Source organism: Maritalea mobilis (assembly GCF_019800885.1).
Taxonomy (GTDB): domain Bacteria; phylum Pseudomonadota; class Alphaproteobacteria; order Rhodobacterales; family Rhodobacteraceae; genus Roseibacterium; species Roseibacterium beibuensis.
Genome location: NZ_JAHVKE010000001.1, coordinates 1,231,975 through 1,345,624, shown reverse-complemented (window position 1 = coordinate 1,345,624; position 113,650 = coordinate 1,231,975). Strand labels below are relative to the sequence as shown.

Annotated in this window: 107 protein-coding genes (2 of these 107 running past the window's edge); 58 read left to right on the top strand and 49 right to left on the bottom strand. The window is 65.1% G+C overall.

All coding sequences use genetic code 11. The features are described from left to right. The 4 genes from KUV65_RS06495 to KUV65_RS06480 form a co-directional block, all read left to right on the top strand. Positions 1-91: the final stretch of a circularly permuted type 2 ATP-grasp protein gene (locus KUV65_RS06495; protein ID WP_222188657.1), read on the top strand. The gene continues 2,312 nt to the left of window position 1, outside the view; the window shows 91 of its 2,403 coding nt (coding positions 2,313-2,403); its start codon lies beyond the left edge, outside the window; its stop codon occupies positions 89-91. 8 nt (positions 92-99) lie between these two features. Beyond that, on the top strand, positions 100-975 hold the full coding sequence (locus tag KUV65_RS06490) for a transglutaminase family protein (RefSeq protein WP_222188656.1): 876 nt from the start codon (positions 100-102) through the stop codon (positions 973-975). 203 nt (positions 976-1,178) lie between these two features. Next, positions 1,179-3,011, top strand: coding sequence for a non-ribosomal peptide synthetase (locus tag KUV65_RS06485; RefSeq protein WP_222188655.1), 1,833 nt, complete (start codon positions 1,179-1,181; stop codon positions 3,009-3,011). Beyond that, on the top strand, positions 3,008-7,573 hold the full coding sequence (locus tag KUV65_RS06480; protein WP_222188653.1) for a non-ribosomal peptide synthetase: 4,566 nt from the start codon (positions 3,008-3,010) through the stop codon (positions 7,571-7,573). The genes KUV65_RS06485 and KUV65_RS06480 overlap by 4 nt, the downstream gene beginning before the upstream one ends. Here the strand turns inward: KUV65_RS06480 and KUV65_RS06475 are convergent. The 5 genes from KUV65_RS06475 to KUV65_RS06455 form a co-directional block, all read right to left on the bottom strand. Beyond that, positions 7,570-8,490, bottom strand: a complete 921-nt coding sequence (locus KUV65_RS06475; protein ID WP_222188651.1) for a hypothetical protein — start codon at positions 8,488-8,490, stop codon at positions 7,570-7,572. The two genes, KUV65_RS06480 and KUV65_RS06475, sit on opposite strands and share 4 nt — an antisense overlap. Positions 8,491-8,564: 74 nt before the next feature. Further along, positions 8,565-9,266, bottom strand: a complete 702-nt coding sequence (locus tag KUV65_RS06470; RefSeq protein ID WP_222188649.1) for a hypothetical protein — start codon at positions 9,264-9,266, stop codon at positions 8,565-8,567. A gap of 26 nt (positions 9,267-9,292) precedes the next feature. Continuing rightward, a complete protein-coding gene (locus KUV65_RS06465; RefSeq protein ID WP_222188647.1) occupies positions 9,293-9,589 on the bottom strand; it encodes a hypothetical protein in 297 nt (98 codons plus the stop codon). An 83-nt stretch (positions 9,590-9,672) separates the two neighbouring features. Beyond that, positions 9,673-11,967 carry a glycosyltransferase family 2 protein gene (locus tag KUV65_RS06460; RefSeq protein ID WP_222188646.1) on the bottom strand — a complete coding sequence of 765 codons (2,295 nt, stop codon included), beginning with the start codon at positions 11,965-11,967 and terminating at the stop codon, positions 9,673-9,675. A gap of 4 nt (positions 11,968-11,971) precedes the next feature. Next, the gene (locus KUV65_RS06455) at positions 11,972-13,834 is read right to left on the bottom strand and encodes a glycosyltransferase (RefSeq protein WP_222188645.1); all 1,863 of its coding nucleotides are present in this window, start codon (positions 13,832-13,834) and stop codon (positions 11,972-11,974) included. Between the two features lie 132 nt (positions 13,835-13,966). Between KUV65_RS06455 and KUV65_RS06450 the strand changes: the two genes are divergently transcribed. From KUV65_RS06450 to KUV65_RS18190, 3 genes are all read left to right on the top strand, one after another. Next, positions 13,967-14,959, top strand: coding sequence for a hypothetical protein (locus KUV65_RS06450; RefSeq protein WP_222188644.1), 993 nt, complete (start codon positions 13,967-13,969; stop codon positions 14,957-14,959). Between the two features lie 342 nt (positions 14,960-15,301). Further along, entirely contained in the window at positions 15,302-16,948 is a 1,647-nt protein-coding gene (locus KUV65_RS06445) for a CRTAC1 family protein (protein WP_222188643.1), read from the top strand. A 110-nt stretch (positions 16,949-17,058) separates the two neighbouring features. After that, positions 17,059-18,036 (top strand): glycosyl transferase family 90, encoded by a 978-nt coding sequence (locus KUV65_RS18190; RefSeq protein WP_222188642.1) that lies wholly within the window; start codon positions 17,059-17,061, stop codon positions 18,034-18,036. A gap of 114 nt (positions 18,037-18,150) precedes the next feature. Here the strand turns inward: KUV65_RS18190 and KUV65_RS06435 are convergent, their stop codons facing one another. Continuing rightward, positions 18,151-19,095 carry a LysR family transcriptional regulator gene (locus KUV65_RS06435; RefSeq protein WP_222188641.1) on the bottom strand — a complete coding sequence of 315 codons (945 nt, stop codon included), beginning with the start codon at positions 19,093-19,095 and terminating at the stop codon, positions 18,151-18,153. A gap of 101 nt (positions 19,096-19,196) precedes the next feature. On the opposite strand from KUV65_RS06435, the gene KUV65_RS06430 reads away from it, so the two are divergent. The 4 genes from KUV65_RS06430 to KUV65_RS06415 all read left to right on the top strand — a co-directional run bounded on the left by KUV65_RS06430 (position 19,197) and on the right by KUV65_RS06415 (position 23,770). Then, positions 19,197-20,105, top strand: a complete 909-nt coding sequence (locus tag KUV65_RS06430; protein ID WP_222188639.1) for an amidohydrolase family protein — start codon at positions 19,197-19,199, stop codon at positions 20,103-20,105. Continuing rightward, positions 20,102-22,048 carry a TRAP transporter permease gene (locus KUV65_RS06425; RefSeq protein ID WP_222188637.1) on the top strand — a complete coding sequence of 649 codons (1,947 nt, stop codon included), beginning with the start codon at positions 20,102-20,104 and terminating at the stop codon, positions 22,046-22,048. The genes KUV65_RS06430 and KUV65_RS06425 overlap by 4 nt, the downstream gene beginning before the upstream one ends. A gap of 29 nt (positions 22,049-22,077) precedes the next feature. Beyond that, positions 22,078-23,049 carry a TAXI family TRAP transporter solute-binding subunit gene (locus KUV65_RS06420; protein WP_222188636.1) on the top strand — a complete coding sequence of 324 codons (972 nt, stop codon included), beginning with the start codon at positions 22,078-22,080 and terminating at the stop codon, positions 23,047-23,049. Between the two features lie 64 nt (positions 23,050-23,113). After that, the gene (locus tag KUV65_RS06415) at positions 23,114-23,770 is read left to right on the top strand and encodes a dienelactone hydrolase family protein (RefSeq protein ID WP_222188635.1); all 657 of its coding nucleotides are present in this window, start codon (positions 23,114-23,116) and stop codon (positions 23,768-23,770) included. A 24-nt stretch (positions 23,771-23,794) separates the two neighbouring features. Here the strand turns inward: KUV65_RS06415 and KUV65_RS06410 are convergent, their stop codons facing one another. The 9 genes from KUV65_RS06410 to KUV65_RS06370 all read right to left on the bottom strand — a co-directional run bounded on the left by KUV65_RS06410 (position 23,795) and on the right by KUV65_RS06370 (position 31,653). Next, the gene (locus KUV65_RS06410; protein WP_222188634.1) at positions 23,795-24,118 is read right to left on the bottom strand and encodes a 2Fe-2S iron-sulfur cluster-binding protein; all 324 of its coding nucleotides are present in this window, start codon (positions 24,116-24,118) and stop codon (positions 23,795-23,797) included. A gap of 13 nt (positions 24,119-24,131) precedes the next feature. Next, positions 24,132-25,364: an NAD(P)/FAD-dependent oxidoreductase gene (locus KUV65_RS06405; RefSeq protein ID WP_222188633.1), complete on the bottom strand. Its 1,233-nt coding sequence runs from the start codon at positions 25,362-25,364 to the stop codon at positions 24,132-24,134. Positions 25,365-25,423: 59 nt separating this feature from the next. Beyond that, complete coding sequence (cynS, locus tag KUV65_RS06400) at positions 25,424-25,876, bottom strand: cyanase (RefSeq protein WP_222188632.1); 453 nt, start codon at positions 25,874-25,876, stop codon at positions 25,424-25,426. A gap of 40 nt (positions 25,877-25,916) precedes the next feature. Further along, positions 25,917-26,774, bottom strand: a complete 858-nt coding sequence (locus KUV65_RS06395; RefSeq protein WP_222188631.1) for a sulfurtransferase — start codon at positions 26,772-26,774, stop codon at positions 25,917-25,919. 98 nt (positions 26,775-26,872) lie between these two features. Next, positions 26,873-27,994, bottom strand: a complete 1,122-nt coding sequence (locus KUV65_RS06390) for an acyl-CoA dehydrogenase family protein (protein WP_222188630.1) — start codon at positions 27,992-27,994, stop codon at positions 26,873-26,875. Positions 27,995-28,070: 76 nt separating this feature from the next. Further along, complete coding sequence (locus tag KUV65_RS06385; protein WP_222188629.1) at positions 28,071-28,622, bottom strand: OsmC family protein; 552 nt, start codon at positions 28,620-28,622, stop codon at positions 28,071-28,073. Positions 28,623-28,682: 60 nt separating this feature from the next. Further along, positions 28,683-29,507, bottom strand: a complete 825-nt coding sequence (locus KUV65_RS06380; protein ID WP_374107056.1) for an ABC transporter permease — start codon at positions 29,505-29,507, stop codon at positions 28,683-28,685. Further along, positions 29,504-30,754, bottom strand: a complete 1,251-nt coding sequence (locus KUV65_RS06375; RefSeq protein ID WP_222188628.1) for an ABC transporter substrate-binding protein — start codon at positions 30,752-30,754, stop codon at positions 29,504-29,506. The genes KUV65_RS06380 and KUV65_RS06375 overlap by 4 nt, the downstream gene beginning before the upstream one ends. A gap of 65 nt (positions 30,755-30,819) precedes the next feature. After that, entirely contained in the window at positions 30,820-31,653 is an 834-nt protein-coding gene (locus KUV65_RS06370) for an ABC transporter ATP-binding protein (RefSeq protein ID WP_308124542.1), read from the bottom strand. Between the two features lie 422 nt (positions 31,654-32,075). On the opposite strand from KUV65_RS06370, the gene KUV65_RS06365 reads away from it, so the two are divergent. Continuing rightward, positions 32,076-32,738, top strand: a complete 663-nt coding sequence (locus KUV65_RS06365; protein WP_222188626.1) for a TetR/AcrR family transcriptional regulator — start codon at positions 32,076-32,078, stop codon at positions 32,736-32,738. A 283-nt stretch (positions 32,739-33,021) separates the two neighbouring features. Here the strand turns inward: KUV65_RS06365 and KUV65_RS06360 are convergent, their stop codons facing one another. The 6 genes from KUV65_RS06360 to cobT form a co-directional block, all read right to left on the bottom strand. Next, on the bottom strand, positions 33,022-33,711 hold the full coding sequence (locus KUV65_RS06360) for a hypothetical protein (RefSeq protein ID WP_222188625.1): 690 nt from the start codon (positions 33,709-33,711) through the stop codon (positions 33,022-33,024). After that, a complete protein-coding gene (locus KUV65_RS06355; RefSeq protein WP_222188624.1) occupies positions 33,708-35,150 on the bottom strand; it encodes a PucC family protein in 1,443 nt (480 codons plus the stop codon). Before KUV65_RS06355 ends, KUV65_RS06360 begins: the two co-directional genes overlap by 4 nt. A gap of 112 nt (positions 35,151-35,262) precedes the next feature. Next, positions 35,263-35,559 carry a light-harvesting protein gene (locus KUV65_RS18255; protein ID WP_222188623.1) on the bottom strand — a complete coding sequence of 99 codons (297 nt, stop codon included), beginning with the start codon at positions 35,557-35,559 and terminating at the stop codon, positions 35,263-35,265. A 12-nt stretch (positions 35,560-35,571) separates the two neighbouring features. After that, complete coding sequence (gene pufB / locus KUV65_RS06345) at positions 35,572-35,727, bottom strand: light-harvesting antenna LH1, beta subunit (RefSeq protein WP_025310706.1); 156 nt, start codon at positions 35,725-35,727, stop codon at positions 35,572-35,574. A gap of 1,061 nt (positions 35,728-36,788) precedes the next feature. Continuing rightward, on the bottom strand, positions 36,789-37,547 hold the full coding sequence (gene cobS / locus KUV65_RS06340; protein ID WP_222188622.1) for an adenosylcobinamide-GDP ribazoletransferase: 759 nt from the start codon (positions 37,545-37,547) through the stop codon (positions 36,789-36,791). After that, positions 37,544-38,548, bottom strand: a complete 1,005-nt coding sequence (gene cobT, locus KUV65_RS06335) for a nicotinate-nucleotide--dimethylbenzimidazole phosphoribosyltransferase (protein ID WP_222188620.1) — start codon at positions 38,546-38,548, stop codon at positions 37,544-37,546. The genes cobS and cobT overlap by 4 nt, the downstream gene beginning before the upstream one ends. Before the next feature lie 530 nt (positions 38,549-39,078). Here cobT and KUV65_RS06330 point away from each other — a divergent pair. Genes KUV65_RS06330 through KUV65_RS06305 form a run of 6 tightly spaced genes read left to right on the top strand, consistent with a single transcriptional unit; the run spans position 39,079 to position 45,057 of the window. Next, positions 39,079-41,940, top strand: a complete 2,862-nt coding sequence (locus KUV65_RS06330) for a monovalent cation/H+ antiporter subunit A (protein ID WP_222188618.1) — start codon at positions 39,079-39,081, stop codon at positions 41,938-41,940. Between the two features lies 1 nt (position 41,941). Next, on the top strand, positions 41,942-42,307 hold the full coding sequence (locus KUV65_RS06325; protein WP_222188616.1) for a Na+/H+ antiporter subunit C: 366 nt from the start codon (positions 41,942-41,944) through the stop codon (positions 42,305-42,307). Then, positions 42,304-43,857 carry a monovalent cation/H+ antiporter subunit D gene (locus KUV65_RS06320; protein ID WP_222188614.1) on the top strand — a complete coding sequence of 518 codons (1,554 nt, stop codon included), beginning with the start codon at positions 42,304-42,306 and terminating at the stop codon, positions 43,855-43,857. Before KUV65_RS06325 ends, KUV65_RS06320 begins: the two co-directional genes overlap by 4 nt. Positions 43,858-43,860: 3 nt before the next feature. Then, positions 43,861-44,352: a Na+/H+ antiporter subunit E gene (locus KUV65_RS06315; protein ID WP_222188611.1), complete on the top strand. Its 492-nt coding sequence runs from the start codon at positions 43,861-43,863 to the stop codon at positions 44,350-44,352. Further along, positions 44,349-44,618, top strand: coding sequence for a K+/H+ antiporter subunit F (locus KUV65_RS06310; RefSeq protein WP_222188609.1), 270 nt, complete (start codon positions 44,349-44,351; stop codon positions 44,616-44,618). The genes KUV65_RS06315 and KUV65_RS06310 overlap by 4 nt, the downstream gene beginning before the upstream one ends. 7 nt (positions 44,619-44,625) lie before the next feature. Next, positions 44,626-45,057 (top strand): Na+/H+ antiporter subunit G, encoded by a 432-nt coding sequence (locus tag KUV65_RS06305; protein ID WP_222188607.1) that lies wholly within the window; start codon positions 44,626-44,628, stop codon positions 45,055-45,057. On the opposite strand, the gene KUV65_RS06300 is transcribed toward KUV65_RS06305, so the two are convergent. From KUV65_RS06300 to KUV65_RS06270, 7 genes are all read right to left on the bottom strand, one after another. Next, the gene (locus KUV65_RS06300) at positions 45,048-46,061 is read right to left on the bottom strand and encodes a cytochrome d ubiquinol oxidase subunit II (RefSeq protein ID WP_222188605.1); all 1,014 of its coding nucleotides are present in this window, start codon (positions 46,059-46,061) and stop codon (positions 45,048-45,050) included. The two genes, KUV65_RS06305 and KUV65_RS06300, sit on opposite strands and share 10 nt — an antisense overlap. Positions 46,062-46,066: 5 nt before the next feature. Beyond that, positions 46,067-47,503 (bottom strand): cytochrome ubiquinol oxidase subunit I, encoded by a 1,437-nt coding sequence (locus KUV65_RS06295; RefSeq protein ID WP_222188604.1) that lies wholly within the window; start codon positions 47,501-47,503, stop codon positions 46,067-46,069. A gap of 13 nt (positions 47,504-47,516) precedes the next feature. Beyond that, positions 47,517-48,068, bottom strand: a complete 552-nt coding sequence (locus KUV65_RS06290; RefSeq protein WP_222188602.1) for a GbsR/MarR family transcriptional regulator — start codon at positions 48,066-48,068, stop codon at positions 47,517-47,519. 131 nt (positions 48,069-48,199) lie between these two features. Beyond that, positions 48,200-48,811, bottom strand: coding sequence for a TetR/AcrR family transcriptional regulator (locus tag KUV65_RS06285; RefSeq protein WP_222188600.1), 612 nt, complete (start codon positions 48,809-48,811; stop codon positions 48,200-48,202). A 115-nt stretch (positions 48,812-48,926) separates the two neighbouring features. Then, the gene (locus tag KUV65_RS06280) at positions 48,927-49,496 is read right to left on the bottom strand and encodes a carboxymuconolactone decarboxylase family protein (protein ID WP_222188598.1); all 570 of its coding nucleotides are present in this window, start codon (positions 49,494-49,496) and stop codon (positions 48,927-48,929) included. Positions 49,497-49,657: 161 nt separating this feature from the next. Further along, positions 49,658-50,248 (bottom strand): YeeE/YedE thiosulfate transporter family protein, encoded by a 591-nt coding sequence (locus KUV65_RS06275; protein ID WP_222188589.1) that lies wholly within the window; start codon positions 50,246-50,248, stop codon positions 49,658-49,660. 3 nt (positions 50,249-50,251) lie between these two features. After that, positions 50,252-50,803 (bottom strand): YeeE/YedE thiosulfate transporter family protein, encoded by a 552-nt coding sequence (locus tag KUV65_RS06270; protein ID WP_222188586.1) that lies wholly within the window; start codon positions 50,801-50,803, stop codon positions 50,252-50,254. A gap of 332 nt (positions 50,804-51,135) precedes the next feature. Between KUV65_RS06270 and KUV65_RS06265 the strand changes: the two genes are divergently transcribed. The 6 genes from KUV65_RS06265 (at position 51,136) to malQ (ending at position 62,886) form a co-directional block, all read left to right on the top strand. Further along, complete coding sequence (locus tag KUV65_RS06265) at positions 51,136-53,433, top strand: xanthine dehydrogenase family protein molybdopterin-binding subunit (protein WP_222188584.1); 2,298 nt, start codon at positions 51,136-51,138, stop codon at positions 53,431-53,433. Positions 53,434-53,630: 197 nt separating this feature from the next. Beyond that, on the top strand, positions 53,631-56,009 hold the full coding sequence (locus KUV65_RS06260) for a glycogen/starch/alpha-glucan phosphorylase (protein ID WP_261331603.1): 2,379 nt from the start codon (positions 53,631-53,633) through the stop codon (positions 56,007-56,009). A gap of 179 nt (positions 56,010-56,188) precedes the next feature. After that, the gene (gene glgC, locus KUV65_RS06255; RefSeq protein WP_222188580.1) at positions 56,189-57,457 is read left to right on the top strand and encodes a glucose-1-phosphate adenylyltransferase; all 1,269 of its coding nucleotides are present in this window, start codon (positions 56,189-56,191) and stop codon (positions 57,455-57,457) included. After that, the gene (gene glgA, locus KUV65_RS06250; RefSeq protein WP_222188578.1) at positions 57,454-58,881 is read left to right on the top strand and encodes a glycogen synthase GlgA; all 1,428 of its coding nucleotides are present in this window, start codon (positions 57,454-57,456) and stop codon (positions 58,879-58,881) included. Before glgC ends, glgA begins: the two co-directional genes overlap by 4 nt. Continuing rightward, positions 58,878-60,971, top strand: a complete 2,094-nt coding sequence (gene glgX, locus KUV65_RS06245; protein WP_222188576.1) for a glycogen debranching protein GlgX — start codon at positions 58,878-58,880, stop codon at positions 60,969-60,971. The genes glgA and glgX overlap by 4 nt, the downstream gene beginning before the upstream one ends. Further along, on the top strand, positions 60,964-62,886 hold the full coding sequence (malQ, locus tag KUV65_RS06240) for a 4-alpha-glucanotransferase (RefSeq protein WP_222188574.1): 1,923 nt from the start codon (positions 60,964-60,966) through the stop codon (positions 62,884-62,886). The genes glgX and malQ overlap by 8 nt, the downstream gene beginning before the upstream one ends. A 3-nt stretch (positions 62,887-62,889) precedes the next feature. On the opposite strand, the gene gghA is transcribed toward malQ, so the two are convergent. The 4 genes from gghA to KUV65_RS06220 all read right to left on the bottom strand — a co-directional run bounded on the left by gghA (position 62,890) and on the right by KUV65_RS06220 (position 69,733). Then, complete coding sequence (gene gghA / locus KUV65_RS06235) at positions 62,890-65,259, bottom strand: glucosylglycerol hydrolase (protein WP_222188564.1); 2,370 nt, start codon at positions 65,257-65,259, stop codon at positions 62,890-62,892. A gap of 39 nt (positions 65,260-65,298) precedes the next feature. Further along, positions 65,299-67,509 carry a 1,4-alpha-glucan branching protein GlgB gene (gene glgB, locus KUV65_RS06230; protein ID WP_222188562.1) on the bottom strand — a complete coding sequence of 737 codons (2,211 nt, stop codon included), beginning with the start codon at positions 67,507-67,509 and terminating at the stop codon, positions 65,299-65,301. A gap of 65 nt (positions 67,510-67,574) precedes the next feature. Next, positions 67,575-68,780, bottom strand: a complete 1,206-nt coding sequence (locus tag KUV65_RS06225) for a CaiB/BaiF CoA transferase family protein (RefSeq protein WP_222188560.1) — start codon at positions 68,778-68,780, stop codon at positions 67,575-67,577. Beyond that, positions 68,777-69,733: a hydroxymethylglutaryl-CoA lyase gene (locus KUV65_RS06220; protein ID WP_222188558.1), complete on the bottom strand. Its 957-nt coding sequence runs from the start codon at positions 69,731-69,733 to the stop codon at positions 68,777-68,779. Before KUV65_RS06220 ends, KUV65_RS06225 begins: the two co-directional genes overlap by 4 nt. 372 nt (positions 69,734-70,105) lie before the next feature. Between KUV65_RS06220 and KUV65_RS06215 the strand changes: the two genes are divergently transcribed. Genes KUV65_RS06215 through KUV65_RS06200 form a run of 4 tightly spaced genes read left to right on the top strand, consistent with a single transcriptional unit; the run spans position 70,106 to position 73,941 of the window. Then, positions 70,106-71,077, top strand: coding sequence for a Bug family tripartite tricarboxylate transporter substrate binding protein (locus KUV65_RS06215; RefSeq protein ID WP_261331602.1), 972 nt, complete (start codon positions 70,106-70,108; stop codon positions 71,075-71,077). Continuing rightward, complete coding sequence (locus KUV65_RS06210) at positions 71,074-71,505, top strand: tripartite tricarboxylate transporter TctB family protein (RefSeq protein ID WP_222188556.1); 432 nt, start codon at positions 71,074-71,076, stop codon at positions 71,503-71,505. Before KUV65_RS06215 ends, KUV65_RS06210 begins: the two co-directional genes overlap by 4 nt. Before the next feature lie 21 nt (positions 71,506-71,526). After that, a complete protein-coding gene (locus KUV65_RS06205) occupies positions 71,527-73,041 on the top strand; it encodes a tripartite tricarboxylate transporter permease (RefSeq protein ID WP_222188554.1) in 1,515 nt (504 codons plus the stop codon). Between the two features lie 18 nt (positions 73,042-73,059). Further along, positions 73,060-73,941 (top strand): LysR substrate-binding domain-containing protein, encoded by an 882-nt coding sequence (locus KUV65_RS06200; protein WP_222188552.1) that lies wholly within the window; start codon positions 73,060-73,062, stop codon positions 73,939-73,941. A gap of 4 nt (positions 73,942-73,945) precedes the next feature. Here KUV65_RS06200 and KUV65_RS06195 read toward each other — a convergent pair whose 3' ends face one another. From KUV65_RS06195 to phnF, 3 genes are read right to left on the bottom strand one after another with little or no spacing between them, the layout of a single operon-like run. Continuing rightward, the gene (locus tag KUV65_RS06195; RefSeq protein ID WP_222188550.1) at positions 73,946-74,419 is read right to left on the bottom strand and encodes an SAM-dependent methyltransferase; all 474 of its coding nucleotides are present in this window, start codon (positions 74,417-74,419) and stop codon (positions 73,946-73,948) included. 1 nt (position 74,420) lies between these two features. After that, the gene (locus KUV65_RS06190) at positions 74,421-74,810 is read right to left on the bottom strand and encodes a carboxymuconolactone decarboxylase family protein (RefSeq protein WP_222188548.1); all 390 of its coding nucleotides are present in this window, start codon (positions 74,808-74,810) and stop codon (positions 74,421-74,423) included. 55 nt (positions 74,811-74,865) lie between these two features. Next, complete coding sequence (phnF, locus tag KUV65_RS06185) at positions 74,866-75,579, bottom strand: phosphonate metabolism transcriptional regulator PhnF (protein ID WP_222188546.1); 714 nt, start codon at positions 75,577-75,579, stop codon at positions 74,866-74,868. Between the two features lie 97 nt (positions 75,580-75,676). On the opposite strand from phnF, the gene phnG reads away from it, so the two are divergent. Genes phnG through KUV65_RS06170 form a run of 3 tightly spaced genes read left to right on the top strand, consistent with a single transcriptional unit; the run spans position 75,677 to position 77,817 of the window. After that, entirely contained in the window at positions 75,677-76,153 is a 477-nt protein-coding gene (gene phnG, locus KUV65_RS06180) for a phosphonate C-P lyase system protein PhnG (RefSeq protein ID WP_222188544.1), read from the top strand. Continuing rightward, positions 76,153-76,722 (top strand): phosphonate C-P lyase system protein PhnH, encoded by a 570-nt coding sequence (gene phnH / locus KUV65_RS06175; RefSeq protein WP_222188542.1) that lies wholly within the window; start codon positions 76,153-76,155, stop codon positions 76,720-76,722. The genes phnG and phnH overlap by 1 nt, the downstream gene beginning before the upstream one ends. A gap of 3 nt (positions 76,723-76,725) precedes the next feature. Next, positions 76,726-77,817 (top strand): carbon-phosphorus lyase complex subunit PhnI, encoded by a 1,092-nt coding sequence (locus KUV65_RS06170; RefSeq protein WP_222188540.1) that lies wholly within the window; start codon positions 76,726-76,728, stop codon positions 77,815-77,817. Between the two features lie 2 nt (positions 77,818-77,819). On the opposite strand, the gene KUV65_RS06165 is transcribed toward KUV65_RS06170, so the two are convergent. Both KUV65_RS06165 and KUV65_RS06160 read right to left on the bottom strand, forming a co-directional pair. After that, complete coding sequence (locus KUV65_RS06165) at positions 77,820-78,008, bottom strand: hypothetical protein (protein WP_222188538.1); 189 nt, start codon at positions 78,006-78,008, stop codon at positions 77,820-77,822. Between the two features lie 131 nt (positions 78,009-78,139). Next, positions 78,140-78,322 (bottom strand): hypothetical protein, encoded by a 183-nt coding sequence (locus KUV65_RS06160; RefSeq protein ID WP_222188535.1) that lies wholly within the window; start codon positions 78,320-78,322, stop codon positions 78,140-78,142. A 23-nt stretch (positions 78,323-78,345) separates the two neighbouring features. On the opposite strand from KUV65_RS06160, the gene KUV65_RS06155 reads away from it, so the two are divergent. Genes KUV65_RS06155 through phnN form a run of 5 tightly spaced genes read left to right on the top strand, consistent with a single transcriptional unit; the run spans position 78,346 to position 81,881 of the window. Then, positions 78,346-79,206, top strand: a complete 861-nt coding sequence (locus KUV65_RS06155) for an alpha-D-ribose 1-methylphosphonate 5-phosphate C-P-lyase PhnJ (RefSeq protein WP_222188533.1) — start codon at positions 78,346-78,348, stop codon at positions 79,204-79,206. Then, positions 79,203-79,907, top strand: coding sequence for an alpha/beta fold hydrolase (locus tag KUV65_RS06150; protein ID WP_222188531.1), 705 nt, complete (start codon positions 79,203-79,205; stop codon positions 79,905-79,907). Before KUV65_RS06155 ends, KUV65_RS06150 begins: the two co-directional genes overlap by 4 nt. Continuing rightward, positions 79,877-80,647, top strand: coding sequence for a phosphonate C-P lyase system protein PhnK (phnK, locus tag KUV65_RS06145; protein ID WP_222188524.1), 771 nt, complete (start codon positions 79,877-79,879; stop codon positions 80,645-80,647). The genes KUV65_RS06150 and phnK overlap by 31 nt, the downstream gene beginning before the upstream one ends. 11 nt (positions 80,648-80,658) lie before the next feature. Continuing rightward, the gene (phnL, locus tag KUV65_RS06140) at positions 80,659-81,339 is read left to right on the top strand and encodes a phosphonate C-P lyase system protein PhnL (protein ID WP_222188523.1); all 681 of its coding nucleotides are present in this window, start codon (positions 80,659-80,661) and stop codon (positions 81,337-81,339) included. Then, a complete protein-coding gene (phnN, locus tag KUV65_RS06135) occupies positions 81,339-81,881 on the top strand; it encodes a phosphonate metabolism protein/1,5-bisphosphokinase (PRPP-forming) PhnN (protein WP_222188522.1) in 543 nt (180 codons plus the stop codon). Before phnL ends, phnN begins: the two co-directional genes overlap by 1 nt. Here phnN and KUV65_RS06130 read toward each other — a convergent pair. Further along, positions 81,863-82,549 (bottom strand): DUF1045 domain-containing protein, encoded by a 687-nt coding sequence (locus KUV65_RS06130; RefSeq protein WP_222188521.1) that lies wholly within the window; start codon positions 82,547-82,549, stop codon positions 81,863-81,865. The two genes, phnN and KUV65_RS06130, sit on opposite strands and share 19 nt — an antisense overlap. Positions 82,550-82,574: 25 nt before the next feature. Between KUV65_RS06130 and KUV65_RS06125 the strand changes: the two genes are divergently transcribed. Further along, positions 82,575-83,741, top strand: coding sequence for an alpha-D-ribose 1-methylphosphonate 5-triphosphate diphosphatase (locus KUV65_RS06125; protein ID WP_261331601.1), 1,167 nt, complete (start codon positions 82,575-82,577; stop codon positions 83,739-83,741). 70 nt (positions 83,742-83,811) lie between these two features. Here KUV65_RS06125 and KUV65_RS06120 read toward each other — a convergent pair whose 3' ends face one another. Together KUV65_RS06120 and KUV65_RS06115 are read right to left on the bottom strand one after the other, a co-directional pair. Then, complete coding sequence (locus KUV65_RS06120; protein WP_222188520.1) at positions 83,812-84,645, bottom strand: sugar phosphate isomerase/epimerase family protein; 834 nt, start codon at positions 84,643-84,645, stop codon at positions 83,812-83,814. A gap of 12 nt (positions 84,646-84,657) precedes the next feature. Further along, positions 84,658-85,809 (bottom strand): alpha-D-ribose 1-methylphosphonate 5-triphosphate diphosphatase, encoded by a 1,152-nt coding sequence (locus KUV65_RS06115; RefSeq protein ID WP_222188519.1) that lies wholly within the window; start codon positions 85,807-85,809, stop codon positions 84,658-84,660. A gap of 428 nt (positions 85,810-86,237) precedes the next feature. Here KUV65_RS06115 and phnD point away from each other — a divergent pair, with 428 nt between their 5' ends. The 6 genes from phnD (at position 86,238) to KUV65_RS06085 (ending at position 91,787) form a co-directional block, all read left to right on the top strand. Continuing rightward, the gene (gene phnD, locus KUV65_RS06110) at positions 86,238-87,167 is read left to right on the top strand and encodes a phosphonate ABC transporter substrate-binding protein (protein WP_222188517.1); all 930 of its coding nucleotides are present in this window, start codon (positions 86,238-86,240) and stop codon (positions 87,165-87,167) included. A 98-nt stretch (positions 87,168-87,265) separates the two neighbouring features. After that, positions 87,266-88,072 carry a phosphonate ABC transporter ATP-binding protein gene (gene phnC / locus KUV65_RS06105; RefSeq protein WP_222188516.1) on the top strand — a complete coding sequence of 269 codons (807 nt, stop codon included), beginning with the start codon at positions 87,266-87,268 and terminating at the stop codon, positions 88,070-88,072. Positions 88,073-88,083: 11 nt separating this feature from the next. Beyond that, complete coding sequence (phnE, locus tag KUV65_RS06100; RefSeq protein ID WP_222188514.1) at positions 88,084-89,025, top strand: phosphonate ABC transporter, permease protein PhnE; 942 nt, start codon at positions 88,084-88,086, stop codon at positions 89,023-89,025. Beyond that, positions 89,025-89,882 carry a phosphonate ABC transporter, permease protein PhnE gene (gene phnE / locus KUV65_RS06095; RefSeq protein WP_222188512.1) on the top strand — a complete coding sequence of 286 codons (858 nt, stop codon included), beginning with the start codon at positions 89,025-89,027 and terminating at the stop codon, positions 89,880-89,882. Before phnE (KUV65_RS06100) ends, phnE (KUV65_RS06095) begins: the two co-directional genes overlap by 1 nt. An 11-nt stretch (positions 89,883-89,893) precedes the next feature. Continuing rightward, positions 89,894-90,511 (top strand): chloramphenicol acetyltransferase, encoded by a 618-nt coding sequence (locus KUV65_RS06090; protein WP_222188509.1) that lies wholly within the window; start codon positions 89,894-89,896, stop codon positions 90,509-90,511. A gap of 70 nt (positions 90,512-90,581) precedes the next feature. Continuing rightward, positions 90,582-91,787 carry an NAD(P)/FAD-dependent oxidoreductase gene (locus tag KUV65_RS06085; protein WP_222188507.1) on the top strand — a complete coding sequence of 402 codons (1,206 nt, stop codon included), beginning with the start codon at positions 90,582-90,584 and terminating at the stop codon, positions 91,785-91,787. A 7-nt stretch (positions 91,788-91,794) separates the two neighbouring features. Here KUV65_RS06085 and KUV65_RS06080 read toward each other — a convergent pair whose 3' ends face one another. After that, a complete protein-coding gene (locus KUV65_RS06080; RefSeq protein WP_222188505.1) occupies positions 91,795-92,721 on the bottom strand; it encodes a ribokinase in 927 nt (308 codons plus the stop codon). Between the two features lie 137 nt (positions 92,722-92,858). Between KUV65_RS06080 and KUV65_RS06075 the strand changes: the two genes are divergently transcribed. Next, positions 92,859-93,707, top strand: a complete 849-nt coding sequence (locus tag KUV65_RS06075; RefSeq protein WP_222188504.1) for a fumarylacetoacetate hydrolase family protein — start codon at positions 92,859-92,861, stop codon at positions 93,705-93,707. A 35-nt stretch (positions 93,708-93,742) separates the two neighbouring features. On the opposite strand, the gene KUV65_RS06070 is transcribed toward KUV65_RS06075, so the two are convergent. From KUV65_RS06070 to KUV65_RS06060, 3 genes are all read right to left on the bottom strand, one after another. Then, a complete protein-coding gene (locus tag KUV65_RS06070; protein ID WP_222188502.1) occupies positions 93,743-94,798 on the bottom strand; it encodes a YeeE/YedE family protein in 1,056 nt (351 codons plus the stop codon). A 61-nt stretch (positions 94,799-94,859) separates the two neighbouring features. After that, complete coding sequence (locus KUV65_RS06065) at positions 94,860-95,285, bottom strand: ArsR/SmtB family transcription factor (RefSeq protein WP_374107055.1); 426 nt, start codon at positions 95,283-95,285, stop codon at positions 94,860-94,862. A 36-nt stretch (positions 95,286-95,321) separates the two neighbouring features. Further along, the gene (locus tag KUV65_RS06060) at positions 95,322-95,690 is read right to left on the bottom strand and encodes a thioredoxin (RefSeq protein ID WP_222188500.1); all 369 of its coding nucleotides are present in this window, start codon (positions 95,688-95,690) and stop codon (positions 95,322-95,324) included. 97 nt (positions 95,691-95,787) lie between these two features. Between KUV65_RS06060 and KUV65_RS06055 the strand changes: the two genes are divergently transcribed. The 14 genes from KUV65_RS06055 to KUV65_RS05990 all read left to right on the top strand — a co-directional run bounded on the left by KUV65_RS06055 (position 95,788) and on the right by KUV65_RS05990 (position 108,557). Then, complete coding sequence (locus KUV65_RS06055; protein WP_222188498.1) at positions 95,788-96,528, top strand: cytochrome c biogenesis CcdA family protein; 741 nt, start codon at positions 95,788-95,790, stop codon at positions 96,526-96,528. Positions 96,529-96,558: 30 nt separating this feature from the next. After that, entirely contained in the window at positions 96,559-97,149 is a 591-nt protein-coding gene (locus KUV65_RS06050) for a thioredoxin family protein (RefSeq protein WP_222188496.1), read from the top strand. A gap of 115 nt (positions 97,150-97,264) precedes the next feature. Next, complete coding sequence (soxX, locus tag KUV65_RS06045) at positions 97,265-97,741, top strand: sulfur oxidation c-type cytochrome SoxX (protein ID WP_222188494.1); 477 nt, start codon at positions 97,265-97,267, stop codon at positions 97,739-97,741. A gap of 29 nt (positions 97,742-97,770) precedes the next feature. Further along, complete coding sequence (soxY, locus tag KUV65_RS06040; RefSeq protein WP_222188492.1) at positions 97,771-98,193, top strand: thiosulfate oxidation carrier protein SoxY; 423 nt, start codon at positions 97,771-97,773, stop codon at positions 98,191-98,193. A 24-nt stretch (positions 98,194-98,217) separates the two neighbouring features. Further along, entirely contained in the window at positions 98,218-98,547 is a 330-nt protein-coding gene (soxZ, locus tag KUV65_RS06035) for a thiosulfate oxidation carrier complex protein SoxZ (protein WP_222188490.1), read from the top strand. Between the two features lie 36 nt (positions 98,548-98,583). Then, on the top strand, positions 98,584-99,447 hold the full coding sequence (gene soxA / locus KUV65_RS06030; protein ID WP_222188488.1) for a sulfur oxidation c-type cytochrome SoxA: 864 nt from the start codon (positions 98,584-98,586) through the stop codon (positions 99,445-99,447). A 90-nt stretch (positions 99,448-99,537) separates the two neighbouring features. Continuing rightward, the gene (gene soxB, locus KUV65_RS06025; protein WP_222188486.1) at positions 99,538-101,232 is read left to right on the top strand and encodes a thiosulfohydrolase SoxB; all 1,695 of its coding nucleotides are present in this window, start codon (positions 99,538-99,540) and stop codon (positions 101,230-101,232) included. Positions 101,233-101,265: 33 nt separating this feature from the next. Continuing rightward, entirely contained in the window at positions 101,266-102,537 is a 1,272-nt protein-coding gene (soxC, locus tag KUV65_RS06020) for a sulfite dehydrogenase (protein ID WP_222188484.1), read from the top strand. Position 102,538: 1 nt separating this feature from the next. Continuing rightward, the gene (locus tag KUV65_RS06015) at positions 102,539-103,585 is read left to right on the top strand and encodes a c-type cytochrome (RefSeq protein ID WP_261331600.1); all 1,047 of its coding nucleotides are present in this window, start codon (positions 102,539-102,541) and stop codon (positions 103,583-103,585) included. A gap of 4 nt (positions 103,586-103,589) precedes the next feature. After that, on the top strand, positions 103,590-104,288 hold the full coding sequence (locus tag KUV65_RS06010; RefSeq protein WP_222188479.1) for a c-type cytochrome: 699 nt from the start codon (positions 103,590-103,592) through the stop codon (positions 104,286-104,288). A gap of 116 nt (positions 104,289-104,404) precedes the next feature. Continuing rightward, positions 104,405-105,667: an NAD(P)/FAD-dependent oxidoreductase gene (locus KUV65_RS06005; protein ID WP_222188478.1), complete on the top strand. Its 1,263-nt coding sequence runs from the start codon at positions 104,405-104,407 to the stop codon at positions 105,665-105,667. Positions 105,668-105,736: 69 nt separating this feature from the next. Then, entirely contained in the window at positions 105,737-106,177 is a 441-nt protein-coding gene (locus tag KUV65_RS06000) for a DUF302 domain-containing protein (RefSeq protein ID WP_222188476.1), read from the top strand. Continuing rightward, the gene (gene hemA, locus KUV65_RS05995; RefSeq protein ID WP_222188473.1) at positions 106,174-107,409 is read left to right on the top strand and encodes a 5-aminolevulinate synthase; all 1,236 of its coding nucleotides are present in this window, start codon (positions 106,174-106,176) and stop codon (positions 107,407-107,409) included. The genes KUV65_RS06000 and hemA overlap by 4 nt, the downstream gene beginning before the upstream one ends. Positions 107,410-107,495: 86 nt before the next feature. Further along, on the top strand, positions 107,496-108,557 hold the full coding sequence (locus KUV65_RS05990) for a YeeE/YedE family protein (protein ID WP_222188471.1): 1,062 nt from the start codon (positions 107,496-107,498) through the stop codon (positions 108,555-108,557). Here KUV65_RS05990 and KUV65_RS05985 read toward each other — a convergent pair. The 5 genes from KUV65_RS05985 to KUV65_RS05965 form a co-directional block, all read right to left on the bottom strand. Continuing rightward, entirely contained in the window at positions 108,532-108,987 is a 456-nt protein-coding gene (locus tag KUV65_RS05985) for a phosphatase PAP2 family protein (protein ID WP_222188469.1), read from the bottom strand. The genes KUV65_RS05990 and KUV65_RS05985 overlap by 26 nt on opposite strands. 324 nt (positions 108,988-109,311) lie before the next feature. Then, entirely contained in the window at positions 109,312-111,012 is a 1,701-nt protein-coding gene (locus tag KUV65_RS05980; RefSeq protein ID WP_222188467.1) for an ArnT family glycosyltransferase, read from the bottom strand. Positions 111,013-111,021: 9 nt separating this feature from the next. After that, complete coding sequence (locus KUV65_RS05975; protein ID WP_222188465.1) at positions 111,022-111,381, bottom strand: lipid-A-disaccharide synthase N-terminal domain-containing protein; 360 nt, start codon at positions 111,379-111,381, stop codon at positions 111,022-111,024. Next, positions 111,378-112,202: a glycosyltransferase family 2 protein gene (locus KUV65_RS05970; protein ID WP_222188463.1), complete on the bottom strand. Its 825-nt coding sequence runs from the start codon at positions 112,200-112,202 to the stop codon at positions 111,378-111,380. Before KUV65_RS05970 ends, KUV65_RS05975 begins: the two co-directional genes overlap by 4 nt. A 108-nt stretch (positions 112,203-112,310) precedes the next feature. Beyond that, positions 112,311-113,650: the 3' portion of a helix-turn-helix domain-containing protein gene (locus KUV65_RS05965; protein ID WP_222188461.1), read on the bottom strand. 67 nt of this gene lie beyond the right edge of the window; 1,340 of the gene's 1,407 nt are visible here — the last part of the coding sequence; its start codon lies beyond the right edge, outside the window; its stop codon occupies positions 112,311-112,313.

Sequence of the window (113,650 nt, the reverse complement as noted above, 5' to 3'; positions counted from 1 at the left end):
TCCCGACACCGTGACCCTGGATTGTCTGCACCACGTGCGCGCGTCACTGGCCGAGGCCTCGGCGGCGCTGTCAGCGGCCTACCTGGTCTGAGGGGCGCCATGCGATACGAAATCAGCCTGTCGATCGGTTACAATTACGGCGCCCTGTCGGATCATGCGCGCACCCTGGTGCATCTGCTGCCGTCCGACCTTCCGGGGCGCCAGACCGTCAGCTCGCGCCTGCTGACCGTCGATCCGATGCCGAACGAGCGGCGCGACACGACGGATTTCTTCGGCAATGCGATGAGCGTCCTCGCCTTTCACCAGCCGATCGACCAGATCGAATTCACGCTCAGTGCCTCGGCCGAGCGTCTCGCGCCGGCGGGCAGCCTGGACCTCTCGCCACGGCTGAGCGACCTCGCCGCGGACATCGCGGCCTATCGCAGCCTCGATCCCGCCGCGCCGCATCATTTCCTCGGGGCCTCGCCCCGGATCCTGCAGGATCCCGCCATTGCCGACTTTGCCGCGTCGCTTCGCGCGCCGGGCTCGACCGTGCGGCAAACGGTCGAGGCGATCTCGAACGCCGTGCATGCGGAAATGCGCTTCGATCCGGAGGCCACCGATGTCGATACACCCGCGCAGGAGGCCTTCGCCAATCGCCACGGCGTCTGCCAGGATTTCTCGCACATAACGATCACCGCGCTCAGATCCCTGGGTATTCCCGCGGGCTATGTCTCGGGCTTCCTGCGCACCATTCCGCCGCCGGGGCAGCCCCGCTTGGAGGGCGCGGATGCCATGCATGCCTGGGTTTCGGCCTGGTGCGGGTCCGAGGCCGGCTGGATCGAGGTCGACCCCACCAATGCCTGTATCGTCGGCGCCGACCACATCACCGTCGCCCATGGCCGCGACTACGCCGACGTGGCGCCGGTCAAGGGCGTGTTGCGGACCTCGGGCGACCAGACCAGCCATCACAGTGTCGACGTGAAACCGGTCTGACCGAGGAGGCCCGGGACCGGGCTTTTGCTCGCGGGTCGGAGTGTGTGTTGCGGTTTCGAGCGTGCGAGACAAGCCGCGTGGCTATCTCGATCGAAGAGGAAGCGGATGAAACCGCGGGCTTCGTCAAAACCCCGCGATTGCGCCCAAACTTGCCGGAGTGTTACCACTTCTCGGCATCCGTGTTCCATGAAAGGCATCGCCCCGTGCCAGACGTCAGACCGCCTCTCATCGGCCAACGGATCGAGGCATTTGCCCGAACCGCGCCGTCTGCGCCCGTGATCCTGTCGGCGGATGGGCGCGATGGGTTGTCCTACGCGGCCCTGTCGGACCTTCTGGCCAGCGTCGGATCCGCCCTCGCGCAAGCCGGGGTTCGGGGCCGCGACCGCGTTGCACTCTGGGCAGAGCGGGGGCCGCTTACCGTTTCGGCCTTTCTCGGCCTCCTCGCCCATGTCCCGGTGGTGCCCGTCGATCCCTCGACCGGGCGCCAATTGCCGGACCTTATGCAGCGGCTATCGGTCAAGGCCCTTGTTGTCCCTTCCGGTCTCGATCTGCCGCCGGTGGATGTTCCGGTGCTCCGGCTCTCTCCGGCCACGCGTTTTGCGGAGTTCCATCTCGAGCCGGAGGCTCAGTCCAGTGGCGGGCAGGCAGCGCTTGAGCCGGTGGACGATGCCGCTCCGGCCCTCGTGATCGAGACATCCGGCACGACCGGCCGCCCCAAGGTCGTGGAACTGACCCAGGCCAACCTGGCCAGCGGCGCGCAATCGGCGGCCCGAACCCTCGCCCTGTCGCCCGGTGAGGTCTGCGTGAACCCGATGCCGCTGTTCCACGTGCATGGCCTGTGCATCGGCACCCTCACGCCGGTATTTTCAGGGGGGGCGACCGTGCCTCTGGCCAACGGGGATGGGGCGCAGGTTCTATCCGCCTGCGCGGTAACTCGTGCCAACTGGTACACCGCGGTGCCGACCATCCATCACAGCGTCGCGCAGGCGCTTGAACGGGATGCGGGTCTTGCGCGGGATGTGTCGCTCCGGTTTGCGCGGTCTTCTTCCTCGGCAATGGATGGCGTCACCCGCGACCTGCTTCAGAATCATCTCGGCTGCCCGTTGCTCGAAGGGATGGGTATGACGGAGGCGTCCAGTTGGGTCGCGCACCAACCGTTTGGAGAGGTGCCGATCCACGGCACCATCGGTCCTGCGCAAGGCACCGAGGTCGCGATCCTGACGGAGGCAGGCGAGGTCACGACGGCGCCCTCGGAAAAGGGCGAGCTTCTGCTGCGCGGTCCGAACGTCATCACGCGATACGCGGATTATCCCGGCGATCGGGCCGAGGCGTTTCACGAAGGGTGGCTTCGCTCGGGCGACCTTGCGGAACTGGACGAGCGCGGGCACGTGCGCATCCATGCCCGCCTCAAGGAATTGATCAATCGCGGTGGCGCCATGGCGTCCCCGGTCATGGTCGAGGCTGCGCTTTTGCAGGACGACAACGTCGCCGCCGCGATCGTCTTCGGCGCGCCGCATCCCTCCCTTGGGCAGGATGTGCTGGCCGCGGTCGTGCCCGTGGATGCCGATGCCTTCGATCCCGATGCGATCCTTCGGAGGGTGGCTGACCGGCTCCCGGCCGAGGCGGTTCCGCGCAGCGTCTTCCCGGTGTCCGAGATCCCGCTCAATCGCATTGGCAAACCGGCCCGGATCGAGGCGGCCGCCCGCTTGCAGGACAAGTTCACCCCGGTCTATGCCGCGCCGCAAACGGCGCTCGAGGCGCTGCTGGTCCTGATGATCGAGGAGATCCTGATCCGCGAGGGTCATGGCCGACATGACGATTTCTTCCTCTCCGGCGGCGACTCGCTATCGCTCATGCGGTTTCAACTGCGCATCGAGGAGGAGCTAGGCGTCCTTGTGCCGGGCGACATCCTGGCGATCGAACGCGATGTCGCCAGCCTTGCGTCCTGGTTGGAAGCACATCGCGGCGACACGGTGCGCCCCCGCATTGCCGAGGCCTTTGCCGAGGCCCCGACCGAAAGCGGGCAACTCGAATGAGCGAGGACCTGCTGCAGCAGGCGGCGCGCGCGCGGCAAAGGCTTGCCGCGAAACGGCAGGCGGAGTCAGCCCCGACCGACCGGGCTGCACGCCTGACGCAGGCGCAGACCGCGATGTGGATGGCCGAACGCTTCGGCAAGGCGGGCGCGCGTTTCAACCAGATCCGCGCGTGGCGCATCCGGGGCGCGCTGGATCTGGAGGCGCTCGATCGGGCAATCGGGCGGCTCCTGGAGCGTCACGACGCGTTCCGGTTGCGGATCTCGGTGCGCGATGGTCAGGCCATGCCCGATTTCAGTGCAGCGCCGCGATGGGCCGGGATGGAGGCCGAGCTATGCCCCCGTGCCGAAACGGATCCGGAGGCCTGGGTGCAACGTCGCCTTGCCGCGCTGTCGCAGCGGCGGTTCGACCTCGCCGAGGGCCCGCTTCACGCCTTTCACCTGCTGCTCTGCGGCCCGGACGATCACGTGCTGGTCTGCCTTACCCATCACATCATGGCGGATCACAGCACATTCAGCATCCTGGCCGAGGATCTTTCGCGCCTTTATGCGCTTGAGGCCGGCGGCTCGTCCGATCGCCCTTCACTCCCGACGCCAGCGAGTTACCGCAGTTTTCTGTCCGGGGGGGCACGCCGCAAGATGGATCCATCCCCGGCTCAACCGGTCGCAGATCCTGCCTGGCCCACGCAGGGCGAAGGGGCTGCCGAGCCGCAGGGTTCAATGGCGCATCATGCCGAGACCGTGTTCGACCCGGGTGACAGCGATCTCGTGCAGCGTGCCGCGCTGGCCTGCAATGCGACGGTCTTCGGCCTGTCCGCCGCTTTGTTCCAGGTCTTGGTCAGCCGGATCTGCGACCAACCCGAGGTGGCGGTTTCGGTATCGCGCACGACACGGACCGACGCCGCCGCCGAGGCCGTGGTCGGCATGTGCGTCGAGAATGTCCAACTGAGCGCGTCGCTCGAAGAGGGGCCGACTGTGGCGCGCCTCGCCGGGGACGTGAGCCGGACCCTGTCTCGACTCCCGCTCGGGGCGGCCCCGGTGGCGCCGATGGGCCCAAGCAGTGCGTCGGTGATCTATTACGGGGATGAAACGGCTGAACCGGTCTTCGCAGATTGCCGCGTCGACCGGGTCGAGCCGGATGCGAAACCCCTGCCGGTTGGATTGCACCTGGCCATCTTTCGCGCGGATGGAGGGCTGCGATTCCGCCTGAGGGGTCAGAGGCTTCTCTTCACCCGCGCCACGCTCGAAAGCGCGCTTGCCGCGTATCGGGCCATGCTGTTGCAGGTCGCCTGTGCCGACGATCCCGCGGGTATCCGCCCGACAACCCTTCCGCTCGTGCCGCGGCAGGGGGATCTGGTGCAGTTTGCGCGCCATGCAACGGCCCCAGCCGCTTATCCTGACGGGGCAGATATCGGCGCGCTCTTTCTTCAACAGGTCCGCCGCACGCCGGAGGCCCCAGCGTTGCGAACGCCTCGTCTGCGGTGGAGCTATCGAGAGCTTGCGGCCCAGGCGCTGGCCGTGTGCGACTGGGTGCGCGGGCAGGGGCTGGAACCGGGTACGCCCATCGGTTTGATGGCCGATCGTGGTGCAGACCACGTTCGGGCGTTGCTGGGCGCGATGCTTGCCGGTCACGTCGTGGTGCCGCTCGATCCGTCCCTTCCGGCTGCGCGCTTGCGGGACATGATCGCCATTGCAGGTTGTGCGACGGTCATCTCGACCGGCGTCGATGGCGCAGACCTGTCCTCTGACGCGAAAATCGAGCGTTTGCCACCCGCCATACCAACGGATGTGATGAGCCAGGCGCCGTTGCCCACCCCCGCAACCGGAGATCCAGACCGCACAGCCGTGATCGTGTTCACTTCGGGGTCGACCGGGCGCCCCAAGGGCGTGGCCATCCCGCATCGCGGCATTGCCCGCCTTGCGGCAGGGCTGACCCCCGAGCCGCCCGGACCCGGCGACCGCGTCCCGCAACTCGCATCGCCGGGGTTCGATGCCACCTTCATCGAGATCTGGGGCGCGCTGCTGAACGGGGCGGAACTGGTCTCGCCAGAGGGTCCCTTGGGGGATGCGCGGGCAATCGGTGACCTCCTCGAAGACTACGAGGTCACCAAGGCCTTCCTGACAACCGGCCTGTTCAACCTGCTGGTCGACACGCGACCCAAGGTGTTCCGGACGCTGCGCTGGGTCGCCACCGGTGGCGAAGCGACAAGCCGCGAACACACCGGCCGGTTCTTTCGCAACCACCCCGACACCACCTTGTTCAACGTCTACGGCCCGACGGAGAACAGCGCACTGACGACGATCCACCCCATCGCGCCGGGCGAAACCGGCCCAGTTCCGCTTGGGCGGCCATTGCCCAACAACATGGCCTTTGTTCTGGACCCGATCGGCCATGTCCTTGCGCATGGTTTCGCTGGCGAATTGTGGATCGGCGGCCCGGGGCTTGCCCGTGAATACATCGGCCAGCCAGACCTGACGGCAGACCGTTTCCGGACCTTCCCGGCCAAGCGGCTTGGCCTGCCGGGGCCGGGCGAGGTGCGCCTCTACAAGACCGGCGACCGGGTCAGCCGGGACAGCGATGGATGCCTCCATTTCCACGGCCGCATCGATAGCCAGATCAAGTTCAACGGCCATCGCATCGAACCTGCCGAGGTCGAAGATGCCGTGCAGAAGTGCGGTGGCGTCGCGACGGCTGCGGTCCTGCCGCTTTGGTCGGACGACAAAACCCGCGTCACAGGGATTGCGGCGGCCATCGTGCCCGATGCGACCGTGGACATCCCGTCGCTCAGAGCCCAGCTCGCCCGGACACTCCCGCGCAGCCATCTGCCCACCGAGTTCCATGTGTTCGACGAATTGCCGTTGACACCGAACGGCAAAGTCGACCGGGCTGCCCTGCGTGCCGTCTTGTCTGACCGCCGCAAGGTCGCCGACACCGACGCCGAAACCGCGGCCCTGTCCCAGGTCGATGAGCGGCTGGTGGCTGCATGGTCGTCCATCCTCGGGACGCCGCCGGCCGGGCCAGATACAGATTTCTTTCTCGCCGGCGGCAACTCGCTGTCGGCCATGCAACTCCTCCTCGCCGCCGAGGAGGCGTTCGACCGTCGCCTCGATATCGACCGGTTCTTTGCCGAGGCGACGCTCAATCGGCTGCACGCCATGGCCGCCAGTTCCAAGACCGGGCCGCGGCGGCGGTTCCTTGTCACCTTGCGGGACGGCGATGCCACCAAGACGCCCCTCATCGCGGTTGCGGGATTGCGCGGGGCGTGTCTTTGGGCGCGAGAGATGGTCGAGAACCTGCCCCGGGACGGGCGCCCCGTATTCGGCCTGAACCTGGCGGAAGACGATCCTCTGGTCGCGAACCATGACAGCCTCCAGTCCCTCGCCGACGCCATGGCCGAAGAGCTTCTGGCCGAGTTCGGCCAACGCGAACTGCACCTCGTCGGGTATTCATTCGCCGGGTTCCTTGCCTTCGTCCTGTCCGGGGCGTTGCAGGCAAAGGGCGGTGAGCTTGGACACACGATACTGATCGATCCCAACTCGAACCTCGCGCCAGAGCTGCCGCGGTTCGATCACGATGCCCCGTTTCCCGTTCAGGCGCGGCTCAACCGCCTGCGCTGGGGGCATCGATTGCGCCTGACCCCTGTTGGGATCGACTACATCTTTTGTCCTGAAACCTTCCCGGGCCCGCCAAACAACGGGGCCGAGGAATACGCCCTCTTGGCCGAGGGCGGCCTGAATGTTCATGAGATCGCGACGTCGCATCTGGCGGTCATTCACGGGGTGCACGCCAGGAAACTGGCGTGCATGGTTGACGAAATTCTTGCGGGCGACACCCGATCCGGAAGACCGATCGAGACCCGGTTTTCGGCCGATGACCTCGACCGCGCATATACGGCCCGCGACCTCAGCCTCGAGGGCCGGAATGCCGAGGCAGCCCGGATCTACGACGATCTGGCCCGCCGCTACGGCGCCAGTTCGGAATGGCTGTATGCCGCCCGCCTCTCGACCCATGCCAAGGCCGGGGATCGCACGATATTTCCGCGTGACGTGATGCGCGGGATGCTCCGCGACGACTACACGGCGTTGCATTGGAGTATTATCGGCAAATACTGCCAGGCGGCCGGATACCGCCGCTTGGCGCGCATCGCTTGGCGCCGGGCCATGCGGAAATCCGGGAAAGACGTCCTTGGCGGCTTTGAATTGGTTTTGAGCCTGCTCAATACCAGGGAAGTGTCGAAGGCCAACGCCATCGCGACCGAGATTGAACGCCAGGCCGTCACTCCGATCCCGGCGCTGATGGCGCGCGCGGCGATTGCCAAGAGCACCGGCCAGATAGGGCAGTGCCACGTCCTTCTGCTTGACGCGCTCAGTCGCAGCACGGTCAATATCGGGCATGTCCGCGCCGCGCTGAACCGCATACTGGCTCCGGAGGACCACCAGTTCGCCCTGCGCGTGATCGACGGAGCCCTCGAATATTTCAAGGATGACCCCGCGATCCAACATACAAGGTCGCAATGGGAAGCCCGCGCTCAGGCTGCCGAGGAAAAGGCCGATACGGGCGGCTAGCGGAGCAGACCCGGCATGCGTTCCATGGCCATGTCGTAAATCTCGTTGAGGTTCGCGACATCGAGGCGGCTGTTCTGCGGGCGCGTCGGTGCCCGGTAGCCGGGCGCGACCCGCGCATAGCGGTCGAGAAACTGGAAGATCCGTCGCAGCTCGGGCACGAAATTCGGCCCGGCCAAATCCTCGTAGTAGAGCGTGCAGACATCGGCCGAAACGGCCGCAAGATGCGCTTGTGCGCGGCGCTGTTCTTCGCTGCGCGCTTGCGCAAGGTCGCAGACCTCGGTCGGGTTCAGCCAGACCGGGGAGGCCGACTTGCCCTGGCCATTGGACAGGGCCGCGTCGGCAAAGAACTGGTCGCGCTTTTCGGCAAGCAGATGCGACACGGCCTGAGCCACGACATCGCGGCGGATGACATGAAGAACAGGCACATGCAGGGCGGTGAAAAACTTCAGAATGGTCGGCGCCTGCGTAAGGTCGTCCACCCCCAGCCGAGCGGCCTGCGAGTATTTGATATCGAAGACCACCGGCTGCGACGGGGCAAGCGTCGACAAGTGATGCGCAAGGAAATGCGGGAGATGGCGTTCCGGGTCCAGCAGCAGCTCGGCGGCCTCGGTATCGGGTTGCGCGGCGTAGTCCGAGAAAGAGCCCGGTTCCCGGTTGGCCCGCGCGAACAGCTCGCCGCCCGTCTGAAGGTCCGTCAGCTGAAGCAGCGACGAGCGCAACATGTGCGTACCGGAACGGAAGTTCGAGTAGATCAGCGCGGATCGGCGCAGGACCTCGTAACCGCCATCCAGCAGCGGGTCAGGCTTGTCCAAGGGTTGTGGCAGGATTTCCAGCGTCGCGTCGTCTTGAGACGGCTCGATTTCGCCAGACTCTGGGGTGCGATCCCCCAACAGAGCGCGCAAGAACCCGAAGACCATGAAACGTGCCCCGATCCTTTGGGTGCCGGCAGGTGAAGGAGCCGCCCCGATGGGGGCGGCTGCCTTATTTTGCGTCAGAAGGTCAGGCGGAACTGCACTTCGACATAGGAGGAGTCGATCGTTGCAGCGCCCGTGTCACCTTCGGCCCATGCGCCGGTGACACTGATCTCGCTGGAGTCACCGATGTCGAACGCGGCCCGCACACCGGCGGCGTGACGGGAATAGTCGCCTTCGTCGAGATAGTTGAAGGTCGGACCCACGCGAATGTCGTTGTTCAGGCCGAACAGGTAGAACGCGCTGGTGTAGAACGTGTCCTCGACCGAGTCGTACTCGGCCAGGGCGAAGCCTTCGTTCCCGTTCGTCTGGTCGATGTTGTATTCCACCGACAGGAACACCCCTGCTTCATCCACCTCGTCGAGGAACGGCGCGGAGGGCGAGTAGGACCGTTCGCGATAGGACAGACCACCAAAGAAGGTCAGGCGCGAGGTCGCATCGAGCGGCATCGCGTAACCGACGAGGAGGCGGAAGTTGTCGAGCGTTCCGTCCGAAGCGCCGGCCTCGTAGGCGCTGCGCGCTGCGTCGAACCGCAGGACGATCCCGTCGTAAAGGCTCATGCCAAGCCCGTGGCGGAAGCTGAGCATCCCGAAGCTCGAGTCGTTCTCGGCGACGTTGCCGATGGCGATGAATTCGCTTTGTTGCGCCAGAGCCGGCGCGCCGGCCGCGGCTGCGAGGGTGGCAGCCGTCAATGCGGCGGCGGTGGACGTCCGAATGTTCATGTCTGCTCTCCTGCCTACGCGTTGGCTCAGATGTTCATCAGGCGAGCGCCGCTGCCTGCCGACTGGAGACCGGCATCGACAACGGGGGCAACGCGTGCGGTGATGGACGCTTCCAGCTGGCCGAGCGCCTCGATCCGGCTTTGGGCCTCTTCGACATAGGGGCTGTCGGGGTTATCGAGGATGAAGCGCGAATAGGCTGCCACGCTGTCGGTGCGCTGCGCGATTTCCCAGTCGCTCGGCATCGTCGGCTGGCCAGCGGAGGCAGCGGACGCAATGGGAAGGATGGAAAGCGCCAAACGGGCGACACGTCCAAAAAAGTTCATGGGTTATCTCCGTGACTCGGAATGACGTTGGGTCAAACATACCGTGGCCGCGCGATGTGGGCCAGTCCGGTTTCTCTGCAAATTCATCTAGAACGCGATGTGGGCCCGATAGGCAACAGGCACGAATCTTCGGGGGCCGACATCAGGCCCATTTCGACAAGTTGCGCCGGGCCTTCGTAGGCGACCGTGTGCTCGCTCAGAAGAACATCCTTGCCCCGTGAGGCGCGCAGCGGGGACTGCAAGGCCTTGTAGAAACGGGCGCCCATGAAGTGCTCGTCACGTTCGATGGCTTCGTCCACGCGCGCCAGAAGGTCCCCGATGAACTTGTAATGAAGAAGCGCGCCAGACAGGTCGGCCACCGGCACGTGACTGTGTTGGTGGTTGTTGGCGAGAAAGCAGAAATCGCGGTCGGGGCGGACCAGAGGCGCCTTGGTCATCATCAGGCTGCGCCCCGACAGACGCGCCCGGATACCGCCTTGCACGAAGTGATAGGGCGGCACTTCGTTGGCGAAGGACAGGTAGTCGCGGTCGATGTATCTGCTGCGCTCGAACGGGTTTTCCCCGGCTCCGGCGCTCAGGTCCTCGGGGTAGATGTCGAGCATCATGGCGGGAATGCTCCGCCACCCCTGCGCATCGGCATAGGAGAGCAGGTCGGCCAGGGTGCGTCCGATTTCCATGCCCGGAAAGACAAAGGCCTCGTCCACGTCGACGTAGAAGCACCAATGGCCGACCCCGAAACGACGGATCAGGTGATTGACCCATGTCAGCCCGCATGCGGATTGGCGGAAACTGCCGGTCTGCCGGAACAGCGACACATCCCCCTGCGCGGCCAGCCACTCGAATGACCCGTCGGTCGACCCGTTGTCGACGACGAAGAAATGGTCGACGCCAAGCCGCCGGTAATGGTCGAAGAACCAGTCGAGAAACTCGATCCCGTTGAACACCGTCATGAACAGCAGGACATCACGCTGCCCCGGATGCCATTGCAGATGCACGGTTTCGGGATGGGCGGATCTTGCGTTCAGCGCCATGGCGCGGCTGCAGGTCAGGTGGTCCCGCCAGATCTCGGCGGCGCGCGCGTGTTCGCCGGCATCGGCGGCAAACCGCGCCGCGAAGGGGGCCAGTGCCGCGGTCCGCGCAAGGCCACCGGGAAGCGCATCATAGTCCTGTTCCGCCGCGTCCCGTTCGCCACGCGCGAGAGCCAGTCGCAGCCTGAGGCATTGGAACTGCGGATCGTCGGACAGGCTTCTTGCCAGCGGTGCGGCAAGATCACCCGCGCGTTCAAGGCCCTCGGGGGTGCCATTGTAGTAATAGTAATAGTGGGCGACGGTGAGGTTCACGCGCTCCCTTGGCACGGAAACCGCCGCCGCTTCCGAAAGCACGTCCTCGACAACGTTGCTCGCGGCGTTCTGACAGGCGGTTGTGACCCGTGTTTCGTGCCACGCCCATTCCGAGAACAGGCGGATCGTCGGCAGAAGGGCCTCGGTGGTCTCGAAATCACCGAGCGTGGCGGCCAGCCCGGCCTTCTGCCGGATCATCTGCCGCTGAAGCGGGTAAAGCGCCAGCGTGCCGTCAAGCAATGCGCCGAACTCCAGCAGGCTGTCACACTGAGCCGCCGCTTCCTCGGCCAGCCAGTAGAAGCCCCAGGCATCGCGCTGTTGTTCGAGCTTTGCCTGCAACTCCTCGAATGTTTCGAGGTGTCGCCCGCAATCCATCTGCAGACGGTAGCGCAGCACGCGGGCGGCCGCGCTGTGCCGGGCCAGACCTGTCTGGCCGTCCGCAAGGGCGGCAATCGCGGCGTCGGGGCCATCGCGCAAGGCGATCTGGCGGATCACAAGGCTGGCGACATCCGCACTGTCGGGGTGGTCCCGTTCCGCCGCCCCGATCATCTCGGCGGCGAGGTCCCAGCGGCCCGCGGCAAGGGCCGCCCGACCGATCCGTGCCTCCCGACCGCCCGCATCGTCACAGCTCAGGGCCGCGTCGAAATCTCCCTCGGCCAGCAGCAGGTCGAGCGTGCGGTCCGCGCCCGGCCCGCGACCGCCCGCCACCGCGTCGTGCACGACGCGGGCGCGCCCGGTTTCGCCCGCCTCGATCAGCCAGCCGATCAGGTCCGCGGACACACGTGCATTCTCCTCCAGGGACAGGAGACGCTCGGCAATGCGGATCTGCCAGTACCGGTCTTCGACGGCACCGGCCCGGCGCAAGGCCATGCGAAGGGTGGCCGCGTCCGTTTCTGCGTCGATCAGGTGCACGGGGTCGGCGCCCGAGGCGGCAATCGCCCCGATCGGCGCGCGGGTGCCTTGCAGGAAAGCCTCGAGCGAGGCCACCGGCCCCTCGATTCCGGCGCGGCGCATCATGTCGTCATGGGCGATGATCATGGGCTCATGCCTCCAGCAGGTCGCGGACGGAACGGTCGGCGGGGGCGTCCTTCAGCCGCTCGTTCAGGGTTGCCAGGAAGCTGCCGTCCTCTGCCGGTTCCGCGTCGAGGCCGAGGCCGATCAGCCGCCAGGTTTCGGTATAGACATGAAGGCATCGCGCCTGCGTCCGCGACAGGGCCGCGGCCGTTTCCTCGAACGGGCCCAGCAGGCGGCCGGTTTCCATCCAGCCGATCGGGTTCAGGTAGTCGGGCGGCAAAAGGTCGTAGTCTTGTGCATCCCCGAGCCACATCATCTCGGCCAGGAGCTCTGGCCCGATTCTTGCGAAATGCATGTCCGGCCGGGCATGCAGCATCCGGGCGCGTTCGAGCGCGGCGGACTGAAACGCGCATCCCGCCGGCGCGGCCATAAGCGCGCCGTTTGGCCCGACAATGCCCGCATCGGTCCACTCGCTGGCGATGAAGCGGGCGCCGTCAGGCTCGAACCGGTCGAGGTTGATGACGTCGGTATCGGTCCAGAGCCCGCCCCGCCGCGACAGGAGCGCGTAGCGGAAAAGATCGGAAAACGCGCCCAGCGATCCCCGGTGCATGCCGCTGCCCGCGCCCTCGCGGAACACGGTATTGCGCGGCAGGATGGCTGTTGCATCCATCACCTCGACCCCGTCGGGCACGTTCTCGGGCAGGTCATAGACGAAAAGCTGGTAGCGCCATCCGTTGCGCAGGTAGGAGCGGATCGACATCTCCTCGATCCACCTGAGCCGCGGGCCGATCCAGAGCGACTGCGCCAAGGGACGCCCCGCGACAACCGACAGGGTCGGGGGGCTGGCAAGCTCGGGCGGCAGCGCGCCGCGCTCCATGCGCGACACGACGCAGCCGACAAGGGCCGCGCGACCGGCAAGAAACCAAGGCACATCCCGGCGCGCCCGGACGTGGCGCAGCGCAGAATGGGCGGCGTCGAAATTCCCGCAATGAGCCTCGGCCAGCGCTTCGAGGCAGAGGGCCTCGCCTCGGAAATCGACATCGGCGGGCAGGGTCGCGGTGATGGAGCGAACCTCGTCCCAGGCGCCTTCGGACGCTTTCTGGCGGGCCTGCATATAGGCGCGTTCGTCGACGTCATCCGGGCCACTGAGCTCGGCATGCAGCCGCACCGCTTCGGCGATGAGGTCGTGCTTGTGGGACGCGCCGCGCAGCCACAGCACCATCATGCGCCGCTGCATCGGATTGGTCAGGTCGCGCGCCTTGGTGAAGGCATCCGTCAGGTCGCGCTGGTGCAGCAAGGCGCGGTAGATTTCCAGAAGCGGCAGCAGATCGTCGCGTTCCGCGTCACGGCAGAGCTCGAGAATCCGGGCCCCGGGCGCATCGTCCCCGGTTTCGTGCAGCGACCGGAAGAAGGCCTGGAACAGCCAGAAATCCGGCACGAAATCCGGTGCAGTTCGGAAATACAGGCCCCAAAGCTCGGTCAGCGTGTCCGACTGCCCGGCCATGAAGCAGCGGATGAGAATTTCCTGGCGCAATTCCAGCGGCATGTCGGGCAGCACGTCGCCCAACGCAGTGACAAGGATCGATGCAAGGGCATTGGCGTCGATCGCCGAGTCCACCGCGGTCAGGTCATCGTAGAGACGCCAATGATTGCCGCTTGCGACAATGCGGTCCAACTCGCCCAGAAAGCGCAGGATCGCGAGGGCATCGGGCGACGACAAACGCTCTTTCGCCAAGCTTAACTGGACGGCGCGTTTCCACAGGCTCAACGTCAGGCGCCGTTCCGCCGCGGTCGCGGACAGGCCGCGCAGATCAGAGAGTGTACTCCACGCAGTCTCGGCGTCTTCGGCATCGAGAGCTTCCGCCGCCCGCAGGAGGTGTTCCTTGTCCATCTCGGCTCCTCATACCGACCAGCGTGTGATAGGAAAGCGGGCCGGAAAGCGCAATTTCTTTGCGGCCGGCACGTGATACAGGATTGAACGCACCCTCGGGGGGCGGGGACGCGACGGGCGAACGGGGCACGGATGACTGGAGCGGATCAATATTTCGGAGGCGTGGTGTCGCTTGATCCGTTGGTCACGCTGTCCAAGCGGAGCCTGTTTCACGGCTGTACCCTGGGGATTGCCCCGTTGCTGCCGGAGGCGATGCGCGCGCGTCCGGCCTTGCATCTCCTGGCGCTGGCCTGGGGCATCGCCACCGTCCAGGAGGCCGAGGCGCTGGCCGATGAGATCAGCGCCTATAGGCAGGCGTGGCCCGCGGGGCGGTTCCTTGTCCTGGCCAACACGATGGATGAGCTGGGCCTGTGCCAGCGTGCTGGCCTTCCGGCGATTCATTTCAGTTCGCTCAACTTCGTCGACGAGAGCCAGTTCGATCGGGCGGGCGGGGTCGAGAAGACCGTGGATGCCGTCTATGTCGCCGGGCTTGAAGGCTACAAGCGGCACGAGCTTGCCCGTGCGATCCCAAGCCTGCGGTTGCTGTATTGGAGGCCGACCGCTGCCGCGCTTGCCCGGGTGCGCACCCTGCTGCCCGCTGCGGAGTTCTACAATCACGAGATTGGCGACGGCGCCTTCTTGCTGCTGCAGGGGGCGGAGTACGCCCGTGCCGTGCAGGGGGCGCGGGTCGGGCTGTGCCTGTCCAAGCGGGAGGGGCCGATGCGCGCCAGCATCGAGTATCAATTGCTGGATCTTCCCGTGGTGACGGTCGAATCCGGCGGGGGACGTGTCGAGATGATGGACCCGGCCTATAGCCGCGTGGTTCCGCCCGATCCGGACGCGGTGGCCGACGCGGTTCGCGACCTTGTCGACCGCGGTTTTCCAACAGGCGCGGTGCGCGCCTCGGTCCTCGAACGGTTGGCGTCGAACCGGGCGGGAGTGGTCGATCTTCTCCGCCCGCATCTTCGGGAGGTGTTCGGCGATGCTTGTGACGACCTGACCTTCGACGATCTGGGCAAGGTCGATCTCTGGCGCACGCGATCCTCCGCGGCGGTTCTGCCGGAGTTCGACGTCGCGCCGGTCTGACATCCCGGCGGGCAGGAGCGCGCGGTCCCTTTCGGCAGATGTGGCATGGATCATGGTCATGCGTCGAAAACCTGTCGTTTGGCCGAGGGCGCGACAGGCTGCGATGCCCCACGCGAAAAGGCGGGGCGGGATGATGTCGGCTCTCTGTGGGAAATGCGGGGGCGGCCTTGGCGGAACGCTCCCGTGAGTCCCAGACTTACCCGCAAAAGGTAGACATCGAATTAAAGCTGGGGGGCAGATCGTGCGCGCGCCCGTTTTTTTCTTCCTGCGCGGTCGCTTGGGTTTGTCACCGGGTCAAAAGCCTGCACTTATTGCCCTTGGGTATCGAGAGTTGTTGCTGGGATGAGGGACGTGATGCGTGGTCGGGCTTGGCCCATTGCCGGGCGCGGGGCCAGACCGCAGGGGCCGTGTCCAAGCCGTGCCTGGGGCGTGCTGGCCAAAGGGCTGGCTCTCCATCTGGCCTTGGCCGCGCCTGGCTTGGCCGAGGTCGGGGCCGCGCTCGTGGTCTTCCTCGATCAATCGGAGCGCCTGCATCTGCCGGACCGAGAGGGCGTGCGGCGGCCTTTCACCGCCGAGGCCTTTGGCATCGTGATCGGAGACATGGGCGGCGGGCCGGAGCCGGACGTCTACCTCAACCATCATCACCGCTGGGTGTCGGGCGCGGCGGCTTTCCCGGATGCGCAGGTCGTGTACGACCCGGGCGCGCCCGACGGGCCGACCGACTGGCAGGTTCTCAATGCCTGGGACCAGCATGGCGCTGTTCTTGTCGACCTCGATGGAGACGGCGACCGCGATCTGGTCGAAGCGCAGGGCGGAGAGTTCGGCAGGGCGACGTGGGATCAACGGGCGCAATCCGCCAATCGCGTGTTCCTGAATGCGCCCGAAGGGTTCGTCGATGAAAACGCCGTGGACCGTTTCGGTTTGGCCCATGATCTGGGCAGCGCCTATGTCGTGACACCCGTGAACCTGGGAGGGCGTCTGGGGCTGATCTTCGGCGCGCGGCCGCGGTCGGATTGGTTGTTCTCGACCACACTTTACGTCGCGCAGGAGGACGGCACCTGGGCGCCTGAGCCCGGGCGCTTTCGCGTCGGGTCGCCGAACGGGATGGTGGCCAATCTCGCCCAGTACCGGCAGGTGATCCCGGGCTTTTTCGATGCGGATGATGTCTTGGACCTCGTCTTTGCCCAAAGCACCGAGCCGCCGCATACCGTGCTGTTCCGAGGCACGGAAGACGGGGTTTTCGTGACCACGGGCGAGGACTTGCTCAACGGATGGTCCACGGACGGGGTCGCGCTGCGCTCGGCGTCGGGGGCACCCGACAGCATCTGGCTGACCAACAGGAACCGGCGGTTCGCCCCCTGGTTCGACACGGTTCTGCGGTGTTGCGGCATGGAGGAGGGCGATTGGCATCCGTTTCACGGGGTGCCGCCCGAGGCGGCCTCCCACGCGGTGACGCAGGGCGATTTCGACAATGACATGGATGCCGACGCCATGACGCTGGTTTCGGACGGGGAGGGGGGCTGGCGCCTGATCTTCTGGGAGAATGACGGGACAGACCGGTTCGAGGCCCACAGCTTGCCCCATGGCGGGATGGGCGAGCCCATCGCGATCGCCGTTGGGGACCTGAACCTCGACGGGGCGCTCGACCTTGTGATCGGGGACGGGGGCAGGACGACGGATACAAGCTACACGCTGTTGATGGGCGCCGCACCAAGGGGAAACTGGGTGCAGATCGATCTGCGCGATCCATGGTCGCTCGACGGTCTGGGCGCGCGGGTATGGGTCTCTGCGGGCGGGCGGGTTCAGGCCCTTGGCCAGACGGGCGGCAGCCATTGGGCGGCACAGGATCACGTGCGGTTGCATGTCGGGCTGGGCGCGCATGACACGGCCGTTGTCGAAGTCTCCTGGCCCGATGGCGCGCTGACGCGCGACACCGTCGAGGCGGGCCGGATCGTTACGCTACGCCACCCCGACATGGCGCCGGACTAGGCGTCGGGTATGGGAGGGCGCGCATTGTCATGCGACCGGGATTGGAGTGGTCCGTCATTGACAGGTGGCTTGCATCCTTTGACGGTCGTGGCGGGCGAGAGGGACATTCGGTGGACACCGCGCAGAAACTGTCATTGATCGAAGAACGCATGTCGGAGCGGATCCGATCGCTGGGCTTTGCCCCGCTTCGGTTGCGCGCGGTATCCGACCCCACCATCCCGTGCTGGCAGGAAATGCATCTGCACTGGGATGGCGATACCATCGTGGTGGCCGCGCGGCCCGACAAGGTCGAGGGATACACCGAACGGATTTACGAGCGCGGCGGCGCCCATGTTTACTGGTTTTCCCTGGCCGGCAGGGAGGTGCGGCACGCGGTCTGCGACCTGTCCGACGGCGAAGACCCGGGCTTTGCGCGCTTTTCGTACTGCACCTGTTTTTCGGGCATCGTGCCGGTTCCCGATTACTATTTCTTCAACGCCGCCGGGTATCACGCGGCCCATCTGGTCGGGCAGGCGGCCCCAAGTTGGGATGAGCGCCGCGACGAGATTATCTGGCGCGGCCAGTCCAACGGGTTGGGGCTGCTCTCGGTCGATCCGGCGCATGTCGACAACCCCGGTGTCGTGCAGCGCCTGCGGATGGCCATGAAGTGCCGCGACATCGCCGGCGTGGATTTCCGGTTCGTCGACACCCCGGGGCTTCGGTTCCGCTCGCAACTCAAGGCGGCCGGTCTGCTCGGAGAGAGGATCGTGCGCACGCAATGGGCCGGACGGAAATACGCGCTGGATGTCGATGGCAACACGAACTCGTGGGACAACATGCTGGAGCGGATGAAGATGGGCTGTTGCGTGCTGAAAGTGGCCAGTCCGTTCGGCTTCAGGCAGTGGTTCTCGCACCGCCTCGAACCCGGCCGCCATTTCGTGCCGGTCGCCGCGGACATGTCCGATCTGGAAGAAAAGATCGACTGGGTGCGCAGCAACCCGACCGAGGCCCGGGCCATTGCCGAGGAAGGGCAGGCGCTGGCCAGAACGATCACCTTCGATTCCGAGGCCGAGGTGGCTGCAGAGCTGTTCCGCATGCACTGGCAGTGACACTGGGCGCCGCAATGCGGCTTTGGTGCAAGCCGGAACCTGTGGGGCAGGGCCAGGGGACGATGCCCCGCGTGCCTCGTGTTGGTTTTGGTCCCGGACGACGCTGGCCGAAGATCAGGCGCGGAGCCGGATTGCGCGCGCGCCCTCGTCGAGCTTGTCCGCGCAGGCCATCTCGATCCGGCCGCGCAACCAGCCATGGGCCTCGTCGGCATCAAACCTCGAATGCCAGATCAGGTGATTGGCGATGGGCGCGACTTCGAGCGGGACGGGCGCGGTCACCAATGGGTATCGTTCGACGAAATACTCGGCCGTGCGGTGTGTGAAGACCCCGATCAGGTCCGAGGTCAGCAGCAATTCGGGCACGATGGTGAAACTCATCAGGGTCGCCGCGATGTTGCGCTGCACACCATGCCGGTCGAGCACGGCATCGAACGCGGCGCGGCGGTCGCCGGTCGAGCTGACGACAAGGTGCGCATAGGACAGGATTTCGTCGAGCGTGGGATGCAGGCCGCCTGCGACCAGCGGATGATCGCGGCGGCAGAGGCAGACAAAGCGGTCTTCGAACGCGAGGCGGCGTTGCAGATGCGGGGGTGTCGCGTCGAACCAGCCCACGGCCATGTCGATCTCGCCCTCGTCGATCAGGCGGATGGCATAGTCGCGGTCGGTGGTGCGCAGGTTGATCACGATGCCGGGCGCGACGCGGCCCAGATGTTCCAGAAGGGGCAGGAAGACGGGCAGGTTGAACCGATCCGGCGCGCCGATGGCGAATTGTGCGCTGGCCGTGGCGGGGTCGAACCCGCCGCGCGGGGCGATGGCCGTGCCCGCGTCGCGCAGGATCCGCGCGACGAGCGGGGCCAGTTCCGCCGCGCGCGGGGTCGGGCTGAGCCCGTCGGGCGTGCGCACGAGGAGCGGATCATCGAAGTGATCGCGCAGCCGTTTCAGCGCGTTCGAGATGGCCGACTGGGTGCGCCCGAGTCGCTCGCCCGTTCGGGTGACGCTGCGTTCCTCCAGCAGAACATGGAGAACGATCAGAAGATTCAGGTCGAAATTCAGTTTCATTTCAATCTCCATATCATTCTGAATGATGGATTGGAACACGACTATCCATTTCAAAAATAGTCGCGACTTGGTCAGAGTGGTAAGGACGAAGGAGGAGCGTCATGGAACTCGTCGAACGTACCGGACCCGACCCGGATTACCTGCCCTATCTCGCGGAACCGTCCAAGCCGGCCTATAGCCCGCCTGCGGGCGCGGTCGATGCGCATTGCCATGTCTTCGGACCGGCTGCGGTCTTTCCCTTCTCGCCTCGTCGGAAATACACGCCGGTCGATGCGCCTGCCGAAACCCTGTTCGCGCTGCGCGATCATCTCGGCCTGTCGCGCAACGTGATCGTGCAGGCCACCTGCCACGGGTCCGACAACGCCGCCATGCTGGATGCCATCGCCCGGTCCGAGGGGCGGGCGCGCGGCGTCGCGGTGGTCGATGCCGATATCTCGCGCGCCGAGTTGAATGCGCTTCACGAGGGCGGCGTGCGCGGCGTGCGCTTCAACTTCCTCAAGCGTCTTGTGGGGGATGCGCCCAAGGATGACTACGTGCGCATCGCCGAGATCATCGCCGACCTGGGCTGGCACACGGTTGTCTATTTCGAAAGCGCCGAGCTGCTAGAACTGGCCCCTTTCATCACCGCGCTGCCGGGCGTGATCGTGATCGACCACATGGGCCGGCCCGAGGTGGCCGATGGCCTGGAGGGCGAAGGCTTCGGCCATGTGCTGGACCTGATGGAGAGCGATCAACGCTTCTGGATCAAGGTGTCCTGCCCCGAGCGGCTGAGTGTCGCCGGGCCGCCCTATGACGACGTGGTGCCCTTTGCCCGCACGCTGGTCGAGCGTTTCCCGGATCGCGTGCTTTGGGGCACGGACTGGCCCCATCCCAACATGAAAAGCCACATGCCCGACGAAGGCGCGCTGGTCGACATGATCCCGCAGATCGCACCGAACGACGCCTTGCAGCGCAAGCTTCTGATCGACAATCCGATGCGGCTATACTGGCCTGAGGAGGTCGGGGCATGAGCGTTTCGCCATCGGTCGAAGCCGGTGCCGTCCCCGATGAGGTGCCGTCGGGCGGCTGGGTCCATTGGGCCGTGGCCATTCTCGCAAGCGTGATGGTGCTGGCCTGCATCGCCTACAATCTGGAGCTGCACACGCGGCTGGGCTTTGCCCTGCTGCGCCAACAATACATGGCGCTGCAACTGGGGCTGGCCCTGACCATCGCCTTCTTGCGGTTCGGCCCGCGCGGGCGACCCGTGGCGCGGCCAAACATCGTCGATCTTGCCATCGCGGTCGCCTGTTTCGGGGCGCTGATCTACGCGGCCATCGATTTCGTCTGGCTGTTGCAGGAGCAGTTTTACCGCCCGTGGCAGATCACCATGGTCGGCGCGATCGTGGTTCTGGGCGTGATGGAAGGGATCCGCCGCCGCGCCGGGCTGATGCTGTTCGGGATCGTGGCGGTTTTCCTGGTCTACGCCCTGTTCGCCGATCTTGTGCCGGGGCGCCTGGTGGGGCGTGAACTGTCACCGCAGCGGCTGGTGGATTACGTCGGCTTCGACAGCTCTGCCGTCTTCTCGTCGCCGCTGGCGGTGGGAACGATCACGGTTCTGCTGTTCGTGTTCTTCGGCCAACTTCTGTTCGCGGCGGGCGGCGGGGCCTTTTTCACCGACCTCGCCATGGCCGCGACGGGTCGGGCGCGGGGCGGCAGCGCCAAGATCGCTGTGGTGGGGTCCGCGATGTTCGGGTCCATCTCGGGCTCGGCAGTGTCGAACGTGGCGACCACGGGGGTCATCACCATTCCGCTGATGCAGCGGGGCGGCTATTCCAAGGAAGACGCGGGCGCGATCGAGGCCGTCGCCTCGACCGGGGGGCAGCTGACGCCGCCGATCATGGGCGCGGCCGCCTTCCTGATGGCCGAATTTCTCGACATTCCCTATGCCCAGGTGGCGGCCGCGGCGCTGATCCCGGCGGTTCTCTACTATCTGGGCGCCTTCATGCAGGTGGACCTGATCGCGGCGCGTGACGATATCGCGGCGCCCGAGGATGCGGACCTGACCGTGCGCAAGGTCATGGCGCAGGGCTGGCATTTCCTGATCCCCTTCGCGATCCTGCTTTATGCGCTGTTCGGGATGCGCTCGGACCCCGAGGACGCGGCGCTGTTGGCCGCCGTGGCCATCGCGGTCGCGGGCTGGTTGCGCGGGTACAAGGGAACGCGCCTGACGTTGCGCACCTTCGGCAAGGTTTTCGTGGATACCGGCACCTCGATGGTGGACCTGATCCTGGTCGTTGCCGCGGCCGGTTTCGTGATCGGAGTTCTGAACGTCACGGGCCTGGGCTTTGCGCTGACGCTGGTGCTGGTCGATGCCGTGGGCTCCAGCCTTATCCTGCTGCTTCTGATCTCGGCGGTGGTCTGCATCATCCTCGGAATGGGGATGCCGACCTCGGGGGTTTACGTGCTGCTTGCCTCGCTGGTCGCGCCCTCGCTGGTCGAGGCCGGGGTGCAGCCCATCGCGGCGCATCTCTTCATCCTCTATTTCGGCATGATGTCGATGATCACCCCGCCCGTGGCGCTGGCGGCCTTTGCCGCCGCCGCGATTTCCAAGGCCGGCGCGGTGGCCACGGGGCTTGCGGCGATGCGGATCGGCTGGGCGGCCTTCATCCTGCCTTTCGCGTTCGTCGCGAAGCCGGAGTTGCTTTTCATCGGCTCGACCACGGATATTGCCATTGCCGCCACCCTGACCGCCATCGGCGTCGCCGGGGTGACCATCGGCATCTCGGCCCACTGGGCAGGGCCGCTGAACATCCTTCTTCGGCTGCTGTTCGTGGCGCTCGGCGCGCTGACGCTGCCGCTTGGCTTTATCGGGCTGTCGACCACGGCCCACGGCATCGCCGCGGCGGCGGCCTTGTCGCTGGCGCTGGGGCTGATCGTCCTGCGCCGGGGAAGCACAAGTAATCGGACGACCTGAGACGACACCAATCCTAAAGGGAGGACACCATGTTGGATCTTAAACTTCTCACGGGCGCGGGCCTGACCGCGCTGGCGCTAACGACCGGGGGCGCGATGGCGCAGGTCATTTCGATGGCCACCGGTGCGCAAGGCTCGCTCGCCTATAACTCCGGGCAGGCGGTGGCCGTGGTCGCCAATGACAATGGCCTGACCGTGCGCACGCAGCCGCTGGTCGGCTACATGCCGCTTCTGAACTCGGGCGAGGTCGATTTCGGCTACGTGAACGGTGCCGAGGCCGCCTTTGCCTATACCGGCAGCGGCAATTTCGACCGTGAGCATCCGAACGTCCGCCTTGTCGGCACCATGTTCCCGCTGACCACCGGCGTCATGGCACCTTGTGACCTCGGCCTTCAGACCGTCGCCGACCTCGAAGGGCGCGGCGACCTGCGGATCGCGTCGGAATATACCTCGTCCACGATCATTCCCTACTACATCGCTGGCATCCTGGCCTCCGGTGGGATGTCCTACGACGATTTCGAGCAGGTGCCGGTCTCGTCCTTCGTCGACGGGATCAACGCGCTGGGCGATGGCCTTGTCGATATCGCGCTGGTTAGCCTGAATGCCGGTGCGGGCCAGCAGGCGGCGGTGCAGATGCAGGACCGTGGCGGCCTGTGCTACATCTCGATGGATGACAGCGAAGAGGGCTTCGCAGCCTATGCTGAGGTTCTGCCCTCGGGCTCGATCCGGGCGCTGCCCCAGAACGAGGATATCAACGGCCTGCAGGATTGGGGCGCGAACCTTGTTGCGGTCCCCTGGATGCTGCTGACGAATGCCGACGTGGATGAAGAGGTGGTCTACAACCTGACCTCGATCATCCATCAGAACCAGGAAGCGCTGGCCGCCTCCTTCGGGGCCTTCGCGCGGGCGGACTTTGCCAACATGGCGCCGGCGAATGCCATGCCCTACCACCCCGGAGCGCTGCGCTATTATACCGAGGCCGGTGTGGCGACGCCCGAGTGACCTGACTGTCCGCCCCGGTGCATGTCCGGGGCGGACGCCTTCCCTTGCGCGAGGATGACGCGACATGATGACGACCCTGACCGCGGCCGATGGCCATGAACTTGACTGCTGGATGGCGACCGCCCAGGGCGAGCGGCGCGGCGGCCTCGTGATCGTGCAGGAGATTTTCGGGATCACCGATCAGTTGAAGGGCGTGGCCGACCATTACGCGGCGCTCGGCTACGATGTGGCGATTCCCGCTCTGTTCGACCGCCATGAGAAGGGTGCGGTTGTCCCCTTTGACGAGGCGCCGCGGGGCCGTGACATGATGCTGGCCTCGGATCTCGACCAGACGATGATGGATATCGACGCGGCTGTCGGGGCGCTTGCTGCGCGTGGCGGCAAGGTCGGTGTCATCGGTTTCTGCTGGGGTGGCGGGCTGGCCATTCGCTCGGCGCAGGTGCTGGACGTGGCTTGCGCCGTGTCCTTCTATGGCACGCGGCTGCCGCAATACCTCGACAAACCGCTGAAGGCCCCGGTGCTGGCCCATTTCGGCGCGCAGGACGATCACGTGCCGCCCGAGATGCGGGCCGAGGCCCAGGCCGCGCTGCCCGAGATGGAGGTGCACCTTTACGAGGCCGGGCATGCCTTCGCCAACGATGCGCGCCCGTCCTATGTGGCCGATGCCGCGGCATCGGCCCATGATCGGACCGAGGCGTTCCTGGCAAAACACCTGGCCTGAGAGCGCAGCGTCAGGGCAGGGCGCTCAGCCCTGCTCTGCCGGTATGCTGACGCGCAGCCCGTCCATGTCAACGGTCACGGTGATCTGGCAGGACAGGCGCGACGTCGCCTCGTCCACATCCGAGGCGAAATCGAGCAGGTCGGCCTCCATTTCGTCCTTTTCGGGCAGTTGGGCGACCCAGCCCGGATCGACATGGACATGGCAGGTCGAGCAACTGCACGCGCCGCCACATTCGGCGAGGATCCCGGGCACATCGGCCATCCGCGCGACCTCCATCAGCGACAGGCCGGCACGACCTTCGGTGACATGTTCGGCCCCGTCGGCGGTGATGAAGGTGATCTTGATCATCGGCGGTCGTCCTTCAGGCGGCGATACTTGCGGCAAGCGGCAGGGATTTGAGCGGCGTGGTGGCGTCGGCCACGGCCTCGGGCAGGGGGGATTGGCCGGCCTCGATCAACCGTTTGCCGGTCATGTAGGCGCGCGGGTCGTTCATCGCGTCGACGGCCAGGAGCGTCCCGCCCCGGAAATACCAGTGGCTCTGGCTGCCGGGTTTGTCGCCGGGCCGCACGATGACCCGGTCGTAGCCGGTGTTCAGCCCCGCGATCTGAAGCTTGACGTCGTATTGATCGGACCAGAACCACGGCCGCGCGACATAGGGCGCGCCTTGCCCCAGCATGGTCGCGGCGGTTGCCTCGGCCTGGTCGATGGCGTTGGGCACGCTTTCAAGGCGGATGCGCTGTCCCTTCCACGGGAAGGAGGCGCAATCCCCGGCGGCGAAGATCCGGTCGTGGCTGGTGCGCCCGAACTCATCCACGGCGATCCCGTTATCGAGCGCGAGGCCCGCGGTTTCGGCTAGGGCGGTTGCAGGACGCACGCCGATCCCGCAGATCACGAAATCGGCCTCCAGCGTGCTGCCGTCGGACAGGGTCGCGGTGAACGGGCCGTCACCCGATCGCGCCAGCCCGTTCAGCGCGCAGCCTTCGCGGATGTCGACGCCGTGGCCCTTGTGCATGGCGCGGATCCAGTCGGCGGTTTCAGCCGCCGCCACACGGGCGAGGATGCGCGGCGCCATTTCCACCAAGGTCACGGTCAGGCCCTTGGAGGCCGCGACCGCCGCCGCCTCGAGGCCGATATAGCCGCCGCCGACGATCAGCACGCGGCGTCCCGGCACGAATTCAGGCGCCATGGCATCTGCATCGGCCAGGCTGCGCATCGTGTAGATGCCCGGCTGGTCGCCCCCCAAGGCGGGCGGCAGGCAGATCGGGTCGGCCCCGGTGGTCAGCGCAATCTGATCGGTGGAGAGCGTGCTTCCGTCCTCCATCCGCAGGGTCATGCTGTCGGCGTCGATCGCGGCCACGCGAGTGTCGGTCACCAGCGTGATGTCTTGATCGTCGTAGAAACGCGTCGGCCTGAGATAGAGCCGTTCGAGCGCCATCTCGCCGGCCATGTATTTCTTGGACAGCGGGGGGCGCTGGTAGGGGGGCACAGGCTCGGCCCCGATCAGGGTGATCCGCCCGTCGAACCCCAGCGTCCGCAGCTTGGCGGCAAGCGCCGAGCCGGCCTGGCCCGCACCGATGACAGCGATATGCGACATGTGGAGAACCCCCTTGGCGAAGGTCGGGCGCGCGCGACGGGCGGGCGCGCCCGGCCTGATCAATACATCTTGTAGGGCAGGAACTTGCCGTCGAGCACGACCTTCACCCGGTCGCCCGCGGGGTTTTCCTCGCGCGAGATATCCATGGTGAAGTCGATGGCCGACATGATGCCGTCGCCGAACTCTTCCTCGATCAGCGCCTTCATCGTGGTGCCATAGACGTTCACCACCTCGTAGAGGCGGTAGATCAGCGGATCTGTCGGCACCGCCGTCGGCAAGGAGCCGCGATAGGGCACCGTCATCAGCAGCGCGATCTCTTCGTCCGAGAAATTCATGCCCAGGGCGTTGCCAGCCTTTTCGGCCTGGTCCTTGGTCAGGGAAATCTGGCCCATCAGCGCGGCGGTGGTCCATTCCTTGGACTGGCCCACGGCCTTGGCCACATCGGCCCACTTGATGTCGTGGAAAGTCTTGTGCGCGACGATCTTCTCGGTCAGTTCAGCACGGGTGGTCATCTGGTTTTCTCCGTATAGTCAGATGTTTGCAAAGGGATGTTCAGGCGGTGAAGGGCAGGCCTTCCTCGATCGGCAGCGCCGGGTCGCGGGACCACTCGTTCCACGATCCGAAGTAGATCGAGACATCCTTGATCCCGGCCTCCTTGAGCGCGAGGAAGGTGTTGGAGGCGCGCGCGCCCTTGAAGCAGTAAAGCTTGACCGGCGTGTCGGGGGTGATGCCGACGGTGGCGCATTCGGCCAGAACCTCTTCGCGCGACTTCATCATCGGGCCATGGGCCGAGGGCTTCATCATGCGATACCATTCGATCCACACGGCACCGGGGATGCGGCCCTTGCGCGGGCAGAAATCAATACCGTAGGGCGAGGACGAGGTCCCGATCCATTCGTCGATGTCGCGCACGTCGAGGATCACGGCCTCGGGGTCGTCGATGGCGGCCTTCATTGCTTCGGCATCCATCATGATGGCACCGGCGGCCTCGTCGATCTCGAACCCGCCGGGGGTGGGCGCGGCGACCGCCGTCGAGACGGTGAAGCCTTCGGCGGTCCAGGCGGCGAAGCCACCATGCAGGACCTTGACCTTGGGGTAGCCGAGGAAGGACAGCAGGTAGAAGCCGCGACAGGACTGGCCGAAGCCGGTGTTCATGGACGCCTCGTAGATGACGGCGGTCTTTTCACCGTCGAGGCCCGCCGCGCCGAACTCGGCCGCGAATTTCTCTTTCAGCGCGGCCATGCCCTCGGCGTCCGAGGTGGCGAGGAAGGTGAAGATGTCGTGCATGTTGACGGCACCGGGGATGTGTCCGGCCGCAAAGCTTTCCGGGTCACGCGTGTCGATGATCACGGCGAGATCGGCTTCGGACAGGGTCTTGAGGTCGGCGGGTGAGATGAGCGCAGATTCCATGGTTCGGACTCCCTGTGATGGTTCCGTGAGGGGGGGGGATGTAACCGGGTGGTGGTGCTTATGGGGGGCAGGCGCGTCGCCTGCCCCGTGGCGACCGATCAGGCCGCTTGGGCTGCTTCCAGTTTGGAGATCAGCATTTTCAGATGCTTGGTCGCGGGCGTCACGATGCCCACGAAATACGCCTCGCGCAGGCGGCGCTGCGCGGCGCCACGGCTGACATAGCCGCGCGCGCCCATGTGAAGCTGCGCCCAATGGGCGGCCTCCATGGCCAGTTCGCCGCCCTTCAGGCGGGCCTTTAGCACGCGCAGGTAGAAGGCGTCGGACAGGTCATAGGGGGTTTTGCACATCTCCAGCACGTCGGCGACCAGCGCATTGTACTCGGCCTCGATATCGGCGGGCTGCTTGTCGAGATACTGGTTGATATGCCCCAGCGGGCCTTCGACCTGCTTCATCAGGTCGATGCAATTCTTGATGATCCCCGCAGCCATGCCGCATTGCAGCAGGGTGAAGCCGGGGCGGATGCGCTGGATGAATTCGCCCGCCGGGTCGCCGAGGATGAATTCATCGGGCACGAACACGTCGCGGCATTGGACGTTGACCGTGGCGGTGCCGCCCATGGCGACGAAATCGTGGTCCAGCTTGATCTTGATGCCGTCCCAGGCCGCGTGGAAAATCGCCATCACGCGCTTGGGCTCGTCAGCCCCTTCGACCTCGACATGGAACATCGAGCCGAAATAGCCGTCCTCCAGCAGGTTCGAGACCCAAGGCAGCATGCCCTTGACCTTGTAGCCGCCTGCGACGCGCTCACCCTGCAGGCGCATCTTCTCGATCTCGCCCATGGCCTTCATCGGGTTCGACATGCCGGTTCCGCCAAGCGAGTCGCCGGCCACGATCTTTGGCAGGATCTCGGATTTCAGATAGCCGTTGTCCGAGGAGGCGATGTACCAGGCCAGCGTGTCCTGGCACCACACGCAGAAGCCGGTGGACAGGCATTCCTCGGAGGCGCGCGCCATGGCCATGACGGCAGAGCTCAGGTCGACATCGCCGTCAATCCCGCCGAGGTGGGTACCATACGCACCGGCCTTGCCATACGCGCGCATGATGTCTTCGGCATAGACCCGTTCCTCGTCGATCGTGCGGGCCATCGCGGCCAGGTCTTCCCGAGAGATGCGGTCGATTTCGTCAAAGTCATAGGCGGTGAGCGCCGTTGCAACATTCATCTCGATACTCCTTGTCGAGGGTGATGCCGGGGCCGTGGCGCGCGCGCGTGTACGCCACGGCCCCGAGCGGTCAGGCTCAGACGCGTTCGGCGATCATGTTCACCGGGCGCGAGAAGGTGTTGAACACGGGCGACCACTGGGTCACGTGGGTGATCAGGGCGTCGATCTCGTCCTGCGGGCAGTCCGCTTCCATATCGACCTTGATGCGCACATCGGTGAAGCCGACCGGCTTTTCCGACGTGTCGCCGGTGCCCCAGACGGCGGTGATGTTCAGATCGCCCTCCAGTTCCAGTTCCAGCTTCTTCACGGCGATGCCGCGCGCGACGGCGTTGGCGTGAAGGCCGACGGCGATGCAGCTGCCCAGTGCGGCCAGCGACGCCTCGGACGGGTTCGGCGCGGTGTCATCACCCAGAAGCGCGGGCGGCTCGTCCACGATGTAGGGTTCGAGGTCGCGGATGTAGTTGGCGTGACGGAAGCGGCCTTCTGCGACGGTCTTGCACTTGAGCGTCTTGATCGCCTGGGGGTTTTCCTTGCCCTTCGCGATCAGGGCGTTCAGGCCGTCCTTGTCGATAGGGTCGAGGCCTTCGGGAACGAGGCAGCCGGTGAGTGCAGTTGCAGGTTCAGACATTGGATTTCCTCCGTTTCGTCTCTGGGTCGTAAGGGGTTCGTTGCGGGTGCGCGCCGGGGCTCAGTGCCCGTCGGAGCGCACCCAGTTGAATTTGCGGATGAGTTGCCCGGCCATCGCGTCGAGGCCGAAGCCGATGATCCCGATCACCACCACCGTGGCGGCAAGGCGGGCATAGTCGAGCGTGTCGCGCGCATCGTTGATCGCATAACCAAGCCCGCTTGTGACGCCGAGGTATTCGGCGGGCACCAGCACCACCCAGGCCACACCCAGCGCAAGGCGGATGCCGGTCAGGATATCCACTGCGATCGCGGGCAGGATGACCACGAAGAGCGTGTGGAACGGGTTGGCCCCGAGGTTGCGCGCCACCTTCAGCCAGGCCGGGTCGATGCGGCGGACGCCAGCAGCCGTCGAGAACAGGATCGGCCAGACGGCGGCCATGATGATCAGGAACACGATGGCCCCATCCCACGTGTCGAAGGCCAGCACCGCGATGGGCATCCAGCTCAGCGGCGAGATCATGCGCAGGAACTGGAACGGGACGTTCGAGATCTCGTTCACGCGCGGGGCGCGGCCGATCAGGATGCCCACCGGCACGCCGATGGCCACCGCGTAGATCAGCCCCAGCCCCACCCGTTCCAGCGACGGAACCGACATCTCGATCACCTCGCCGGACTGGATCATCTGCCAGAGCCGGGTCAGCGTCGGCTCGGGCGCGAAGTTCGAGAAAGCGAAGAGTCGCGGGTTGTCCGCCACCGCCCAGCCGCCCAGCCACCACAACCCCATCAGGATCGCGAGGCCGAGCATCGCGTTCAGCAGGCTGCGCGACTTTGGAAGTCGCGGCAGCCCAACGCGGGCCGGGGAGGGGGATTGCGTCACGTCGGTCACAGCGACAGAACCTCTTCGCGCTCGAACGGATTGCCGGGATTGACCGACGGATCTTCGAGCCACTCGGGGAACTGCTCCACCGCGTTGCGCACGAAGCGGCGGTCGACGAGGTCTTCGGAGACGAAGGCCGGGTCGAGATCGGCAAGGAAGGCCGCATCGCCCGACACCACCGTGTCGCGCAGGTAGGACACGGTCAGCGCGTCGGCGCTGGGATAGGGCCAGGGCTGGAAATCGATCCGGCCATTGCCCCAATCGGCATGGGTCAGTGCGCCGCTCTCGGCATATTCCGCGCTGTCGTAATGGGTCATGGCGCGCAGCACGACCTCGGCCGGTGCGGGCAGGTAGCCCCGTCCGTCGCGACTGATCATCTGCGCGACCTCTTCCTTGTTGTTCGAGGCGTAGATCGCGCCGCGCACCACGGCGTTGGTGACGGCCTGCACCCATTCGGGCCGGGCGTTGATCGCCTCTTCATGGGTGGCGACGACGCAGCAGGGGTGGTTTTTCCAGATGTCGCCGGTGAAGCGCAGCATGCGCGCGCCGGCCATCACCTCGCCAAGGGCGTTGAAGGGCTCGGCCACGATGTAGGCGTCGATCGAGCGGGCGGCCAACGCCGGCGGCATGTCGGGGGGCGGCATCACCAGCAGGTTACATTCATTGTCGGCGAGGGGCGCGGTCTGATCCTGGATCACCGGCGTGATCCCGGATTGGCGCAGCGCGTATTGCAGCACGATGTTGTGCATGGAGTACCAGAACGGCACCGCCACCTGCTTGCCGCCAAGGCCCGCGAAATCCGTGACATCGGTATGGGCCCCGACCACCACGCCCGAGCCGTTGGTGTGGGCCCAGGACAGAACCTTGACCGGGATGTTGTTGTTGTAGCGCATCCAGATCGGGATCGGGTTCAGGAAGTGGACGAGGTTGAAGCGGTTTGCCACGAAGCTTTCGATCAGCGGCGCCCAGCCCCGGATCAGGGTCGGATCCTCGGCTTCGAGACCTTCATCGGCGAAGTAGCCATTGGCATGGGCCACCAGAAGCGCGGTCGCGTCGGTGATCGGCAGGTAGCCGATGCGGACAACCTCGTCCTCTTGCGCGTAGGACATCTGCGGCAAGCTGGCCAGCAGGCCCGACAGGCCCGCGAAAACACCGCCTTTGGCGAACAGGCTGAGTGCACCGCGGCGGGTGTAATCGTCTGCGTAGGCTGTGCGCGCCCATTCCAGTTCGGCGCGGCGGAGATCGGTTTCGTTCATCTCGGGTATCCTTGGCAGGGGGGTGGAGGGGGAAGGGTGGTCAGGCAGTCATTCGGCGAAAGGCGCTAGTCGGGCATCTCCGCGATCTCGGCGACGCGGGAATACAGGCCCATCAGGCGCGTATGTTCGGCCGCGAAGGCATCGGAGCCGCCGTTGCGTTCGTCGTCCGAAAGGTCGATCTTGGTATCTTCGGCAATCCGGCCCGGGTTGGATTTCAGGACAAGGACGCGGTCGGCCATCCGAACCGCCTCGCCGACGTCATGGGTCACGATGACCAGCGTCAGGCCGAGATCCTTGGCGATCTTGCGCACGTCCTGTTGCAGCGACCGGCGGGTGAACGCGTCGAGCGCCGAGAAGGGTTCATCAAGCAGCAGCATCTCGGGGCTGGGCGCCAGCGACCGGGCCAGGGCCACGCGCTGTTGCTGCCCGCCCGAAAGTTCCTGTGCATTGCGGTCTGCGAAACTCCCCAGGTCGACGAGGGACAGGACCTCGGGCACGCGGGTTGCGATCTCGTTGCTGCGGCGGCCGAAGCGGAGGCCGAGCGCGGCGTTCTGCGCCACCGTCATCCAGGGATAAAGCGACGGCGCCTGGAACATCATCACCCATTTGGGCGACGGCTCCCGCACCGGGTTGCCGTTGATGACGACCTCGCCCTCGGACGGTTTGGTCAGACCCGCAAGCATATGGAGCAGGGTGGATTTGCCACAGCCGGAGCGGCCGAGCAGGGCGACGACCTCGCCATGGCCAATCTCGAAATCGACGGTTTCGAGCACGCGGCCATCCGACTTGCGGTAAGTGTGGCTCAGCGACTTGACGGCGACATGCGCCCCGAGGACCGGAGTGCTGCGCGGTTTGACGGGGGGCTGCTGGGCCGCGGCAAAGTCTTTGGCGTTTGTCACGTTCATCTCTTCTTGCTCTCCGGCTCGGGGCTCCGGGGCGGGGTGACCCGCGCACCGAACATACCGTTCTGTCTAATTCGGAGGGGCGAATGGCCGACCGTCAATGCCGCGTCGCAGAATCGCCGTGGGATTCTTTCGCCGTCACTTTTTTGGGCAAAATTTTTGTTAGACTGCGTGTCCGCTTTGCGTTTCAGGCAGAAAATGGCGGTCGCGCCCTGCCGTGCGGCCGATTTTCATATTGTCGGACACGACGGTGACGTCGGATGTGCGCCGGAATCCCCACAGCGCAGGTGTTAGACGGATCTGTCTTGTTTTTTCGGCCCGGGTATGCGGTAGATGGCGCGCGATCCCGACACGTATCGGGTCAGCCGGCCGCGAATCGCATGACGCGACTTACCCGGTCACGGAAGGAAAGGTGCAAGATGAAAGACGGTGTTCAGGACATCTGTGTCCGCGACGGATCGGGCTGGAGCTTTGCCGCCCTGCCGCCAAACAATGCGCGCGACAAGATCATGAGCGCCGCCTCCTTCTTGTTCTGCAATCATGGCTTCGCCGCGACCGGGATCGATTCCATCCTGAATCGGGCGGGCACCGCGAAGGCCACGCTCTACCACCATTTCAGTTCCAAAGAGGAATTGATCGCCGCCGTCCTGGAGGCCGAGGGCGAAACCTGGCGCAACTGGTTCTTCGGACGACTGGCGGAGGTGGAGGGCCCCGCCCAGGACCGCATCCTTGCCGTGTTCGACGTTCTGGAGGAATGGTTCGCTGATCCGGGCTTCTATGGCTGCCCGTTCATCAACGCCGTGGCCGAGTTCGATACCGGCAACGAGGCCGTGCGCCGGGCCGCGGACTTGCACAAGGAGCACCTGATCACGTGGCTCAGGGCCCAGGCGATCGAGATGAAGGTGGCGGATGTGCCGGAAATGGCGCGCAGTATTGCTGTCCTGATCGACGGGGCGATCGTCGCGGCGCAGCATTCCCGCGATCCCAGTTTCGCCCGCACGGCGCGGCGTTTGGCCGAATGCCACCTTGCGTCGATCAAGGTGGATGCCCCGGCGCGGGCCACGGGCGGCAGGGCGACGTGAGACGCTCGGACGTTCTTTAGCTTAGTCTCGGGAGAAATCGGCTGGATCTGCGTCCTGAGCCGTCAACCCGCCGATATGCACCCGGCGAGCGGTTTGCTTTCCAAGGCTCGCCGATCAATGCCGAAAGCGTGTAATCGGATCTGCTTCCCGGACCGAACGATGCAATCATCCGGTCCGGGCGTAAATGTGTCGTGCTCAAGGGCGGTCTTCCCGAAGTCCGCTTTAGGCGCTCTTGCCTAGTCCCGGCTTGGCGGGCGCGACCGTCCCCCTCACCGCCGCGATATCAGCGCGAAATCGTCGGCCAGTTCAGCATCCGCGACAGCGGTTTGTCCCCGCCCGGGATCACCGATTTGTGGCGCGGCTTGTCGGACAGAAGGGGGGTGGGCCAGAACGATTCCGACATGAAGCGGTGATCTGTCATGACGGATTTCTTGCGCGGCTTGTCCGAGACAAGGGGCATCGGCCAGATGCCCTGCGACATGAACTTGCCGCCTTTCATCACGGCATTTTCCGGCGGCTTCCGCTTGCTGATGAGCTTGAGGCCCCAACCCGGTGTCACCAACCCGTTGCGCTTGCTGTCCACGCTCTTGCGGGAGGTGAAGAACAGCGGGTGATCCTTCAGGATCTTCGGGGCGGATTGGGCGGGCGCATCCTTGACGAAGTTTTCCTCGTCCACCTTGCCCATGTCCACGGTGTCTTCGGCAGCCAGAAGATCGCGTGCGATGGTGGTGGCGGTCAGCGGCTTGTAGCTGGCGCGCACGATGAACACCGCCGCGTCGCCTTCGAGCTGCTTCATGTAGGCGCTGGCCGTCTTGTCCTTGACGCCTGCCTTGCTCATGGTTTCGGCGGGTTCCTTGGTCGCCGCCGTGACCACGATGACCTCATCACGGGGGAACCCCATGGTTCTCATGCGTTCTGCCAGCGCAAGCGCCGGTGCCTTGGAGGCGAATAGCCGTGTAATTACCGTTGTCATGGGACCTCCATCTGGGTGCTTTGTTGCTCGGAAGCAACCGTTTTGGCGCGCGTCTTGCGCTGCCGGATAACCATTGGAACCGCTACCATGATCGCCGCTGCCAGGAATGCGATTTCGACCATGAATACGAAATTATAGGGCGTGTAGGCTTCGAGCCCATCGAGGGGGCGCAGCTCGACCAGAATATCGCGCACGATGCCTGCAAGCGCGGCGCCGATGCCGGCGCAGGTGGCCTGAACAGCGCCCCATGCGCCGAGCGACAGGCCGATCTGGTCTGCCGAGGCCGCGCGCATCGTGGCGGTCAGGGTCGCATGGCCAAAGAGCCCGGCCCCGATCCCGGTGGCCAGCGTACCGGCGAGGAACAGGGGCGTGCCCATGATCGTGGGCGACAGGATGAAGGCGATGAAGCCAGGGATGCCGATCAGCGCCCCGATCGAGCCCAGTTGGGCCGGACGCCCGCCGGTGGCCAGCGCCTTGGAGGCATAGCCGAAGCCCAGAAGCGTGCCTGCGGCAAGCAGCGCCGTCAGCCGCGTTGTTTCGGCGACGGAAAAGCCGAGCGCCTGCGCGCCGTAGGGTTCGAGAAGCACATCCGCCATGCCGAAGCCGAAGGTGCCAAGGCCGATCACGACCAGCAAGCGTATCATGTCGGGGCGGGCGACCAGCAGGCGCCAGGCCTCTCGGAAGGTGGGCGGCATCGACCCGGCCAGCCTTTGGGCCCGGGCGCGGTCGCGCGCCTCCTGCTGCCAGATCGCGGTCAGGTTCAGGGCAACGGTCACGACGGCCGTGCCCTGGATTACCTGGATCAGTCGACCGGGCGTGTAATTCGTAAGCAGCGCGCCGTAGACTAGGGCGCTGAGCACCATGCCGATCAACAGCATGACATACATCAGGCCGACGACCTTGGGATGGTCCTCTTCCCTGACAAGATCGGTCGCCAAGGCAAGGCCTGCCGTCTGAACGGTATGGGCGCCCGCCCCGACCAGAAGGAAGGACAGCGCGGCCGATGACAGGCCAATCCAGCGCGGTGCATCCACGGCCTCGGCGTAGCCGGACAGCACCAGCAGCGCAAAGGGCATGCAGGCGAAACCGCCGAACTGGTACAGCGTCCCCTTCCAGATGAAGGGAACGCGACGCCACCCGAGGGCGGAGACATGGGTATCGGACTTGAACCCGATCAGGGTTCTGAACGGGGCGAAGACAAGGGGCAGGGCGAGCATGCCGGCGACCAATGTCGCGGGCACCCCAAGCTCCACGATCATCACCCGGTTCAGCGTGCCCACCAGTAGAACCAGCGCCATGCCGACCGTGACCTGGAACAGCGACAAGCGCAGAAGTTGCCGGAGAGGGACGTCCTCGGTCGCCACATCGGCGAAAGGAAGATACCGCGGCGTGATGCGCGACAGCTTTGTCAGGGCATATTGGCGGTAGTTGAACGGCATCACCTTGCGTCTCGGCGGGGGGCCACGACCGCCGACAAGGCGGTGCGTGGCGATAATCCGGAGGAATTTCCTGTGGCCCCGATATCGATGGGGCCACAGGCTTGCAGAAGCGTTATTCCACCAGCGGCGCTGTGACGCTTGCCGATGCAAGAACGTCGTCGGGCAACGTGCCTTGATCGAGCGCAGCGGCATACGACGCCGTTTCAGCCTCGGGTGCGACCAGTGCTGCTTCGGCCGTTACGGCTGCTGCACCGCTGCCCAGCGGCTGGCCGGTCAGGTAGTCGTTGTACCACGTGGTGTGGCTCAGAACGGCGACGTGGACGGCGAAAGAGCCCACCGCAACCGCGCCGAGGAACACCGGAATGCCCACGGTCGGCTTAACCACCAACCAGAGTTTTGCATTGTTCATGACGTATCCTCCTTACCCGAGCCACGGCGTGGCAACTGCGGCCAGCAGGTGCGCCAGCAGAGCGATGGCCCCGAAAACACGGGTGCCGTCGATGAGGTAGCTATGCACCTCCTCGGCCTCGCTCAGCGTCAGGCCTGTCGGCCATACTTTGTCTGGATCATCTGACATTCTGATCTCCTCTTCCGTTCAGATGTTCAGAAACAAGCGACGACCCCGGACGACGTGTCGGCGATCAATCTCTCATTTCCCCGGCGGAAACAGGTCTACGCCCCGCCGACTTGATTATGTCCAGTTGAGTTTACACTTTCAACTGTAAACGTGAGAGGACAGTTGATGGCCTGGCTGGGCGGCGGCATGAAAGTACGAAGAATATTTCTATAATTTTCATGGGCTTGAGATCTGGCCTTGCGTGAATGTTGGGCGGTGGGTGCGCACATGTTTCCACATGTCGCACATCCCAACAGGTGCGTTGGGCCAAGGTTTTCAGAGGCTGGACTTGAAAATATCGCGGGTCGCCGGCCCTGATCCGAGTCATTTGGGGGCCGTTTCACACGTCGGATTCTCGGGCTGACCTGCTGAGTCGTTTCTCGAAGGCAGGAGGTTAGGGCGCGCATTCACTTGAGGTTCCCCTGGTGCCAGACTGCATGGGCCGTCAGAGCGACACCATGGGCGCAACAATCAAAAGCAGTGGCGCGAAAAGGGACTCGCGAACGAAGCGCCGAGTTTCTCGGATGATTCCGGTCAGCGGACTCCCGGTTGTGGCGTTGATGGCGAAAAGCGGGATGGCATCGACGGCGTAATCGGTTCGACGATGCAGTTGACCACCGCCACTTCGGACGGCTCGGGCGCGTCTCCCGTTGTTGAGCCAGACAATGCAGAATAGACAGATGTTGGGGTTGGAATGGTTGTGGATAACCTTGGGTTAGATCTTGAAAATGAAATTATTTTGCGATTCAGAACCGGAATGGGCGCAATAATTGTTCGAAAAAGTCGATGACTATCCTGTCAATCCGGTCATGATCGGGGCGGAACATTTCGCGAATGATCCGTGACAGGACAAAACCGACCTCACCATGGGCATCTATCATGATGAACGCGGACAAACCCCATTCTGCATGCCGTATGGCCTTGCGCGGGCCGGATAGCAGGAATTGCGCGTCCCACCACGGCCACCCTGGCGGCTGGCATGTTGTGCCGCCAATCCCGCACCTGCCTTTTGGCCATACCGATCAGGTCGCGAGGGTCGCTGACAACACGAGCCAGCCGGTGGTTTCGGCGATGTATTGGACTGCCCCAAGGACATCGCCCGTTTGCCCCCCGATGCGGCTTTGCGCAAGGCGGGCGATCACCAACGACACAAGGCTCATGGCGGCCAGGACGACAGCGGCGGGCAGTCCGATGACCAACCCAAGGGCAACGACGAACAGGGCGGCCGGCACCCAGGAAAGATTGGCACTGTCCGCGGCGGCATGGCCAAGGCCGTCGGCTCTCGCAGCCGGCATGAAAAGCAGGACCCCGAGCATGGCGAGGCGAGAGAGGACCGAGACGAAGATCGCGGCGGCCAAGGTCAGGCTGGGCCCGAGGTCGGCCACACCCGCCATGCCGATGCCCACCGCGAAGATCAGGGCCAGCACGCCGTAACTGCCGATGCGGCTGTCGCGCATGATCTCGAGCCGCCGCTCGCGATCCCAACCGCCGCCGATCCCGTCCGCGAAATCGGCAAGGCCGTCATGGTGCAAGCCGCCGGTCAGCAGGACCAGCCCGCCGAGCGCGAGAAAGGCTGCGCCAAGCGGGCTGACTCCCAAGGCAAGCGCCAGGTGCAGAATTGCCCAAAGGCCCCCACCGGCGATTACCCCGACGAAGGGAAAGGCCCACCGCGCTTCCGCGAGCGTGGTGGCCGAGTCTTGCATCCGCCCCACAGGCAGGCGCGTCAGCAGCACAACTGCCAAGCGCATCTCGGCCCACCTGCGGCGCAGAATATTGGTCATCCTATGCCAGCCTCGGCGAAGGTGGCCATGCCATTGTGGCACGCGAGGGCCCCGCGCAGGATACCAAGGGCCAGCGCCGCGCCGGTGCCTTCCCCCAAGGCCATGCCGAGGTGCAGGATCGGCTGCTTTTCCATCGCGCCACACAGGCGGGCGTGGCCGGGTTCGGCACTCTGGTGCCCGATCAGGCAGTGATCGAGGAAGGCCGGGTTTGCACCGTGGAGGGGGGCGACGGCTGCCGTGCAGATATATCCGTCCAGCAGCACCGGGATCCGCGCCAGACGTGCAGCCACCACCGCACCACAAATCGCGGCCTGCTCGCGGCCTCCGAGGGCGGCGAGGATCTCCAGCGGGGACAGGTGGCGATGTCGTTCGACACCGCGCGCCACCACGTCGGCCTTGCGCGCACGTCCGTCTTCATCGCTGCCCGTGCCACGTCCGACCCAATCCTGGGCCGTGCCGCCGCAGATGGCATGGGCCAAGGCCGCCGAGACGGTCGAATTGCCGATGCCCATTTCGCCGAGGATCACGACGCTTGCCGTGCTGTCGACGGCCTGCGCCCCTTTCAGAAAGGCGTCGAGGCACTCGGCCCCGGTCATCGCGGAGCCGGTCGTGAAATCAGCGGTCGGGTGGTCTAGGTCGAGGGGGACGACGGTCATGTCAGCGCCAGCCGTCCGGGCCAATTGGTTGATCGCCGCGCCGCCTGCCTCGAAATTCGCGACCATCAGGGCGGTGACCGCCTGCGGGAAAGGGTTTACGCCTTGCGCGCAGACGCCGTGATTGCCAGCAAACACCAGGGCCTGTGCGCGGTCGATCGTGGGACGGTCAGTGCCCTGCCATCCGGCCATGAAGGCGGCAAGATCTTCGAGGCGCCCGAGGGACCCCGGTGGCTTGGTCAGGGCGTTCTGACGCGCGCGCGCGCCCTCGATCGCGCCGGCATCCGGGGCGGGCAGGTCCAGAGCGAGGATATCGTCGAGCTTTGATAGATCGGTAAGCGAGGTCATCGAACGTTTACTTTCAGGAGAGGATCTTCGAGGCAAAACCCAAGGCCAACGGCGCATTTGACGCTTTGCATGACGGAAATGGAGGCCGGTGCGAGAACAGGCATTTCGGGTGAGATCTGCCACCCTCGGCCCGAATATTCCGGTTCAGCTTTCGAGGCATGGCTCAGGCGCAGCGCCGTGCGCTGGGCGAACCCACGTTTCCCCGCACGGACCCCGGTAATCTGGTTCAACCTTTCCATCGATCGCGGGAAGATCAAATTTGGCCGCTTTTGTGAAGAGAGGAATGCCGCCCGGATGTCGCAGCCCGGCCCGGCACAGCCTCGGGCGCTGGCGTTGGTCGTCTGCCATGCGCTGGCCCCCGCCGTCGGGCATTTCGCCCTCGGCATTGGGCGCTTTCATCCAGTGCGATCACGCCCTTTCGACCTTTGCTCGGCAAAATCAGTCTTACGCAAAGGCGGAAGCTATGTTTTACAGCCCCGCGGGTTGAACGTTACCTGTCAAACGACTTGAAAGCTGAATAAGGTCAAAGCATGAGCCACGCGGGGCATCTCCTCTTTATCATTGCGTTGCTGCCTTTCATTGGTGCGCTTGTCCCGGGGTTGATGATCCGCGCCGGTCGCACGGCATCCGCCTTTTTCACGGCGGCACCGACCGCCCTGGCGCTTGTCATGCTGATGATCCTTGCCCCGGCCGTGTTGCGTGGCGAGGTGATCCAGGCCGAGATCGAGTGGTTGCCGCAACTGGGCCTCTCGGCGTCGTTCTTCCTCGATGGGCTGGGCCTGCTCTTTGCCGGGATGATCCTCGGGATGGGCTTGCTGATCACGCTTTATGCGCGGTTCTACCTGTCGAGCGCCGACCCGATGGGGCAGTTCTACACCTACCTGCTGCTGTTCCAGGGCGCGATGCTTGGCATCGTGATTTCGGACAACATCCTGCTTCTGCTTATTTTCTGGGAGCTGACCTCGCTCTCGTCCTTCCTGTTGATCGGCTATTGGAAGCACTTGCCCGAAGGCCGCCAGGGCGCGCGCATGGCGCTGGCCGTGACCGGCGCTGGGGGGCTGGCGATGATCGGGGGCATGCTGCTCCTCGGCGATATCGCGGGCAGCTACAACCTGACCGACATCCTGCAGGCGGGCGAGGCGATCCGGGCCTCCGAGTGGTATTTGCCCGCGCTGATCCTGATCCTGCTGGGGGCCTTCACAAAGTCGGCGCAGTTCCCGTTCCATTTCTGGCTGCCGCACGCGATGGCCGCGCCGACGCCCGTTTCGGCCTACCTGCATTCGGCCACGATGGTGAAGGCGGGCGTTTTCCTGATGGCGCGGATGTGGCCGGTCTTGGCGGGCACAGATGCGTGGTTCTACATCGTCGCGACCACTGGTCTTGTCACGATGGTGCTGGGCGCGCTGATCGCGCTCTTCAAGGATGACCTGAAGGCGCTGCTGGCCTTTTCGACGGTCAGCCACCTTGGCCTTTTGACCATGCTGCTTGGGTTCGGAACCGAAGCGGCCGCCGTCGCGGCCGTGTTCCACATCATCAACCACCTGACCTTCAAGGCCGCGCTCTTCATGACTGCGGGGATCGTCGATCACGAAACGCATACCCGCGACATCAAGCGGCTGGGGGGGCTGCGCCACCTGATGCCGGTCACCTTTCTGATCGGGACGGTAGCGGCGCTGTCGATGGCGGGGATCCCGCTGTTCAACGGGTTCCTGTCGAAAGAGATGATGCTGGAAGAGGCCTCGCACACCGACTGGTTCGGCAGCCATTACGCCGTGCCGGTTCTGGCGACGCTGGGGGCGCTGCTATCGGTGGCCTATTCCTTCCGCTTCGTGGCCCATGTTTTCCTCGGGCCGCAGCGCGACGACTATCCGCACACGCCGCATGATCCGCCCTTCGGCATGTGGGCCGCGCCCGCGCTTCTGGCGACGCTCGTGATCGCGATCGGGGTCGCGCCGTTCCTTGCTGAGGGTATCGTGACCGCGGCGGCCAATGCCGTGACCGGGGCCGACCTGCACCCGCATCTGAAAATCTGGCATGGCGTCACGCCCGCGCTCTGGATGTCGGTAATCGCGGTGGCGGGCGGCGCGCTGTTGCTGATGCTGCATCGCCCGTTGGACAAGGGATGGATCGCCGCGCCGCGCCCCGAGGCTAAGGCGATCTTCGACCGCCTCGTCGCTGGTATCGTGGCTCTCTCGCGCGGGATCACCGACAGCACGCATAATGGCGCGATCAGCCGATACCTTGCCATTTTCACGGTGACCGCGGTCGCGCTTGGCTACATCGCCTATGCCGGCAGCGGCCTGTCCGCCCCGACGCGCGACATGCTGCCCGTGCCACCGGTGATCGCAGTGGGCTGGATCATGCTGATCGTGTCCACCATTTCGGTCGTCGGCATGCATCACCACCGCTTCCGCGCGCTGGTCTTGATCGGGATCATCGGCCTGTCGATCTCGGCCGGGTTCGTGTACCTCTCGGCGCCCGACCTCGCGCTGACGCAGATCTCGGTCGAGACGGTCACGATCATGCTGTTGCTGCTGGCGCTGCATTTCCTGCCGAAACTCACGCCCAAGGAAAGCTCCACCGGATTGAAAATGCGCGACGGGCTGATCGGCCTGGCGGCGGGTGGTGGTGTCGGCGCGCTGGCCTATGCCTTCCTGATGCGCGATATCGACACGATCTCGGGCTTCCATGTCGCGAACAGCTACGAGGGTGGGGGCGGCACCAACGTGGTGAACGTGATCCTCGTCGATTTCCGGGGCTATGACACCTATGGCGAGATCATCGTGCTGGGGATCGCGGGCCTGTTGATCTACGCCCTGATGCACGCGCTGCTGGATGGTCCGTCGGCGCGGCGGCTGAAGAACACCGATTACTCGGAGGATCGCTCGCGCGACCGGCACCCGCTAATGATGGTGGTCGTGACCCGCGTGCTGATGCCCATCGCGATGGTCGTGGGCCTTTATATCTTCCTGCGCGGGCATAACCAGCCGGGCGGCGGCTTCGTTGCCGGCCTCGTCGTCGCCATTGCGCTGTTGATGCAATACATGGCCTCGGGCTTTGCCTGGACGCAGGAGCGCAAGCGGATCGAGTATCACACGCTGATCGGGTTGGGCGTGGTGATTGCAGGGCTGACGGGGGCAGGGGCGTGGCTTGCCGGGCAGCCCTTCCTGACCAGCGCCTTCACCTATATCCACCTGCCGCCCATCGAAGAGTTCGAGCTGGCCACGGCCATGCTGTTCGACCTGGGCGTGTTCCTGACCGTTCTGGGCGCGGTGATGCTGATGCTCTACAGCCTCAGCCGCATCGCGCGCTTTGCCGGTCAGACGGTGAACGAGGGTCCGATGGATTACGACCCGGGTGAGGCGGCAAAAGACCGCGACACGGAGGACTGAGATGGAGTTGATCGTTGCAAGCACGGTCGGCGTGCTGACCGCGGGGGGCGTCTACCTGATGCTGCGCCTGCGCACATTCCCGGTGATCCTCGGACTCGCGCTGCTGTCCTATGCCGTGAACGTGTTCATCTTCGCCAGCGGACGGTTGTCGATCGACCAGTCGCCGATCCTGTCGCCCTATGGCGAGGCAAGCTACACCGACCCGCTGCCGCAAGCTCTGGTTCTGACCGCGATCGTGATCTCCTTCGGGATGACGGCGGTCCTGGTGATGATCGGGCTGGGCGCGTTCTTCGAGTCCGAGACCGACCGCATCGATATCGACACCGCCGATGACGCGGCCGCCCCCGAGAAGGACACCCAAGCATGATGCACTGGATCATCCTGCCCGTGGTTCTGCCGGCGATGCTGGCGCCGCTGATCGGTTTCGTGATGCGCCACGACATCACGCTGGCGCGCGCCGCCTCGGTTGCGGGCACGGCCTTGCTGGCCGCTATAGCGGTCGGGCTGGTCATGCTGGCCGCCGATGGGCAGACGCATATCTACCGGCTTGGCGACTGGCCCGCGCCTTTCGGCATCGTGCTGGTGCTCGACCGCCTGTCGGCGCTGATGGTGCTGTTGACCTCAATCCTGGCGTTGATCGCCTTGATCCATGCCATCGCGACCGGCTGGGATGCGCGGGGGCGGCATTTCCATGCGCTGTTCCAGTTCCAGCTCATGGGTATCTGCGGGGCTTTCCTGACGGGCGACGTCTTCAACCTTTTCGTGTTCTTCGAGGTTCTTCTGATCGCCTCTTACGGGTTGATGATCCATTCCGGCGGGCGCGAGCGGATGCGCGCGGGCCTGCAATACGTGGTGATGAACCTCGCCGGATCGACGCTGTTCCTTTTCGCATTGGGAACGCTTTACGCGTCCACGGGCACGCTGAACATCGCCGACCTTGCCGTGCGCGTGGCCGAGATCCCGGCGGAAGAGGCGGCGCTGGTGCGGGTCGCCGCAACGCTGTTGATGATCGTATTTGCGGTGAAAGCGGCGCTGTTCCCGGTGCAGTTCTGGCTGCCCGCGACTTACGCCAACGCGCCGGCACCGGTGGCCGCACTGTTCGCGATCATGACCAAGGTCGGCGCCTACGCCATCCTGCGGGTGCACACGATTTCCTTCGGTCCGGGCATTCCCGGCACGGATGGTCTGGTCGCGTCGCTGCTGTTCCCGGCGGCGATCGTGACCATCGCGGTCGGGGCCTTCGGTGTTCTGGGCGCGCGCCGCTTGATGGGGTTGATCGCCTTCTCGGTGGTGGGGTCGATGGGCACGCTTCTGGTGGCGGTGGCGGCATTCTCGCCCGTGGCGACGACGGCGGCGCTCTACTACATGATCCACTCGACCTTCGCCGCGGCCTGCCTGTTCCTCGTGGCCGATCTGATCGTGACGCAACGCAACAGCGACAGCCTGCAACCGGTCCCGGCGACGGTGCAGAACGGCCTTTTCGCGGCGCTGTTCTTTGCCGCCGCCATCGCCATGGCGGGGATGCCGCCCCTCAGCGGTTTCCTGGGCAAGCTTCTGGTGCTGGACGCGTTGCGCGCCCCGGGCGAGATGCCCTGGGCATGGTCGGCGATCCTGATCGGGTCGCTGCTGACCATCGTGGGCTTCGCCCGCGCCGGGAGTGCGCTGTTCTGGAAATCGACGGCCATCCCTGTGCTGACGCCCGAACCCACCGATGAGGAAGAGGGGGCGCCCGTTCGCCAGGCGCGGGCGGGCGCGTTGCAGGTCGCCCCGACCATGTTGGCGCTGGCGGCCCTCGCTGGTCTTGCGATCTTTGCCGGGCCGGTGGCGGCTTATCTGGAGGACACGTCGGGGCAACTTTTCGACCGCGACGGCTATGTCTCCGCCGTTCTCGACCCCGTTCCCGGTGAGGAGGACTGATCGATGCTGCGCCGTCTCGTTCCCCACCCGCTGCTCAGCCTGACGCTGGTTCTGGTCTGGCTGGGCCTGGTCAACACCTTCACGCTGGGCAACCTGATCCTCGGCCTTGGGTTCGGCCTGGTGATCCCGATGGTGACCGCGCCTTATTGGCCGAACCGGCCGAAGCTGGGCCATCCGCTGAAGGTGCTGGAATACTTCCTGATCGTCCTGTGGGACATCATCGTCGCGAATGTGCAGGTGGCCATGATCATCCTGTTCAAGCGCGAGCCGAGCATCCGGTCGCACTGGATCCCGATCCCGCTGGAACTGACCTCGGCCGAGGCGATCACGGTTCTGGCCGGCACCATCACCATGACGCCGGGCACGGTGTCCGCGACGCTGTCGGCCGACGGGCGCAGCATCCTCGTGCATTGCCTGCATACCGACGATCCCGAAAGCGTCCGTGACGACATCAAGTCCCGCTACGAACGCCGCCTGAAGGAGATCTTCCAATGATCGAATACGCCCTCTACTTCACGGCCAGTTGCTACGGGATCGCGCTCCTGCTGGACCTGTGGCGCATCGGGGTCGGGCCGGACCCGGCCGACCGCATCCTCGCGCTGGACACGATGGTAATCAATGTCATCGCGCTGTTGGTGCTGTATGGCGTGTGGCGCGGTACGGCGATCTATTTCGAAGCGGCCATGCTGGTCGCGATGGTGGGGTTCGTCTCGACCGTCGCCTATTGCCGCTTCGTCCTTCGCGGCGACATCATCGAGTGAGGCAGACATGAGTTTCGCAGCTGAACTGCTCATCTCGATCTTTCTCGTCATCAGCGGGGTCTTCGGCTTTGTCGGGTCGTTCGGCCTTGTGAAGCTGAAGAACTCGCTGCAACGGTTGCATGCACCGACCAAGGCAACGACGCTCGGCGTCGGTGGCGTTCTGGTCGCCTCGATGATCTATTTCTACGTCGAGAAGGGGCACCTCTCGGTGCATGAACTGCTGATCACGCTGTTCCTGTTCCTGACCGCGCCGATCACCGCGAATTTCATCGCCAAGACCTACATGGCGCGCAACCTCCGCAAGCAGGATCTGCCGGAGAGTCAGAGCGATTACGGCTGGTCGATCTATGACGACCCGCCGGAAAGTGTGCAGCTACCGGAAAACGGGACCGAGCCGGTTGTGCTCGATCCCGCCAAGGACGGTGGCGCTCAGTCGTAGCGCAGTTCCGTCGCCTTGCCGCGGAAGATCGTGTAGGCGAGGATCGAGTAGCCGAGGATGGTCGGAATGACGAAGACCGCCCCGATGAGGATGATCAGCAGGCTTTCGGGGGCTGCAGCGGCCTCATAGATCGTCAGCTGTTCCGGCACGACATAGGGATAGAAGCTGTAGGCCATGCCGATATAGGCCAAGGCGAACAGGCCGGTCGAGACGGCGAAGGGCAGCCAGGATCGACGATCCTCGGCGAAGGGCATGGCCCGCAGCATCCGCCACAGCCAAACGATCGCCAACCCCGACAGGATGGGCAGCGGGGAAAGGTAGAAGACCTGCGGCGCGGCCAGCCACTTGTCAAAGATGCGGGTGCTGACCAGCGGTGTGGCCAGCGACACGGCCCCGATCCCGAGGATCACGCCCCAGAGGCTCTCACGGCCCCAGCGCACGGACTTCCATTGCAGTGCGCCTTCGGTCTTGTGGACTAGCCAGGTCGCACCGATGAAGCTGTAGCCAACGGCAAGGAAAACCGCCGTCAGCGTGGCGAAGGCGTAGGTGGCGAGCGTCTGCTCCAGCCCCATGATGTAGAGCCCCAGCATGAATCCTTGCGCCAAGGCGGTCATCAGGCTGCCGGTGAAGAACAGGCGGTTCCACAATTGCTTGTGACGGGCGTGGGCCTTGGCGCGGAACTCGAAGGCCACGCCGCGCAGGATCAACCCCACCAGCATGACGAAGACCGGCAGGTAGAGCGTGGACAGGATCATGCCATGCGCCTGCGGAAAGGCCACCAGCAGCAGGCCAACCGCCAGCACGAGCCATGTCTCGTTGGCATCCCAGAACGGCCCGATCGAGCCGATCATGCGGTCCTGCTCTGCCGGTTCGGCCAGCGGGAACAGGATGCCGACACCAAGGTCGAACCCGTCGAGCACGACATAGATCAGGATGGAGAGCCCCATGAGCGAGGCGAAGGTCCAGGGCAGCCAGTCGGCGGGGTTGGCGAAATCAGGCAGCATCGGCGTCACTCCGCAGGGCTGAGGGCGGCGACCTGCGCCTTGCCCGAATGGCTCATGTCGATGGCGCGGCCGTCATCCCCGCGCGCGGCCTTGCGCGCGAGGTAGGCGATGACACCGATATAGGCCAAAAGCAGGGCGGCGTAGATCGCCAGATAGGTCACCAGCGTACCCAGGACCATCGGCGCAGGCACCTCGGCCACGGCCATCTCGGTCGTCATGACCCCCTGTACCAGCCAAGGCTGGCGGCCGATCTCGGTGGTGTACCACCCGGCCAGCGTGGCAACCCAGCCCGAAAAGGCCATCGGCACCAGCGCGTAGAGGATCGGTTTGGGCAGGCCCTCGACCGCGAACCAGTGACCTGCGATCTGCCCCTCGTGCCGGTCGCGGCGGCGCCACATGAACCAGACCGCGGCCCAACTGAGCAGCAGCATGGCAACGCCCGTGCCGACCATAACGCGGAAGGACCAGAAGACAGGGGCCACCGGCGGGTGCAGGGCGGTTCCGTCCTCGGCCACGAAATCGTTCAGGCCGGTCAACTCGCCGTCCCACTCGTGCGTCAGGATGAAGGAGGCAAGGCCCGGAATCTCGATGGCATGGCGGTTTTCGCGCGCTTCCTCATCCGGGATGCCGAACAGGACCAGCGGCGCGCCTTCCTGAGTTTCCCACAGCCCCTCCATCGCGGCGACTTTGGCGGGTTGATATTCTTTCGTGTTCAGACCGTGCAGGTCGCCCATGAAGATCTGCACCGGGATCAGCAGCGCGCCGATCGCCACGCCGGTCTTGAGCATCGCGCGCACTTCGCGCGACCGGTCGCCGATCAGCCAGCGGAAGGCCGAGACGCCAGCCACGAGGAAGCCCACGGTCAGGAAGCTGGCCAGCATCATGTGCGCGAAGCGATAGGGCATGGACGGGTTGAAGATGATCTCGACCCAGCTGGTGGCGTGCGCCACGCCGTCGATCATCTCGAAACCCTGCGGCGTATGCATCCAGCTGTTCAGCACGATGATCCAGAAGGCCGACATGGTGGTGCCGAAGGCGACGAGAAAGGTGGCCAGCATGTGCAGCCACCCCGGCACCCGCGAAAAGCCGAACAGCATGATGCCGATGAACACCGCTTCGAGGAAGAAGGCCGTCATCACCTCGTAGGCCAGCAGGGGCCCCGCGATATTGCCCACGGTTTCCATGAAGCCCGGCCAGTTGGTGCCGAACTGGAAGGACATGGTGATGCCCGACACGACGCCCATGGCGAAGCTGAGGGCAAAGACCTTCACCCAGAAGCGGTAGGCCGCCATCCACTTGTCGTCCTGCGTCTGGGCAAAGCGCACCCGGAAGAAGAACAGCACCCAGCCAAGGGCGATGGTGATGGTCGGAAACAGGATGTGGAACGAGATATTCGCCGCGAACTGGATGCGGCTGAGGATGAGGGTGTCGAGCGTTTCCATGGTCGTTCGTCCGCTACTTGCGTTTCGCCAGGGCCGGGATGACCCCGCCAGTCTTGTCGATCAGGCCCGCGATCCGGCGGCCCGTCGTCATCAGCTTCACCAGCCGGTCCGTCTCAAGCCGGTCTAACTCGGCGTAGAAGCCGGTCATCATCTCGATCAACTCGCGCAGCTCGGCGATGCGGGCCTCGGCGTAGTCGTCACCAGCGGGGCCTTGCATCTCCAACTCGCGCAGCTTGGTGAGGGTCGGGTCGATCTCGCGCTTCTTGCGCTCGGCGACGAGGGTGCGCACGATCTCCCACAGGTCGTCGGGGGTGGTGAAATAGTCGCGCCGGTCGCCGGGGATGTGCTTGAGCCGGACAAGGTTCCAGCTTTGCAACTCTTTCAGGCCCATCGAGGTGTTCGACCGGCTGATCCCGAGCGCATCGGTGATCGTTTCCGCGTTCAGCGGCTCGGATGAGAGGAACAGCAGGGCATAGATCTGCCCCACGGTGCGGTTGATGCCCCACCGGCTGCCCATCTCTCCGAAATGCAGGATGAACTCCTGCAAGAGAGGCGTTGTTTTCATGCCCAAAATCCTGTTCGCGCAGAGATTTCAGAAATTTCTGAAAAATAGGTAGGCCTGCGCCGGGGCACCTCAACAGCCTGCGACATTATTTTCCGATGAAAGGACCGGTCGCCCTGGTCGCGGGTGTGCGCCTATCGGGTTGGCGCGGGCGCCTGGCGCAGGGCCTCGATTTCCCTGGCGATATCCTCGGCCAGTTGAACGACGTCATCTTGCGGCGCGTCGCGGTGCAACTCGACACGCAGCGCCGTGATGTTGGCCTGATAGCGCCGGGCAAGGCGCGCGGTATCCGCGTCGGGTGGGATTTCGCCCTTGTCTTGCGCCGCCGCGAAGGCCGCGCGGAACTCGGCCCCCATCTGGTCGAGGTAGTCCTGTGTGGCCGCTGCGATCTTCGGATCGGTCGTACGGGTGTCGACCAACGTCTTGGTCAGCATGCAGGCTTGTCGCGCGCGGTCCTGTGGCGTGAGTTCGGCAAAGGACCGCACGTGGGCGGCCAAGGCCTCGATCGGCGAGGCGAAGCGTGCCATCTGAGCACGGAAAAGGCCGCGCGAGGTCTCGAAATAACGCGCGAGCGCCAGCAGGTAGAGGTTTTCCTTGCTGTCAAAAGCGGCGTAGATGCTGCCCGGTTTCATGCTGAGGGCGCCCTCGAGGTCCTTGAGAGAGGTCGCATGATACCCCTTGCGCCAAAACAGGGTCATGGCTGCGTCAAGCGTGGCATCGCGATCGTAGTTTGCCGCGCGCGGCATGGGCGGACTCCTCATCAATCCGGTGATCCCGGTCGCTGGTCTGTTCTCCCATCCTTCGTACTTGCGAACAAGACGGGGCAGGGCGACGCAGGCGCATGCGCCGCCCTTCCATGCTTTATTCTGCTGCTTGGGACGGTGCTTTCTGCCAGGCATATTTCTGGAACACCGCGTCAACCGGCGTGCCCGCGAAATGGTTCACGTAGTTCGACATGACCTTTTGCGCGACCCCCAGCACGATCTCGAGGATGTTGGTTGTCGTGAAGCCGGCGGCCAGAAATGCCTCGACATCGGTGTCTTCGACAAAGCCGCGCTGGCGCACCACCAGCAGGGTAAAGTCGCGCAACGCCTCGAGCTTGCGGGTCGGCAGCGGGGTTTCGTTGCGCAGGGCTTCGGTAATGGCGTCGTCGATCTTCATCATCTTGGCGATGCCGGTGTGGGCAGGCACGCAATAGTGGCAGTTCTGCTCGACGTTCACCGTTTGCCAAACCACGGTTTTCTCTTCGTCGGTCAGGGTGGTGGCAAGAAACTGGCGATGCGCCTCTTGGTAGGCAGCCAGAAGGGGCGGCGCATCCGCCATCGTGCCGTGCAGGCCCGGAATGCGGCCATTGGCCTTGAGCGATGCTTCGAGCAGCGGTTTGCCGGCATCAGGGGCTGTGTCGAGCGTATGGATCGTGAAGTCGACCATTGGGCGGTCCCTTTCCTTGGGCGGTTTCAATGATACGCTAGTGGCGGTTTTTGAGTGATTGCTCAATCCGTGAATTGAGTGATCACTCAAATTTGAGGTGCAACGGCGACGGGCGACGCTTTTGCGCCGCCCGTTCTGATAGCCGTCAAGCTGGGAGGTGGTTATTCCGCCGGCAGCACCTCGCCGCGCGCGGCTGATGGACGTTCGGGCAGAAGGAACGCCACCAAAACGAAAACGGTGCCCAGTACGATCCCGAGGAGATCACCGGAGATGGCCGTCAGGCCGGCATAGTCCGATCCGGGCACCGTGCCGAGCGTGACCTTTCCGCCGAGGATGTTTTCCAGAAGGCCGGAATTGTCCCACATCGGGTAGGTCGCCATGTAGGCCGCTGCGCCCAAGAGGCCGCCAGCCACGAAGAACCACGCGTCCTTGCGGCCCGAGGCGGCTGCGCAGACCCCGGTGCCGGGGCAGTAGCCCGACAACGCCCAGCCGCCGCCCAGCAGAAGCCCGCCGATGAACACGCCGATATAGGCGGCCTTCACCGACATGTGCCCGACATCGATGATGCCGAGCATCTGGCCGCCGAACATCAGGATGGACCCGGTGCCGATCGCCAGAAGGATGGTCTTCATGAGGTGCAGGTTCGTCAGGTTCAACATCTTGCTGATATAATTGGGGTTCGTGGCCCCGATCCGATCCAGCACTGCGCCGAAGGAGGCCCCGATCACGAGGGCGAGGATGATGCTCGTCATGGGTCAGGCCTCCTTGAACAGCATAAGCGCGGTGGGAATGGCGGCGAGGAAGGCGCCCGCGGCGAAGATGTAGCCCGAAACAGCCGTCTGCATCATGCCCGACATCATGTGCCCCGAGGTGCAGCCGCCCGCGAGGCGTGCGCCGTAAAGCACGATGAAGCCGCCGGCAAAGGCCACGGCGTAGCGTTTCAGGGTGCTGTCGCCGAAATTGTCACGCCAGACCTGCGGCATGCTCCGTTCCGAGGCGCCAACGCCGCCGCGCGCCATCGCCGAGGCAAAGGCGCCCGCCATCATCGCCAGCACGAAGACGAAGCTGTAGTTGAACGGGTTCGCGACCGAGGCCGCGTATTTGCCGTTCGATCGCGCGAGGTAGGCGTTGGTCGAGGTGTAGCCGCCTTCCTCCGTTGCGGTGACGACCGAATTGTCGACCGCGTTCCAGAGGATGCCGTCGAGGATGACGAACTGGGTCGAGACCCCGATCGGCTTGACGAGTGCCACGGCGAGGAAGAACACCACGCCGAGCAGTATCCCGCCCGTTTTCCAGTTGAGTGCCATGTTGCCCATCTCCCTTCGTGAAATCTATTGTTGTCGAATACGATTATTGACTGCGCCTCGCATTGATCCCGGTCAATGTCATCGGGGGATGCCCGCGCCTGCATGCTGTGACCGCGCTGCGGGTTTGGGTTCCGGGCAATCCATCCCCGAGGCAGGCAGTCTATTGCCCTATGGCACACCGGCCCCGCCGACGCGGCTTCCTTGACGGAGATCGCGGAGCGCGACATGACTGCCGTTGGAAGACGCGGAGCGCGATGACCTCGTGCCGCCTCGGCGGGTTCGCCTTGAAATCGAGGGGTTGGGCATCAGCTTTGACCAAAACGACGCCACTCATGGGGGATGGGAAATTGCTTGTCGGACGCCCTGTCGCACGTCGCGAGGATGTTGCTCTGCTGCGCGGAGAAGGTCGCTACACCGACGACTTGACGCCGGACAACGCGGCCCATCTCGTTTTCGTCCGCAGCCCGGTGGCCGCGGGCAAGATCGTTGCGCTGGACGCCGAGGGGGCTCGCGAAATGCCGGGGGTGCTGGCCGTCATCGACGCCGACACGCTCGATGTCGCCGGTGTGAAGCCGTTTCCGAGCCCCGCGATTCCGCCGCATCTCTTGGTCGGCGACCTGCACGCACCGACCTTTCCGGCCCTGGCCCGTGACGAGGTGCATCACCTGGGCCAGCCGATCCTCGCCATCGTGGCCGAGACGTTGGCCGAGGCGATGGATGCCGCCGAAATGGTCGAGCTGGAGTTCGAGGATCGCCCTGCGATCACCGACCTGACCAAGGCCAAAACCGGCCCCGCGGTCTGGCCTACGGCTTCGGACAACCGGATCTTTCGCGTCGAACTGGGCGATGCAGCGGCCACACAAGATGCCATGGACAAGGCCGCGCACCGCGTCACGCGCCGCTTGTCGATCAATCGCGTCACCGCCGTGTCGATGGAGCCGCGCGGCGCTATCGGGTCATGGGACGCGGAGACCGGGCGCTACGTCATGACCTCCGGAACGCAGGCCACCCATCGCCTGGCCGAAGCCATGGCCGCCCAGATGGGTGTGCCCGAGGGCGATGTGCGCGTCGTGTCCGAGAATTGCGGCGGCACCTTCGGTATGAAGAACGGTGGCATGCCGGAGTATCCGCCCATCCTTGTGGCGGCGCGGCAACTCGGGCGGCCCGTGCGCTGGATCGAGACCCGCTCCGAGGCGTTCCTTTCGGACCCGCAGGCGAGGGAACAGGTGGCCGAGGCAACCCTCGCGCTGGATGGCGAAGGGCGGTTCCTTGGGCTTTCGGTCGACGTCGTGGCGGGGATCGGGGCCTATGCCAACGCGACATCGCTTTTGTCGAGCTTCAACAACATCGCTTCGGTGACGGGCGTTTATGGCATCCCGGCGATCCGCGTCGCGGTCGAGGGCGTGCATCTCAACACGCAAACGACCGCAGCCTATCGTGGGGCCGGTCGGCCCGAGGCCTCCTTCATCATCGAACGGATGATCGATATCGCCGCGCGCGAGACCGGCATCGACCGGGTCGAGCTGCGCCGGCGCAACATGCTGCAACCCGAGGAACTGCCGCGCAAAACGGCGCTGGGCTATGTCTATGACAGCGGCGATTTTCCGGCGCTGTTCGACCGCGCGCTTCAGGCGGCCGACTGGGCCGGTATCGCGGCGCGCAAGCAAGAGGCGAAGGCACGCGGCAAGCTGCGCGGCGCTGGGCTGGCCTACACGATCGAGATCGCGGGCGGACCTCCGGCAAAACCGATGCCGGAATATGCCTCGGCCACCCTGTCGCCCGAGGGCTGCCGCCTGATGCTGGGGACGGGCGATGCGGGGCAGGGGCATGACACGGCCTTTGCCCAGATCGCGGCGGATGCTTTCGGGCTTGGCCTGGAGAAGGTCTCGCTCTTTTCCGGCGATACTGGCGTGGTGCCGAAGGGGACCGGCAGCTTCGGCTCCCGCAGTCTTGGCGCGGCGGGCAGTGCGCTGGTGCATGTGTGCGAGGATCTCATCGCGCAACTCTCCGTTCACGCTGCCCGGCATCTCGACGCGGAGGCAGAGGCGCTGACCTTCGAGGATGGCACCTTCAAGCTGCCGGGAACGAACCGGGCGATCACGCTGGAGAGTCTCCTGGCCGAGGATGACCTTACAGTTTCAGCCGAGCGCTGGGAGGGCACGAAAGGCCCGAGCTTCCCCAACGGCTGCCACATCGCCGAGGTCGAGATCGACCCGGAGACCGGCGAGATGGAGATTTGCAGCTACACCGCCCTCGAAGACATCGGGAAGGTCATCAACCCGCTCCTGGTCGCAGGCCAGATCCATGGGGGCATCGTGCAGGGCCTTGGCCAAGGCATGATGGAGGCGATCCGCTATGACGAGGACGGCCAGCTTCTGACCGGGTCCTTCATGGATTACGCGATGCCACGCGCCAGCGACCTGCCGTTTTTCAACGCGCAGACGGCCTCGGTCGAGACCGCGTCCAATACGCTGGGCACCAAGGGCGTGGGCGAGGCGGGAACGGTCGGCGCGCTGCCGGTCCTGTCCTCGGCCATCGCGGATGCCTTGGCGCCCCTGGGGGTTGACCATGTCACCCTGCCGGCCACGCCCTCGGCAATCTGGGAGGCGATCCAGGCCGCCCAGGCATGACGCTGGCGCCGTTTCAGCATTGCCCGAGGATTAGACACCAAGCGGCAAACCCGACCCAACAGTCGGCCTTTTCCGGCACAGGTGCCGAATAATCCCGGTGTGTCCGCCGTTTTGGCGCCATGCGCTTGCATCGGGGGGCTCGCTGTTAAACAAGGCAGGATGCATATCGTGCCATGTACTCTTCGAAGGTAGACGCCATGACGGTTTCAACGACATTCACGACGCAAGACATGCGCGCGGCGATCCTGCATCACCTGACCTACACGATGGGCAAGGATGCGGACCACGCCACCACCTACGACTGGCGCATGGCCCTGTCTTTCGCGGTGCGGGACCGGATCGTGGACGGCTGGTTCGCTTCGACCCGGAAAAGCTACGAGGCGGGGGCAAAGCGGGTTTACTACCTGTCGATGGAGTTCCTGATCGGGCGGCTCTTGCAGGACGGGTTGGTGAACCTGCGGCTGCTCGACGATGCCTGCGAGGCGCTGACCGCGCTTGGTCTGGAGCCTTGGGCGGTGATCGCGGACGAACCCGACGCGGCGCTTGGCAATGGCGGGCTTGGACGGCTGGCCGCCTGTTTCCTCGAATCGCTCTCCAGTCTCGGGGTGCCGGCGCATGGCTACGGCATCCGGTATGAACACGGGTTGTTCCGCCAACGCTTTGTCGATGGGCGGCAGGTCGAGTTGCCCGAGACCTGGTTGCAGGAACATCACGCCTGGGAATTCGAGCGCCCCGAGGCGCGCTATCGCATCGGGTTCGGTGGCGACGCCCGTGACGCCGGTTGGGACCCCGCCGAGGCGGTGATCGCCGCGGCCTATGACACGCCCATCGTCGGCTGGCAGGGGCGCTGGGCGAACACGCTGCGCCTGTGGGCCGCTAAACCGGTCGAGGGGTTCGACCTCGACAGCTTCAACCGGGGCGATTTCGTCGGCGCTGCCGCGCCCGAGGCGATGGCGCGCACGATCAGCCGGGTGCTCTACCCCGACGACACGACCGAGATCGGCAAGGAACTGCGGCTGAAGCAGGAGTATTTCTTCACCGCCGCCTCGCTGGCCGACATCCTGCGACGCTTCGATATGGAGCACGGCGATCTGCGCAAGCTGCCGGAAAAGGTGGCGATCCAGTTGAACGACACCCACCCGGCCATCGCCGGGCCGGAACTGGTGCGCCTGCTGCACGATGACAACGGTATTCCCTTCGACGAGGCGATGGACCTTGCCCGCAACACGCTGGGCTACACCAACCACACGCTGCTTCCCGAGGCGTTGGAGCGCTGGTCGGACGATCTTTTCGGGCGTCTCCTGCCGCGGCATCTGGAAATCATCGACCGGATCGACCAGGCGCACCGCGCGGCCTACCCGTCAAGCAGCGTGACGATCCGCGAACCCGGCGTGGTGAAGATGGGCGAGTTGAGCTTTGTCATGGCGCATCGCGTCAACGGGGTGTCGGCCCTGCATACCGAGTTGATGAAATCGACCGTGTTCAAGGAGTTGAACGCGCTTCACCCGGACCGGATCGTGAACGAAACGAACGGTGTCACGCCGCGCCGGTGGCTGTTGTCGTCGAACCCGCGTCTGGCCAGCCTGATCACCGAGCGGATCGGGGAGGATTGGGTCGGTGACCTCGAACAATTGTCCAGGCTGGAAGAGCATGTCGGCGACGCGGGCTTCCTGTCGGCCTATGCCGAGGCCAAGCGCGCCAACAAGGCGGACCTTGCCGCGTGGATCGAGGCCGAGCATGGCATCGCTCTCGACCCCGCGATGATGTTCGACGTGCAGATCAAGCGCCTACACGAATACAAGCGCCAGCATCTCAATATCCTCGAGGCCATTGCGCTGTGGCAAGCGATCCGGGCCGAGCCTGATGCGGACTGGACCCCGCGGGTCAAGATTTTCGCGGGCAAAGCGGCCCCGGGCTATCATTTCGCCAAGGACATCATCCGTCTGATCAACGACGTGGCCGAGGTGGTGAATGCCGACCCGATCACGCGCGACAAGCTCAAGATCGTGTTCCTGCCGAATTATAACGTGACGCTGGCCGAGCGTCTGATCCCGGCTTCGGACCTCTCGGAACAGATCTCGACCGCGGGCAAGGAAGCGTCGGGCACCGGCAACATGAAATTCGCGCTGAACGGTGCCCTGACGATCGGCACGCTGGATGGCGCGAACGTGGAAATCCGCGACCGGGTCGGGAAAGAGAACTTTTTCCTGTTCGGGATGACGGCGGACGAGGTCGTGGCGCGACGCAAGATCAAGGACCATGCGGCCGAGGCCATCGCCGCCGACCCGCGCCTTGCCGCCGCGCTGGCCGCCGTGCGCGACGGCACGTTCTGCGCCGACGAGCCCGACCGCTACGCCCATATCGTGCAGAACCTGTCCGGGCCGGATTACTTCCTCGTGTCGTCGGATTTCACGGACTACTGGCGCGCGCAGCGCGAGGTGGATGCCGCTTACCGGGATGCCGATGGCTGGACGCGGATGGCCGCGCTCAACACCGTGCGCTCGGGCTGGTTCTCGTCCGACCGGACGATCCGGGGCTACATGGCCGATGTCTGGGGTGCGGAGCCGGTCATCTGATCGGTGGCGACCTGCGGTGCGGAGCGGTTGCAACTGTCCCGTGTTTCCCTAGGCTGGTCCTGGATGTGTTTGGCAGTGACAGCTTTTTCACGGCTGGGCCATCTCATCGCCGGGTCGGGCTATCGCAACGGCGGCCCCCCGGTGGACGCCACGACCGGGAACAGGGAGGACCACGATCCATGGTCGACAGCTCTTCACGTTTGATGCGCAAAAGCATGGCCTTCGTTCTGGCCGGGGGGCGGGGAAGCCGCCTCAAGGAATTGACGGACAACCGGGCCAAGCCAGCGGTCTATTTCGGCGGCAAGGCGCGGATCATCGACTTTGCCCTGTCGAACGCCCTCAACTCCGGCATCCGCAAGATGGCCATCGCCACCCAGTACAAGGCACATTCCCTGATACGTCACTGCCAGCGCGGCTGGAGCTTTTTCCGCCCCGAGCGCAACGAATACCTCGATATTCTTCCGGCCAGCCAGCGTGTTGCCGAAAACCAATGGTATCTGGGCACCGCCGATGCCGTGACGCAGAACATCGACATCGTGGACAGCTACGGGGTGGATTACGTCCTGATCCTTGCGGGTGATCACATCTACAAGATGGATTACGAGCGGATGATACGCCAGCATGTCGAGACGGGGGCGGATGTGACCGTGGGGTGCCTGACCGTGCCGCGCAAGGAGGCCACGGCTTTCGGCGTGATGGGCGTGGATGCCAACGACCGGATCACCAGCTTTCTGGAAAAACCGGCCGACCCGCCCGGCACCCCGGATGATCCCAGCGTCGCGCTGGCCTCGATGGGGATCTACGTCTTCGACTGGAAGTTCCTGCGCGAGCTCTTGATCGCCGATGCCGAGGATCCGAATTCCAGCCATGATTTCGGCGGCGACCTGATCCCCGACATCGTGAAGAACGGCAAGGCGATGGCCCATCGCTTTTCCGACAGTTGCGTGCGCCACGCCTCCGAGGCTCCGGCCTATTGGCGCGATGTCGGCACGCTCGATGCGTTCTGGAAGGCGAACGTGGACCTGACCGGCTTCACGCCCGATCTGGACCTTTGGGACCATAACTGGCCCATCTGGACCTATTCCGAGATCGTCCCGCCCGCCAAGTTCATCCATGACGAGGAAAACCGGCGCGGCATCGCTGTCAGTTCCCTTGTATCGGGCGGATGCATCATCTCAGGCACCGAAATCCGGCAATCTCTGTTGTTCACCATGGTGCATACCAACAGCTATTCTAGCCTCGATCAGGCGGTGGTTCTGCCACATGCCAACATTGCGCGGCATGCGCGGCTGACCAAGGTGGTCATCGACCGTGGCGTCCAGATTCCCGAGGGGTTGGTCGTGGGCGAGGACCCGGAAGAGGACGCCAAGTGGTTCCGCGTGTCCGAGGGGGGCGTCACCCTGATCACCAAGCGGATGCTGGACAAGCGGGAGGCTGCCCTGGGATGAAGGTTCTGTCGGTCGCCTCGGAATGCGTGCCTTTCGTAAAGACGGGGGGGCTTGCCGACGTGGTGGGCGCGCTGCCGCGCGTCATGGGGCAGGTGGGCGTCGAGATGCGGGTCATGCTGCCCGGTTATCCCGGCGTGATGCAGGCCATCGGCAAGGCGAAAACCGTTTTGGAAGAGAGTGACCTCTTTGGCGGCACGGGCCGTGTGGTTGCCGCCAAGGCCGCGGGGATCGACCTTTTGGTCCTCGATGCGCCGCATTTGTTCGAGCGGGATGGCTCGCTTTACATGGGGCCGGGCGGAACGGATTGGGCCGACAATCCCGAACGCTTCGCGGCGCTGTCCTGGATGGCAGCGCGTGTCGCGATGGAAGGGGCCGGCAAGTGGCGGCCCGATATCTTGCATGGCCATGACTGGCAGGCGGGTTTCGCGCCCTATTACCTGAAGAAAAAGGGCAGCGCGCTTCCCACGATCCTGACGATCCACAACATCGCCTTTCACGGCCTCGCCCCGCGGGACAGACTGTCGACGCTCCGGCTCGACCCGACTGATTTCGTGCAGGACGGAGGTTTCGAATTCTGGGGGCAGGTGGATGCTCTGAAGGCGGGCCTGGTCTGGTCCGACAAGATCACAACGGTTTCGCCAACCTATGCGCGGGAATTGACCCGGCCCGAGTTCGGCGCCGGCCTCCATGGGGTGATCGAGGCCCGGGCCAGCGATCTGGCGGGCATCCTGAACGGGATCGACACCGAGGCCTGGGATCCGACGACCGACCCCCTGATCGCCGCGCCATTCAAGACCCCGCGCGGCAAGGCCAGGAACAAGGCGGCCCTTCGCCGGGAATTCGGCTTGCCCGAGGCCGGTGGCCCGCTTTGCGTCGTCGTCTCTCGCCTGACCGAGCAGAAGGGGCTCGACCTGTTGATCGAGGCCTTGCCGGCCCTTGTCGATCAGGGCGGGCAACTGATCCTGCTTGGCACGGGTGAGGCCAAGCTGGAGGCGGCCTTCCGCAAGGCGGCGCATCATGAGAACGTCGCGGTTCATATTGGCTATGACGAAGGGCTGTCGCACCGCCTGATCGCGGGGGCGGACGCGATCCTTGTCCCCTCGCGCTTCGAACCTTGTGGCCTGACCCAGCTTTATGCCCTGCGCTACGGGACGATCCCGCTGGTCGCGCTAACCGGGGGGCTGGCAGATACCGTCATCCCGGCCAACCCCGCCGCCCTGGCAAAGGGGGTGGCGACGGGCATCCAGATCAATCCGCTCACGTCCCACGCCCTTGCGCTGGGGCTTCTCGACCTTTGTACACTTTACCAGGACAAGGCGACCTGGGCCCGGATGCAGCGCAACGCGATGGCCCAGCCCGTCGGGTGGGAGGCCTCGGCCGCCGCCTATGCCCGGCTTTATCACGAGGTAGCCACCCCCGCATGACCGCACAATTGACGATGGCCGAAGGCCGCGCGGCGCCCCTCGGCGCGACATTCGATGGCGAGGGCGTCAACTTCGCCGTGTTCTCGGAACATGCCACGCGCATCACGGTCTGCCTGTTTTCCGAGGACGGAAAGCACGAGACACATCGCCTGGATCTGCCCGAACGCGACGGCGACGTGTGGCATGGCTATGTCTCGGGCCTGCGTCCGGGGCAGCTTTACGGGTTGCGCGCCGACGGTCCCTATGCCCCGCACCAGGGGCACCGGTTCAACTACAACAAGCTGTTGATCGACCCCTATGCCAAGCGTCTCACGGGCCACCCGCGCTGGCATGACGCGCTGATGGGATACACGGTGGGCAATAGCCACCAGGACCTGAGTTTCGACAAGCGCGACAGCGCGCCCTACATGCCGCGCTGCTCGGTCGAGGACCCCAGTTTTTCATGGGGCGGGGATCGTGCCCCGCGCACGCGCGAGGCCGAAACGATCCTCTACGAGGCGCATGTCAAAGGCTTCACGCAGCGGTTTCCGGGGGCCGATCACCCGGGCAGCTTTCTTGCGCTCGGGTCGGACGTCGTGCTGGATTACCTTACCGATCTCGGCGTCACGGCGGTCGAGTTGCTTCCGTCGCAGGCATTTCTGAATGACCGTTTCCTCGTCGAAAAGGGGCTGACGAATTACTGGGGCTACCAGACGCTTGGCTTTTTCGCGCCCGAGCCCCGCTACCTGACGGACGGCCAGATCGCCGAGTTCCAGTACATGGTCGCCCGGCTGCATGCCGCCGGGATCGAGGTGATCCTTGACGTGGTCTACAACCATACCTGTGAAGGGTCCGAAGCCGGTCCGACCTTGTGTTTCCGCGGCCTCGACAACCTCAGCTACTACCGCCTGGCCTCGGACGGGCGCAGCTACATCAACGACACGGGCACCGGGAACACGGTGAACGTGGATCACCCGATGGTCCTGCGCATGATCCTCGACAGCCTGCGCTACTGGGTCGAGGTGATGCATGTGGACGGGTTCCGCTTTGACCTGTGTTCGACGCTGGGGCGCACGGATCACGGCTTTCACCGCGGGGCGGCGTTCTTTGACGCGATCCGGCAGGACCCGGTTCTGACCGAGGCCAAACTGATTGCCGAGCCATGGGATATCGGGCCGGGCGGCTATCAGCTGGGGGCATTTCCGCCGCCGTTCATGGAATGGAATGACAAGTTTCGCGACGGCGTGCGCCGCTATTGGCGCGGTGATGCCGGAATGGTGCCGGAGCTGGCCGACCGCCTGACCGGATCGGCCGTGCAGTTCGACCACTCGGGGCGGCCGGCCACGGCCTCGGTCAACCTACTGACGGCGCATGACGGGTTCACGCTGGCCGATGTCGTGTCCTACGTGGAGCGGCACAACGCGGCCAATGGCGAGGATAACCGCGATGGGCATGGCGAGAATTTCTCGGACAATTTCGGGGTGGAAGGTCCAAGCGACGATCCCGACGTGATCGCGGCGCGGGGGCGGCGGCGGCGCAACATGATGGCGACGCTGCTTCTGTCCCAAGGCACGCCGATGATCCTCGCCGGCGATGAGGTCGGGCATAGCCAGAAGGGCAACAACAACGCCTATTGCCAGGATAACGAGATCAGCTGGATCGACTGGGACAACGCCGACGAAGACTTCCGCGCCTTCACCCGTGATTTGATCGCGTTTCGCAAGGCGCATCCGATCCTGCGGCAGAAACGGTTCCTGCACAGCCAGGAACGCGCGGTGGACGGGGTCGAAGACCTGTTCTGGTGGCGCGAGGATGGCGCGCCGATGGCGCAGGACGACTGGGATGATGACCAACGTCGCGTGCTGTGCGCCGAGTTGCGCATGGCCTCGGGCAGCCCGGCCTATGCCGAGCGTGAAGAAGCCCTGTTCCTCGTCTTCAATTCCGGGGACCAGGACGTGAGTGTGACCTTGCCTGATCCGACCGGGGGCTGGTTCTGGTCGCGCAGGATCGACAGCGCCGCCGCGTGGTTCGGCGCAGAAGAAGTGGGCGATACGATGGAGGTCGCGGGGCCATCGGTCACCGTCTGTGTGCTTGAGGCGCGGGATGGCTGACGCATTGTCGGCGCTTGCGGTCCGGGCGGGGATTGTTCCGTCCTATACCGATCAGACGGGGCGGCGGCGTCGGACCGGGCGTGCGACGATGCGGGCCTTGCTGGCCGCGATGGGGCTGCCGGCCGCGACCGAGGCCGAGGCCGAGGCCGCGGATCGCCTCCATGCGCTCGAGGCAAAGGCGACCGCGCGCCGCCTGCCGGCCTGGGCCGTCGGTGTGCCGGATGAACCGCTGCGAAACCTGGCCCCCACTGGTGCGGACTGGTCCCTGCAACTGGAAGACGGCACTGAATGCGAAGGGCAGGGGGATAGCCTGCCGGGCCTGCCGCTGGGGTTGCACACGCTGCGGGTTGGCCCATCCGTCTGCACGCTGATCGTGGCGCCACGGCGTCTGCCGGAACCGTCACGCTGCTGGGGGCTGATGGCGCCGCTTCACGCAATGCGCCCGGCCGAGATCGGCGGCCTGGCCGATTACGAGGATCTGGCCGTCGCGGGCGAAGGTCTGGCGCGGCAGGGGGCGGCGTTTCTGGGTCTCAACCCGATCCATGCCGGTTTCTTCAACGATCCCGGGGGCTTCAGCCCCTACACGCCGTCCCATCGCCGCCGGCTCAGCGCCTTTCATGTCACGGCGGGCCAAACGGCCTCCCCCGGCGACGCAACCGTCGAATATGCCATGGAGATCCCGAAGCGCCGGGCCGCTTTGCAGAGGGCGTTCGCCGCCTTCCAAGAGGCCGGGGGCGATCCCGGGTTTTCCGAATTCAGGAAAGCCGAGGGCGCGGCGCTCGACCGCTTCGCCCTGCATCAGGCGCTGTCGGACCAGTACGGGGCTTATTGGACGGATTGGCCCGCTGCCTTGCAGGACCCGAGCAGCGCCGAGGTTGCGCAGGCGCAGGCCGGGTTGCGCGATGCCGTGACCTTCCACGCCTGGCTGCAATGGCGGGCGCATGAAGGATTGCAGACGGCCAACCACCGGGCCAAGGCGGCAGGCATGGGCTTGGGCCTTTACCTCGACCTTGCGGTGGGGACCCACCCGGCTGGCGCCGAGACCTGGGAAGACCGCGAAAGCTTTGCCTTCGGCGCCTCTCTCGGGGCGCCGCCCGATGCGTTTTCCGCCGATGGGCAAAGCTGGGGTCTTGCGCCGTTCAACCCGCATGCGCTGATCGCGAAGGGATTTCGCCCCTTGGCTGAGACGCTTCGCTGCCAGATGGCGTTGTCGGGGGCGGTCCGGATCGACCATATCCTCGGCTTCGACCGCGCGTTCTGGGTGCCCGAGGGGGCGGCGGGGGCCTATGTCCAGATGCCGCGCGAGGCGATGCTGGCCGTGGTCCGGCTGGAAGCGGCCCGGGCAGGCGCGATTGTCGTGGGTGAGGACCTGGGCAACGTGCCAAGGGGGCTGCGCGCCAGGCTGGCGGCCTCTGGCATTCTGAGTTGCCGCTTGCAACTGTTCGAACGGTTGCCCGGCGATGCACCGGCCTTCCGCCCGCCCGAGACGTTCGAGCGGCGGTCCATCGCCAGTTTCTCGACCCACGATCTGCCGACGTGGAAAGGCTGGCGGCAGGGGCAGGAGGTCACGACACGGCGCGATCTCGGCCATATCACGCCCGGCTTCGGGGAAGAGGAACTTGACCGACGCAAGGTCGAGGTCGCGGCTTTCGATGCTATGACGGCAAGGGTTGCGCCGGACGGGACGGACCCGGCCTCGGTCGATGCGATGCACCATGCGCTGGGGGCGACGCGCTCGGCCTTGGCGATGGTGCAGGTCGAATGTGCCCTCGACATCGTGCCGCAACCGAACCTGCCGGGTACGACCACGGAGTATCCGAACTGGCGGCAACGCCTGCCCGTTGGGCCCGAGGGTCTGGGCCGTGATCCGCGGATCGCGCGGGCGGCCAAGATCATGGCGGCACACAAGCGGTAAGGATCAGCCCGGCGCTCGGGTATAGACCAGCGCCATCGAGTCCTTCAGGGTAATCGGCCCGCCGGTATAATCTCCGCCAATTGAAGGCGTGCGGAGGGCAAGACGCCAGCCGGTGCCCTTGATCCCGGGAACGGGCAAGGTCAGCGGGTCGATCTCATCCGTCGGTTTGCCCTCCATATGCGCGACGGAGAAGACCTGCTCGCCGTCCGGCCCGTGCCGGAGCGAGGTGAACACTGTCCGACCGCTGACCGGGTGCAGGTAGTCGAAATGATCCTTCGGGCCGTAATTGTCGCGCAGCCATGGCCGCGCGCGGCGGAAATTGCGCGTGGCAAGGCAGAACGCCGCCTGTTCGCCATCGAGCGAGGGCAGGGAGTTCGACACGTTGCAGTAATCGTGCATGTCGTCCATCCACGCCCGCGCGATGCGCTTGAGGTTCACCACCGTGAATTCGGGTCCGGCGAGTGGCGGCTCTGCCTTGGATAGAAGCCGCGCGATTTCCTCAAGATCGTATTCCGTGACTTCGACCAGCGCGGGCAGGAATTCCATGAAGCGCGCCAATTCCTCGCGCGTCTCAAAGCCCAATTCCTTCAGGCGGCGGAAATTGGCGGGCACGGAGTAGCTGTATTCATCGACCTGCCATTTCAGGCTGATCGCCTCTTCGGCGACGACCTTGACGCCGTAGCGGTCGTCCTGGTTGCGGATGAAGCCCCAACTCGCCCGCGCCATGGCGTTCAGGAAATCCATCGGCACGCCGGGCAGCGCGACATAGGTCAGCACATGGACAGCCGGGTTGTCATAGGCCTTGTCGAGGATCTCCATTCGCGTGCGGCCAAGGCGCGTGTTCACGTTCAGCTTGGGGTTCACCTGCGTGCCCCGGCGCAGCGTGTCGTGGTTCGACGTGCCCGAGATCCAGTTCGCGCCCACGTCCAGCATCTCGCGGATGCGCCAGAATTTGGACAGCCAGAAGGTATAGAGGAACGGCGTGTTATGGGCGAAGGTCAGCGGCCCCCATTGGAACACGTCATCGTCACGCTGCGCGGTAATGACCGCGCGGTAATCCGAGGACAGTTCCCAATCCTCGTCCGGCCAGGGGCGGCCATCCTCGAAGATGAACCATGGGCGATAGCGGGTGCCCGCGACCTCCTGCTCGATATCGGCCATCTCCTGCAGGAAGTCGTCGTCATGGCGCAAGACCTGTGCGGCACTGTCCCACCATTTGAAATCCTGCGCGCCGTCGACGCGCACGCCATCGGCGCCGAAATCGACCTTGCGGCGCTGCATTTCCAGCAGGATCGCGCGCACGGCGGGGTTCTGGTAGTCGAGGTTCTGGCCATACATGTTCGGCCCGGCGAAGAAATGGCTGTTCAGCGCATCGAGTCCCTGGTTGTCGGAATGGCCGAAGACCACGTCGAGAACCAGTTTCTTGGGCTTCGATGGGAAGTTGTGCAGCACCGAAATCAGGTCGATCAACTCATCGGGACGGCCGGATTCAAGAAGGACCGGGTTAACCGTGGACATGCCAGAAATGACGATGTCGTAGCCCCAGTTCGTCGTGTCCGGGCGAAGGAGAGAGACCTCCACGGCATCGCTGTCGCCGTCCTGCTCCTGCCAGAAATCCGGGCCGGTTTCGTAGACGGTGGTCGGCTCGACCGGCAGAAGCTGAACAGCGTCATAACCAAGGAAAAGCTGATCGGCCGGTTCCAGCGGCAGGTCGCGGGCGACCCGTTCGGCCAGACGTTGGTAGTGACGTGTCAGGCTGGCCAGGGTGCCGCCCGCCGTCGCGGTGGGGGCATGAATTTGCAGGATGTTGCCCGGTGGGCCGAACTTGTGCGGGGCGTTGCCGCGCAGCGCCTCGAAATAGGCCGTGTCGCCGCGCCCGGCCTGCATCGCGGCCACGTCATAGAGTTCCGCCGGGGCCATCGCGCCAAAGGGCAGCGACATGGCCAGCGGGTCTAGGATGCGGTGCCACTGGTCCTCGGCATCCCTCCAGGCCAGCGCGTAGAAGTCGCCGATCGTCTCTCGGCTGCCGGCGCGAATACCGGTGACGGCGGTAAAGCAATGTGCTTCCTCGCGGATAACCGGGACCCATGCGCGTTCGAACCGCACGGTCTGATGCGCGCGGGTCAGGTCGAGCGGCTCAAGGGGCGACAGGATTTCAAGGAAGATATCGCCCGAGGGCACGCGCTGGTCGAGGAGTTCCGGTGTCCAGAACCCGAAGAGCGCACGGTCGCCCTCGACGCGCCCGCCAAGGCGGCGGGCAATCCGGCGCTCAGCCTCGAAACTCGTTTCAGCGGTGGTCAGCGCGTCGCGCGCGGCATCGGCTTCGGCGCGGACGGCATTCTCGTCGAATGCAATACGGTCGGTCAGGGGCATCGCGGCTCCTTTCTCGGAAACAGGTCGGTCAGACGACGCTCAGCCCTCGTGGACAAGAACGACCGTGGAGAGGGGCGGCAGGTAGATCTCGGTGCTGGCAGCCTGGCCGTGCAGCGGCTCGGATCGGGCCTCGACCGCACCCATGTTGCCACGCCCTTGCCCGCCATAGATCTCGGCGTCGGTGTTCAGCGCCTCGCGCCAGCGGCCCGTGGCGGGCAGGCCCAGCTTGTAGGCCGGGCGTTCGACGGGCGTGAAGTTACAGATGACAACCGCGTTGGGGTCGTCCGGCCCGCCGCGACGCAGCCACGCGTAGACGGAGTTCGCGGCATCATCGGCCTCGATCCACTGGAACCCTTGCGGGTCCGCATCCAGCGCATGCAGGGCAGGCGTGCCACGGTAAAGCGTGTTGAGGTCGCGCACGAGGCGTTGCAGCCCGGCATGGCGCGGATCGTCCAGCGCGGCCCAGTCGATCTGGGCGTCATGGTTCCATTCGGACCGCTGGCCGAACTCCTGCCCCATGAACAGCAGTTTCTTGCCCGGATGCCCCCACATGAAGCCGTAATAGGCGCGCAGGTTGGCCAGTTTCTCATCCTCGTTGCCGGGCATCTTGCCGAACATCGAGCCTTTGCCATGCACGACCTCGTCATGGCTGATCGGCAGGATGAAGTTCTCCGAAAAGGCGTAGGTCAGGCCGAAGGTCATCTGGTGATGGTGGTGCTGGCGGTAAATCGGCTCGCGCGACATGTAGTCGAGCGTGTCGTTCATCCAGCCCATGTTCCACTTGTAGCCAAAGCCAAGCCCCCCCTGATCGACGGGCGCCGAGACCTTGGGGTAAGAGGTGCTTTCCTCGGCCACGGTCATGACGCCGGGCTGCGCGCCGTAGGTGGCGGCGTTCATTTCCTGCAACATGGCGATGGCTTCGTAATTCTCGCGCCCGCCGTCCTTGTTGGGCACCCATTCGCCCTCGGCGCGTGAATAGTCGCGGTAGAGCATCGAGGCGACGGCATCCACGCGCAACCCGTCGACATGGTATTCCTCGAGCCAGTAGATCGCGTTGGAGACGAGGTAGTTCTTAACTTCGGTCCGCCCGTAATTGTAGATCAGGGTGTTCCAGTCCTGGTGGAACCCCTCGCGCGGGTCGGCATGTTCGTAAAGCGCCGTGCCGTCGAAATGGCCGAGGCCATGCGGATCGGTCGGGAAATGCCCCGGCACCCAGTCCAGGATGACGCCAAGCCCTTTCTTGTGGGCAGCCGCGACCAGGTCGCGGAACTCGTGCGGCGGGCCGTGGCGCACGGTCGGTGCGAACAGACCCACCGGCTGATAGCCCCATGATCCGTCGAACGGGTATTCGCTGATCGGCATCAGCTCGATATGGGTGAAGCCCATGTCGGCAGCATACTCGACCAGTTCCTCTGCGGCCTCGACATAAGAGATCGGGCGGCCACCCTCCTTGCGTCGCCACGATCCAAGGTGCACCTCGTAGACCGAAATCGGCGCGGTGCGGGCGTTGCGCCCGGCCCGCGTCTTCATCCAGTCGCCATCGGGCCATCCGTAGCCGCGAATGTCGCGCACCACCGAGGCGTTTTCCGGCGGGTGTTGCGAGCCAAAGCCGACCGGATCGGCCTTGAGCGGGCCGAGTTTTCCGTCCGCGCCCAGGATCTCGTACTTGTAGGGCTCGCCCTCTCCGATGCCGGGAATGAAGATTTCCCACACGCCGGTATTGGCGCGGCGGCGCATGACATGGCGGCGGCCGTCCCAGAGGTTGAAGCCCCCGGCCACAGAGACGCGTTTCGCGTTCGGCGCCCAGACGGCGAAATGGGTGCCTTCGACGCCTTCATGCGTGATGACATGGGCGCCCAGCACCTCCCACAGGCGTTTATGGGTGCCTTCCCCCATCAGGTAGTCGTCGATTTCACCGAGGACCGGGCCGAAGCGGTAAGGGTCGTCAAATTCCCACGAGGCGCCGCCGGCGGCGGTGGCGTGCAGTCGGTAGGGCGCATCGCCCGGCACGGGGCCGAAGAATATGCCCTCATATTCTTTGGCCGGGGAAAGCGGGTAGGGGTCTTCAACCCCTTCGAGCGTTGCTGAAACGCTGTCTGCGCCCGGCAGGAACACGGTCACGATCCGTTCCCCATTCCGCTCATGCGGTCCAAGCAGCGAAAAGGGATCGTCGAACTCACCGTTGAGGAGGCGGGTCAGATGCTCGGGCGGGGCGATATCGGCAGTCAGGTCGCGGTGATCTGTTTGCATGTGCAGAAAGGATAGGCATTCTGCCTTGAACATCAACCGGGTTGGCCGGGAATGCCGGGCCCGGCCTAGTCCGTCTCCACGCCCGCCCCCATTATGCCCTGCGCAACAAGCGCGTCGATTTCCGCCTCTTCATACCCCGCAGCGCGTAGGATTTCGCGACCATGTGCGCCCAATTCCGGCGTGGTGTGCCGAATGCGCAGCGGGGTCTCCGAGAACTTGATCGGAAAACCCGTCATCTTCACCGTGCCATGGCCGGGATGGGGCACGTCGAGCACCATCTCCTGCGCTGCGACCTGCGGATCGTTCAGCGCCTCGGTCAGGGATTGCACGCGCCCCGAGGGCACGCCGGCCTTGTTCAGGCGCGCAATCCATTCCGCCTGGGTGCCATCCGCGACTGCCTCGTTTATCAGGGCATTCAACTCGGCCCTGTTCTGGACCCGCATGGCATTGTTGGCAAAACGCGGCTCGTCCAGCAGGTGCGAGAGGCCGATTTCCTTCATGAAACGCTGGACGATCACCTCGGTCGAGGGGGCCACGGCGATATCGCCGTCCGAGGCGCGGAACAAGCCGTAGGGCGATGCGATCGGGTGGTCGTTGCCGGTCGGAACCGGGTCTCGTCCCGTCGCCAGCGCGTTCGAGGACAGGTAGGCCATCATCGACATCATGGACATCATCATCGACGCCTCGACCCGTTGGGCCGGGCCGCCGTTTTCCCGCCCGCGCAGGGCCGCGACGGCCCCGAGCGCGGCATAGAGGCCCGCCACGAGGTCCGTGATCGGCGGCGCGGTGCGCAGGGGGCCGGTCTCGGGCGTACCGTTCGTGGCCATGTAGCCCGACATCGCCTGCGCGATGAAGTCGAAGGCGGGTCGGTCGGCATAAGGCCCGGTCGAACCATATCCGTTTACGCTGACCACGATGAGATCGGGGTTGATCTCTTTCAGGCGGGCCTCGGTCAGGCCCATCTTGTCCAGAACGCCGGGGCGGAAATTCTCGGTCAGGATGTCGGCGCGGGCCAACAGCCGTTCCAGCACGGCAACGCCCTCGGGCTTGCGCAGGTCCAGTTCCAGCGACTGCTTGTTGCGGTTGAAACCCGCGAAATACCACGAGAGATCGTCGACCTTGTGGCCTTGCTGGCGCACATGGTCGCCGCCGGGGGCCTCGACCTTCACGACCTCTGCGCCGAGATCGCCCAGGATCATGGAACAGAACGGGCCAGACAGAATACGCGTCAGGTCGATGACCTGGACGCCGGAAAGGGGAAGGGAACTCATCCTGCGGCCGTCACGGTCAGGTTGGGGTCATGGCGTTTCAGGCGCGGTCCGGCCTTGAGCACCTGGCCGGGCAGGGGGCGGCCGATCACCTCTTGCGTCAACGCGGCAGCGTCTATGATCTTGTCGAGGTCGACGCCACTCTCGTAGCCGCTTTCCTGCAGTAGGTAGACCAGATCCTCGGTGCAGATATTGCCCGTGGCCCCGGCCGCGAAGGGACAGCCGCCAAGCCCCCCGACCGAGGCGTCGTAATGCGTCACGCCCTCGGACAGCCCGGTCATCACGCAGGCAAGGCCGACGCCGCGGGTGTTGTGGAAATGCAGGTGGATCTCCAGCCCCGGCGCGGCCTCGCGGATGGCGCGGATGGCGGCTTTGACCGTCAGCGGCGTGGCCATGCCCGTGGTGTCGCCAAGCGACACGCTGCTGGCGCCCAGCTCTTGATAGCGCTTTGCGATGCGCGCCACCTGTTCGGGCGGCACGATCCCTTCGAAGGGGCAGCCGAAGGCCGTGGCGATGCCGCCTTCGATCGCGATCCCGGCTTTGCCGAGCGTGTAGAACACCGCCTCGAATTCCGCCAGGGACTGATCGACGGGGCGGTTCACGTTCTTCAGGTTATGCGTTTCGGAGGCTGACACGACCGTATGCACCGCATCGACGCCCGCGCCCGCCGCCCGTTCGGCGCCGCGCAGGTTCGGCACGAGGGCGGTGACATGGGCGCCTTCGGGACGGTCGATCCCGGCCAGCACGTCTTCGGCATCGGCCAGTTGCGGCACCGCGCGGGGGCTGACGAAGGACGTCACCTGCATGTGGCGCAGGCCGCTTGCGAAGAGCGCGTTGACGATCTCGATCTTTTTCGCGGTCGGGATGAAGGTTTTCTCGTTCTGGAACCCGTCACGAGGGCCGACTTCGCAGATGGTGATGTGGGACCCTTCGGGCACCGGCGCGGTGCTGGCCATGTGTCTCGTCCTTTCGAAGGCCTCGGCCGGGGATCGGCGAGGCTCGTGACGCTAAAGTGGCAAGATCGGGGGGCTTTCGGCAAGGGCGCGCGCGGCAGCGCACGACCGTTCAAATACCGTGCTGAAGGCACCTTGACAGCTTTTAAAGTGTGGGGGTTGCCGTGCGAATTGGGCATTTGAGCCTGCCAAGTAAAGGAAATCATGGCGGAATCACGGGCGTCTGGCGGAGTGTGCGCGGGTCGGCTGTTGCCATGCGTAAAAAGAATGGCAGCATGGAAAATTTCGATGCCTGTCGCTTTCTGCCTGCGCATGCCCTTGCAATCGGTCAGCAAACGTCTTTTGCTCACGACCACGTTTCTGGGAGGACGTTACATGAAAATCTTCAACACCACGTCGGCCGCTGTTGGTCTGGCGATGACCGCCATGGTGACGGTCGCAGCGCCGGCTTCGGCCACTGAATGCATCGCTCCGTCGAATCCCGGCGGTGGCTGGGATTTCACCTGCCGCACCATCGGCCGCATCCTGAGCGATCTGGACCTTGTCGAGGGCAACGTGCAGATCACCAACATGCCCGGCGGTGTCGGCGCCGTGACCTACGCCATGGTCGCCAACGAGCGCCCGGGTGACGCGGACCTGATCGTGGCCACCTCGACCGTGGGCATCACGCAGATCGCACAGGGCCGCTATCCCGCGCCGATCGACGCCATGCGCTACCTTGCCATGCTGGGTGCGGATGTCGGCGTGATCGCCGTGGACGACGAAAGCCCGATCGAGTCGCTGGCACAGCTGACCGAGATGATGGCGGCCGACCCCGGTTCGCTGGTGACGGCGGGTTCGTCCGGCGCCGGTGGCTGGGACCATATCCGCCTGCTGATGGTGGCGCGTGAAGGCGGGCTCGAGAACCTCGGCGACCTGCGCTGGGTGCAGTTCGACGGCGGCACCGATGCCGTGACGCAAATGATGGGCGGCCAGATCGACGTCGTGTCGACCGACATGGGCGAGATCGCAGGCTTCGTGGAATCCGGCGACATCCGCATCCTCGCGGCGCTGTCGGACGAGCCGATCCCGGCCTTCCCCGACATCCCCACCGCCATTTCGCAGGGCATCGACGTGACCGGCTACAACTGGCGCGGTCTCTACACCGGCGGCGATGTGTCGGACGAAGACTACGCCGCGTGGGTTGAGCGCCTTGAAACGCTCTACAACTCCGAGAACTGGCAGACCGCAGCCGTTGAATTCGGCCTCGTGCCGATCTGGCGCGGCGGCGACGACTTCGAGGCTTACGTCCGTGAGCAGGAAGAAGTCATGGCGCAGATCTCGCGCGACATCGGCATCATCGAATGAGTGTCAGACTTGCGGGCGTCGCGATCTTCATGATCGCGGCGCTCTACACTTGGTATGGGCGCGACTACACTGCCAGTTTCGGCGATGTGTTGGGCCCGTCCGTGTTTCCGATGATCGTGGGTATTCCGGCGATGATCCTGTCGGCCTCCCTGGTGGTGTTTCCCACCGGGCAGGTTGCCTGGCCCGACCGGTCTCACATGCTGCGACAGGTGGCGGCGCTGGCGATCCTTCTGGGATATGCCTTCCTGCTGCTTCCACTGGGCTTTCCGCTCGCGACCTTCGGCTTGATTGCCGGGATGGGGATCGTTCTGGGCGGCTCACCGGTCAAGGCGATCATCCTTGGCGCGTTGTTCGCGCCCGCGCTCTGGGCGCTGTTCGACCAGGTCCTCGGCCTGCCGCTGGCGGTGCTGGGTCGCTGGTTCTCCTGACATTTCCGACGAGGCGCGATCATGGAAACCTTTTCCCTTCTGGCCCACGGCTTCGCTGTTGCCCTGACGCCGCTCAACATCGCGCTGCTTCTGCTGGGATGTTTCGCAGGCACGCTGATCGGCGCCTTGCCCGGTCTTGGCCCGGTGAACGGTGTCGCGATCCTGATCCCTCTGACCTTTGCCTTCGGCTTTGACGCGACCTCGTCTCTCATTCTTCTGTCGTCGGTCTATTTCGGCTGCATGTATGGCGGGCGGATCAGTTCGATCCTGCTGAATATCCCCGGCGATGAGCCCGCGGTGATGACGACGCTCGACGGCTACCCGATGGCGCAACAGGGGCGCGCGGCCGATGCGCTTGCGATCTCGGGCGTGGCCTCGTTCTTCGGCGCGACCGTCGCGGTGATCGGCCTGACGCTGTTTGCCCCGATGCTGGCGCGCATGGCGATCTATTTCGGCCCGGCGGATTACTTCGCGCTGTATATCCTGGCCTTCATCACCATCGGCGGCATCGCCGGGGTGGACCCGCGCAAGACGCTGATCTCGGCCCTGCTCGGCCTGATGATCGCGACCATGGGGCTTGATCCGATCTCTGGCATCCCGCGCTACACGTTCGACAATTACCACCTGTACGACGGGATCGACGCGATCGTGGCCTTGGTGGGTCTCTTCGCGATCTCCGAGATCCTGATGCTGTTGGAAAAGGCGGCAAAGGACCGGGCCAAGCCGATCGGAATCGACAGCTGGATCCCCGATTTCAGGACGATCTGGACGACGAAATGGGCCATTCTGCGCGGATCGGTCGTCGGCTTCGTCGCCGGTGTTCTGCCCGGTGCGGGGGCGTCGCTGGGCTCGGTCATGTCCTATTCGATGGAGAAGCAGGCCAGCGACAAGGACGACACATTCGGCAAGGGCGATCCGCGCGGTGTCGCGGCGCCCGAGGCGGGGAACAACGCGGCCTCCGGCGGCGCGCTGATCCCGATGCTGTCGCTGGGCGTGCCGGGGTCCGGGACGACGGCCGTGATGCTGGCGATGCTCATCTCGCTCAACGTGCAGCCGGGGCCGCTTCTGTTCGAGCGTCAGCCCGATCTCGTCTGGGGCCTCGTCGCCTCGCTCTATCTCGGCAACGTGGCGCTGCTGATCCTGAACCTGCCGATGATCGGCATCTTCAGCCGGTTGATGATGGTGCCGACCTGGGCGCTGATGCCGATCGTGGCGGCGGTCAGCTTCGTGGGCGTGTTCTCGATCTCGAATTCGACCTTCGACCTCGAATTGATGATCATCTTCGGCGTTCTCGGCTACCTGCTGCGCAAGCTCGATGTCAGCCTTGTGCCACTTGTTCTGGGGCTGCTGCTCGGGGGTGACATGGAGCGTAATTTGCGCCGCGCGATGTCGATCTCGGATGGCGATTGGGGCGTTCTGATCGCAAGCCCGATCTCGGTGACGCTTTATGTCCTGACGGTGCTGTTCCTTGGCCTGTCGATCTGGCTGACCATGCGTGACCACAAGCGCATGCAGTCGCGGACCATGGAAGGGTGACACGAGGGCAGTAGCCGCATGGCCTATGATCTGACCTCCTTGGCCCTGTTCCGGAGCCTGGCCGAGTTGGGAAGTATCGCAGCCGCTGCCGCGCGGCACCGGATTGCGCCCTCGGCCGCCAGCCGCCGCATCTCGGAACTGGAAAAGCAGGCTGGCGCCGGCCTGATCCAGCGCCACCGGCGTGGCGTTGTCCTGACCGAGGCCGGTCGGCTGATGCTGCGCCATGCCGAGACGCTGGCCGGTCAGGTCGCGCGCATGCAGGCCGAGCTGGATGATTACGCCGCAGGTCACAAGGGCACGATCCGGATGGCCGCGAACACCTCGGCCATCACGCAATTCCTGCCCGAGGACCTGGCCGAGTTCCTGATCGCGAACCCCGGCATCAGCATCCAGATGGCGGAAATGGAAAGCGTCGAGATCATCCAGGCGGTGCAATCCGGTGCGGTGGATCTGGGTGTCTTTTCGGCTTTCACCGATGCGCGCGGGTTGCAGGTGTTGCCCTATCGGCGGGACACGCTTGTGGTCTGTGCGCCGTCGGATCATCCGTTGAGCCAGCGGAAATCCTTGCGGCTGCGCGATTTCGACGGGCAGAGCGTGGTGGCCTTGCAGCGCCAGAGTTCGCTTCAGGCCCATGTGGACAAGCGCGCGGCGGATCTGGGCATCACGATCCGCACCACGGTCGAGGTCAAAAGCTTCGATGGCGTGCGCCGCATGGTGCAGGCGCGGCTGGGGATCGCGATCCTGCCCTTCGGCGCGGTGGAGGCCTATCTCGGCGACGGAAGCATCGTGATGATCCCGATCGACGAGCCTTGGGCGACGCGCGACCTGATGATCGCGGTGCAAAGCCCCTCGGCCCTGTCACCACAGGCGGAAGCGCTGCTGCGTACCTTGCAGGGCTGACGGCTCAGCGACTCCAATAGCCCTGCATCAACGCGCTTGCCCAATCCGGTTCCGTCACGGGGCCGCGCGGGGCGAAGCCCGACATGACAGGCTTTATGTCCAGCACCGGCGTGCCGTTGATCGCATCGAGGCCCGCAACATGAAGGGTCAGGCCGTCGACCTTCAGCACGCGACAAGCCGTTACGCCGATGCGGTTCGGGCGGTTCTTGCCGCGCTGTGCGAAGATGCCGATGCGCGGCCAGTCGGGGTTGCCACGCGGATGCCGCGCCCCGGTTTCGATCTTCGCGTCCGGTACCCGGTCGAACAGAAAGACAATCTCGGTATGGGAAAAGCTTTCGAGGCCCATCAAGGCCTCGGCCGTGAACTGCGCCGGGTCCAACTCGATCCGCGCGGCGATGCTGTCCCAGTCGTCGTCAATGGGTTCCGTCCGGTCCGAGATGACACGTCCGATGGGGCGCATCGTGATGGTGTCCGCCACGTCAGAGCATCCCTTCCTCGTCCAGGACCTTGCGGGCGACACGGAAACACTCATGCGCCTGGGGCACGCCGCAATAGATCGCCACGACATGCACGGCGGCGCGGATCTGGTCGCGCGTGACACCGTTGCGAATGGCCCCGCGGCAGTGGATTTCCCATTCGTGCATCTTGCCGAGCGCGCCCAGCATCGACAGGTTCATCAGGCTGCGCGTCTTGGCGTCGATGGCGTCATCGCCCCAGCCGAAGCCCCAGGCCCAGGCAGTCATCGCTTCTTGAAATCCTTGGGTCAGGTCGTCGGCGGATTCGAAGCTCTTGGCGACGTATTCCTCGCCCAAAGTGGCCTTGCGCCGCGCCATCCCTTTCTCGAACAGATCTTCGTCGAACGTGCCCATACGTGTCCTCCCTCATGGTGTTTGAGTTGGAGTGTGCGCCACGCCGGGCGGGGCATCAACCATCCTCGCCCATGGTCAGGGCGACGCGGTCGCCGGCAAACCACGTGCGGCCATATTCGACGGGGCGACCGTCGCCATCCACGTTCACGCTGATCGTGCGCAGGATCGCGGCCCCGGCGGGCAGCTGCAAGTGAGCGGCGAGGGTTGGCTGCGCCGTCTTGGCGGTGATCTCGGTACGGGCGCGGGTGTAGTCGGCAAGGCCGTGGGCCTTGAAGGCGGCGGTGACGGATTGGGTCTCTTGCAACGCGCGCAGCATGTCGGGGAAGAGGGCCGCCGGAAAGACCGAGCGGAACAGCGCGATCGGGGCGCCATCGGCGAGGCTGAGTCCCTCGTAGATATGGACCTCGTCTCCTTCGGTGAGCCCCAATGCCTCCGCTTCTTCGGGCCCTGCGGCGCGGGTTTCGAGATGCAGGATGCGTTTTTCAGGAATGCGGCCCGCGGCCATGAGGTTCTGGTGAAAGCGCACGCGCCGCCCGATGGGGTAGAGCGTTGGCCGGTGGCGCACGAAAACCCCCGCACCACGCCGGGCGTGAACGGTTCCGGCCTCGGCCAGATCGGCCAGCGCGCGGCGGACCGTATGGCGGTTCACGCCGAAGCGCTCGGCTAGTTGCAGTTCCGTCGGGAGCTTGTCGCCGGGTCCGTAATGGCCATCGGCGATTTCCTCGGAAAGCCGGTCGCGGATCGCGGTCCAAAGGGGGGAACGTCCCATGCTGTCACCAAATCTTCACGTCAATGGGGCTTGTGCCGACTCAGGCTGCGCCGTATCAATTTGTATAGTTGTATATAAATATGGACAACCTGAAAAGATGTCGATCTCTGCATCCAAAGCGCCGGACGACCCAGCCATCGCAGCGCGCAAGGCCCGGCTGTCCACCTTGGCCAAGGCACCGAGTGCCCGTCTGCGGGCGCTCTGGGCCAACTACAGCTCTGATCTTCCTGCACACGAGGTCCTGCGCGCGCCCGAGGTCGGGGCCGTCATGGTGCGCGGCCGGGCAGGGGCCACCGGGGCCCCGTTCAATCTTGGTGAGATGACGGTGACGCGCTGTTCCGTGCGGTTGGATAGCGGCGCCGTTGGGCATGGTCATGTGCAGGGGCGGGATCGTGACGCGGCCTTGCTGGCCGCCTTGATCGACGCGCTGGCCGAAGAGGGCGAGGCGGACGCCTTGGACGCCGCCATCCTGGCGCCGCTGCGCGCGGAGGCCGAGGCGAGAAAGACCACGCGCGCGGCAAAAGCGGCCGCCACGAAGGTCGAGTTCTTCACGATGGTGCGGGGGGAAAACTGATGCAGGCCCAGTATCTCGACGGCGGCTTCGCCGATCCACCCCGCGATGCGGCCCATGCTTTTCGGGCGGCGCTGACGGCCCTGTCCCGGCCCGGACGGATCGAGACGCTGGCCGGGGCGCGCCCGCCTGCGCCGGCGTCGGGGGCGGCAGGTGCGCTGCTCCTGACCCTTTGCGACGCGACGACCGGCCTTTACCTTGCCCCGTCCCATGACAGCGATGCCTTGCGCGGGTGGATCACCTTTCACACCGGCGCGCCCTTTGTCGGGCCTGAACACGCGATGTTCGCGCTCGGCACTTGGGCGGCGTTGCAGCCCGTCACCCGGTTCCCGGTCGGCACGTCCGAATACCCGGATCGCGCGGCGACGCTGATCGTCGAGATCGATACGCTCGACAATTCCGGCGCGGTCTTGACCGGCCCCGGCATAAAGGACAGCGCTCGCCTTTCCCTGCCGGAGGTTGCGGCCTTCCGGGCCAACCGTCGCCAGTTCCCGCTCGGCTTCGACACCTATTTCACCTGCGGCGACCGCGTGGCGGGCCTGCCGCGCTCCACCCGCGTCGAGGAGGTCTGACCCATGTATGTGGCCGTGAAAGGCGGAGAGCGCGCCATCGACAACGCCCACGCGTGGCTGGCCGAGGAGCGGCGTGGCGACAAGGACGTGGCCGAGTTGAGCCTTGCGCAAATCCGCGAACAACTCAGCCTCGCCGTGAACCGCGTGATGGCCGAGGGGTCGCTCTATGATCCCGACCTCGCCGCGCTGGCGATCAAGCAGGCGCGGGGGGACCTGATCGAGGCCGTGTTCCTGATCCGGGCCTATCGCACGACGCTGCCGCGTTTCGGTGCGACACGACCTGTCGAGACCGGCGCGATGGACTGCGACCGGCGCATCAGCGCGACCTTCAAGGATCTGCCCGGCGGGCAGGTGCTGGGCCCGACCTTCGACTACACGCACCGGCTTCTGGATTTCGCCCTGGCCGCCGAGGGGCTGGACGCGCCCGACGTGGCCGAGGGTGAAGCGGCCCAGGCCCCGCTGCCCCATGTAACGGAGTTCCTGGCCCGCGAAGACCTGATCCAGTCTGAACCCGACGGCCCCGAGACGCCCCGCGACCTGACGCGGGAACCGCTCGACTTTCCCGCCGACCGTCCGCTGCGCCTGCAAGCGCTGACGCGCGGGGACGAGGGGTTCGTTCTGTCGATGGCCTATTCCACGCAACGCGGTTATGGGCGCAATCACCCCTTCGTCGGGGAGCTTCGCATCGGCACTGTGCCGGTCGAGATGGAGATCCCCGAGTTGGGCTTTTCCATCGAGATCGGCGAGGTCGTTCTGACCGAATGCGAAACGGTGAACCAGTTCACCGGCTCGAAAACCGAGCCGCCGCAGTTCACGCGTGGCTATGGCCTTGTCTTCGGCCAGACCGAGCGCAAGGCGATCTCGATGGCGCTGGTCGACCGGGCGCTGCGGTGGGAGGAACTAGGCGAAGACAATGTCGGCGCGCCCGCGCAGGACGAGGAATTCGTCCTTTACCATTCGGACAATGTCCAGGCGACCGGTTTCCTCGAGCACATCAAGCTGCCGCACTACGTCGATTTCCAGTCCGAGCTGGAGCTGATCCGACGCCTGCGCGCCGAGGCGATGCAGACAGGTCTGAAAGACGCCGCGGAATGAGCCTAGTCGCCCCCACCACCATCGCCGCCGCCGTCATCGTCATTGCTGTCGACGACGCGGTCCATGGCGCCGAGATGGAATTCGTAGAACCGGGCGGCCTCGCTTTCGGGCCAGAACGCGATGATCGCCGAGCGCCCGAGGACCAAGGCGAACAGCGCACCGATGGCGAGCATGATCCATATGTCGGCCATTGCGTTTCTCTAGTCCGTTACGGGGCCAGCCTGTCAGGCGAAGAAGGCCAAAACAGGGCTTGCGATGGTCGGGCTCATGATCGCCGCCGCCGATCCCGACCGCATGCGCGTCGTGTGACGACGGCCGTCTCTCAGCGCGATTTCGGCACGCCGCGGCGCGGGTCGGATCGTGGCATCCGACCGGGGCGGGGCTGTTTGCGCGGCCCCTGGTTCGGGGCGTCGCGGTCGCGGATCAGCACGACATACAGCGCAACACCGATGATTGCCGCCACCACGGCGACAAGACCGGCAAAGCCCCAAAACAGCCATTCCATCGCAAATCCCCTCCGAGGGTCCCATGTCTGATTACAACTTCGCCTATCTTGACGAACAAACCAAGCGCATGATCCGCCGTGCGATCCTGAAGGGGGTTGCCGTGCCGGGGTACCAGGTGCCCTTTGCTTCGCGCGAAATGCCGATGCCCTATGGTTGGGGCACCGGCGGTGTTCAGGTGTCTGCGGCCTGCCTGACCCCGGACGATACGTTCAAGGTGATCGACCAGGGGGCCGACGATACGACGAACGCCGTGTCGATCCGCAAGTTCTTCGAAAAGACCGCGGGTGTCGCGGTGACCGAGCGGACGTGCGAGGCGACGATCATCCAGACCCGTCACCGCATCCCCGAAGATCCCCTGACCGAGGATCAGATCCTCGTCTACCAGGTTCCGATCCCCGAGCCCTTGCGCTTCCTCGAACCCTCCGAGGTTGAGACGCGGCGCATGCATGCATTGGAGGATTACGGCCTGATGCATGTGAAGCTCTACGAGGATATCTCCCGGCACGGCGAGATTGCGACCGCCTATGCCTACCCGGTGAAGGTCGAGGGGCGCTACGTGATGGACCCGTCGCCCATCCCCAAGTTCGACAACCCCAAGCTTGAAAGCGCGGCGCTTCAGCTGTTCGGGGCCGGGCGCGAACAGCGGATCTACGCGGTGCCGCCTTACACCAAAGTCGTCAGCCTCGATTTCGAGGATTACCCGTTTGATCCCTCCAAGGCGCCGCACCCTTGCGCGCTCTGCGGGGCCGAGGACAGCTACCTCGACGAGGTCATCACCGACGACAAGGGCAGCCGCATGTTCGTCTGCTCCGATACCGATTTCTGCGCCTCGCGGCGCGCGGCGGGGCATGTCGGGGTCGCCGGGGCGGAGGTGCCTGCATGAGCGATTGCGTCTGGCTGCACGGGACGGGCCTGAACGGGCTGCACTGGGGACCGGAGGCCGAGGGCGGCCTGTGGCCCGAGTTGCCCGGCCACGGCGCTGCGCCACGCGCGGGGGGCACGGTCGCGGCCTATGCCGAGGCGCTGGCACCCAGCCTTCCGTCGCGCTTTGCCATCGTCGGCCATTCGCTGGGCGGGATGGTGGCCATGGCGCTGGCGGCCAAGCTGCCTGCGCGCTGCCGCGCGCTGGTCCTGGTCGACGTGCCCCTGTCGTTGCCCGACTGGATGCCGAAGCGGCTGGGCGTCTGGACGGCGCCGGTCTTCTCGCGGTTTCCCGGCCCGGCCGGGTTCGCCCGCATGATGGCGCGGCGCACCGCCAACGAGGCCGCCCGCCCGGCCATCCGCGACCGGATCACGGCGATGGACCGCGGCGGGTTCCAGGATGCGATGGTGGCCACGGCGCGCTTTGATGGCCGTCCGCTGCTGTCGCGGCTGACGATGCCGGTCCTGTGCCTGCTGGGGCGTGACAGCATGCTGACCGGCCAGATGGAGCGGCGCGCCTATGCCGCCCTGTCCAAGGCCGAGTTGGTCGAGATCGACGCCGGCCACATGCTGCCCTTCGATGCGCCCGACACGATCGACCCGATGATGACCCGTTTCCTGGAGATGCATTCATGCCCCCGCTTTTATCCGTTCACGGCCTGACGAAACGCTACGGCGCGCGGATCGGTTGCGCCGATGTGGGCTTCGACCTCTATCCCGGCGAGGTGCTGGGGATCGTCGGAGAAAGCGGCTCGGGCAAGTCGACGCTGCTCAACTGCCTCGCCGGGCATCTGGCCCCGGACGAGGGGCAGGTCATTTTCGACACGCGGGCCGAGGGGCCGCGCGACGTGCTGCAAATGTCCGAGCCTGAACGCCGGATGCTGGGCCGCACCGATTGGGCCTTCGTGCACCAGAACCCGCGAGACGGGTTGCGTATGCGGATCAGTGCGGGCGGCAACGTGGGCGAGCGCCTGATGGCCGTTGGCGCGCGGCATTATGGCGACATCCGCGAACAGGCGCTTGATTGGCTGGGCCGGGTCGAGATCGCGGATGAGCGGATCGACGACCGTCCCTCGGCCTTTTCCGGCGGCATGCAGCAACGCCTGCAAATCGCGCGCAACCTGGTGACCGGGCCCCGGCTGGTGTTCATGGACGAACCGACCGGGGGCCTGGATGTGAGCGTGCAGGCGCGTCTTCTCGACCTGATCCGCGGGTTGGTGCGGCGCATGGGCCTCAGTGCCATCGTCGTCACGCACGACCTTGCTGTCGTACGCCTGTTGGCTGACCGGCTTATGGTGATGAAGGACGGCCACGTGATCGAAACCGGCCTGACCGACCAGGTACTGGACGATCCGCAAGCGGCCTATACGCAGCTGCTCGTCAGCTCGGTTCTGCAAGTTTGAGGGGGCGTCCCATGATCCAAGTCGAAGACCTTGCCAAGAATTTCACGCTGCACAACCAGGGGGGCGCCGTCATCCCGGTGATCGAAGGGGCCGGGTTCTCGGTCGCGCCGGGCGAATGCGTGGCGCTGACCGGGGAAAGCGGGGCGGGGAAATCCACCGTGATGCGCATCCTTTACGGCAATTACCTCGCTCAGGCCGGATCGGTGCGGATCAATGGCATCGACATCACCCGTGCCGAGCCGCGGGACATCCTCGCGCTGCGGCGCGAAACCCTGGGCTATGTCAGCCAGTTCCTGCGCGTCGTGCCGCGCGTGCCCACGCTCGAGGTCGTGGCCGAGCCGCTTCTGGCGCTGGGCCGCAACGAGGGAGAGGCCTTGGACCGTGCCCGCGATCTGCTGACCCGGCTGCGCATTCCCGAAACGCTCTGGTCGCTGTCGCCCACCACTTTCTCGGGCGGGGAACAGCAGCGCGTGAACATTGCGCGCGGCTTTGCCCATGCCTATCCCGCGCTCTTGCTGGACGAACCCACGGCCAGCCTTGACGCCACCAACCGCGAGACGGTCCTGAGCCTGATCGAAGAGGCCAAGGCGGGAGGGGCGGCCATTATCGGCATCTTCCATGACCTTGATGCGCGCGAGCGGGTCGCGGATCGCGAGATCGACGTCTCGGCCTTCACCCCGAGGGCGGCCTGATGACCGGGCGCTTCATCGCGGTGGTCGGGCCTTCGGGCGTCGGCAAGGACAGCGTGATGGAGGCGCTCTGCGCCGCGCGTCCCGATCTCTACCGCGCGCGGCGGGTCATCACGCGGCCCGAGGCGGCGGGCGGCGAGGCCTTCGACGGGATCAGTCCCGCCCTGTTCGCGGCGCGGGCGGCGGGCGGGGATTTTGCGCTGCATTGGCAGGCGCATGGCCTGAGCTACGGCATCCCGCGCGAGGTGCATGCCATCCTGCGCAGCGGGCGTGACGTGCTCGCCAACCTGTCGCGCGCGGTGCTGGTCAAGGCGGGCCGCGTTTTCGACGATGTCCACGTTCTGCATATCAACGCCACGCCCGAGGTGCTGATCACCCGGCTGGAAGGCCGCGCGCGAGAGACGGAGGCCGAGATCGCCAAGCGCCTTGCCCGCTCCGCGCCCGAGATCCCCGAGGGCATGCACGTCACCGAGATCGACAATTCCGGCACGCTTGGCGCTGCGGTGGCGCAGGCCATGGCCGCGCTTTACCCCGAGAAGGTGTAGCGTTGGACGAGGTGGAACATCCCCTGATCGTCCTCGCCCATCAGGCAGAGACTGTCGATGATGAACGGCTCGGGCAGGGCCGGGGCGAACTGTGCGCTGAGCGCGTCGCGCGTGGCCTCCGCGTCGGTACCAGAGAGCTTGCCGGTCAGCGTCATGTGAAACCGGAACTCCTCCATCACGTAGGGATAGCCCCAGCGGAGCAGGTTCTGCTCTTGCCGCACGGAGAGGCCGGATTTCCGGCGTTTCTCCAACTCCGCCTCGGTCGCGGGCGCGCGGAAACCGTCGAGCGCCTCGACGGTCGCTGCGGCCAGATCGGACAGTGTCGCGCTGGGTGCGGCTGGCACGATGGCCACAAACCCGCCGAGACGGCGCACCTCGAGCCGGTCGATCACGACGGGCGCGCGCGTGGCGCAAAAGGCGCGGGTGGCGGCATCCAGATCATCGGCTTGTTCCGCATCGGCCAGGCGGAAGGGCGGCTTGATCGTCCCGTGAAACCCGTATTTGCGCGGCGTCGCCGTCAGACCCTCCGGCGCGGTGGGCAGGCCCGGCACCTGCGGCTGCGCGACGGCCTTGCCCGCCGCGCTGTCCCACCCCAGCCAATCCGAGCCTGCGCGGTAAAGCGCGCCCTCGGGAACCGCGTAGATGCCATAGCGCTTGAACCTATCCATTTTCCCTGCTCCGGTTGACCAAATCATGCCCAAGGACCACGCCCTGATGCCCGACACGCTGACGCTTGCCAATGCCCGCCTGATCCTGCCTTCGGGGGAGGTCACGGGAGCGGTCACGATGCGCGGTGGCGAGATCATCGAGATCTCGACTGGCCCGAAGGTGCCGGCGGGCGCCGTGGATTGCGCGGGCGATTACGTGGCGCCCGGGTTGATCGAGTTGCATACCGACAACCTCGAACGCCACATCCGGCCGCGCCCCTCGGCGCACTGGCCCCATGACGCGGCCATCGTGGCCCATGACGCGGAGCTGGCGGCCTGCGGCATCACCACCGTGTTCGACGCGATCCGCGTGGGCTCTATCGAGGGCAAGGGCGGGGTCGGCTGGTCCCGCTATGCGCGCGACCTGGCGCATGAGCTGTTGGAGATGCGCGGGGCCGGGGCGCTGAAGATCAGCCACCATATCCACCTGCGCGCCGAGATCTGCTCGGAAACGCTGGTCGAGGAGTTGGCGCAGTTCGCGCCTGCGGATCGCGTCGGCATCCTGAGCCTGATGGATCACACGCCCGGCCAGCGCCAGTTCGCCGATATCGACCAGTATCGCACCTACATGAAGGGCAAGCACGGCCTGTCCGAGGAGGTTTTCCTCGAACACGTGGAAAGCCGCACGGCGCTGGGCGCGCGGGTGCGCGATGGGCATGAACGGGCGGCGGTCGAGGCCGCGCAGCGCCTCGGCGCCGTGCTGGCGAGCCATGACGATACAACGGTGGATCATGTCGCGCGCTCGGCCGGACACGGGATTGCGCTGGCCGAGTTTCCGACGACCGAAGACGCCGCACGCGCCTGCCACCAGCATGAGATCAAGGTGATGATGGGCGCGCCTAACCTGATCCGCGGCGGATCGCATTCGGGTAATGTCGCGGCGCAGGAGCTGGCCGAGGCCGACCTGCTCGACATCCTGTCGTCGGACTACGTTCCGGCGGCGCTGCTCTATGCGGCGGTGAAGCTGGGCGAGATATGGGGCGACATGGCGCGGGCCATGGCCACGGTGTCGACCGCCCCGGCTCAGGCAACGGGCCTGATGGATCGCGGGCAACTGGCCGAAGGAATGCGCGCCGACCTGATCCGCTTCGCCACCGTGCGCGGCGTGCCGGTGCTGCGCGGCGTCTGGTCGGCGGGCAACCGCGTCGCGTAAGGGGGAAGCGCCTCGGCGGGCCTTGAACCCGCCTCGGCGCTTGGGCGCGGGGTGATGCGCGCTGGTGCCTTTAACAGGCAAGACCCTGACCTTGCAGATAGGCCATGGCGGCGGGAATGTCGGTAGCCTCGCACAGTTCCAGCACCAGGTGCGGACGCTGGGGCAGGGCGGCGATGGCCGCAAAGACCGCGTGCCAGTTCACCGTGCCGCGCCCGGGCGCCCAGTGACGGTCGGCGAACCCATCGGCGTCCTGCAAATGGACATGGGCCAGAAGCGGCCCGGCATCGGCGATGAAGTAATCGACCGGCGGCGCACCGGTCGCGCCATGGGCGTAATGGGCGTGGCCGGTGTCGATCGAGAGTTTTACCGCGTCCGACCCGAAACTGGTGGCCAGATCGCGGCGAAAACCGGGATCGATATCCTCGATATTCTCGATGACCAGCGTGACGCCCTCGGCCTCGGCGACCGCGACGGCCTCGCGCAGAATGGCGTGGACCCGCTCGATCTTGCGGTCCGCAGCGGAGGGGGTGTTGCCCACACGCGGATTGTTTCCGAGATTGAACCAGTCCCATGTCGTATAGGGCGAATGGATTACGATTTGCGACGCACCAAGGGCGGCGGCGGTTCGCACCCCGGTCACGTAGCGCCGCGCGACGATGGGGGCGATCTCGGGGTCAGCAGTGTCGAGCGCGAGGTCATAGAAGGGACCGTGGATGCCCAAACGCCCCTCGAACCCGTCGAGATGGGCCTTGGCAGTAGCCACGCGGTCCTGCCAGTCGCCGAGCAGCACCTCGGGGAGCAGGAAATCCTGAACCTCCAGATCGCGCTGGTCGGCGATCAGCCAGTCACGGAAGTGGGGCAGGTCGGCCACCATCAGGGCGGCACCGATCTTGAGCGGGGTCATCTGCGCCTCCCTTCAAAACACCTGTCGGCCTTCGCGCCAGACTGCCTGCACGACCGGCTGGCCGTTCTCGATCCTTACGGCGGCGAGGTCGGCGCGTAGCCCCTCGGCAATCGCGCCGCGATCCGAAAGGCCGGTGAGATGCGCTGGCGCATGGGTCACGAGGGCGAGGGCGGCAGGTAGATCGAGGGGCAGGGCCGGATCGGCGGCAATGGCGAACGCCGCGTCCAAGGGCGAGCGCGGGATGTAGTCGGACGCCAGTGCATCGACGAGACCTTCGGCCAGCAGGTCGGCCACCGCGACATTGCCCGATTGCGACCCGCCTCGCAGGTAGTTGGGCGCGCCGGCGATGATGGCCAGGCCAGCCTCGCGCGCCCGGCGCGCGGCCGCCAGCGTGGTGGGAAACTCCGAGATATGGATGCCCTCGGACACGGCCTGGTCGACATGGGCCTCGGTGCGATCATCATGGCTCATCAGGGGTAGGCCCGCGGCCTGCGATGCCGCGATGACATGGGCGCGCACCTCGGCCCCGCAGGTGCGGGAGCGTTCAAAGAGGTCCTCCATCATGACGCGGCCGGTTTCTTCATCGACCTCCATCTCGTGGATCATGTGGGTGAACCAGCGCTGCACATCGGGGCTTTGCCGGTCACCGGGCGTGTGATCCATGACCGAGACGAGGCGGCTGATCGGCAGGCCGACGGTGGCATCGGTGAGCGCCATGGTTGCCGGGTCGGAGATTTCGCAGCGCAGGTGCAGAAGGTGCTCGGCCCGGAACAGGCCGCGCTCCTGTCCTTCGAGCATAGCTGCGACGAGGGGTTCGAGAATCTCGCGCCGTTCTGGACGTTTCATCGAGGCGCCGACCGAAAGACTGTCGAACACGGTGGTGGTGCCGCCTGAAATCACCACCCCGTCATGGGCCATCAGCGCGGGGAGGAAGGGCCAGATGACGCCGCCGCGCGGATGTGTGTGGCGCTCGACGTGATCGGTGTGCAGATCGACGATGCCCGGGATCAGGAAGGCCCCCGCCAGGTCGCGCCCGTCGCGGGCGTCCGTCAGTCCCGAAATACGGCCACCGTCGATGGCGAGGCCACCCTCGACGATGCCATCGGGCGTGACGATGCGGGCATTGCCAAGGGTCAGGGTGGCGGAATCGGCCTGATCGAACATCGGTCTTGTCCTTGCGACTGGAGATGCCCCGTAGAAGGCGCGTTTTGTAACGGGGGCATGCCGCCGGGATGATGTTTTGGTGACAGTTTGGGGGGCTGCCCAATTCAGCCGCCGCGCGGCGCCGCGTCGAATCGCGGGCCAACGGTTGTATCCCGCCCGGCTGCGCACTTTTCGGGCGAAAAAGTCAACAAATACGGGGTTTGTCGATCCCGCCGACCGCCGGTTGTGTCGGCAACCGTCGAGGTCGACTCGTGCAAAGCACACACCGCATCAATCGCTTGGCGCGTGTTTACATATCTTTCATCTCGGTTTCGCCGAACGGTCACAAAACACCCCTAGCACCCCGGCTCGACGGGGTGGGCTGCGATGGTCGTGGCAATGCCCCGCACCGGACCAATCCACCGGAACCAGCCATAGGGACCTGACCCATGATGAAACCGACGATTGCAGCGCTCGCCCTCGGTGCGACTGCCCTCACTTCCACCGCCGCGCTGGCACAGGACGCCGATTGGCGCGAGGATGTGCCCGTGTTCCGCATCGGCCTGCTGGGCGGCGAGAACGAAGCCGACCGCCTGCGCGACCACGCCTGCCAGGAAGCCTATCTCGAAGAGCGCCTCGGCGTGGATGTCGAGCTGTTCCCCGCCTCGGATTACGCGGGCGTCATGCAGGGCCTGCTGGCCGGTCAGCTCGAATTCGCCGGTCTCGGCTCCTCGGGCTATGCGGGCATCTATCTGCAGGACCCCGAAGCGGTCGAACCGCTTTACACCACCATGCAGATCGACGGCTCGCTCGGGTACTACTCGGTGATGTACACGCTGGCCGACAGCGGCATCGACACGATCGAGGACATGGAAGGCCGCACGCTCGCCTTCGCCGACCCGAACTCGACCTCGGGCTACCTGGTGCCGTCCTTTGAACTGGCCGAACAACTGGGCGGCCCGCTCGAAGGGTATTTCGGTGAAACCGGCTTTGGCGGCGGTCACGAGCAGGCCGTCGTCGCCGTGCTGAATGGTCAGTATGACGCCGGCGTGACCTGGACCTCGGGTGTCGGCGACATCAACCAGGGTTACTCGCGCGGCAACCTGCGCTCGATGGTGGATCGCGGCATGCTCGACATGTCGGACATCCAGATCATCTGGCAGTCGAACCTGATCACCAACGGCCCGCGCGTGATCCGTTCGGACCTGCCCCAGGAATTGAAGGACCTGGTCATGGGCGCCATGATGCAGTTGCAGACCGAGGATCGCGCCTGCTTCGACGCCATCAATGACGGCGAGTCGATGGGCTACTGGCCGATCAACCACGAGTTCTACGAGCCGATCATCAACATGCGTCGCGCCGCCGAGGGCGCACGCTGAACGTCGAGACTCCTGGCCGGGGCCGGTGCGGATCGCATCGGCCCCTTGGTCGTTTTTTGGCCGGGCACAACCATACCGCGAAGGCAAAGGGGACGCACATGCTCAAGCTTGAGAAACTGACCCGTAAATTCGGCGAGAACATCGCCGTGGGGAATGCGACGATCGAGATCCCGGACGGGCAGATGGTCGGCATCATCGGCCGCTCGGGCGCGGGCAAGTCCACGCTGCTGCGCCTGTTGAACCGCCTGATCGACCCGTCCGAGGGCCAGATCCTGTTCGGTGACACGGATATCGCGCAGCTTTCGGGCAAGGAGCTGCGGGCCTGGCGCTCGGATTGCGCGATGATCTTTCAGCAGTTCAACCTCGTCGGCCGCCTCGATGTCATCACCAACGTGTTGACCGGCCGCCTCCATACCATCCCCACCTGGCGCTCCATGGCGCAGGTCTTCACCCCGCGCGAACGCGCCTTCGCGATTCAGGCGCTCGACCGCCTTGGCATGGCACATACGGCGCTGCAAAAGGCCGAAACGCTGTCGGGTGGCCAGCAGCAGCGCGTCGCCATCGCCCGCGCCCTGGCGCAAGAGCCCAAGATCCTGCTTGCGGACGAGCCCATCGCCTCGCTCGACCCGATGAATGCCAAGATCGTCATGGACGCGCTGCGCGACATCAATAAGCAGGACGGCATCACCGTCATCTGCAACCTGCATACGCTGGACACCGCGCGGCAGTATTGCGACCGGATCATCGGCATGCAGGACGGTCGCATTGTGTTTGACGGCACGCCCGACCTGCTGACCACTGCCATGGCGCGCGAGATCTACGGCGCCGAAGCGCATGAAGCCTTCAACGAGGCCGCGACCTCGACCTCCATCCCGGCGGCGCAGCCCGTGCGCGAACTGGCCTGACGGAGCATCCCATGTCTGACATCATCATGATGGGCGGATCGGCCGGTGCGACGGGGGATGCGCCGCACGATGCGGTCCACGCCTTCGAACGGCACCGCGCCGAATTGCGCGCCTCCAAGCGGGTGTGGAACATCCTGCTTCTCGCCGGTTTTGCGATCTGCCTCGGCTTGTCGATCTATATCAGCCAGTTCTACCCGGATCGGCTGGCCAGCGGCGTGCCGCGTATCTTCGAGTATTTCGGAACGATCATCCCCGACCTGCAATGGGATCTCCTGTTCGAGGGCCGCACCGAGGAGGGCCGCGCCGTCCCCGGTTCGCTCACCTACTGGTACACCGACTTCTGGGACTATGTCGGCCTGATCTTCGAAACGATCCTGATGGCGATCACCGCCACGCTCCTGGGCACGTTCTTTGCCTTCATTCTCAGCTTTTCCGCCTCGGCCAACCTGGCGCCCTCGCGCTGGGCTTACTGGATTTCCCGCCGTGTGTTCGAGCTCTCTCGCGGCATCCCCGAGATCCTCTTGGCGCTGGTTTTCGTTTTCATGATCGGGATCGGCCCGCTGGCCGGTGTCCTTGCAATCGCGATCCACACCACCGGCGCCTTGGGCAAGCTGTTTTCCGAGGTGAACGAGAACGCCTCTTCTCGACCGATCGAGGGGATCACGGCGGTCGGCGGCACATGGGCCGAGAAGATGGCCTACGGGGTCGTGCCCCAGGTCGCGCCGAACTTTTTCAGCTATGCCATGCTGCGCTTCGAGATCAACGTGCGCGCCTCGTCGATCATCGGGTTCGTGGGCGCGGGCGGCATCGGGCAGGAACTCAACCGCGTCATCTCCTTCTACTCGGATGACCGGGTGCTTGCCGTCCTCATCCTCGTGGTTCTGACCGTGACCGTGATCGACCTGATCTCGGAACGCATCCGGCACGGTTTCATCGGAAAGGAGAATTTCTGATGGGCATCGCTTCGCTGTCCGCGCTGGACGAGACGCAGGTCGCCGCCGTCCGCGCCGAACATCCCGGCGCTTTCGGCGGGATCGGCCACCAGATCCGCCGCTGGGCGCCGTGGGCCATCGCGCTGGTCTATGTCATCGGGTCGCTTTGGTATTTCGAGATCTGGAAACTGGCCGACGCCTCGGAACGGGTCTGGGACCTGCTGCGCAATTTCGTGGTGTGGCGCGACATGGCCGACTGGCAATATGCCAACATCTACAAGGGGATCGCGCAGACCCTTGCCATGGCCTTCCTCGGCACGCTTATGGGCACCATCGGCGCATTGTTCGTGGGCTTCCTCGCGGCCAGGAACGTGATGCGGATCCCGCTCCTGCGCCATGTCGTGCGGCGCTTTCTCGACATCCTGCGCGGGGTGGATCAACTGGTCTGGGGCCTCGTCTTCGTGCGGGCCGTGGGCTTGGGGCCGCTGGCGGGCGTGCTGGCGATCTTCGTCTCGGACCTCGGCACGCTTTCCAAGCTCTATTCCGAAGCGATCGAGAATATCGACCGCAAGCAGGTCGAGGGGATCCGCTCGACCGGGGCGGGGCCGCTGGCGATCATCCGCTATGGCTACATCCCGCAGGTCCTGCCGGTCTTCATCTCGCAATCGCTGTATTTCCTCGAGTCGAACACGCGTTCCGCGACGATCCTCGGCATCGTGGGGGCGGGCGGCATCGGCATGATCATCATCGAGCGCTTCCGCGCATCGCTCTATGATCAGGTGGCCTTCGTGGTGTTGAATGTGCTGGTGCTAATCTTCGCCATCGACTGGCTGTCCAAACGCATCCGCCTGTGGCTGATCGGCGTGCGCCACGATTGAAGGATGACGCCATGAGCAAGAAAACACTCGGGGTGGAGCCGACGCTTCACCCCGATGCCGAGGTCGGGGCGGACGTGACGCTCGGCCGGTATACCGAGGTCGGGCGGTTCACCAAGATGGCCGCCTGCGAGATGGGGGATTACTCCTACATCTGCGAGTTCGGCCATGTCATCTGGTCGACCATCGGCAAGTGGACGAACATTGCCAACATGGTCCGGCTGAACCCGGGCAACCACCCGACATGGCGGGCCTGCCAGCATCACGCGCTCTACCGGGCCGAGCAATACGGGTTCGGCGAGGACGAGGGTGACTTCTTCGAATGGCGCAAGGATCATTGGGTCACCGTCGGCCATGATGTGTGGATCGCGCATAACGTCACGGTTCTGGCCGGTGTCACCATCGGCACCGGGGCCGTCGTGGGGGCAGGGGCCGTGGTGAGCAAGGATGTCGATCCCTACACCATCGTCGCAGGCGTTCCGGCGAAACCCATCAAGCGACGCTTCACGCCGGCACAGGCGGACGCGTTGATGGAGATCGCGTGGTGGGATTGGTCGCACGAGACCTTCGGCGCGGCGCTGCCCGATTTCCGGGCACTTTCCATCGACGCTTTCATCGAGAAATACCGCTAGGCGCCCGGGTGTCTTGTCAGCCTGCCGGGTCCCGCGCTAGGGCAAGTTGCGTGCAGCGAGGCGGGGAAAGATGGCTGATAGCTATGACGTGGTGATCGTGGGCGGGGCCGTCATCGGCTCTGCCGTGGCGTGCTACCTGACCTCTGACCCCGATTTCAACGGGCGCGTTCTGGTGGTCGAACGCGACCCCAGTTACGCGACCGCATCGACCGGCTTGTCGGCCTCGGGGATCCGAACGCAGTTTTCCAACGAGATCAACGTGAAGATCAGCCAGTACGGGCTTGAGGTCATACGGGATTTCGCACAGTCCGTGGCGGTCGATGGCCCCGGTCCGGACCTGCATTTCCACGAGGGCGGCTACCTCTATCTTGCGAATAACGAAACCGCCGAGCGCATCCTGCGCGAGAACCACGCGGTGCAGACCGCCTGCGGTGCCGACGTGGTGCTTTGGGACCAGGAGGCGCTCTCCCGCGCCTTTCCGCATCTGAATGTCGCCGATATCCGGCTCGCCGCCTATGGCCGCTCGGGTGAGGGGTGGTTCGACAATACCGGGCTGATGCACGGATTCCGGGCCAAGGCCCGCGCGCAGGGGGGGGAATACCTGGCTGACGAGGTGGTGGATCTTGTTGCCGAGGCTGGACGCGTCACCGGCGTGGTTCTGAAGTCGGGCCGCACAATCTCTGCCGGGACGGTGGTCAACGCCTCGGGGGCACGAGCGGCCAAGGTGGCGCGGATGGCGGGCCTCGACCTGCCCATCGAGCCGAGGAAGCGGACGGTTTTCGTGTTCGATTGCGCCCAAAGCCCGCAAGGCACGGCCACGGTGAATGGCGGTCGCCTGCCGCTGATGATCGACCCGACCGGCGTCTATTGCCGCCCCGAGGGGCGCTATTTTCTGACCGGCGCGCCGCCGCTGGAGGACCCCGCCGTCGACTGGGACGATTTCGATCCCCGCCACGATGAATTCGAAGAGATCATCTGGCCGGCCCTCGCCGAACGGTCCCCGGCCTTCGAGGCGATCAAGCCGATCCGCCACTGGGCGGGTCACTACGATTACAACACGCTCGATCACAACCTGATCGTGGGGCGGCACCCGGATTGCCCGAACTTCATTTGCGCCAACGGCTTTTCAGGCCATGGGCTGCAACAGGCCCCCGCGACGGGGCGGGCCGTGGCCGAATTGATCGTCCACGGCAGCTACCAGACGCTGGACCTGTCGGAACTGGGCGTGGAGCGCATTCTCGAAAACCGCCCGTTCCTTGAAAAGGCGATCATCTGAAGCGGGGTCAGGCGCCCGCCAGCAACGCCTCGATCTCGGCGCGCGTCGGCATGGCCTGTGCCGTGCCGGGGCGTGTCACCGAGAGGGCGGCTGTTGCAGTGGCAAAGCGCATGGCATCGTCCGGGGAACGACCCTCGGCCAAGGCGACGGCCAGCCCGCCGTTGAACGCATCGCCCGCCCCCGTGGTGTCCACGACAGGCCCGGCGGACATGGGCGGGCTGTGAACCACGCGCGTGTCGTCCACCCAAAGCGCGCCGTTTTCACCCAGCGTCACGATGGCCGCCTTGCGGACCCCGCGCGCCAGCAGGGATCGCGCCGCGGCCTCGGCACTGGCCAGGTCGGTGACGGCGATCCCGGTCAGACCTTCGGCTTCGGTCTCGTTCGGGGTGACGTAGTCGCACAAGGACAGCATCGCATCCGGCAGATCCTGCGCTGGGGCGGGGTTCAGGATGGTCGCCGCGCCACCTTCGCGCCCGGTGCGCAGCATCGCCTCGGCGGCATCCAGCGGTTGTTCCAGTTGCGTCATCACGATTTTCGCCGAGCGCACCGCGCCCGCCTGCGCCGCCACATCGGCAGGTGCGATCGTGCCGCCGACGCCCGGGCTGATGATGATGGCGTTCTGGCCGGTGGCCTCGTCCACGAAGATGAACGCCGCCCCGGTGAAGCCCGTCGGATCGATCGTGGCGAGCGACGTCACCCCGGCCTCGGCCCAGATCTCGCGGGCCATCGCGCCGAAATCGTCATCGCCCAGCTTGGTCAGGTATCCCACGTCGCCGCCCGCCCGTGCCGCCGCGACCGCCTGGTTGGAGCCTTTGCCCCCAGGCCCGAGCGAAAAGCCCGAGCCGATCAGGGTTTCCCCCATCCGGGGCAATCGCGCGGCACGATAGGCCGTATCCGCCACGAACACACCAAGTATCACGATGTCATGGGTCATCTGTACCCCTCCCGCTCGATCCGTTTTCGCCATGCTGGCGCAACCGTGGGCGGGCGTCCATGGGCAGTTGCCGCTTGCAGGCGGCGCAACGCTTGGGCAAACCCGTGGCAACACGTCAGGTAACGGGAGGTCGGGACATGAAACTCTTGCGCTATGGTGAGGCCGGGGCGGAAAAGCCGGGGATTCTGGATGCCGAGGGGCGTCTGCGCGACCTTTCGGACCATGTGGGTGACATCTCGGGCGCGGTTCTGACGCCTGAAGGCCTGGCGTCCCTGTCCGCAATCGACCCGTCCAGCCTGCCCTTGGTGGAGGGCGCGCCGCGCATCGGCGCCTGTGTTGGGAACATCGGCAAGATGGTCTGCGTCGGGTTGAACTACGCCGATCACGCCGCCGAGGCCGGAATGGATATCCCGCCCGAACCGATCCTGTTCTTCAAGGCGACCAGTGCCATCTGCGGCCCGAACGACGATATCCGCATCCCGCGCGGATCGGAGAAAACCGATTGGGAGGTCGAGTTGGGCATCGTGATCGGCAAACCCGCATCCTACGTCGATGAGGCCGACGCGATGGACCATGTCGCGGGCTACTGCATCGTTAATGACGTGTCGGAGCGTGCGTTCCAGATCGAGCGGGCGGGCCAATGGGTCAAGGGCAAGTCGGCCGATACCTTCGGGCCGACCGGCCCGTGGATGGTGACGGCGGACGAGGTTGCCGACCCGCAGGCGCTGGCCATGTGGCTGGAGGTGGATGGCCACCGTTACCAGAATGGATCGACCGCCACGATGGTTTACGGCGTCCGTCACCTGGTCAGCTATATCAGCCAGTTCATGAGCCTGCAGCCGGGCGACATCATCTCGACCGGAACGCCGCCGGGCGTGGGCATGGGGCAGAAACCGCCGGTCTATCTGCGCGAAGGGCAGGAGATCGCCTGCGGGATCGAGGGGCTGGGCACGCAACGCCAGCGCACCATCGCCTGGAATGCCTGAGGGGACCAAGCGCGCCGGCCATGCCGGCGCTGCCCTCAGTGCTGGGTTGCAAAGCCCACGATCAGTTGGCGCAGGCCGAACCAGGCCCCCGCCCATATCGCGGCCGCGGTGATCGGACCGGTATAGGCGAGCATCGAAAAGGCCGACAGGCCCTGTCCAACGGAACACCCCGCGGCCATGACCGCGCCAAACCCCATTAGGGTGGCTCCGGCAAGCTGGCGCTTCAACTGGCGGGGGTCGTCGCAGGCCTCCCAATGGAACCCGAAGCGGATCACGCTGCCGATACCGCCGCCGATGATGACGCCCACGACCGACGCGATGCCGAATTTCGGGTCGAGCCCGCTGGAGAACATCGCGTAGTGAATCGTGTCGCCAACCGGCGCGGTGAAGCTGTGCGACAGGATCGGAAACACCTCGAAGCCGGTGTTGGTCACCCAATAGGTGCCGTAAAAGCCCGAGGTGATCGTCAGGCCCACGACCACCCCCCAGATCAGGTGCGAGACCCGACGGTGCGCCGGCAGGAAGCGGATCGCCGCGACGATCAGGACAACCGCCAAGGCCAGGCCGATCAAAGAGGAATCGATGCCGGTCAGACGTTCGATGGCGTGCGGATAGCTCTGCGGGGTTTCGGGCGAGAAAACCACCGGCAATAGCTGGATGCGCAGCGCGGCCAGCAGGCCCGAGATCGCCATCATCGCCGTCACGCCCATGACCAGAACGATTACGAGCGAGCGCAAATCGCCGCCACCGATCCGGGCCAGATGCCCGAAGCCGCAATTTCCCGCCAGCGCCATGCCGTAGCCGAACATCAGTCCACCCAGAACGGCCCCGAGGATCGGGAAGGCGTTCGTGATGTAGAAGGATTGGCTGATCTCCATCAGACCCATGGCCTGCAGCGCGTAATTGGTGCCCATGGCCGTCCCCAAGGCCATGACCCACAGCCACAGGCGACTGGTGTCATCGCCGTAATGGGCGTCCTCGACCATGGCGAGCGTGCAAAAGCGGCCGACCCGGGCCGCGAGGCCCAGGATGATCCCGCCGACCAGCCCGATCAGCAGGACGGCCCCGGTCTCCCCGAGAATGTCGAGCATGTTCCCTCCCTGCGTGGCTGAACGTCCGCGCCGCGATCATTATCGTTCGGCGGGAAAGCGTTTAGCTGCTGAACAACTCGTAAACCTGTTCGATGATCCGGCGGGCCCGGTCATCTGTCAAACTGTAAAAGATCTGTTTTCCCTCGCGTCGGGCCGTCACCAGCCCTTCGAGGCGCAGCCGCGCGAGTTGCTGGCTGATCGCCGCCTGCCGCGAGGACAGCAGCTGTTCGATCTCGGTCACGGACTTCTCGCCATCGGCTAGCGAGCAGAGGATCATGAGACGGCCTTCGTGGCTGATGGCCTTCAGGAAATCAGAGGCCTCCTGCGCATGGTCGCGCAACAGCCGCCAGGTGGCGTCATCCATGGGTTCTCCCGGTGCCGGCAGAATGGTCGCGCGGGTCAGCGGACGGTGGCCGCGCGGAGGCGTCTTCGCCGTTGCGTCGGTCTTTTCCACACCGATGAAATCGGCGATCTCGCTGAAACCCATTGCGGTCCGTGCCAATGTCTTTACCCGCTGCGCCAATCAGTTGGTCGCGCCTGCGGCCTCCGTTTCCAAATCCACGCCTGTCTGCTCGATCATACGCTGAAGCAGTCCCCAAAAGAAGTCCTCACCGGGATAGCCCTCCAGGCGGCCCACTTCCTGACCATCGGAGACAAGGATGAAGGTGGGGGTAAACACCGCGCGTCCCTGTATGTCGAGGTCATCCGGAATGGGCTCGGAGAGTTGCAGCGTCCGCAAGGGCGCGACCGCGCCCTCGGGCGTGCGGTCATAGGCATCGCCAACCTCTTCATGCCAGCGTGCGCAATAGAAACAGCCCGTCTGCTCGATCATGACCAATTGCAGGTCTGCCAGTGCAGGCAGGGGCAGGAGGCTCCCAAGCGCCACTACCATGGCGAGTATGGCGCGCTTGGGTTTTCGCGTTTCGATTGACGGCGTTCGAAAAGCGTTTCTAATCTGAATACCTGAATGTGATGGCTTGGGAGGAGTCATGTTCGATGTAACCATCTGGGGTGCCTTCGTGGCAGGACTCCTGTCGTTTCTGTCGCCCTGCATATTACCTATGGTCCCTTTCTACCTGAGTTATCTCGCCGGTGTAAGCGTCAATCAGGTCGCGGAGGGCGGAGGGGCCACCGCGGCCGTCCGGGCGCGGGCGATTCTCGCCGCGACGATCTTTGCCGCCGGGATCATGACCGTCTTCGTCGGCCTCGGGGCCTCGGCCTCGGTGTTCGGGCAGTTGCTGCGCGACTGGTTCGACGTGCTGCGCTGGATCGCGGCGGCGCTGATCATCGTGATGGGCCTGCATTTCCTCGGTGTCTTCAAGATCGGCTTTCTAAATCGCCAATGGCGTGCCGAAACCGGAAGTGTCAGCAACCTCAGCCTTGGAGGGGCCTACCTGATCGGCCTCGCCTTCGCATTCGGCTGGACGCCCTGCGTGGGCCCCGTTCTGGCCGCGATCCTGTTCACCGCCGCAGGCACCGAGACGGCAGGGCAGGGGGCCATCCTGCTGACGTCCTACGGTCTGGGCATGACGCTGCCTTTCATCGGGGCGGCCGCCTTCGTCGGACCTTTCATGAAGCTCATGGGCCGCTTTCGCCGGCATCTTGGCGCGGTGGAGAAGACGATGGGCGTGCTCCTGGTGGTCTTTGGCGTGCTGATCGCCACCAACGCCCTCAACTACATCGGCCAGTGGATGATCGAGAATTTCGAGGTCTTCCGTCAGATGGGCTGACGGGCACCCTCAACCTGGGAGGAGACTAGAATGCTGAGAACCGTGATCGCCGCGGCCATGATCGCCGTCGCGCCGCTCGCAACAGCGGCGCAGACGCTGAACGGGGATGGCCTGCACGAGGCGGAGTGGTTGCACGAAACCTTCCGCGACCTGCGCGAGGATCTTGGGGACGCCAACGCCGAGGGCAAGCGTTTCGCCGTCATCATCGAGCAGCGGGGCTGCATCTACTGCACGCGCATGCACGAAGAGGTCTTCGTCGTTCCCGAGATCGAGGAGATGCTGTCGGAGGAGTTCTTCTTCGTCCGGCTGAACATGCATGGCGCGACCGAGGTGACCGATTTCGACGGCGAAGTCATGTCGGAAAGCGATATTGCCCGGCGCTGGCGGAACATGTTCACGCCGACGATTCTCTTCTTCGATTCGGAGGTGCCCGATGGCCTGAGCGGCGCCGAGGCCGCGGTCGTCACCATGCCCGGAGCGTTCGGCGCGCCCACCATGTACGACCTGCTCAACTGGGTGCTGGCCGAGGGCTATGACGGTCAGGAAGATTTCCAACGTTATCATGCGAGAATGTTTAACGAACGGGCTGCTTCGGGCCAGCGGATCGGCGCGTCCGACTGATGGAAATTCGGGTCTCGCGAGAGTTGTATTCAAAAAACCAAATGTGTTGTTGCAATCGTAACGCGAGTTCGTCTACGGTTGTATGCAAGGCGGAACGACCGTCTAGGGAGGAAAAATGACGCGCAAACTGCTTATCGCAGCCGTATTCGGTGTGGCTGCAACGGCGCTGCACGCCGACGTGATCGCACCGGACGATGTGGCTGCCAATGAATATGGCGAGGTTGAAGTCTCCCTCACGGGGATGCCGGGTGATCCGGTTCGTGGGGAAGAGGTGATGACCGATCGGGGCTTGGGCAATTGCATTGCCTGCCACCAGGTCACCGCGCTGGATGATTACCCGTTTCATGGGGAGGTTGGGCCGACGCTTGATGGCGCGGCAGATCGCTGGACCGAAGCCGCGCTTCGCGGAATGCTGGTGAACGCGGACAACATTTTCCCGGATTCGGCGATGCCTTCGTTTTACCGGGTCAGCGGCTTCGTTCGCCCCGGGAACGGCTACACCGGCCGCGCTGCCGAAGGCCCGATCGAGCCGATCCTGTCGGCTCAGCAGGTCGAGGACGTGGTCGCATATCTGTTGACGCTCACCGAGTAAGGTCGGGCCGAGAAAGGAGAACCGAGACTATGGAAATGAACCGCAGGCAGTTCGTTGGCACCGGCGTTGGCGCCGCAGCCGCGATCACGCTCTTGCCGAGCGTCGCCACCGCCCAGGATGTCGACGCGGCGATCAACGCCTTCACCGGCGGGGCCGATACCAGCTCGGACGGGATCACCCTGATCGCCCCCGAGATCGCCGAGAACGGCAACACAGTGCCGATCGAGGTCGACGCCCCTGGCGCCGAGGCGATCATTCTTCTGGCCGCCGGCAACCCCAGCCCGGACGTCGCCACCTTCAACTTTGGCCCCGCAGCCGGTGCTCAGGCCGCGTCGACCCGTATCCGTCTTGCCGGTGAGCAGGACGTGATCGCGATCGCGCGCATGCCCGACGGCACCTTTCTTCGGGCCCAGCAGGAAGTGAAAGTCACCATCGGCGGCTGCGGCGGCTGAGGACAGACATAAGGAACACGAGAAATGGCAGACAATGTTACCCCCCGTGTGCGTGTCCCGCGTGAGGCTTCGGCCGGCGACGTGGTGTCCATCCGCACCCTGATCAGCCACCCGATGGAAAGCGGCCAGCGTCGTGACGGCGATGGCAACGTCATCCCGCGCTCGATCATCAACCGCTTCACCTGCGACTTCAACGGCGAGAACGTCATCGACGTGACCATCGAGCCGGCGGTGTCGACGAACCCTTACTTCCAGTTTTCGGCCGTGGTGAACGAGACGGGTACGTTCAACTTCACCTGGTACGATGACGACGGGTCCGTCTACGAAGACACCGCAGACATCACGGTCGCCTGATAGGTGCCGGTCATCGCAGGGAGGAGGCGAACGACCATGAAAAAAATGCAAAAAGCACTCGCGCTCGGCAGTGTGGCGGCCATGGCCCTGATGGGCACCGCGGCGACGCTGTCGGCCGACGAGGACGCGGACCTGATCATCAATGGCGATATGGAGATGATCGTGCGCACCGAAGCGCCCGATCACCTCGATGGTCATCTCAACATGATCTACTCGGGTTGGACCTTCCGGTCGGACGAGACCCAGGCCATGCAGATGGATGATTTCGACAACCCCGCCATGCTCTTCGTCGAGCAGGGGATCGAGATTTTCAACACGGCCATGGGCACCGAGGGCAATAGCTGCGCGACCTGTCACGAGACCCCGGAAAACCTGTCCGAGGTGCGTGCCGTCTATCCCCAGTGGGATGAGGAGCGTGGCGAGGTCCAGACGATCACCATGCAGATCAACGAGTGCGTGACCGAACGGATGGGGGCCGAAGCACTTGGCTGGTCCAGCCGTGACATGGTCAACCTCGAAGCGCTGCTGGCGTCTGTCGGACGTGGCACCGTCGTCAACGTGGCGATCGATGGCCCGGCCCGGGAAACCTGGGAAATGGGTCGTGAGATCTACTACACCGAGTACGGCATCCTCGAGATGAGCTGCGCCACCTGCCATGAGCAGAACTATGGCAACTACATCCGTGCAGACCATCTCAGCCAGGGTCAGATCAACGGGTTCCCGACCTACCGTCTGAAGAACGCCCGCCTGAACTCGACGCATTCGCGCTTCCGCGGCTGCATCCGGGACACGCGTGCGGAAACCTTCGCGGAAGGCAGCCCCGAGTTCATCGCCCTCGAGCTGTATGTCGCCTCGCGCGGCAACGGCCTGACGGTCGAAGGCCCCTCGGTCCGCAACTAAGACATCGACAAGGCCCGCCCCGGAGTGATCCGAGGCGGGCCTTTCGCCCAAACACATTCAAAAACCTGAATAAAACCAGAGGGTGAATCCATGATCTCCCGTCGCCACTTCCTCCAGGCCGCGATGGCAACTTCTGCGCTTTACGGCGCTTCGGGCTTCGGCAACTGGGCCCGCCTGGCTGCTCAGCAGCAACTGACGCAGGACGACCTGATCGGCGGCGGCGGCTCGGGCAATGTCACCCTTGTCCACATCACCGACATTCACGCGCAGACCCAGCCGCTTTATTTCCGCGAGCCCGAGTTCAACCTCGGCGTCGGCGAGATGACCGGCCTGCCGCCCCATATCGTGGGCGCCGATTTCCGCGCGATGTACGGGATCGAGCAGGGCAGCGCGATGGATTACGCTCTGACCTATGACGATTTCGTCTCGCTGGCCAATGCCTATGGCCGCATGGGCGGCGTCGACCGCATCGCGACCGTCGTGAACGCGATCAAGGCGGATCGCCCCGAGGCGCTGGTCCTCGATGGCGGCGATACCTGGCACGGCTCGCTGCCCGCGTTGCGCACCGAGGGCATGGACATGGTGCAGATCATGAACGCGCTCGGCGTGGACGCGATGACCTCGCACTGGGAATTCACCCTTGGCTCGGCCCGCGTGAACGAGTTGATCGAGAACCATGTGAACCCGGCTTTCCTCGGCGCCAACATCTTCGACGCCGAATGGGACGAGCCGGTCTTCGACGATTATCGCATGTACGAACGGGGCGGCACGAATATCGCCGTGATCGGGCAGGCTTTCCCTTATCTGCCGATTGCCAACCCTTCGTGGATGTTCCCCGAATACAGTTTCGGCCTGCGCCGCGAGCGGATCGCGGAAGTCGTGCAGCAGGTCCGTGCGCAGGGCGCCGAGCTCGTTGTACTTCTCTCCCACAACGGCTTTGACGTCGATCGCAAGTTTGCCGAGGACATTCCCGGCATCGACGTGATCCTCACGGGCCACACGCATGACGCCTTGCCCGAGCCAGTGCAGGTCGGAAACACGTTCCTCATCGCGTCGGGCAGCCACGGCAAGTTCGTCAGCCGGATCGATCTTGATGTGCGCGACGGCGCGATGCAGGGGATCGAGCATCGCCTGATCCCGATCTTCTCGGACGTGATCACCCCGGACCCCGAGATGGCCGCGCTGGTCGCCGAGACCCGTGCACCCTTCGAGGCCGAGATGTCCGAAGTGATCGGCCAGGCTGGATCGCTGCTCTATCGCCGTGGCAACTTCAACGGCACCTGGGACGACGTGATCTGCAACGCGCTGATCTCGCAGCGCGATGCCCAGATCGCGCTGTCGCCCGGCTTCCGCTGGGGCGCAACGGTCGTGCCGGGGCAGAACATCACCCGCGAAGACATCTTCAACGCGACGGCCATGAGCTATCCGGCCGCCTATCGCAGCGAGATGACCGGCGAGTTCCTCAAGCTGATCATGGAGGACGTGGCCGACAACATCTTCAACCCCGATCCCTACTACCAGCAGGGCGGGGACATGGTGCGCGTCGGTGGCATGGGCTACCGGATCGACCCCGCGGCCGAGGCCGGTAACCGCGTCACCAACATGACCCTTCTGGAAACCGGGGAACCGATCAGCCCCGATCAGACCTACGTCGTCGCCGGCTGGGCCAGCGTCAACGAAGGCACCGAAGGCCCGCCGATCTGGGACGTGGTGGAGAACCACATCCGCGAACTCGGCACCGTTAATATTGAACCCAACAACAGCGTGGACGTGGTGGCGGGCTGATCGCCCGGCCTGCCCCAAAGAAAAGGAGTAGTCATGTCTGACGGAAAATCCTTCTCCCCCTCGCGCCGTAGCTTCCTGACCGCCTCGGCGGCAGCGGGCGGCGCATTGGCCAGCGGCAAGCTGGTGCATGCCCAGGCAGCACCGGACCCGGCCATCATCGACCCCCAGCCATGGCGCCAGTATCTTGGCCCCGGCGTCGACAACGCCCCCTACGGCATGCCCTCGCCCTACGAGACCGAAGCGGTGCGCCGCACCGTGCCGTGGCTGACGGCTGACCTGGTCAGTTCGATCAACTTCACCCCGCTGCACGAGCTTGACGGGATCATCACGCCGAACGGCATCTGTTTCGAGCGCCACCATGGCGGCGCGGCCGAGATCGACCCGGCCGAGCATCGCCTGATGATCAACGGCCTCGTGGACACGCCAATGGTCTTCACGATGGAAGACATCATGCGCTTCCCGCGGGAAAACCACGTCTACTTCCTCGAATGCGCGGCCAACACCGGCATGGAATGGGCGGGCGCGCAGCTCAATGGCTGCCAGTTCACCCATGGCATGATCCACAACGTGCAATACACCGGCGTGCCGCTGCGCCTGCTTCTGGAAGAGGCCGGCGTGCAGACGAATGGCCGCTGGCTGTTGGCCGAAGGGGCCGATGCCGCTGGCATGACCCGCTCCATCCCGATGGAAAAGGCCCTCGACGATTGCCTGGTCGCCTTCAAGATGAATGGCGAAGCCCTCCGCGTCGAGCAGGGCTACCCGCTGCGCCTCGTGGTGCCGGGTTGGGAAGGCAACATGTGGATCAAGTGGCTGCGCCGCCTCGAAGTCGGGGACGAGCCCTGGCATCACCGCGAGGAGACGTCCAAGTACACCGACCTTCTGGAAGATGGCGATGCCCGCCGCTTCACCTGGGTCATGGACGCCAAGTCGGTCATCACCAACCCCAGCCCGCAAGCACCAATCACTCACGGCCCCGGCCCGATGGTCCTGACCGGTGTGGCATGGTCGGGCCGTGGCACCATCCCGCGCGTCGACGTTACGCTGGACGGCGGTCGCAACTGGCACCAGGCACGCATGTCGGGCCCGTCGCTCGATAAGTCGATGCACCGCTTCTACTACGAGTTCGACTGGGATGGCTCTCCGCTGCTGCTGCAGTCGCGGGCGATCGACTCCACCGGATACGTGCAGCCCACGAAAGAGCAGCTGCGCGAATTCCGGGGCGAGAACTCGATCTACCACAACAACGGTATCCAGACCTGGTACGTCAACGAAAACGGCGAAGCCGAAAATGTCGAGGTCGGTTAAGATGATGAAAACGCTTACGCTTTCAGCTGCGCTTCTGGCTGGCACCGCCACTTTTGCCCTGGCGCAGGAAAACGCCGCAGCCTCTCGCGAGGGTGGCTTCGGCCTGGGCCGTCCCGCGCTGCCCGAAGAGGTCGCGGCCTGGGATTGGGACGTGCGCCCCGACGGTGTGGGTCTTCCCGTGGGCGAGGGGGACGTCTGGACCGGCGAAGAACTCTTCGTCGATTACTGCTCCGCCTGCCACGGTGACTTCGGCGAGGCCGTGGGCCGCTGGCCGGTCCTTGCCGGTGGCGAGGGAACGCTGACCTACGAGGATCCGACCAAGACCATCGGGTCCTACTGGCCCTACCTTTCGACCGTGGTCGATTACGTTCATCGCGCGATGCCCTACGGCCAGGCCGAAAGCCTGTCGCCGGACGAGACCTACGCGATCGTGGCCTATCTGCTCTATCTCAACAACGTCGTGGATGACGACTTTGTCCTGAACCAGGACACGTTCCACGATGTCGAGATGCCGAATGCCGACGGGTTCTTCATGGACGACCGCGACGAAACCGAAGTCGTGGCCTGGACGCGCGAGCCCTGCATGAGCGACTGCACCGAAGGTGAAGTCGAGATCACGATGCGTGCGACGATCCTCGACGTGACCCCGGAAGAGGACGATGAGGAAGAAGCATCTGCCGAACCCGAGGTCGTGGAAGAAGCCGCAGCCGACACCGGCCCGAGCCCGGAACTGATCGCCGCCGGCGCAACCATCTGGCGTCAGTGCCAAGCCTGCCACGAGGTTGGCGAAGGTGCACGGAACCGCGTCGGGCCGGCTCTCAACGGGATCGTCGGTGCCGAGGCCGGAATGCGCGAGAACTTCCGGTATTCGCCGGCATTCCAGGAGGCGGCAGAGGAAGGTCTTGTCTGGACCGAGGAAAACCTGATCGCCTACCTGCATGATCCGCGCGCGTTCATGCCGCGCAGCCGGATGGTGTTCAACGGCATCGACGAAGACGAGGATATCCGGGCGGTTCTTGCCTACATCATGTCGGAAACTCCGCAGTAACCCTATGGGAAACCGCTTTCTGACAGCGATCCTCTTGCTGACGGCCAGCACCGGAACCCCGGTGCTGGCCGAAGGCGACCCCGAGCGGGGTCGCGAGCTTTACCGGCCCTGTGCCGCTTGTCACATGATCGGCGATGGCGCCATCAACCGGATCGGCCCGCATCTCGATGGCATCGTCGGGCGGCCCGCGGCGGTGGCCATGGATTACCGGTATTCCGAGGCCCTGATCGACGCGGCGTCTGAAGGCCTGATCTGGACGGCTGACGCGCTGGACGATTTTCTTGCGGATCCGTCTGGCTACGTGCCTGGCCTGCGCATGATTTTCCGCGGCATCCACGACGAACAGGACAGGGCTGACCTCGTTGCCTTCCTGCGCGAAGAGGGCGGCACCCCCGACCCTGTCTACGCGAATGCCACGGCCGTCCTGCTGGCCCCGTCTGACGAGGTGCTGCAGATCGTGCGGATGGAGGGCGACGTGTATTACGGCGAGTATCTTTCCAACGAGTGCACCACCTGTCATCGTCCCCAAGGCGGGGATGATATTCCGTCGATCGCGGGCATGGCGCCTGTCGATTTTATCGACGGACTTGTTGCGTATCGCTCGGGAGAGCGCGAACATCAGGTGATGCAAACCATCACCGGCCGGTTGGGCGATGAGGAGATCGCCGCGCTGGCCGCGTATTTCGAGACCGTCGGTCAATAGGCCAAGGTCGCGTGAGTATCCCGGGTGAGGAGACCCGGTGTGTCCGGAAGGGGAGATCCGGATTTTCTGGCTCCGGCAGAGCGAACAGACCGGGGTGGCAAAGGGAGGAGACCCAAATGACCATCAACAGACGTGCATTCATGGGCACGACCGCCGCTTTGGCGGCGTCGCTCAGCGCGCCAATGATCGCCCGCGCGCAAACGGCCCCACGTGTCGTCGTCGTCGGGGGCGGTGCAGGCGGGGCCACGGCCGCGCGCTACATCGCCAACGGATCGCAGGGTGCGATCGACGTGACGCTGGTGGAACCCACCCGCGCCTACTACACCTGCTTTTTCTCGAACCTCTATCTCGGCGGCTTCCGCGAGTTCGACAGCCTTGGCCACACCTATGGCGGGATCGCCTCGGGCGGGGTGAACGTCGTCCATGACTGGGCCACCGGTGTCGACCGCGACGCGCAGACCGTGACGCTGGCCGGCGGGGACGTGTTGCCCTATGACCGGCTGGTGCTCAGCCCCGGCATCGACTTCATCGAAGACAGCGTGCCGGGCTGGTCCACGGCGGCACAGAACGTGATGCCCCATGCCTACAAGGGCGGCAGCCAGACCGAGCTTCTGAAGAACCAGATCATGAATATGCGCGAAGGCGGTGTCTTTGCCATGGTCGCCCCGCCCAACCCGTATCGCTGCCCGCCAGGGCCGTACGAGCGGATCTCGATGGTGGCGCATCTGTTGTCTCAGGTGAACCCGACCGCGACGATCCTCGTGGCCGACCCGAAGGAGAACTTCTCCAAGCAGGGCCTCTTCGAGGATGGATGGGAACGCCATTACCCCGGCATGATCCAGCGCATCGGTCCGGATTTCGGCGGCGGCAACGTCACCGTGGACCCGGCTGCCATGACCATCAACATCGATGGCCAGGTCGAGCAGGTCGATGTCTGCAACGTCATCCCGGCGCAGCGTGCCGGGGGCATCGTCTTTGCCGCCGGCATCAACGATGGCAATTGGGCGCCGGTCTCGGCCTATGACCTGTCCAGCCGGATCGATCCGAACATCCATGTTCTGGGCGACGCGGCGGCACAGGGCGCGATGCCGAAGTCGGGCTTCTCGGCCAACAGCCAGGCCAAGGTGGCGGCCAATGCCATCGTCGCCGCGCTGGCCGATGGCCGGGCCTTCCCGCCGCGCTTCGCCAACACCTGCTGGTCGCTCATCGCCACCGAGGATGGCGTCAAGGTGGGCGCGACCTACGAGGCGACGGACGAGGGCATCGCCAGCGTCGACAGCTTCATCAGCCAGGTGGACGAGACGCCCGAAACCCGGGCCGAGACCTACCGCGAAAGCCTTGGCTGGTACGACGCCATCGTCGAGGACATGTTCGGCTGATGTGATATATTTTTTCCGGGCGGCGGGATGCGCCCGCCGTCCGGGCTTTCTTACCTGGGGACGGCACCTATGAAAAAGGCACTGGCACTCTCGGCGGCACTCGCCCTGTCGGCATCGGCGGCATCGGCGCAGCACGCGCTTACCTTTCCCTTCGACGGCAGTTTCGAGGACGCGACCTTCGCGGTCGAGAACGCGATCATCAATCGTGGGCTCGTGATCGATTACACCAGCCATGTCGGGGACATGCTGAACCGCACCGCCGAGGATGTCGGCGCGGAAGGGGCCGAGCCGATCTTCGAAGAGGCCGAGATCTACCTCTTCTGCTCGGCCGCGATCTCGCGCCGCGTGATGGAGGCCGACCCGATGAACATCGTGCATTGCCCCTATTCAATCTTCGTGATGCAGCGCGATGGGCAGGTCATGCTGGGCCACCGCGATTACCCCGACGGACCCATGCAAGAGGTCGAGGCGGTACTGGACTCCATCATCCTGGAGGCGACCGGCCAGTGACGCAATTCAACGACTATGACGGCTTCTTCCGCGCCGAGCTCGATGCGCTGAAGGAGGAGGGGAACTATCGCTGGTTCAAGGACCTGGAGCGCCGCCGCGGCGCCTTTCCCCGGGCGATCAACCGGCACGAAGGCGAAGAACGCGAGATCACCGTCTGGTGCTCGAACGACTATCTCGGGATGGGCCAGCACCCTGACGTTTTGACCGCGATGCGTGCGGCCCTTGACAAGACCGGGGCAGGGGCGGGCGGCACACGCAACATCTCGGGCACCACGCATGCCCATGTGGAGCTTGAGGCCGAACTGGCCGATCTGCACGGCAAGGAGGCAGCGCTTCTTTTCACGTCGGGCTACGTGTCGAACTGGGCCGCGTTGGGAACGCTCGCCTCGCGGCTGCCCGGCTGCGTGGTGTTGTCGGATGCGGGCAACCATGCCTCGATGATCGAGGGGATCCGCCATTCCCGCGCTCAAAAGCTGATCTGGAAGCATAACGATCTGGAGGACCTCGAGGCCAAGCTTGCCGCTTTGCCGGCGGATTGCCCGAAAATCGTGGCCTTCGAGTCCGTCTATTCCATGGATGGCGATATCGCGCCCATCGAGGCGATTTGCGACATCGCCGACCGCTACGGCGCGATGACCTATCTCGACGAGGTGCATGCCGTGGGCCTCTACGGTCCGCGGGGGGGCGGCATCGCCGAACGTGAGGGGCTGATGGATCGCCTGACGGTGATCGAGGGCACGCTCGGGAAGGCCTTCGGCGTCATGGGCGGCTACATCACCGGATCGGCGGCCCTGGTGGATTTCGTGCGCAGTTTCGCCAGCGGGTTCATCTTCACGACCGCTTTGCCGCCCGCCGTGGCGGCCGGGGCCTGCGCTGCCGTGCGTCATCTCAAGCACAGCCAGACCGAGCGTGCCGCACATCAGGACCGCGTGGCCGAGGTTCGGGCGCGTCTGGACGCGCTTGGCATTCCGCATCTGGAAAACGAGAGCCACATCATCCCGGTGATGGTCGGCGATCCGGTGAAATGCCGCTTCATCTCGGACCAGTTGATGGCCAATCACGGCATCTACATCCAGCCGATCAACTATCCCACCGTCCCGAAGGGGACCGAGCGGTTGCGCATCACGCCGTCGCCGGTGCACAGCGCAGGGGATGTCGACCGTCTGGTCGAGGCGCTTGGTGATCTCTGGTCGCAGTGCCAACTGGCACGCCAGCCCATCGCGGCCCAGTAGGGGCAGCGCCGCGCGCGATTTGAGCCAAATCAACGCGCGCGGCACGCCTCTCCCATAGGGTCCGCTCCAATCTGGAGGCCCTTCACATGCTGGAAGATCTGCTCGTCACTTGGGGTGAACCGCTGGTCCTGGGCTTTGCCGGGACCCTGACCGGTCTTGTCTTCGGCTGGGCCGCACAGCGGTCGCGCTTCTGCCTGCGGGCGGCAACGGTCGAAGTGGCCGAGGGGCACGTGGGGTCGAAACTCGCGATCTGGCTGATCGTGTTCACCACGGCACTGATGCTGACACAGGCGGCGATCTCGGCGAACCTGCTCGACGTGCGCGACGCGCGTCAGCTGGCCGCGACCGGAAGCATGTCGGGCGCCGTGATCGGCGGGCTGATGTTCGGGGTCGGGATGGTTCTGGCGCGCGGCTGTGCCAGCCGGTTGCTGGTGCTGTCGGCCACGGGCAACCTGCGCGCACTCGTGACCGGGCTTGTGGTGACGCTGGTCGCACAGGCGTCGTTTACCGGGGTGCTCGCCCCGGCGCGCGAGCAAATCTCGCAGCTCTGGCTGGTTGGTGGCAGCGCACGAGACCTTGGGCCGGTCCTGGGGTTGGACCATTGGCAGGTGGCCGCCATTGCCGGTGTTGCACTGATCGGGGCGCTGGTCCTGGCCCGCAGCCGCGAGGTGATGATCGGAAAATCCATTGCTGCGATTTTCGTCGGTGTCGCCGTGGCGATGGGCTGGGTCGCAACCTATGCCATTGCGTCCAATTCGTTCGAAATCGTGCCGATCCTTTCCGTCACCTTCACCGGGCCTGCGACGGACACGCTGATGGCGCTGGTCTCCGAGCGTTCGGTCATCCTGAATTTCGGCATAGGCCTTGTGCCGGGCGTTTTTATCGGGTCGGGGGCCTCGGCCCTGTTGGCGCGGGAGTGGAAGCTTGAACGCTTCGGTCCCGACACGCCGATGGAGCGCTACCTTGCGGGGGCGATCCTGATGGGCTTCGGCGCAATGCTGGCGGGGGGGTGTGCCGTCGGGGCCGGTGTGTCGGGCGGCGCGATCATGTCGCTGACATCCTGGACCGCGGTGTTCTGCATGTGGCTGGGGGCCATCGTGACGATTCGCATGCTGGCGCGGGTCACCTCGGTGTCGGCGACCGCCTGAGGGCGGCAAATCCTTGACCGAAAGCGCGCAGAAGCGCCTGCGCACCCCGTGCGAGCCCCGGCGGCCTGTCGCGTTTCCCATCTTTGCGCGGTCGCATCGCGCGCAAAAGGCGAACCGGGCTGGGCGGTAGCAAACCCGTTCGGCGCCACGCAGCAACCAGAACGCAGGCACAGGCGCCACCCAGAACCAGCCCCGCGATCACGTCCGACGGATAGTGCTTTTCCACGACGATACGGCTGATGCCGACGACCGTCGCCATCCCCGCCGCCAGCGGCCAAAGGCGCGGTGTCACCGCAGCGACAAAGACGGCCAAGGCGCCCATCGTGGTCGCGTGGCCCGACGGAAAACTCGTGTACCGAAACTGGAACGTCAGCGGGTGAAACGCATAGGCGCCCAGATCGTCGAAATGGTTCCGGTCGGGCCCGAGCAAAGAGGTGTTTCAAGACCTGAACCGCGATCCCCGACAGAAGGATCAGCAGGAACAGGGCCACGGCCAGTCGCAAGGCAAGAACCGCCTGCCGACGCGTTCTTGGGCTGGGGGAGAGGCCGGCCAGCGGGACGGCGATGGCCATCACGGCCAGGAGAGACGTGAACATCCAGTTGGAGTTGCCCAACCAGGTGACCCGTTCCCCGGCTGACCGCAGCCAATCCGGCGCTCCGTCCAGTGCAGCGCGCACCGGTGCATCCAGGATCAGGGAGACCATCAGCACCGTCAGGAATGCCACCAGCAGCGGCAGCGCGGCGGGGCCTGTGGCTATTCGACAGGGGCGCATGGGTCAGCGGGGGCGGGCACGCCAGGGGAAACGTATAGGCGCAAGTGCACGCGTCTTCCGTTGGTGTAATTGGTGCCACGGATCTCCGTTAGGTCGTCAATTCCCTCCGGTGGCATGTCCATGCCGTCGGGCAGGCGGCGGGTATCGATCCACGCTGCGCGGTTCTCACCCTCGGCCAACCATGCCAGTGCCTGGGGCGGTGACTGGTGCAGCGTGTCACGACCGAACTGAAAGACCGTGCTCGCCTCTGCATACCCGCTGAGAGAGATCGGCCTAACGAGGCATTCGTGCTGCGCCATGGCGTCGGCCAGGCGCGGGGTGATCCAATAGTCATGGAGCGCGGGCAGAGTGACGGCCGTCATCGTCCACCCCATCATAACACCGGCCGTGGCAAGCGAGGCCAAGGCACGTTTCGCCTGGCCACGGTAGAGCCAGATCAGGCCGGCAACAGCTGCGGCGCCGAGAGCGACCCCACCTGCGACCGAAAGAAGGTCAATGCCCTCTCCGAACGCAATCGGCCCTCCAAAGGCAATCGCAACGAAGAAAACCGTGCCCAGGGTGAATCCGAAGGCCCCAAGATGCGCGGGCCACCCGGCAAAGCGTCGCGTGCTGTCGATCATCGCCACAAGCGGGCCCGCCGCGAGCAGCATGAGCGCCGGATATGTCGGCAGGGTGTAGTGGATCAGCTTTGTCGAAACCGCTTCGAAGACCAGCCAGGTCGGGATCAGCCAGCCCAGCAGGAACGCGGTTTCGCGTGATTTGCGGGCCTTCCAGCCCGCGACGACCGCCAGCGGGGCAAGAACGTTCCACGGCCACAAGGTGAACCACATCGTCACCAGGTAAACGCCCGGCGGGAAGCCACTATGTTCGCCCTCGGCAGTGATCTTTTCCACGAGATCGCCCCCGACTGAGGCCATCAGGAACTCGCCCTCGGTACGGATCATGATCGCCACAAACCACGGCAGCGCGAGGAGCAGCATCCACGCCAGTCCGGGCAGGAGTTTGAGCCCTTTGGTCCATTGCAGGCTGCGTCCCGAGATCGAGATCCATGCCGCTGCGCCCAGGACCGGCAGCAGGATCATCGGCCCCTTGATCAGCAGCCCCGCCGCCATGGCTGTCCAGAAGATGGCCGGAACGGCCCATCGGCGGCCCTGTTTCAGCCAATCCGCGCCGAGCCAGGCCCGCGCCATCGCCCCCATCGCGAGGATGACCGCCAATAGAAGTGCTGCGTCTGTCTTGGCCGTGCGCGCTTCGGCATGGAGCATGTAGACGGTGGCCAGCATGACCCCCGACAAGATGGCGGCTCGCCGTCCGACCAACGGCGATCCCGCCCAAATCAGGGCTAGGCAGGCCAGCGCCCCGGACAGGTAGCTGGGGATGCGTTGCACCCAGATCTCGGTCGTCCCGGTTTGCCCGGTTGCCCGCAATACAGCGGCTTGCATCCAGTAAACGCCGGCTGGCTTGTTGTGACGCGCGTCCTCCTGAAAGCGGATATCGACCCAATCGCCGGTCTCCGCCATCTGGCGGCTGGCCTGGGCGTAGCGGGCCTCGTCACGGTCCTGAACGGGCAGTTCGGTCAAACCAACCCCGAAGCTGAACAGCGACAATAGCAGGACGGCAAGCGGGGCCAGCCGGCTCAAAATCCCGGTGGACCGCGCAGACGGAATATCGTGAGACGTCATGGTGCCGGTTTACTCCGCGGCGGGGTCAGGCGCGCGGGCGGCGTCTGCCGGGTCTTTCCCGGCGCGCCCCTCCCGTTTGGCACGGTGGATCAGAACAAGGTTTCTCGAATAGACAATCACGCCCATCGACTGACCCAGGATGAAGACCACGTCCTGCCGGTATATCGCGTAGGAGAGCAGCAACGTTCCCCCGATGATCGACAGGTACCAGAAAGCGAGGGGAACGTAGGACCGTCCGGCGCGCTCCGATGCAATCCACTGCACGATGAAGCGCATCGAAAAGGCGAGTTGCGCCGAGAGGCCCAGAACGACCCACCAGAACTCGGTCCAGCTTTCGATCGAAAGCCATTGGAAAATCTGCTCGGTCATTGGGCAATCTCCGGTGCCTCGTGTTGTTCGTCCTCGGTCCCCCGCGAAATGGAGACATCCGCCGCCGACAGCTTGCGCCGCCGCCGGATGAGCCATGCCACGCCGATCAGGTCGCTGGCCCCGACAATGGCACGGCCGAGATTCGTGTACTTGGATTCGCCGGCAACGCGCGGGCGATGGGCCACGTCCACATGGGCGACGCTCCAGCCGTCTCGCTGGAACAGGGCGGGGAGGAACCGGTGCATGTGATCGAAGTAAGGCAGGGCGAGAAAGGCATCGCGGCGAAACGCCTTCAGGCCGCAGCCGGTGTCGCGGGTGCCGTCCTTCAGCATCCAGCCGCGCAGCGCGTTCGCCGCGCGGCTCGCCAGCCGCTTGGGCAGAGGGTCGTTGCGCTTGGCGCGCTGCCCGGCCACGAGGCCCAGCAGATCCGGGCAGGTGTCGGACAGAAGCGGCGCCAAGACCTTGGGCAACTCTTCCGGCGGGTTCTGCCCGTCGCCATCCAGCGTCACGATGATCGGGGCCCGGGCCGCGCGCACCGCGTCGTGGATCGCGGCGGATTGCCCGCCGGGGCGGGGATGGGTCACGATGGTCATCGCCACATCGGGATTGGCCGCGCGAAACGCCAGCAGAACCTCGGCTGTATTGTCACGCGATCCATCATTGGTGACGCAGATCTCGTACGGACCCAGCGGGTGAGCCGCGTCCCGGCATGCCGAAAGAAGCGCCTCGGCGGCACCGGCCTCATCGAGCATGGGGATCGCGATTGCGAAACGCGGCATCGTATCCGCCCGTCCCTCTGGCCCTGCGGCTCTGTCGGTCATCTCTGCTATCCCGGCCTTTCCCGTGCCGCGAGCAATAGTCCCACGTGCCCCGCGATGAAAGGCGAAACTCCCGTTCGCCGCCACGTCAGGGGCCTCTCTCCGCGCTACTCAGCTCGCATATCGCGTCCGGCCACGTCGTTTCTCGTTCACGGGTTCGGACAGGACCACAGCGTTGTGGGCGCGCTGGTCGCAATTGGCGCGCGGGCAGATCCGGCAATTGATGCCGATGGGGGTGGGGTGCGCGTGGCTGGCCCTGAGATCTTCGCCATAGCCGATCTGGTCGAGGTGGTCCGTGGCACATCCCATGGCGACGGCAAGCCGGACATCCTGCTTGTGGCGCGTGACGCTGGGCCGGTCGACCGTGCGCGAGAAAACGAAGAACTGGCTCGCGTCTGGCATCTCGACGAACTGGGGCACGATCCGCCCCGGTGTTCGGAACGAGGTGTGCACCTCCAGCCGCGGGCATGCGCCGCCATACTCGGCCAAGTGGAAGTCGGTCGCGTTGAACCGCTTGGTGACATTCCCGGCCTTGTCGACACGCAGGAAGAAGAACGGCACCCCCTGCGCACCCGAGCGTTGCAGCGTCGTGGCGCGGTGGCAGGCCTGTTCGAAACTGACCCCGAACCGGATGGCGAGGTGGTCGAAGTCATATTTGCAGGCAAGCGCTTCGGACAGGAACGGGCCATACGGCATCAGGACTGCGGCGGCGAAATAGTTGACCAGCTCGACGCGGCAGCGGGCCAGCCCTTGCGCATTGTCGATGCCGGATTGCGCAAGCAATGTATCCAGCATGGCGCGGTGTTCGATCAGCCCCGCCACATGCACCAGCTGGAACACCCGGTTGGGATGGTCCAGCGCCTCGGATAACAGGACCTCCCGGTGGTCCTCGTCATATTCGCGGAGGCTGTCGGGCATGTCATCGACGGTCACGAGACGCACGCGCAGGCCCAGCCGGTCCATCAGGCGGCTCTTGAGCGCGGCATAGATATCGTCGGGTTCGATCCGGCGACCGCCCCAGAACGCCTCGGCGGCCTGTTCGAGGGCCTCGAAGTAATTGTGATGGCGACGAAAGAAGTTGTGTACCGCTGCCTCGGGCGAGGTGGTCAGAACCTGGCTGGCATCGCCGGACCCGGCGGCGACCGTGGCAAGCTGGTCGGTGGCTGCCAGGTAGGCGCGGTGCAGTTTCAGAAACGACGTCACCAGATCGGGCGCGTGGATCTGCGCCGCGCGAAGCTGCGTCAGGTCGGGGCGGTTCGCCTCGAAGAAATTATCCTGCAACGCCGCGCGCAGGTCGGCCAGAACGGCCGTATCGTCATCCTCCGCGATCTCGCGCCAGTCGACGCCGTAGACCTCGAAAAGTTTCAGCAGCACCGGCACCGAGACGCTTCGCTCGTTCTTTTCCAACAGGTTGACGTAGGACGTGGAGATGCCGAGCGCCTTGGCCATCT

Coding starts and splice junctions, on each gene's coding strand:
- KUV65_RS06460 (WP_222188646.1), bottom strand. CDS start 11,967: ATGATCATCGCCCATGACGACATGATGCGCCGCGCCGGAATCGAGGGG.
- KUV65_RS06355 (WP_222188624.1), bottom strand. CDS start 35,150: ATGCCGTTCAACTACCGCCAATATGCCCTGACAAAGCTGTCGCGCATC.
- KUV65_RS06325 (WP_222188616.1), top strand. CDS start 41,942: ATGGAGTTGATCGTTGCAAGCACGGTCGGCGTGCTGACCGCGGGGGGC.
- KUV65_RS06085 (WP_222188507.1), top strand. CDS start 90,582: ATGGCTGATAGCTATGACGTGGTGATCGTGGGCGGGGCCGTCATCGGC.
- KUV65_RS06060 (WP_222188500.1), bottom strand. CDS start 95,690: ATGGTAGTGGCGCTTGGGAGCCTCCTGCCCCTGCCTGCACTGGCAGAC.
- soxX (WP_222188494.1), top strand. CDS start 97,265: ATGACGCGCAAACTGCTTATCGCAGCCGTATTCGGTGTGGCTGCAACG.
- KUV65_RS06160 (WP_222188535.1), bottom strand. CDS start 78,322: ATGGAATGGCTGTTTTGGGGCTTTGCCGGTCTTGTCGCCGTGGTGGCG.
- glgX (WP_222188576.1), top strand. CDS start 58,878: ATGACCGCACAATTGACGATGGCCGAAGGCCGCGCGGCGCCCCTCGGC.
- KUV65_RS06320 (WP_222188614.1), top strand. CDS start 42,304: ATGATGCACTGGATCATCCTGCCCGTGGTTCTGCCGGCGATGCTGGCG.
- KUV65_RS06055 (WP_222188498.1), top strand. CDS start 95,788: ATGTTCGATGTAACCATCTGGGGTGCCTTCGTGGCAGGACTCCTGTCG.
- KUV65_RS06215 (WP_261331602.1), top strand. CDS start 70,106: ATGAAAATCTTCAACACCACGTCGGCCGCTGTTGGTCTGGCGATGACC.
- KUV65_RS06190 (WP_222188548.1), bottom strand. CDS start 74,810: ATGGGCACGTTCGACGAAGATCTGTTCGAGAAAGGGATGGCGCGGCGC.
- KUV65_RS06065 (WP_374107055.1), bottom strand. CDS start 95,285: ATGGGTTTCAGCGAGATCGCCGATTTCATCGGTGTGGAAAAGACCGAC.
- KUV65_RS06295 (WP_222188604.1), bottom strand. CDS start 47,503: ATGGAAACGCTCGACACCCTCATCCTCAGCCGCATCCAGTTCGCGGCG.
- KUV65_RS06005 (WP_222188478.1), top strand. CDS start 104,405: ATGACCATCAACAGACGTGCATTCATGGGCACGACCGCCGCTTTGGCG.
- KUV65_RS06050 (WP_222188496.1), top strand. CDS start 96,559: ATGCTGAGAACCGTGATCGCCGCGGCCATGATCGCCGTCGCGCCGCTC.
- gghA (WP_222188564.1), bottom strand. CDS start 65,259: ATGCCCCTGACCGACCGTATTGCATTCGACGAGAATGCCGTCCGCGCC.
- phnC (WP_222188516.1), top strand. CDS start 87,266: ATGCTCAAGCTTGAGAAACTGACCCGTAAATTCGGCGAGAACATCGCC.
- soxB (WP_222188486.1), top strand. CDS start 99,538: ATGATCTCCCGTCGCCACTTCCTCCAGGCCGCGATGGCAACTTCTGCG.
- glgA (WP_222188578.1), top strand. CDS start 57,454: ATGAAGGTTCTGTCGGTCGCCTCGGAATGCGTGCCTTTCGTAAAGACG.
- KUV65_RS06015 (WP_261331600.1), top strand. CDS start 102,539: ATGATGAAAACGCTTACGCTTTCAGCTGCGCTTCTGGCTGGCACCGCC.
- KUV65_RS18255 (WP_222188623.1), bottom strand. CDS start 35,559: ATGAACAATGCAAAACTCTGGTTGGTGGTTAAGCCGACCGTGGGCATT.
- KUV65_RS06260 (WP_261331603.1), top strand. CDS start 53,631: ATGACGGTTTCAACGACATTCACGACGCAAGACATGCGCGCGGCGATC.
- soxC (WP_222188484.1), top strand. CDS start 101,266: ATGTCTGACGGAAAATCCTTCTCCCCCTCGCGCCGTAGCTTCCTGACC.
- glgB (WP_222188562.1), bottom strand. CDS start 67,509: ATGCAAACAGATCACCGCGACCTGACTGCCGATATCGCCCCGCCCGAG.
- KUV65_RS06115 (WP_222188519.1), bottom strand. CDS start 85,809: ATGTTCGATCAGGCCGATTCCGCCACCCTGACCCTTGGCAATGCCCGC.
- phnD (WP_222188517.1), top strand. CDS start 86,238: ATGATGAAACCGACGATTGCAGCGCTCGCCCTCGGTGCGACTGCCCTC.
- KUV65_RS05990 (WP_222188471.1), top strand. CDS start 107,496: ATGCTGGAAGATCTGCTCGTCACTTGGGGTGAACCGCTGGTCCTGGGC.
- glgC (WP_222188580.1), top strand. CDS start 56,189: ATGGTCGACAGCTCTTCACGTTTGATGCGCAAAAGCATGGCCTTCGTT.
- KUV65_RS06470 (WP_222188649.1), bottom strand. CDS start 9,266: ATGAACATTCGGACGTCCACCGCCGCCGCATTGACGGCTGCCACCCTC.
- phnN (WP_222188522.1), top strand. CDS start 81,339: ATGACCGGGCGCTTCATCGCGGTGGTCGGGCCTTCGGGCGTCGGCAAG.
- cynS (WP_222188632.1), bottom strand. CDS start 25,876: ATGACCACCCGTGCTGAACTGACCGAGAAGATCGTCGCGCACAAGACT.
- KUV65_RS06075 (WP_222188504.1), top strand. CDS start 92,859: ATGAAACTCTTGCGCTATGGTGAGGCCGGGGCGGAAAAGCCGGGGATT.
- KUV65_RS06330 (WP_222188618.1), top strand. CDS start 39,079: ATGAGCCACGCGGGGCATCTCCTCTTTATCATTGCGTTGCTGCCTTTC.
- KUV65_RS06000 (WP_222188476.1), top strand. CDS start 105,737: ATGAAAAAGGCACTGGCACTCTCGGCGGCACTCGCCCTGTCGGCATCG.
- KUV65_RS06430 (WP_222188639.1), top strand. CDS start 19,197: ATGGAACTCGTCGAACGTACCGGACCCGACCCGGATTACCTGCCCTAT.
- KUV65_RS06070 (WP_222188502.1), bottom strand. CDS start 94,798: ATGCTCGACATTCTCGGGGAGACCGGGGCCGTCCTGCTGATCGGGCTG.
- KUV65_RS06305 (WP_222188607.1), top strand. CDS start 44,626: ATGAGTTTCGCAGCTGAACTGCTCATCTCGATCTTTCTCGTCATCAGC.
- KUV65_RS06465 (WP_222188647.1), bottom strand. CDS start 9,589: ATGAACTTTTTTGGACGTGTCGCCCGTTTGGCGCTTTCCATCCTTCCC.
- KUV65_RS06375 (WP_222188628.1), bottom strand. CDS start 30,754: ATGAACGAAACCGATCTCCGCCGCGCCGAACTGGAATGGGCGCGCACA.
- KUV65_RS06490 (WP_222188656.1), top strand. CDS start 100: ATGCGATACGAAATCAGCCTGTCGATCGGTTACAATTACGGCGCCCTG.
- KUV65_RS06155 (WP_222188533.1), top strand. CDS start 78,346: ATGTCTGATTACAACTTCGCCTATCTTGACGAACAAACCAAGCGCATG.
- cobT (WP_222188620.1), bottom strand. CDS start 38,548: ATGACCTCGCTTACCGATCTATCAAAGCTCGACGATATCCTCGCTCTG.
- phnK (WP_222188524.1), top strand. CDS start 79,877: ATGCCCCCGCTTTTATCCGTTCACGGCCTGACGAAACGCTACGGCGCG.
- KUV65_RS06280 (WP_222188598.1), bottom strand. CDS start 49,496: ATGGTCGACTTCACGATCCATACGCTCGACACAGCCCCTGATGCCGGC.
- phnH (WP_222188542.1), top strand. CDS start 76,153: ATGCAGGCCCAGTATCTCGACGGCGGCTTCGCCGATCCACCCCGCGAT.
- KUV65_RS06090 (WP_222188509.1), top strand. CDS start 89,894: ATGAGCAAGAAAACACTCGGGGTGGAGCCGACGCTTCACCCCGATGCC.
- KUV65_RS06315 (WP_222188611.1), top strand. CDS start 43,861: ATGCTGCGCCGTCTCGTTCCCCACCCGCTGCTCAGCCTGACGCTGGTT.
- KUV65_RS06290 (WP_222188602.1), bottom strand. CDS start 48,068: ATGAAAACAACGCCTCTCTTGCAGGAGTTCATCCTGCATTTCGGAGAG.
- phnL (WP_222188523.1), top strand. CDS start 80,659: ATGATCCAAGTCGAAGACCTTGCCAAGAATTTCACGCTGCACAACCAG.
- KUV65_RS06310 (WP_222188609.1), top strand. CDS start 44,349: ATGATCGAATACGCCCTCTACTTCACGGCCAGTTGCTACGGGATCGCG.
- phnG (WP_222188544.1), top strand. CDS start 75,677: ATGTCGATCTCTGCATCCAAAGCGCCGGACGACCCAGCCATCGCAGCG.
- phnE (WP_222188514.1), top strand. CDS start 88,084: ATGTCTGACATCATCATGATGGGCGGATCGGCCGGTGCGACGGGGGAT.
- KUV65_RS06480 (WP_222188653.1), top strand. CDS start 3,008: ATGAGCGAGGACCTGCTGCAGCAGGCGGCGCGCGCGCGGCAAAGGCTT.
- KUV65_RS06385 (WP_222188629.1), bottom strand. CDS start 28,622: ATGTCTGAACCTGCAACTGCACTCACCGGCTGCCTCGTTCCCGAAGGC.
- soxA (WP_222188488.1), top strand. CDS start 98,584: ATGAAAAAAATGCAAAAAGCACTCGCGCTCGGCAGTGTGGCGGCCATG.
- KUV65_RS06360 (WP_222188625.1), bottom strand. CDS start 33,711: ATGACAACGGTAATTACACGGCTATTCGCCTCCAAGGCACCGGCGCTT.
- KUV65_RS06080 (WP_222188505.1), bottom strand. CDS start 92,721: ATGACCCATGACATCGTGATACTTGGTGTGTTCGTGGCGGATACGGCC.
- KUV65_RS05980 (WP_222188467.1), bottom strand. CDS start 111,012: ATGACGTCTCACGATATTCCGTCTGCGCGGTCCACCGGGATTTTGAGC.
- cobS (WP_222188622.1), bottom strand. CDS start 37,547: ATGACCAATATTCTGCGCCGCAGGTGGGCCGAGATGCGCTTGGCAGTT.
- KUV65_RS06390 (WP_222188630.1), bottom strand. CDS start 27,994: ATGAATGTTGCAACGGCGCTCACCGCCTATGACTTTGACGAAATCGAC.
- KUV65_RS06225 (WP_222188560.1), bottom strand. CDS start 68,780: ATGAGTTCCCTTCCCCTTTCCGGCGTCCAGGTCATCGACCTGACGCGT.
- KUV65_RS05975 (WP_222188465.1), bottom strand. CDS start 111,381: ATGACCGAGCAGATTTTCCAATGGCTTTCGATCGAAAGCTGGACCGAG.
- KUV65_RS06150 (WP_222188531.1), top strand. CDS start 79,203: ATGAGCGATTGCGTCTGGCTGCACGGGACGGGCCTGAACGGGCTGCAC.
- KUV65_RS06455 (WP_222188645.1), bottom strand. CDS start 13,834: ATGGACAAGGAACACCTCCTGCGGGCGGCGGAAGCTCTCGATGCCGAA.
- phnE (WP_222188512.1), top strand. CDS start 89,025: ATGGGCATCGCTTCGCTGTCCGCGCTGGACGAGACGCAGGTCGCCGCC.
- KUV65_RS06125 (WP_261331601.1), top strand. CDS start 82,575: ATGCCCAAGGACCACGCCCTGATGCCCGACACGCTGACGCTTGCCAAT.
- KUV65_RS06010 (WP_222188479.1), top strand. CDS start 103,590: ATGGGAAACCGCTTTCTGACAGCGATCCTCTTGCTGACGGCCAGCACC.
- KUV65_RS06170 (WP_222188540.1), top strand. CDS start 76,726: ATGTATGTGGCCGTGAAAGGCGGAGAGCGCGCCATCGACAACGCCCAC.
- KUV65_RS06275 (WP_222188589.1), bottom strand. CDS start 50,248: ATGACGAGCATCATCCTCGCCCTCGTGATCGGGGCCTCCTTCGGCGCA.
- KUV65_RS06410 (WP_222188634.1), bottom strand. CDS start 24,118: ATGATCAAGATCACCTTCATCACCGCCGACGGGGCCGAACATGTCACC.
- KUV65_RS06200 (WP_222188552.1), top strand. CDS start 73,060: ATGGCCTATGATCTGACCTCCTTGGCCCTGTTCCGGAGCCTGGCCGAG.
- KUV65_RS06475 (WP_222188651.1), bottom strand. CDS start 8,490: ATGGTCTTCGGGTTCTTGCGCGCTCTGTTGGGGGATCGCACCCCAGAG.
- KUV65_RS06265 (WP_222188584.1), top strand. CDS start 51,136: ATGGGGGATGGGAAATTGCTTGTCGGACGCCCTGTCGCACGTCGCGAG.
- KUV65_RS06435 (WP_222188641.1), bottom strand. CDS start 19,095: ATGAAACTGAATTTCGACCTGAATCTTCTGATCGTTCTCCATGTTCTG.
- KUV65_RS06130 (WP_222188521.1), bottom strand. CDS start 82,549: ATGGATAGGTTCAAGCGCTATGGCATCTACGCGGTTCCCGAGGGCGCG.
- KUV65_RS06405 (WP_222188633.1), bottom strand. CDS start 25,364: ATGTCGCATATCGCTGTCATCGGTGCGGGCCAGGCCGGCTCGGCGCTT.
- KUV65_RS05970 (WP_222188463.1), bottom strand. CDS start 112,202: ATGACCGACAGAGCCGCAGGGCCAGAGGGACGGGCGGATACGATGCCG.
- KUV65_RS06420 (WP_222188636.1), top strand. CDS start 22,078: ATGTTGGATCTTAAACTTCTCACGGGCGCGGGCCTGACCGCGCTGGCG.
- KUV65_RS06395 (WP_222188631.1), bottom strand. CDS start 26,774: ATGGAATCTGCGCTCATCTCACCCGCCGACCTCAAGACCCTGTCCGAA.
- KUV65_RS06220 (WP_222188558.1), bottom strand. CDS start 69,733: ATGGCCAGCACCGCGCCGGTGCCCGAAGGGTCCCACATCACCATCTGC.
- KUV65_RS06285 (WP_222188600.1), bottom strand. CDS start 48,811: ATGCCGCGCGCGGCAAACTACGATCGCGATGCCACGCTTGACGCAGCC.
- KUV65_RS06425 (WP_222188637.1), top strand. CDS start 20,102: ATGAGCGTTTCGCCATCGGTCGAAGCCGGTGCCGTCCCCGATGAGGTG.
- KUV65_RS06270 (WP_222188586.1), bottom strand. CDS start 50,803: ATGGCACTCAACTGGAAAACGGGCGGGATACTGCTCGGCGTGGTGTTC.
- soxZ (WP_222188490.1), top strand. CDS start 98,218: ATGGCAGACAATGTTACCCCCCGTGTGCGTGTCCCGCGTGAGGCTTCG.
- KUV65_RS06445 (WP_222188643.1), top strand. CDS start 15,302: ATGAGGGACGTGATGCGTGGTCGGGCTTGGCCCATTGCCGGGCGCGGG.
- KUV65_RS06300 (WP_222188605.1), bottom strand. CDS start 46,061: ATGCTGCCTGATTTCGCCAACCCCGCCGACTGGCTGCCCTGGACCTTC.
- pufB (WP_025310706.1), bottom strand. CDS start 35,727: ATGTCAGATGATCCAGACAAAGTATGGCCGACAGGCCTGACGCTGAGC.
- KUV65_RS06365 (WP_222188626.1), top strand. CDS start 32,076: ATGAAAGACGGTGTTCAGGACATCTGTGTCCGCGACGGATCGGGCTGG.
- KUV65_RS06210 (WP_222188556.1), top strand. CDS start 71,074: ATGAGTGTCAGACTTGCGGGCGTCGCGATCTTCATGATCGCGGCGCTC.
- KUV65_RS06205 (WP_222188554.1), top strand. CDS start 71,527: ATGGAAACCTTTTCCCTTCTGGCCCACGGCTTCGCTGTTGCCCTGACG.
- malQ (WP_222188574.1), top strand. CDS start 60,964: ATGGCTGACGCATTGTCGGCGCTTGCGGTCCGGGCGGGGATTGTTCCG.
- soxY (WP_222188492.1), top strand. CDS start 97,771: ATGGAAATGAACCGCAGGCAGTTCGTTGGCACCGGCGTTGGCGCCGCA.
- KUV65_RS06415 (WP_222188635.1), top strand. CDS start 23,114: ATGATGACGACCCTGACCGCGGCCGATGGCCATGAACTTGACTGCTGG.
- phnF (WP_222188546.1), bottom strand. CDS start 75,579: ATGGGACGTTCCCCCCTTTGGACCGCGATCCGCGACCGGCTTTCCGAG.
- KUV65_RS06450 (WP_222188644.1), top strand. CDS start 13,967: ATGACTGGAGCGGATCAATATTTCGGAGGCGTGGTGTCGCTTGATCCG.
- KUV65_RS06165 (WP_222188538.1), bottom strand. CDS start 78,008: ATGGCCGACATATGGATCATGCTCGCCATCGGTGCGCTGTTCGCCTTG.
- KUV65_RS06120 (WP_222188520.1), bottom strand. CDS start 84,645: ATGACCCCGCTCAAGATCGGTGCCGCCCTGATGGTGGCCGACCTGCCC.